99 protein-coding genes and 1 pseudogene (2 of these 100 running past the window's edge) are annotated in these 115,343 nt (G+C 56.2%); 56 read left to right on the top strand and 44 right to left on the bottom strand.

Annotated features, from left to right (window positions below):
- A protein-coding gene (locus tag H7849_RS12535) for a hypothetical protein (protein WP_186746961.1) crosses the window boundary here: on the bottom strand, window positions 1–497 show its 5' portion. 64 nt of this gene lie to the left of the window's left edge; the window shows 497 of its 561 coding nt (coding positions 1–497); it begins with the start codon at window positions 495–497; the stop codon falls past the left edge of the window.
- Between the two features lie 528 nt (window positions 498–1,025).
- Here H7849_RS12535 and H7849_RS12530 point away from each other — a divergent pair.
- Complete coding sequence (locus H7849_RS12530) at window positions 1,026–1,853, top strand: hypothetical protein (RefSeq protein ID WP_186746959.1); 828 nt, start codon at window positions 1,026–1,028, stop codon at window positions 1,851–1,853.
- 543 nt (window positions 1,854–2,396) lie between these two features.
- Here H7849_RS12530 and smpB read toward each other — a convergent pair.
- On the bottom strand, window positions 2,397–2,939 hold the full coding sequence (gene smpB, locus H7849_RS12525) for an SsrA-binding protein SmpB (RefSeq protein ID WP_186746957.1): 543 nt from the start codon (window positions 2,937–2,939) through the stop codon (window positions 2,397–2,399).
- 182 nt (window positions 2,940–3,121) lie between these two features.
- Here smpB and H7849_RS12520 point away from each other — a divergent pair, with 182 nt between their 5' ends.
- From H7849_RS12520 to H7849_RS12505, 4 genes are all read left to right on the top strand, one after another.
- Window positions 3,122–5,431 (top strand): cohesin domain-containing protein, encoded by a 2,310-nt coding sequence (locus tag H7849_RS12520; RefSeq protein ID WP_186746955.1) that lies wholly within the window; start codon window positions 3,122–3,124, stop codon window positions 5,429–5,431.
- Window positions 5,432–5,479: 48 nt separating this feature from the next.
- Complete coding sequence (locus H7849_RS12515; RefSeq protein ID WP_186746953.1) at window positions 5,480–5,947, top strand: type II secretion system protein; 468 nt, start codon at window positions 5,480–5,482, stop codon at window positions 5,945–5,947.
- A gap of 2 nt (window positions 5,948–5,949) precedes the next feature.
- Window positions 5,950–6,369 carry a type II secretion system protein gene (locus H7849_RS12510; protein WP_186746952.1) on the top strand — a complete coding sequence of 140 codons (420 nt, stop codon included), beginning with the start codon at window positions 5,950–5,952 and terminating at the stop codon, window positions 6,367–6,369.
- Between the two features lie 99 nt (window positions 6,370–6,468).
- Complete coding sequence (locus H7849_RS12505; protein WP_186746951.1) at window positions 6,469–7,212, top strand: urocanate hydratase family protein; 744 nt, start codon at window positions 6,469–6,471, stop codon at window positions 7,210–7,212.
- Here H7849_RS12505 and yihA read toward each other — a convergent pair.
- The gene (gene yihA, locus H7849_RS12500) at window positions 7,191–7,787 is read right to left on the bottom strand and encodes a ribosome biogenesis GTP-binding protein YihA/YsxC (protein WP_186746950.1); all 597 of its coding nucleotides are present in this window, start codon (window positions 7,785–7,787) and stop codon (window positions 7,191–7,193) included. The genes H7849_RS12505 and yihA overlap by 22 nt on opposite strands.
- A gap of 179 nt (window positions 7,788–7,966) precedes the next feature.
- Here yihA and H7849_RS12495 point away from each other — a divergent pair, with 179 nt between their 5' ends.
- From H7849_RS12495 to accC, 3 genes are read left to right on the top strand one after another with little or no spacing between them, the layout of a single operon-like run.
- Window positions 7,967–9,058: a M24 family metallopeptidase gene (locus H7849_RS12495; RefSeq protein WP_285288949.1), complete on the top strand. Its 1,092-nt coding sequence runs from the start codon at window positions 7,967–7,969 to the stop codon at window positions 9,056–9,058.
- 27 nt (window positions 9,059–9,085) lie between these two features.
- Window positions 9,086–9,589, top strand: a complete 504-nt coding sequence (gene accB / locus H7849_RS12490; protein ID WP_186746949.1) for an acetyl-CoA carboxylase biotin carboxyl carrier protein — start codon at window positions 9,086–9,088, stop codon at window positions 9,587–9,589.
- 6 nt (window positions 9,590–9,595) lie between these two features.
- On the top strand, window positions 9,596–10,972 hold the full coding sequence (accC, locus tag H7849_RS12485) for an acetyl-CoA carboxylase biotin carboxylase subunit (RefSeq protein ID WP_186746948.1): 1,377 nt from the start codon (window positions 9,596–9,598) through the stop codon (window positions 10,970–10,972).
- A 7-nt stretch (window positions 10,973–10,979) separates the two neighbouring features.
- Here the strand turns inward: accC and vapC are convergent, their stop codons facing one another.
- Genes vapC through H7849_RS12470 form a run of 3 tightly spaced genes read right to left on the bottom strand, consistent with a single transcriptional unit; the run spans window position 10,980 to window position 12,961 of the window.
- Window positions 10,980–11,387 carry a type II toxin-antitoxin system VapC family toxin gene (gene vapC / locus H7849_RS12480; protein ID WP_222439805.1) on the bottom strand — a complete coding sequence of 136 codons (408 nt, stop codon included), beginning with the start codon at window positions 11,385–11,387 and terminating at the stop codon, window positions 10,980–10,982.
- A gap of 2 nt (window positions 11,388–11,389) precedes the next feature.
- A complete protein-coding gene (locus H7849_RS12475; RefSeq protein WP_186746946.1) occupies window positions 11,390–11,596 on the bottom strand; it encodes a type II toxin-antitoxin system VapB family antitoxin in 207 nt (68 codons plus the stop codon).
- Between the two features lie 48 nt (window positions 11,597–11,644).
- Window positions 11,645–12,961, bottom strand: a complete 1,317-nt coding sequence (locus H7849_RS12470; protein ID WP_186746944.1) for an ankyrin repeat domain-containing protein — start codon at window positions 12,959–12,961, stop codon at window positions 11,645–11,647.
- Window positions 12,962–13,161: 200 nt separating this feature from the next.
- Between H7849_RS12470 and thiE the strand changes: the two genes are divergently transcribed.
- Genes thiE through H7849_RS12455 form a run of 3 tightly spaced genes read left to right on the top strand, consistent with a single transcriptional unit; the run spans window position 13,162 to window position 16,944 of the window.
- Window positions 13,162–13,794, top strand: a complete 633-nt coding sequence (thiE, locus tag H7849_RS12465; RefSeq protein WP_186746942.1) for a thiamine phosphate synthase — start codon at window positions 13,162–13,164, stop codon at window positions 13,792–13,794.
- A gap of 12 nt (window positions 13,795–13,806) precedes the next feature.
- The gene (locus H7849_RS12460; RefSeq protein ID WP_186746940.1) at window positions 13,807–15,357 is read left to right on the top strand and encodes an APC family permease; all 1,551 of its coding nucleotides are present in this window, start codon (window positions 13,807–13,809) and stop codon (window positions 15,355–15,357) included.
- A 39-nt stretch (window positions 15,358–15,396) separates the two neighbouring features.
- Window positions 15,397–16,944 carry an amino acid permease gene (locus H7849_RS12455; protein WP_186746938.1) on the top strand — a complete coding sequence of 516 codons (1,548 nt, stop codon included), beginning with the start codon at window positions 15,397–15,399 and terminating at the stop codon, window positions 16,942–16,944.
- 57 nt (window positions 16,945–17,001) lie between these two features.
- On the opposite strand, the gene H7849_RS12450 is transcribed toward H7849_RS12455, so the two are convergent.
- On the bottom strand, window positions 17,002–17,607 hold the full coding sequence (locus H7849_RS12450) for a GNAT family N-acetyltransferase (protein ID WP_186746937.1): 606 nt from the start codon (window positions 17,605–17,607) through the stop codon (window positions 17,002–17,004).
- A gap of 204 nt (window positions 17,608–17,811) precedes the next feature.
- On the opposite strand from H7849_RS12450, the gene H7849_RS12445 reads away from it, so the two are divergent.
- The gene (locus tag H7849_RS12445; protein ID WP_222439804.1) at window positions 17,812–21,186 is read left to right on the top strand and encodes a TonB-dependent receptor; all 3,375 of its coding nucleotides are present in this window, start codon (window positions 17,812–17,814) and stop codon (window positions 21,184–21,186) included.
- Here H7849_RS12445 and H7849_RS12440 read toward each other — a convergent pair.
- Complete coding sequence (locus H7849_RS12440) at window positions 21,180–21,605, bottom strand: MarR family winged helix-turn-helix transcriptional regulator (RefSeq protein ID WP_186746935.1); 426 nt, start codon at window positions 21,603–21,605, stop codon at window positions 21,180–21,182. The two genes, H7849_RS12445 and H7849_RS12440, sit on opposite strands and share 7 nt — an antisense overlap.
- Window positions 21,606–21,735: 130 nt before the next feature.
- Between H7849_RS12440 and H7849_RS12435 the strand changes: the two genes are divergently transcribed.
- The 8 genes from H7849_RS12435 (at window position 21,736) to H7849_RS12400 (ending at window position 31,963) form a co-directional block, all read left to right on the top strand.
- A complete protein-coding gene (locus H7849_RS12435; RefSeq protein WP_186746933.1) occupies window positions 21,736–22,494 on the top strand; it encodes an SDR family NAD(P)-dependent oxidoreductase in 759 nt (252 codons plus the stop codon).
- A gap of 222 nt (window positions 22,495–22,716) precedes the next feature.
- A complete protein-coding gene (locus H7849_RS12430; protein WP_186746931.1) occupies window positions 22,717–24,015 on the top strand; it encodes an efflux RND transporter periplasmic adaptor subunit in 1,299 nt (432 codons plus the stop codon).
- Window positions 24,016–24,041: 26 nt separating this feature from the next.
- Entirely contained in the window at window positions 24,042–24,761 is a 720-nt protein-coding gene (locus H7849_RS12425; RefSeq protein WP_186746930.1) for an ABC transporter ATP-binding protein, read from the top strand.
- A gap of 184 nt (window positions 24,762–24,945) precedes the next feature.
- Window positions 24,946–25,650, top strand: a complete 705-nt coding sequence (locus H7849_RS12420) for an ABC transporter ATP-binding protein (RefSeq protein WP_186746928.1) — start codon at window positions 24,946–24,948, stop codon at window positions 25,648–25,650.
- 29 nt (window positions 25,651–25,679) lie between these two features.
- The gene (locus tag H7849_RS12415; RefSeq protein WP_251106765.1) at window positions 25,680–27,716 is read left to right on the top strand and encodes a TolC family protein; all 2,037 of its coding nucleotides are present in this window, start codon (window positions 25,680–25,682) and stop codon (window positions 27,714–27,716) included.
- A 31-nt stretch (window positions 27,717–27,747) separates the two neighbouring features.
- Entirely contained in the window at window positions 27,748–29,151 is a 1,404-nt protein-coding gene (locus H7849_RS12410; protein WP_186746926.1) for a sigma-54-dependent transcriptional regulator, read from the top strand.
- Complete coding sequence (locus tag H7849_RS12405) at window positions 29,141–30,610, top strand: sensor histidine kinase (RefSeq protein WP_186746924.1); 1,470 nt, start codon at window positions 29,141–29,143, stop codon at window positions 30,608–30,610. Before H7849_RS12410 ends, H7849_RS12405 begins: the two co-directional genes overlap by 11 nt.
- 84 nt (window positions 30,611–30,694) lie before the next feature.
- On the top strand, window positions 30,695–31,963 hold the full coding sequence (locus tag H7849_RS12400; RefSeq protein WP_186746922.1) for a homoserine dehydrogenase: 1,269 nt from the start codon (window positions 30,695–30,697) through the stop codon (window positions 31,961–31,963).
- A 19-nt stretch (window positions 31,964–31,982) separates the two neighbouring features.
- Here H7849_RS12400 and H7849_RS12395 read toward each other — a convergent pair whose 3' ends face one another.
- Complete coding sequence (locus tag H7849_RS12395) at window positions 31,983–32,966, bottom strand: aldo/keto reductase (RefSeq protein ID WP_186746921.1); 984 nt, start codon at window positions 32,964–32,966, stop codon at window positions 31,983–31,985.
- A 220-nt stretch (window positions 32,967–33,186) separates the two neighbouring features.
- On the opposite strand from H7849_RS12395, the gene fdhF reads away from it, so the two are divergent.
- Together fdhF and H7849_RS12385 are read left to right on the top strand one after the other, a co-directional pair.
- A complete protein-coding gene (gene fdhF / locus H7849_RS12390; protein ID WP_186746919.1) occupies window positions 33,187–36,204 on the top strand; it encodes a formate dehydrogenase subunit alpha in 3,018 nt (1,005 codons plus the stop codon).
- Window positions 36,205–36,212: 8 nt separating this feature from the next.
- Entirely contained in the window at window positions 36,213–36,674 is a 462-nt protein-coding gene (locus H7849_RS12385) for a DUF1641 domain-containing protein (RefSeq protein WP_186746917.1), read from the top strand.
- Between the two features lie 4 nt (window positions 36,675–36,678).
- Here the strand turns inward: H7849_RS12385 and H7849_RS12380 are convergent, their stop codons facing one another.
- The 5 genes from H7849_RS12380 to cyaY form a co-directional block, all read right to left on the bottom strand.
- Window positions 36,679–37,752 carry a LacI family DNA-binding transcriptional regulator gene (locus tag H7849_RS12380; protein ID WP_186746916.1) on the bottom strand — a complete coding sequence of 358 codons (1,074 nt, stop codon included), beginning with the start codon at window positions 37,750–37,752 and terminating at the stop codon, window positions 36,679–36,681.
- A 41-nt stretch (window positions 37,753–37,793) separates the two neighbouring features.
- Window positions 37,794–39,551, bottom strand: a complete 1,758-nt coding sequence (locus H7849_RS12375) for an acyl-CoA mutase large subunit family protein (protein ID WP_186746914.1) — start codon at window positions 39,549–39,551, stop codon at window positions 37,794–37,796.
- Between the two features lie 81 nt (window positions 39,552–39,632).
- A complete protein-coding gene (locus H7849_RS12370) occupies window positions 39,633–42,098 on the bottom strand; it encodes a zinc-dependent metalloprotease (protein ID WP_186746912.1) in 2,466 nt (821 codons plus the stop codon).
- A 61-nt stretch (window positions 42,099–42,159) separates the two neighbouring features.
- Window positions 42,160–42,924, bottom strand: a complete 765-nt coding sequence (locus H7849_RS12365; protein WP_186746910.1) for a glycosyltransferase family 2 protein — start codon at window positions 42,922–42,924, stop codon at window positions 42,160–42,162.
- Window positions 42,925–42,935: 11 nt separating this feature from the next.
- Window positions 42,936–43,271, bottom strand: a complete 336-nt coding sequence (gene cyaY, locus H7849_RS12360; RefSeq protein WP_186746909.1) for an iron donor protein CyaY — start codon at window positions 43,269–43,271, stop codon at window positions 42,936–42,938.
- A gap of 132 nt (window positions 43,272–43,403) precedes the next feature.
- Between cyaY and H7849_RS26830 the strand changes: the two genes are divergently transcribed.
- Entirely contained in the window at window positions 43,404–44,273 is an 870-nt protein-coding gene (locus H7849_RS26830) for a hypothetical protein (protein ID WP_251106841.1), read from the top strand.
- 21 nt (window positions 44,274–44,294) lie between these two features.
- Here the strand turns inward: H7849_RS26830 and H7849_RS26825 are convergent.
- From H7849_RS26825 to H7849_RS12320, 8 genes and pseudogenes are all read right to left on the bottom strand, one after another.
- A pseudogene (locus tag H7849_RS26825) lies at window positions 44,295–44,499 on the bottom strand (SDR family NAD(P)-dependent oxidoreductase); the annotation flags it as partial.
- A gap of 239 nt (window positions 44,500–44,738) precedes the next feature.
- Window positions 44,739–45,260, bottom strand: a complete 522-nt coding sequence (locus tag H7849_RS12350) for a YkgB family protein (RefSeq protein WP_186746907.1) — start codon at window positions 45,258–45,260, stop codon at window positions 44,739–44,741.
- A 57-nt stretch (window positions 45,261–45,317) separates the two neighbouring features.
- The gene (locus H7849_RS12345; RefSeq protein WP_186746905.1) at window positions 45,318–45,878 is read right to left on the bottom strand and encodes a carboxymuconolactone decarboxylase family protein; all 561 of its coding nucleotides are present in this window, start codon (window positions 45,876–45,878) and stop codon (window positions 45,318–45,320) included.
- A 156-nt stretch (window positions 45,879–46,034) separates the two neighbouring features.
- Window positions 46,035–46,745 carry an SDR family oxidoreductase gene (locus H7849_RS12340; RefSeq protein WP_186746904.1) on the bottom strand — a complete coding sequence of 237 codons (711 nt, stop codon included), beginning with the start codon at window positions 46,743–46,745 and terminating at the stop codon, window positions 46,035–46,037.
- Between the two features lie 67 nt (window positions 46,746–46,812).
- On the bottom strand, window positions 46,813–48,285 hold the full coding sequence (locus H7849_RS12335) for a dihydrolipoyl dehydrogenase family protein (protein ID WP_186746903.1): 1,473 nt from the start codon (window positions 48,283–48,285) through the stop codon (window positions 46,813–46,815).
- 165 nt (window positions 48,286–48,450) lie between these two features.
- Complete coding sequence (locus H7849_RS12330) at window positions 48,451–49,227, bottom strand: enoyl-CoA hydratase/isomerase family protein (protein WP_222439803.1); 777 nt, start codon at window positions 49,225–49,227, stop codon at window positions 48,451–48,453.
- 293 nt (window positions 49,228–49,520) lie between these two features.
- Window positions 49,521–49,847, bottom strand: coding sequence for a hypothetical protein (locus H7849_RS12325; RefSeq protein ID WP_186746902.1), 327 nt, complete (start codon window positions 49,845–49,847; stop codon window positions 49,521–49,523).
- Window positions 49,848–49,995: 148 nt separating this feature from the next.
- Complete coding sequence (locus H7849_RS12320; protein ID WP_186746901.1) at window positions 49,996–55,902, bottom strand: sigma 54-interacting transcriptional regulator; 5,907 nt, start codon at window positions 55,900–55,902, stop codon at window positions 49,996–49,998.
- 259 nt (window positions 55,903–56,161) lie between these two features.
- Between H7849_RS12320 and H7849_RS27420 the strand changes: the two genes are divergently transcribed.
- Both H7849_RS27420 and H7849_RS12310 read left to right on the top strand, forming a co-directional pair.
- Window positions 56,162–56,983, top strand: coding sequence for an RNA polymerase sigma factor (locus H7849_RS27420; protein WP_432756535.1), 822 nt, complete (start codon window positions 56,162–56,164; stop codon window positions 56,981–56,983).
- Window positions 56,984–57,189: 206 nt separating this feature from the next.
- The gene (locus H7849_RS12310) at window positions 57,190–57,495 is read left to right on the top strand and encodes a carboxymuconolactone decarboxylase family protein (RefSeq protein ID WP_186746899.1); all 306 of its coding nucleotides are present in this window, start codon (window positions 57,190–57,192) and stop codon (window positions 57,493–57,495) included.
- 149 nt (window positions 57,496–57,644) lie between these two features.
- Here the strand turns inward: H7849_RS12310 and H7849_RS12305 are convergent, their stop codons facing one another.
- The 4 genes from H7849_RS12305 to H7849_RS12290 form a co-directional block, all read right to left on the bottom strand.
- Window positions 57,645–58,109, bottom strand: a complete 465-nt coding sequence (locus H7849_RS12305) for a single-stranded DNA-binding protein (protein WP_186746898.1) — start codon at window positions 58,107–58,109, stop codon at window positions 57,645–57,647.
- A gap of 147 nt (window positions 58,110–58,256) precedes the next feature.
- On the bottom strand, window positions 58,257–58,799 hold the full coding sequence (locus H7849_RS12300; RefSeq protein WP_251106764.1) for a TadE/TadG family type IV pilus assembly protein: 543 nt from the start codon (window positions 58,797–58,799) through the stop codon (window positions 58,257–58,259).
- The gene (locus H7849_RS12295; protein ID WP_186746897.1) at window positions 58,787–59,260 is read right to left on the bottom strand and encodes a TadE/TadG family type IV pilus assembly protein; all 474 of its coding nucleotides are present in this window, start codon (window positions 59,258–59,260) and stop codon (window positions 58,787–58,789) included. Before H7849_RS12295 ends, H7849_RS12300 begins: the two co-directional genes overlap by 13 nt.
- A 23-nt stretch (window positions 59,261–59,283) precedes the next feature.
- On the bottom strand, window positions 59,284–60,531 hold the full coding sequence (locus H7849_RS12290) for a pilus assembly protein TadG-related protein (RefSeq protein ID WP_186746895.1): 1,248 nt from the start codon (window positions 60,529–60,531) through the stop codon (window positions 59,284–59,286).
- Window positions 60,532–60,665: 134 nt separating this feature from the next.
- Here H7849_RS12290 and H7849_RS12285 point away from each other — a divergent pair, with 134 nt between their 5' ends.
- From H7849_RS12285 to H7849_RS12210, 16 genes are all read left to right on the top strand, one after another.
- Window positions 60,666–61,073, top strand: a complete 408-nt coding sequence (locus H7849_RS12285; protein WP_186746893.1) for a hypothetical protein — start codon at window positions 60,666–60,668, stop codon at window positions 61,071–61,073.
- Between the two features lie 320 nt (window positions 61,074–61,393).
- Window positions 61,394–61,834 (top strand): DoxX family protein, encoded by a 441-nt coding sequence (locus H7849_RS12280; protein ID WP_186746891.1) that lies wholly within the window; start codon window positions 61,394–61,396, stop codon window positions 61,832–61,834.
- 1 nt (window position 61,835) lies between these two features.
- On the top strand, window positions 61,836–62,387 hold the full coding sequence (locus H7849_RS12275; RefSeq protein ID WP_186746889.1) for a PadR family transcriptional regulator: 552 nt from the start codon (window positions 61,836–61,838) through the stop codon (window positions 62,385–62,387).
- 20 nt (window positions 62,388–62,407) lie between these two features.
- A complete protein-coding gene (locus tag H7849_RS12270) occupies window positions 62,408–63,103 on the top strand; it encodes a DUF2306 domain-containing protein (RefSeq protein WP_186746887.1) in 696 nt (231 codons plus the stop codon).
- Between the two features lie 311 nt (window positions 63,104–63,414).
- Window positions 63,415–64,545, top strand: coding sequence for an endo-1,4-beta-xylanase (locus tag H7849_RS12265; RefSeq protein ID WP_186746885.1), 1,131 nt, complete (start codon window positions 63,415–63,417; stop codon window positions 64,543–64,545).
- 24 nt (window positions 64,546–64,569) lie between these two features.
- A complete protein-coding gene (locus H7849_RS12260; RefSeq protein WP_186746883.1) occupies window positions 64,570–65,679 on the top strand; it encodes a vWA domain-containing protein in 1,110 nt (369 codons plus the stop codon).
- A gap of 54 nt (window positions 65,680–65,733) precedes the next feature.
- Window positions 65,734–66,408 (top strand): dienelactone hydrolase family protein, encoded by a 675-nt coding sequence (locus tag H7849_RS12255; RefSeq protein ID WP_186746881.1) that lies wholly within the window; start codon window positions 65,734–65,736, stop codon window positions 66,406–66,408.
- 148 nt (window positions 66,409–66,556) lie between these two features.
- The gene (locus tag H7849_RS12250) at window positions 66,557–68,164 is read left to right on the top strand and encodes a DHA2 family efflux MFS transporter permease subunit (RefSeq protein WP_186746879.1); all 1,608 of its coding nucleotides are present in this window, start codon (window positions 66,557–66,559) and stop codon (window positions 68,162–68,164) included.
- A gap of 15 nt (window positions 68,165–68,179) precedes the next feature.
- Window positions 68,180–68,530 carry a hypothetical protein gene (locus tag H7849_RS12245; protein WP_186746878.1) on the top strand — a complete coding sequence of 117 codons (351 nt, stop codon included), beginning with the start codon at window positions 68,180–68,182 and terminating at the stop codon, window positions 68,528–68,530.
- Between the two features lie 80 nt (window positions 68,531–68,610).
- Window positions 68,611–69,906, top strand: coding sequence for a hypothetical protein (locus H7849_RS12240; RefSeq protein WP_251106763.1), 1,296 nt, complete (start codon window positions 68,611–68,613; stop codon window positions 69,904–69,906).
- A gap of 76 nt (window positions 69,907–69,982) precedes the next feature.
- Window positions 69,983–71,326: an MFS transporter gene (locus tag H7849_RS12235; protein ID WP_186746876.1), complete on the top strand. Its 1,344-nt coding sequence runs from the start codon at window positions 69,983–69,985 to the stop codon at window positions 71,324–71,326.
- Between the two features lie 110 nt (window positions 71,327–71,436).
- Window positions 71,437–74,448 (top strand): M14 family zinc carboxypeptidase, encoded by a 3,012-nt coding sequence (locus H7849_RS12230; protein WP_186746874.1) that lies wholly within the window; start codon window positions 71,437–71,439, stop codon window positions 74,446–74,448.
- 496 nt (window positions 74,449–74,944) lie between these two features.
- Complete coding sequence (locus H7849_RS12225) at window positions 74,945–76,414, top strand: alpha-L-fucosidase (protein ID WP_186746872.1); 1,470 nt, start codon at window positions 74,945–74,947, stop codon at window positions 76,412–76,414.
- A gap of 150 nt (window positions 76,415–76,564) precedes the next feature.
- Window positions 76,565–76,831 carry a 30S ribosomal protein S15 gene (rpsO, locus tag H7849_RS12220; RefSeq protein WP_186746870.1) on the top strand — a complete coding sequence of 89 codons (267 nt, stop codon included), beginning with the start codon at window positions 76,565–76,567 and terminating at the stop codon, window positions 76,829–76,831.
- Window positions 76,832–77,035: 204 nt separating this feature from the next.
- The gene (pnp, locus tag H7849_RS12215; protein WP_186746869.1) at window positions 77,036–79,501 is read left to right on the top strand and encodes a polyribonucleotide nucleotidyltransferase; all 2,466 of its coding nucleotides are present in this window, start codon (window positions 77,036–77,038) and stop codon (window positions 79,499–79,501) included.
- A gap of 290 nt (window positions 79,502–79,791) precedes the next feature.
- On the top strand, window positions 79,792–80,565 hold the full coding sequence (locus H7849_RS12210) for a hypothetical protein (protein WP_186746867.1): 774 nt from the start codon (window positions 79,792–79,794) through the stop codon (window positions 80,563–80,565).
- A gap of 205 nt (window positions 80,566–80,770) precedes the next feature.
- On the opposite strand, the gene H7849_RS12205 is transcribed toward H7849_RS12210, so the two are convergent.
- Complete coding sequence (locus tag H7849_RS12205) at window positions 80,771–81,181, bottom strand: DUF1801 domain-containing protein (protein WP_186746865.1); 411 nt, start codon at window positions 81,179–81,181, stop codon at window positions 80,771–80,773.
- An 85-nt stretch (window positions 81,182–81,266) separates the two neighbouring features.
- Here H7849_RS12205 and H7849_RS12200 point away from each other — a divergent pair, with 85 nt between their 5' ends.
- Together H7849_RS12200 and H7849_RS12195 are read left to right on the top strand one after the other, a co-directional pair.
- Window positions 81,267–82,487 carry an IS481 family transposase gene (locus H7849_RS12200; protein WP_251106371.1) on the top strand — a complete coding sequence of 407 codons (1,221 nt, stop codon included), beginning with the start codon at window positions 81,267–81,269 and terminating at the stop codon, window positions 82,485–82,487.
- Between the two features lie 231 nt (window positions 82,488–82,718).
- Entirely contained in the window at window positions 82,719–83,267 is a 549-nt protein-coding gene (locus H7849_RS12195) for a DinB family protein (RefSeq protein WP_186746863.1), read from the top strand.
- A 184-nt stretch (window positions 83,268–83,451) separates the two neighbouring features.
- Here the strand turns inward: H7849_RS12195 and H7849_RS12190 are convergent, their stop codons facing one another.
- From H7849_RS12190 to H7849_RS12170, 5 genes are all read right to left on the bottom strand, one after another.
- Window positions 83,452–84,012 (bottom strand): DUF4256 domain-containing protein, encoded by a 561-nt coding sequence (locus H7849_RS12190; RefSeq protein WP_186746861.1) that lies wholly within the window; start codon window positions 84,010–84,012, stop codon window positions 83,452–83,454.
- 98 nt (window positions 84,013–84,110) lie between these two features.
- Window positions 84,111–84,680, bottom strand: a complete 570-nt coding sequence (locus H7849_RS12185) for an SRPBCC domain-containing protein (RefSeq protein WP_186746860.1) — start codon at window positions 84,678–84,680, stop codon at window positions 84,111–84,113.
- 34 nt (window positions 84,681–84,714) lie between these two features.
- Window positions 84,715–85,110 (bottom strand): VOC family protein, encoded by a 396-nt coding sequence (locus H7849_RS12180; RefSeq protein WP_186746858.1) that lies wholly within the window; start codon window positions 85,108–85,110, stop codon window positions 84,715–84,717.
- 295 nt (window positions 85,111–85,405) lie between these two features.
- On the bottom strand, window positions 85,406–85,843 hold the full coding sequence (locus H7849_RS12175; RefSeq protein ID WP_186746856.1) for an SRPBCC family protein: 438 nt from the start codon (window positions 85,841–85,843) through the stop codon (window positions 85,406–85,408).
- Window positions 85,843–86,166 (bottom strand): ArsR/SmtB family transcription factor, encoded by a 324-nt coding sequence (locus H7849_RS12170; protein ID WP_186746854.1) that lies wholly within the window; start codon window positions 86,164–86,166, stop codon window positions 85,843–85,845. Before H7849_RS12170 ends, H7849_RS12175 begins: the two co-directional genes overlap by 1 nt.
- A gap of 813 nt (window positions 86,167–86,979) precedes the next feature.
- On the opposite strand from H7849_RS12170, the gene H7849_RS12165 reads away from it, so the two are divergent.
- A complete protein-coding gene (locus H7849_RS12165) occupies window positions 86,980–87,378 on the top strand; it encodes a hypothetical protein (protein WP_251106762.1) in 399 nt (132 codons plus the stop codon).
- A 101-nt stretch (window positions 87,379–87,479) separates the two neighbouring features.
- On the opposite strand, the gene H7849_RS12160 is transcribed toward H7849_RS12165, so the two are convergent.
- The 4 genes from H7849_RS12160 to H7849_RS12145 form a co-directional block, all read right to left on the bottom strand.
- Complete coding sequence (locus tag H7849_RS12160; RefSeq protein WP_186746850.1) at window positions 87,480–87,953, bottom strand: DinB family protein; 474 nt, start codon at window positions 87,951–87,953, stop codon at window positions 87,480–87,482.
- 50 nt (window positions 87,954–88,003) lie between these two features.
- Window positions 88,004–89,311 carry a UDP-N-acetylglucosamine 1-carboxyvinyltransferase gene (gene murA, locus H7849_RS12155; protein ID WP_186746848.1) on the bottom strand — a complete coding sequence of 436 codons (1,308 nt, stop codon included), beginning with the start codon at window positions 89,309–89,311 and terminating at the stop codon, window positions 88,004–88,006.
- 140 nt (window positions 89,312–89,451) lie between these two features.
- Window positions 89,452–90,438, bottom strand: a complete 987-nt coding sequence (gene murQ, locus H7849_RS12150; protein WP_186746846.1) for an N-acetylmuramic acid 6-phosphate etherase — start codon at window positions 90,436–90,438, stop codon at window positions 89,452–89,454.
- Between the two features lie 122 nt (window positions 90,439–90,560).
- On the bottom strand, window positions 90,561–91,667 hold the full coding sequence (locus H7849_RS12145; RefSeq protein WP_186746844.1) for a serine hydrolase domain-containing protein: 1,107 nt from the start codon (window positions 91,665–91,667) through the stop codon (window positions 90,561–90,563).
- Between the two features lie 81 nt (window positions 91,668–91,748).
- Between H7849_RS12145 and H7849_RS12140 the strand changes: the two genes are divergently transcribed.
- The 3 genes from H7849_RS12140 (at window position 91,749) to lepB (ending at window position 94,277) form a co-directional block, all read left to right on the top strand.
- Window positions 91,749–92,672, top strand: a complete 924-nt coding sequence (locus H7849_RS12140; RefSeq protein WP_251106761.1) for a serine hydrolase — start codon at window positions 91,749–91,751, stop codon at window positions 92,670–92,672.
- Window positions 92,673–92,854: 182 nt separating this feature from the next.
- Entirely contained in the window at window positions 92,855–93,697 is an 843-nt protein-coding gene (locus tag H7849_RS12135; RefSeq protein WP_186746843.1) for a hypothetical protein, read from the top strand.
- A 28-nt stretch (window positions 93,698–93,725) separates the two neighbouring features.
- Window positions 93,726–94,277 carry a signal peptidase I gene (lepB, locus tag H7849_RS12130; protein ID WP_186746841.1) on the top strand — a complete coding sequence of 184 codons (552 nt, stop codon included), beginning with the start codon at window positions 93,726–93,728 and terminating at the stop codon, window positions 94,275–94,277.
- Between the two features lie 9 nt (window positions 94,278–94,286).
- Here the strand turns inward: lepB and H7849_RS12125 are convergent, their stop codons facing one another.
- Window positions 94,287–95,168 carry a VWA domain-containing protein gene (locus H7849_RS12125; RefSeq protein ID WP_285288948.1) on the bottom strand — a complete coding sequence of 294 codons (882 nt, stop codon included), beginning with the start codon at window positions 95,166–95,168 and terminating at the stop codon, window positions 94,287–94,289.
- A 176-nt stretch (window positions 95,169–95,344) separates the two neighbouring features.
- Window positions 95,345–95,986 (bottom strand): DUF333 domain-containing protein, encoded by a 642-nt coding sequence (locus tag H7849_RS12120; protein ID WP_186746837.1) that lies wholly within the window; start codon window positions 95,984–95,986, stop codon window positions 95,345–95,347.
- Window positions 95,987–96,089: 103 nt separating this feature from the next.
- Between H7849_RS12120 and carA the strand changes: the two genes are divergently transcribed.
- The 9 genes from carA to H7849_RS12075 all read left to right on the top strand — a co-directional run bounded on the left by carA (window position 96,090) and on the right by H7849_RS12075 (window position 108,523).
- Entirely contained in the window at window positions 96,090–97,217 is a 1,128-nt protein-coding gene (gene carA, locus H7849_RS12115) for a glutamine-hydrolyzing carbamoyl-phosphate synthase small subunit (RefSeq protein WP_186746835.1), read from the top strand.
- Between the two features lie 155 nt (window positions 97,218–97,372).
- Window positions 97,373–97,957 (top strand): REP-associated tyrosine transposase, encoded by a 585-nt coding sequence (locus tag H7849_RS12110; protein ID WP_186746833.1) that lies wholly within the window; start codon window positions 97,373–97,375, stop codon window positions 97,955–97,957.
- Window positions 97,958–97,973: 16 nt separating this feature from the next.
- Window positions 97,974–101,273, top strand: coding sequence for a carbamoyl-phosphate synthase large subunit (carB, locus tag H7849_RS12105; RefSeq protein WP_186746831.1), 3,300 nt, complete (start codon window positions 97,974–97,976; stop codon window positions 101,271–101,273).
- 191 nt (window positions 101,274–101,464) lie between these two features.
- The gene (locus tag H7849_RS12100) at window positions 101,465–102,208 is read left to right on the top strand and encodes a tetratricopeptide repeat protein (protein ID WP_186746829.1); all 744 of its coding nucleotides are present in this window, start codon (window positions 101,465–101,467) and stop codon (window positions 102,206–102,208) included.
- Window positions 102,209–102,236: 28 nt separating this feature from the next.
- The gene (locus H7849_RS12095; RefSeq protein WP_186746827.1) at window positions 102,237–103,295 is read left to right on the top strand and encodes a dihydrodipicolinate synthase family protein; all 1,059 of its coding nucleotides are present in this window, start codon (window positions 102,237–102,239) and stop codon (window positions 103,293–103,295) included.
- Between the two features lie 179 nt (window positions 103,296–103,474).
- Complete coding sequence (locus H7849_RS12090; RefSeq protein ID WP_186746825.1) at window positions 103,475–105,328, top strand: 2-oxoacid:acceptor oxidoreductase subunit alpha; 1,854 nt, start codon at window positions 103,475–103,477, stop codon at window positions 105,326–105,328.
- Window positions 105,328–106,377, top strand: a complete 1,050-nt coding sequence (locus H7849_RS12085; RefSeq protein WP_186746823.1) for a 2-oxoacid:ferredoxin oxidoreductase subunit beta — start codon at window positions 105,328–105,330, stop codon at window positions 106,375–106,377. The genes H7849_RS12090 and H7849_RS12085 overlap by 1 nt, the downstream gene beginning before the upstream one ends.
- A gap of 22 nt (window positions 106,378–106,399) precedes the next feature.
- Window positions 106,400–106,996: a hypothetical protein gene (locus tag H7849_RS12080; RefSeq protein ID WP_186746821.1), complete on the top strand. Its 597-nt coding sequence runs from the start codon at window positions 106,400–106,402 to the stop codon at window positions 106,994–106,996.
- 414 nt (window positions 106,997–107,410) lie between these two features.
- Complete coding sequence (locus tag H7849_RS12075) at window positions 107,411–108,523, top strand: YeiH family protein (protein ID WP_186746819.1); 1,113 nt, start codon at window positions 107,411–107,413, stop codon at window positions 108,521–108,523.
- 2 nt (window positions 108,524–108,525) lie between these two features.
- On the opposite strand, the gene H7849_RS12070 is transcribed toward H7849_RS12075, so the two are convergent.
- The 6 genes from H7849_RS12070 to H7849_RS12045 all read right to left on the bottom strand — a co-directional run.
- Window positions 108,526–109,245 carry an SDR family NAD(P)-dependent oxidoreductase gene (locus H7849_RS12070; RefSeq protein ID WP_186746818.1) on the bottom strand — a complete coding sequence of 240 codons (720 nt, stop codon included), beginning with the start codon at window positions 109,243–109,245 and terminating at the stop codon, window positions 108,526–108,528.
- 64 nt (window positions 109,246–109,309) lie between these two features.
- Window positions 109,310–110,749: a hypothetical protein gene (locus H7849_RS12065; protein WP_186746816.1), complete on the bottom strand. Its 1,440-nt coding sequence runs from the start codon at window positions 110,747–110,749 to the stop codon at window positions 109,310–109,312.
- A gap of 390 nt (window positions 110,750–111,139) precedes the next feature.
- Window positions 111,140–112,618 carry a hypothetical protein gene (locus tag H7849_RS12060; protein WP_186746814.1) on the bottom strand — a complete coding sequence of 493 codons (1,479 nt, stop codon included), beginning with the start codon at window positions 112,616–112,618 and terminating at the stop codon, window positions 111,140–111,142.
- Between the two features lie 209 nt (window positions 112,619–112,827).
- Window positions 112,828–113,238, bottom strand: coding sequence for a hypothetical protein (locus H7849_RS12055; RefSeq protein ID WP_186746812.1), 411 nt, complete (start codon window positions 113,236–113,238; stop codon window positions 112,828–112,830).
- A 256-nt stretch (window positions 113,239–113,494) separates the two neighbouring features.
- Window positions 113,495–115,162 carry a chaperonin GroEL gene (gene groL / locus H7849_RS12050; protein ID WP_186746810.1) on the bottom strand — a complete coding sequence of 556 codons (1,668 nt, stop codon included), beginning with the start codon at window positions 115,160–115,162 and terminating at the stop codon, window positions 113,495–113,497.
- A gap of 101 nt (window positions 115,163–115,263) precedes the next feature.
- Window positions 115,264–115,343, bottom strand: partial view of a co-chaperone GroES gene (locus tag H7849_RS12045; protein ID WP_186746809.1) — the 3' portion only. Its footprint extends 232 nt past the window's final position; the window shows 80 of its 312 coding nt (coding positions 233–312); its start codon lies beyond the right edge, outside the window; it ends in the stop codon at window positions 115,264–115,266.

Below are 115,343 nucleotides of genomic sequence, written 5' to 3'. Positions count from 1 at the left end.
CTGGCATCACCCGCCTCACAAGCTAACGCGTTGCGCTGGCGTGCGGTATCGGCAATCTGCTTCGCCTCCGACGGACTCAGCTGAGAGGTATCGCAATAACCCTCACCGCTTTTGCAGGCAATAAAATTTCTTTGGTGAGCGATGACCGCTGCTTGCTTTGCTTCGGTGGGCGTCAGCAGAGATTTGTCACACTCACCTTGCCCGGTCTCGCACGCGAGAAGGTTCCTTTCGTGCTCGAGACTCTTCACTTCAGACAACTGGGCGGGCGACAGCGCCGAGTGATTGCAGATGCCTGACCCCGTCTCGCAATTAGCAAGATTTTGCAGGCTGATAATCCCGGCAACATCCTGTGTCTCAGCTGGAGTCAAGAGAGCTTTGTTGCAGAAATCTGTAGTCGTTTCACAGGACAGGAGATTCTGACGATGGGCGGAATCCTGCGCTTCCTTTAGCTCTGCCGGAGCTAATATCGAGCGATTGCAGTCGCTGTAGTCGACCATGCAGGCCCATAGAGCCTTATCGTGGTGCAGGGCTGCGATCTGCTTGGCGTGCGTGCTTGTCAACTGTGAATGATTGCAGCCTGGGAAGTTATCCAGGCAGCTCAGTAGGTTTGCCTTTCTTGCATTGAGAGCCGATTGACCGTACGCGGCACAGACGAAAGTTCCAATCAGCAGACAACATACTGCAAAGGACTTCATGTATCCTCCTCACTCCCCGAGGGTCATGAAGAGGCCGAAGCAAGCTACGGGCCAAGAAACAAGGAAAGACGTCAGGCAGAAACATTTCACAACACCGAATACCGACTCTGAGTCAGCATTTTGACCGGGTTTGGTGGCTTGCTCTAGTCCCTTCCGACCACTGATTAGACGCATTTGGTCGCAGAATGTAACTAATATTTTAGTTGTTGCCAGCCGGTTCGGGGAACTAGAGTTGACTTGCTGTATGGGCTCGAGCCATAAATCTTCTTCCACGGTCCCTGCTATGATGGCCGCAAGACTCCCCCAAAAAAGACAATTCAGGATCGAATTATGGCCACAGGAAGGCGACCCATTCGTCGCCAACAAGCCATCTTTGCGGTCTGCCTTACATTGCTGGTCATTGGTTGCCGAGAGGGCAGAGTCAGTTCCACCGCCACGAGTACGACACGTGCGAAAGCTGGGCATTTTTACAGCACCACGTTTCCACGGTCGGAGAAGCCGATCAGTGAGAGCGGAAACTGGGTGGGAGGAAGCGACGCGGGAGCGAGTTTCTGGGCGGGCGGGAGTTTTCTTGAAGGGGAGCGTCTGTGGGGCAACGTGCAAACCGTCTCCGGTTTCTCTTATGGCGTGGATGAGCCTACCAAGTACGGCGATCCGACTGCCATTCTTACCGGCACATGGAGCCCGACACAGACGGCTACGGCTACGGTCAAGCTCAACAAAATACCGACGGGCGGTTGCTGCCACGAAGTCGAATTGCGGCTCAGGACGACGATCGCTGACCACAGCATCACGGGCTATGAAGCCTATTGCAGCGTTATGCCTGACAAGCCGTATTGCCACATTGCCCGATGGAATGGTCCCAACGGCAGTTACTGGAACTTCGAGACAGGGAATAGCTCAGCATATCTGTCGGATGGTGACGTGATTCGGGCCACTGCAACCGGGGCGAATCCGACTGTGATCACCCTGTATAAGAACGGCACACAGATTCTGCAGGCTACGGATTCGGGGGCTGCGGGAGGAGGGTTTGGGGCGTTTGGACCCTGGACCTCGGGGAATCCTGGCATCGGCTTCTACGATGATCACGACAGCCATTGGAAGGATTTTGGCCTGTCGTCCTTCAGCGCCACGGATGGTACAGAGCTGGGCCGCTAAGGCGAGGTCACTCAGGGATAGGGCTCATTGGATTTCACGATCCGATGCGATGATCGGAAAATTTGTAATGGCCTCCCGGCAGTTCGATCTTGGGCATATGGCAGGTCACGCACTTGCTTTTCGAGACTGAACAGGCCTTGGCTCCCGGTTTCCCGCCGTTATGGCAGGCCTGGCACTGCATCGTAATCCTCGGGCTGAGAGATCTCTTCTTCGTGTGGGTTATGGCAAGCAACACAGCATCCGGGGCGTTGTCCGGGTCGTAACATTGGCTGCCCGTAAGGCGATAGGGCTGGAAGCGAATATTCTCAATACTAGGCTTTCCCTGCATGGCAATTTCGGCCCAGGTGCGGAATCATCTTAACCAGCGTCAGCTGGGCTCCGTGAGCTGCATTCGTGGCGTGGCACCCGAAGCAGAGCACCTTTTCATCGGGGCTGATCAGGCGTCCGGCGGCTTCATTGTTCCGAGAGGGCTAACGGCGGATCGGCGTCGTGAAGGCGTTTTTATTCAGGCGCGAATCGCGCGAGTCCTAGGCAGCGAGGTTTTCACGCACCCTTATTGCGGGCGATTGCCGCTCGGGCTTCGCGATCGGCTTCGCGGCGGCGTTCGGTTTCGCGCTTATCCCAGTCCTGCTTACCTTTGGCTACGGCTAATTCGCACTTAACGCGCCCGTTGCGGAAATAAAGGCGGGTGGGGATGAGCGTAAATCCCTTTTGCTGCGTCTTGCTCAGTAGTTTGCGGATTTCCTCGCTGTGCAGCAATAGCTTACGAGTGCGGAGCGACTCGTGATTGGTGTAGCTGCCGTGAGAGTACGGACCGATATGCGCGTTGAGCAGAAAGGCCTCGCCGTCTTTGATGATGCCGTAGGCGTCTTTGAGATTGGCTTTGCCTTCGCGGATGGACTTGACCTCTGTCCCAAGGAGGGCGACGCCCGCCTCGAATTTGTCGAGGAGGAAATAGTTGTGTCCGGCAGCGCGGTTGACAGACGCATCACGGGTGCCGGACGCGACCGGGTCTCTGGGCCGCGACTGGGGTTTGGATTTCGGAGGGGCGGCCGGAGCCACCTGATGGCTGGTTTGGCGGGCCATGGGTACAAAATCTAATGCTAGCATGCAAGGCAGATGTATCTTTTCACGGGGATTGCGATGCTATAATCGGCCAGCGTCGTGGCATGAAGAGAAGCTGGTGGTTGGCCCGAATTCCTCTGTCAGAAGATGCCTCGCAAGCCCTTCTACGAATTTCCTCCCCAGAGATGGTTGCCTGGAGTTGCATGAATTATAGAGCCGTGAAACTGTGCTTTTTTTTTCTTGGATTTGTTTTTCTTTTGGGTTCTTCCGTTACGGCCCATGCGCAGTCTGCAAAGTCGTTTTATAAGCAGGGCATAAACGCCGAAGCCAAGGACGATGTAGAGACGGCTTACGAGGACTATTACAAGGCCTTCCAGAAAGATCCTAAAGACCTGCGCTACAAGACCGCCTATGAGCGTACGCGTTTCGGCGCTGCCGCTGCACATATCCACAAAGGCCAAAAGCTGCGTGACCAGGGCGATAACACCGGCGCGCTGACCGAATTTCTGCATGCGATCGAAATCGACCCCAGCAACGAGCTGGCACAGCAGGAGATTCGGGCGACGCGGGATAAGTTGAATGCGCCTCCGAACCAGGAGACCTCGGTTTCGCCGAATGCGACCGCGGCGTTGAACGACATTGGCGGACCGCTGGAACTGAAGCCGCTGTCGAATGAACCGATCACGCTGCACATGGTGGAAGACAGCAAGATCGTCTACCAGACGGTGGGCAAGGCGGCAGGCGTCAATGTGCTGTTCGATCCGGAATACACGTCGAAGCGCGTGCAGGTGGATCTGACCAATGTGTCGTTGTACGACGCGCTGAGGATTATCGGCACGATTACAAATACGTTCTGGCGGCCGATTACCTCGAACACGATTTTCGTAGCACAGAACAATCGCGGCAAGCGCGCGGAACTGGACGAACAGGCGGTACAAACGTTTTACCTGACCAACGTTTCGCAGCAGCAGGACCTGAACGATGTGCAGACAGCGCTGCGCAACGTGTTTACGACTGCGAAGCTGTATGCGGTGCCGAGCCAGAATGCGATCATCATGCGCGGTACTCCGGATGAGCTGCTGCTGGCGCAAAAGCTGATCAACGATCTGGACAAAGCGAGGGCGGAGGTTGTGGTCGACGTTGCGGTGATGGAAGTGAACCGCGACAAGCTGCGGCAAATCGGTATTCAGTTGCCGCAGACGGCGACGATCAACTTCCAGCAGTCGAATGCAAACCAGAGTTCAACTTCTACATCGTCTTCGTCATCTTCAACCAGCACGAGTAGTACGAGTACGAGCAATGGTTTGACGCTGAACGATCTTGCGCACCTGAATGCGACGAATTTTGCCGTAACGATCGGGCAGTCAACGGTCAATCTTTTGCTCAGCGATTCCGATACGAAGCTGTTGCAGAATCCGCGCGTGCGTGCTTCAGACGGTCAACAGGCCACGCTCAAAATCGGTGAAAAGCTGCCGGTGGCTACTGGGTCGTACCAGACGGGCGCGGCGACGGCGATTGTAAGCTCGCTGGTGAATACACAGTTCCAGTATCTGGACGTGGGCGTAAATATCGACATGAAGCCGACGGTGCACTATGACCGCGACGTGACGATCAAGTTGAAGATCGAGGTCTCATCGCAGAGCGGTACTGTGAACCTGGGCGGCATCAACGAACCGATTATCAAGAATGACAGCTCAGAGCAGACGATTCGCCTGAAGGAGGGCGAGGCTAGCATTCTGGGCGGCATTCTTACGCGGCAAGACAATAAGTCATTGAGCGGCACGCCGGGATTGGCGGAGCTGCCGATTCTGCGTTACATCTTCGGGTCTGAGACGCATGAAGTCATCGACGACGAGATCGTCTTCGTTGTGATTCCGCACGTGGTGCGGGCTGCGCAGATTTCTCCGCTTAATACGCGGCAGATCGATTCGGGCACGACGAACACGATCGAATTGCGCAGAATCCAGGGGCAGGCGGCGCCTCCTCAGCCAACTCCGGCAGTTCAGCCGGTTCCGCAGGCGGGTAGTGTGCCAGGGCAGACGGCTGAAGGCGCGGCGGCGAGTGCCGTGAGCCAGATGCAGCAGCAGGCGAATGCCGGCGCTCCGGTGAGTCTGCAGTTGGCTTCGCCTCCGGCGGCACAGAAGGTGGGTGGAAGTTTCCAGGTGGCGGTGAACCTTTCGGGAGGGCAGGATATCTTCTCGGTGCCGCTGCAGATGCAGTACGACAGCTCGAAGCTGACCCTCATCAATGTGGATTTAGGGACGCTGCTGGGCAAGGATGGACAGGCAGTGGCGCTGGTGCATCGGGATGATGGCAGTGGTGGCGTGGCGATTTCAGCTTCGCGGCCGCCGGGTGCGGGCGGGATCAGCGGCTCGGGATCGGTGCTGCTGCTGACCTTCCAGGCGAAGGCGCCAGGAGATGCGTCGATTGCGATTACGCGGCCGATGGTGAGAAACAGCTCGCAGCAGGTGGTGCCGGCAGTTGGATCGCAGGCGGTGGTTCATGTGCAGTAGTGCGCGGCGGTTTCAGCTCACGCGACGATTCGTTGTGGTTGTTTGCTGATGTGTTTTCAAGCTAAATCCAGGCGCGGCGAAGCCGGTCTTACGCTGGTGGAGCTGATCGTCACTGTGGCGATTCTTGCGATTCTGGCGTCGGCGGCGATTCCGCTGACTCGGCTGGAAGCAAAGCGGATAAAGGAGCGAGAGCTTCGGTACGACCTTTGGCAGATGCGCGACGGGATCGATCATTACAAGGATGCGGCCGAGCGCAATGCCTTCATGACAAAGGTGGACAGCTATAACTATCCGCCGGATCTGCAGACGCTTGTGGATGGAGTGGATGTGCAGGGCAAGAAGGTCAGGTTTTTGCGGCGAATCCCGGTCGATCCGATGACGGGCAAGGATGACTGGGGAATGCGGTCGATGCAGGATGATCCGAACAGCGATTCCTGGGGCGGACAAAATGTGTTCGACGTGTATTCGAAGTCGGATGGAACGGCGCTGGACGGAACGAAGTACAACACGTGGTGACGATGCGGTCTGAGAGAACAACACGTAGGCCCTGGTTGCAGGCGGGCGGCTTTACGCTGGTCGAGCTGATGGTGGTGATGCTGATCATCAGCGTGCTGGCCGCGATCGCGGTTCCCGCTTTCATTGCATCCATCAAATCTGCACGCGAAGCGGTACTGAAAGAAGACCTTTTCACGATGCGACGGGCCATCGACTCCTACACGATGGATAAGGAGAAAGGGCCGCAGTCACTGGATGATCTTGTGCAGGGTGGATACCTCAAGGAAGTTCCCGTCGATCCGATGACGCATAGCCCGACAACGTGGGTGACGGCGACCAGCGACGTGCTCGAGAGCGTGGACCAGTCTGACCCTGGGATTAACGATGTACACAGCGGGTCAGAGCAGGTAGGAAGCAACGGGCAGCCTTATTCGAGCTGGTGATTCGGCCCGTAAGTCTTGCCGTTTCTTATTTTGGCATACAGAAAGCGGATTCTGCACTCTGATCGGCCCTGGATGAGAACGACTAACATCTAAAGAAGCATGTTGGTCGATCAGAATATTCCCGATACAGCGGAAGTCTTTGATCACTTTGAGGCTTTGACGTCGATTGCGCCGGAGCCCGGTGGTTTACTGGTGTTTTATGGCGAACTGGATGGCCGCGGGTTAGCGACGGCGGTTGCTGCGAATATTGCCGGTGCAGCGTCGCTGGGCGTGGATGCGGATGCGGCTCGGGTGAAACAGGCGGTGCGGCAGGGGCTTTGCGATTTCATGGTGAACAGCCTGGATGAGGCATTGCGGATTTTGAAGAACGAAATCCGCAAGAAGCAGCCCGTTGCTGTGGCCCTGGTGGGCGATCCGGAGCGCGTGGTTGCCGAGATGCTGGAGCGTGGCGTGCAGCCTGATCTTGTGGCTTGTGGCGGATTGCAATTTGCAGGCTTTATTGAGCGCGGTGCGAAGGTGCTGCCGGCGGCTGTGGCGAACACGGACTGCCTGATTGTGACGTGGAGTGTTTCGCAGGATGCAGCGCAGTGGCTGCCGCGCGTGGACGCAGTGGCCCTGGATACATTGAAAGGCGCTACGGATCAGCGGGTACAGTGGATCCGGCTGGCTCCGCGCTATCTGCAAAAAAGTTTGTCACGCGAGCGCTATGTGCGAATGCATGCCGAAGAACTTGCGCGCTTCGTTGAACTTCTGCAGGAGCGCACGCGGTCGGGAGAGATTGCCGTGCCGGTTCAGATTTCAAGTGATGGCCAAACGGTGGTTCATTCTTCGGCTGCTTTATAGATCGCTGACCACACTTCTTTCAATCCAGCGCCGGTTTTTGAGGAGCACAGGAGGAGATCTTCGACCGCGAGTCCTTTGCGGAGGTCGGCTTGTGCTTTGACGCGTGCATTGCCCGAGAGGCGGTCGGCCTTGGTCCCGACGACGAGAAAACGGCGGTTGTAGGACCTTAGAAAATGGATGAGCTGCGCGTCGCTCTTTTGCGGAGGGATATTGCTGTCAACGAGACAGAAACACAGCGCTAATGTCGGGCGGTCGGCGAGGTAGGGCTCGATAAATTTTGGCCACTCCGCGGAGATGGATTTTGAAAGCTTCGCATAGCCATAGCCGGGGAGATCGGCGAAGTACATTTGTGGCTGCTGGCGCTCGGGGGAGTCGGTGATTGAGAAGAAGTTGATGGCGCGGGTGCGTCCGGGGGTAGATGAAACGTGTGCTTGCTTCGAGCCCAGAAGCGCGTTCAACAGACTTGATTTGCCAACGTTGGAACGGCCGAGGAAGGCGATCTCGGGCATGGTTGGCAGTGGGAAGCGCTCGGGGGAAACGGCGGACAGTAGGAATTTGGAGTAAACACGCTGCATGGTGAAAGGGCAAGTATAGAGGAGATTCGTTGGCGGACTGAAAAGGTTGGTTAAGTTTGTGTCTTTCCACCCTTCGCTATGTCCGGGATGGGTCCGCCGTTATCGTGCGGTTGGTTAGGAAATGCAGATCCTTCGCGTTGCTCAGGATGACAGCCTTCACACCTGCTATAACTTTGTGAGTGAGGAATCATTTAGGGCGTATTCGGGCTCTGCGTAAGCAGATGCGGGAGCAGGGAATTGACGCGATGCTGGTGACGCATCTGCCGGATGTTCGCTATGTATGCGGTTTTACCGGATCGAATGCGGCGCTGGCTGTGACGGCGAAGCGCGCGGCGATGTTTACCGATGGGCGCTACACTTCTCAATCCAAAGAAGAGACGCTGGGCGCTCGCGTTGTGATTGCGAAGAAGTCGGCGCTGCGCGAGGCCTGCGCGTGGCTGGAAGAGCCTGGCGTTGCTGCTGCGTATTTTGATCCGGAACAGACTACGGTGGCTGCGCTGGAGATAATGCGCGATGCGCTGAGCAAAGGGAAGCGGCGTGGATTCTTTCAAGCTTTGAAAAAGCCCATTGTTTCGGAACTGCGCATGGTGAAGGATGCCGACGAGTTGCTGCTGATGGAGCGGGCTGCGCTGCTGGGGTGCAATCTGTTTACGGCGGTGCTGCCGCATATGCAGGCGGGCGTGACGGAATCGGAAATCGCGGCCGATCTTGAATTTTTTGCGCGCAGCATGGGCGCGGAGGGCATGTCGTTTGAGACGATCGTGGCTTCGGGAAAGCGGTCGGCGCTTCCGCATGGACGCGCGACAACAGCGAAGGTGCCGGGGCGCGGCTTCGTGACGCTCGACTTCGGTGTTATTCTCAATGGTTATTGTTCAGATATGACGCGCACTGTCCACATGGGCAAGCCGGGCAGGGAAGAACAGTCTGCGTACGAGGCAGTGCTGGAGGCGCAGGAGGCAGCGGTTGCTGCAGTAAAGCCAGGCGCAACTTGTGGAGAAGTAGATGAAGCCGCGCGGAGTGTGCTGCGCGGGGCAAAGCTGGACAAGTACTTTACCCATTCCACTGGGCATGGTGTCGGGATTGAGATTCACGAGTCGCCGCGGGTTGCGGCAGAGCAAAAGCAGGTGCTTGAGCCGGGCATGGTGATTACGATAGAGCCGGGCGTTTACATCGAAGGGAAATTTGGCATTCGCATTGAAGACATGGTTGCCGTGACAAAGAGCGGCGGAAAAATTCTGACGCCTGCGCCGAAGGCGATGATCCAGTTATGATGCTGTGAGCCACAGCGAGATATCGAGATGAATCCAGAAGAGATGAAAGAACTCAAAGAGTTAATTGAGTTCCTGAAAGAAAGTAAGATTGGCGAGTTTGACCTCGAGCGCGGCGACCTGAAGGTCCGCATCAAGTTTGCCCAGGAAGGCGCTTCGGCTGATCTGGCGAGTTTGAGTCGGCTGCTGGCGGCTGCACCTGCCGCGGTTCCTCCTCCGATTACGTTGCCTGCGGTGCAGGCGGCGGCTGCCGCACCAACTGCGGCTCCTGTTCCCGTGAGCGATGATGCTTCCCTGCACATTGTGAAGTCGCCGATTGTCGGGACATTTTATGAGGCGCCTGGTCCGGGAACGCCAGCGTTCGTGAAAGTTGGCGATCAGGTGGAGCAGGGGCAGGTGCTCTGCATCATCGAGGCGATGAAGTTGATGAATGAGATCGAGTCCGATGCGACGGGCGAGATCGTGAAGCGTTTTGTCCAGAATGGCCAGCCGGTGGAGTATGGCCAGCAGCTCTTTGCGGTGCGTCCGCACTAGGTTTCTATGTTTCGTAAGGTTTTGATCGCCAATCGTGGCGAAATTGCGCTGCGTGTGATTTGTGCCTGCAAGGAACTGGGCATTCGCACGGTGGCTGTATATTCCGAAGCTGACCGCAACTCGCTGCATGTGCGCTTTGCCGATGAGGCCATTTGCATCGGGCCGCCGCGCTCAGCGGAGAGTTATCTCAATGTTCCGGCCGTCATCAGCGCGGCCGAAATTGCCGATGTGGACGCGATTCATCCCGGCTATGGACTGCTGAGCGAGAACGCGAATTTCGCGGAAGTGTGCCGCGCTTCGAATATCAAGTTCATTGGGCCGCCACCGGAAGTGACGCGGTTGATGGGCGAGAAGGAGAAGGCGCGTCAGGCAATGAAGAAGGCCAAGGTGCCAATTCTTCCCGGTTCAGACGGCGTGATTCAGAACGAAGACGAAGCAATCGAATGGGCAAAGTCGGTTGGCTTTCCGGTGATTCTGAAAGCGACGGCTGGCGGCGGTGGACGCGGCATGCGCGTCGTACGTTCTGCTGATGAGCTGCCGGGGCTTTTCCAGGCGGCGAGCAGCGAGGCGGCGAATGCCTTCGGCAACGGCTCTCTCTATATGGAGAAGTTCATCGAGAGGCCACGGCACATCGAATTTCAGATTCTGGCCGATGAGCATGGCAATGTGATTTCGCTGGGCGAGCGCGAGTGTTCGATTCAGCGGCGGCATCAGAAGCTGATTGAAGAGGCTCCGTCGCTGCAGGTGACGCAAAAGATGCGCGACGACATTGGCAAGACGCTGAAGCGGTCGCTGGAAGGTGTCGGCTACCAGAACGCGGGCACGATTGAGTTTCTGATGGATGAGGATGGCAAGCTGTACTTCATCGAAATGAACACGCGCATTCAGGTTGAGCATCCGGTGACGGAGATGGTGACGGGGATCGATCTGGTCAAAGCGCAGCTGCGCATTGCTTCGGGCGAGAAGCTTTCGAGCATTCTGCCGGAGCCGACGACGATTCGCGGGCATGCGATTGAATGCCGCATCAACGCGGAGCATCCGGAGAAGTTCACGCCGTCAGCCGGAAAGATTACGGTTTTTAATATTCCGGGTGGCAATGGCATCCGTGTGGATACTGCGCAGTACGCGGAAGGTGTTGTGCCTCCGTATTATGATTCGCTGATTGCCAAGCTGATTGCGCATGGCAAGGATCGCAATGAGGCGATGGCGCGCATGCGGCGAGCGCTCGATATGTTCGTGGTCGAAGGGATTCACACGACGATTCCGCTGCATCGCGGAATTTTTCTCGACGATGAGTTCCGTGAGGGGCAGTTCGATACGAAGTTCATGGAACGGTACTTCGAGCGCGAGAAAGAGCGCAAGGAAGCTGAGCTTGGGGTTTAGTCATTCATTAAGGCTTGAAGATTCCAAGTGAAATGCATTTCCTGTATCGCTGAAAATCTTCATCGAGCGTGAAGACCTCCCATTTACGTCGTACGGCTACAGCGGAGATAAAGAAATCAATGGGATTTCCTGCCACTCCTTCCGCCCGGCAACGATTTGCGATCCTCGCTGCTTCTTCGTGATCTTCTGTCGTGATGACGACGTCGTGAAAGGCACGCAACGTTCGACGCAATTTTTCAAATTGTTGCTGGTGACGGATTCCGCTAAGCAATTCCTGCCGTATAACTCCCAGTAACTGCGCGCGCCCTTCCATTATCAACTCCTCAAGCGCACGACGGAGCCGCAGTTGCTGGTTATTCAAATTTTCCTGTTGACGTCGTAAGGCTAAAGACCAGACAGAGGTATCGACGAGCACGATCACTGTTTGCGCAAAGACCTTTCTGCTTTGTAGTTGTATGCGGGAGCGAAGTCTATTTTGCCAAAAAGCCGGATGACTTCAAGCTGCTTATGTCGCTGAATGTATTCCTCAAGCGCAGCTGTAACTGCAGCCTTCTTGGATTTGTGTCCTCCGATCAAGCGGGCTTCGTTGATCAATTCGTCGTCGAGAGCGAGATTAGTGGCCATGTGTATATTGTTACACATTACATTGTGTGATTACGGGAAAACGGAAAGCTAAAATCGCGGCTTTTCATCTTCTGACCAATACCAAGTCGGCTCAGTGTGGCTGCCGTGTTTTTTCAGCAGATCGTCGACTTGTTTGTTAATCGCAGCGTGGCGAGGCGGGACTCTGGCGCCGGCTGCTATCAGTGTTCTAATGATTGCGGTGTAGCGCTCGGGATCGCCCCCGTGTGCTGCCGACCATAGGGTCTGGCCGAGCACCGTTCCTCCGTAGATATTTTCGAAATCAAGCGGCGGATTGTGTTGCAGCAGGAGCTTGATCGTATCCAAGTGGCCTCCGATGACCGCACAATGCAGGCCGGTTTGGCCGTCACCTCCGTGTGTTGCGAGATCGATACATTTCGTTAGCAGAAATTGGACGACTTCTGTATGACCGTAGCCGCAGGCGTATAAGAATCCTGATTCCAGTTGCTTTTGAGTAGCGCTCGGTTTGAGCACGCCGCCATCTTCGAAGTAATTCCTGACAAGATCGAGACGGCCGATACCTGCGGCGGATTCGAGCGTCAGTACCGCACCACGCTCGGCGAGAAACGCTGCGGCTCTAAGACGGCCGTTTGCAAGGCAGCTCAAAACTGCCTGTGGGCGGTTCCTTGGGCTATCTAGCTGCTCAATACTTGCACCATGGTCGAGCAGGGTTTGAAGAAGCCCTACCTGCACGCCGGCGAGTTCGGGGTGAATGCTTGTCGCTGCGAGGCCGAGTGTCGTTGCTCCGCCGCCATAGACATTTGCCGTTGCATCGATCTCGGCGCCAGCTTCGAGCAGAAGATTTGTGATCTGCACAATGTTCTTTGGAGTTTTCTGGCGGTAGTTTTCGACTCCGTTCGCCGCGACGTAATGCAGCAGTGTGGCTTGGTGTTCGCGGGTCGAGCGCATGTGGATGAGTTGGGGGTCTTCGCGCAGCAAGCGCCTTAACGCTGCAAATTTACCTGTGATAATAGCGTCGGCTGCAGCTTCGAATCTGGAAAGGGATGAGCTCTGTTTCGCTAACGCATTAAGATGCTTTACGAACTTCGGCCAGTTCTCGAAGCCGTGCGAGCGTGCGATAACAAATTGTGCACTCGATAGCGTGCAACTTTCAGAAAGCTGTTCTCGCGCGAAGCGTTCAGTTCGATTGGCATCGCGCGTCTTCTCGATGGCCGGTCGCTTACCATGTGTGTGCTTGGCGATTGCTTCGATCCATCGGTTGGTCCACTCGCTGATCGCGGTTTCGTCGCTTGATTTAGAGGCCTTGAGGAGTTCTTTGGCTAGTTTCCTGTAGCGTTCGAGGCTCGGACGTGGAGGGAGGGGCAGCACATCCTGCGGATTGGGCATACGAATCTCCTTTCAATGCATGCCTGGAGTCCGCACGAGTCAGGCTGAAAGAAGGTTCGTGACCTTCGGTTGTGAATTCTTTGGGTGGGCAAAGCCCTTTCCGCGGACTGGGTGCGCCCCTAACGCTGCTCTTCTCTTATCACAGTGAGGAAAGGGCCGGCAACCTGAAGTCTTGTCTGGTTTTCATTTACGCTGAGGGCATGGCTCTTTCGTTGCCGCCGCTTTACCCAATTCTTGATGCGTCGTTTCTGCCTGACTTCGAACGAGGCGCTTACCTGATGCGCGTCGTTTGCGAACTGGAGGAGGCCGGTGTCACGCTGCTGCAGTACCGGAATAAGCACAGCGTTGAAGAGATTCCGCATGATGCACTGATCATGCGCGGGGGTGCTACAAGCGCGGTTAGGCTCATCATGAACGATCATCCAGAGCTTGCGGTCGATGCTGGCTTTAATGGCGTGCATGTGGGGCAGACGGATGTCGCTCCGCTTGAAGCGCGCAAGGTTGTAGGGCCGGAACGGATTGTCGGCGTTTCGACTCACAATCGTGCACAGCTTGAGGCTGCAGATAAAATGCCGGTGGATTACATCGCGTTCGGGCCGGTGTTCACGACGGCGTCGAAGGCTAATCCTGACCCGGTGGTGGGGTTGGATGGCGTGAGCGAGGTGCGCAGTCTCACTAAAAAGCCTCTGGTGGCAATTGGCGGGATTACGCTTGAGAATGCGCGCTCAGTGCTTGATGCTGGCGCGAACTCCGTCGCCGTGATTTCAGCGATATTTGGGCCGGGCAAAGATTCTGCGAAAATAGCAAAAGACTTTCTCCGCATTTTCCGGTAGAACAAACAACAAGTGACCACGAGTACCCGACCCTCTCCAACACAGGCAGAAACTGCCAGCCCGCATCTGGTGCAGCGGCTTGGTCTGTTTAGCTCGACGGCGATTGTCGTCGGGTCGATGATTGGCTCCGGCATCTTTATTGTTCCTGCGGAGATTGGCCGGGGCGTGGGATCGCCGTCGCTGATGATTGGGGCGTGGCTGGTGACGGCGGTGATGACGATCATCGGCGCACTCAGCTACGGCGAACTGGCTGCGATGATGCCGTCGGCAGGCGGACAATACGTCTATTTGAGAGAAGCACTTGGCCCCATGTGGGGCTTTCTTTTTGGGTGGACACTTTTCCTCGTGATCCAGACGGGCACGATTGCCGCAGTGGCTGTCGCTTTCGGGAAGTTTCTGGGTGTTTTCTTTCCGGCGATTTCGTCATCGCACTGGGTGCTTCATCTGGGGCACGTGCCTGCCGTCAAGCTTGGACCGATGGTGCTGGGAAATATGGACATTGGCCTGAACACGGCTAATCTGACGGGCATCATTATCATGCTGGTGCTGACCGGGATCAATATCCTCGGCGTGCGGCTGGGGGCGCTGGTGCAGAATGTTTTCACAACAGCAAAGACGGCAGCGCTACTGGGGCTGGTGGTGATTGGGTTCCTGTTTGGACGGAATCCGGCGGCGATTGCAGCGAATTTTGGTCACAACTTCTGGCATGGCGCGTCGTGGAGCACGCTGCATCCGGTGCAGGTGGGCGTGGGTGGCCCGATTGCGATGGTTGGGTTGCTTGCGATCCTTGCCGTGGTGCAAACGGGGTCGCTGTTCTCTGCCGATGCGTGGAACAACGTGACGTACACGGCGGGCGAGATTCGTAACCCGAAGCGGAACCTGCCGCTATCACTCGTGTTGGGCACGGTGATTGTGATTTCGCTGTATGTTGCAGCGAATTTTGTTTACCTCTTTGCGTTGCCGCTACATGGCGATCCGCATGGCGCTACTGCGATCGCGCGCGGAATTCAATATGCCGCGGAAGATCGCGTGGCCACCGTGGTGCTGCAGCAGATTTTCCAGAATGGCGGCGCCTTCCTCATGGCGGGCGCGATTCTGATCTCGACATTTGGCTGTGCCAATGGGCTGATCCTTGCAGGGGCGCGTGTCTACTATGCGATGAGCCGCGACGGGCTGTTTTTCAAGTCCACGAGCAAGCTGCATCCACGCTATAAGACCCCAGCTGCGGCGCTTGTGATTCAGGCGGTGTGGACTTGTTTTCTGTGCCTGACGGGGTCGTATAGTCAACTGCTGGAATACATTATCTGCACCGAGCTGATCTTTTACATGTTGACGATCGCCTGCTTGTTTGTACTGCGCAGGCGGCGACCAGATGCCGAACGTCCTTATCGTGCGATAGGATATCCGGTTCTGCCTGCGATTTATATCGGTATGGCGGCGTGGATATGTGTCGTATTATTGCGCTACAAGCCGCAATTCACATGGCCGGGAATAATGATTGTTCTGCTCGGGATTCCCGTATTCGCCGTGTGGTCGCGCCGCGGGCAGGCCGTGGCGGACTGATTTCTGATTCGATTTCCCCTGGAAGGAAAAAGCTCGTAGATGGCTAATCTGTTTGCAGTTAAACATATCTCCACGCTGAAGAGCGAAGCCGGCGAAGAAGGAGAGCACACACTCAGGCGGTCGCTGGGGCCGGTGAATCTGATTACGCTGGGCGTGGGTGCGGTGATCGGCGCAGGCATTTTTGTGCTCACCGGGCAGGCTGCGGCGCTGCATGCGGGGCCTGCGATTGCGCTGAGCTTCATTCTTGCGGGGATTACGTGCGCCTTTGCCGGACTCTGTTATGCCGAGTTCGCCTCGCTGATTCCGATTGCCGGGTCGGCTTACACCTATGGATATGCGACGCTGGGCGAACTGGTGGCGTGGATCATCGGCTGGTGCCTGTGCCTGGAATACGCCTTTGGAGCAGCGACCGTGGCTTCGGGGTGGTCCGGATATTTTCTGAGTCTGCTGGAGCAGCTCGGGCTGACGCCATCGGCATCGCTGGCTCCGTTTACGACGACGTATGGCAATGTGCTGTATCTCTATCACGGTCGCTGGCTGCCGTTTATGTCGCTGCCGATGGGTGTGACGGACGTCTCAGGTCTGCCGCATGTGACGGGCGTCTTCAACCTGATTGCTTTTGTCGTGATTGGGGTGGTGACAGTGGTGCTAGTGCGCGGCATCAAGGAGTCGGCCAATCTCAATTCTGCGATCGTGTTCGTGAAGGTCGGTGTTGTCTTTATCTTCCTTTTTCTGGGCATCGGATTTCTATTGCAGCATCCTGATCTGGCGCGGATGAACTGGCATCCTTTCATTCCACCGAAGATCGGGCCGGGGCAGTTTGGCATCAGCGGTATTGCAGCGGGCGCGGCGTCGGTCTTTTTTGCGTATATCGGGTTCGATGCGGTATCGACAGCGGCGCAGGAGGCGAAGAATCCGCAACGCGATATGCCGATTGGCATTCTTGGATCGCTGGTGATCTGCACGATTCTTTATATTGCTGTTTCGCTTACGCTGACGGGATTGGTGAGTTATAAGGCGCTGAATGTGGCCGAGCCGGTGGCTATCGGCATTGACGCGACGGGCGTGAAGTGGGGCGGCCTGCTGGTGAAGATCGGCGCGGTGTTTGGACTGGGCACCGTCATGCTGGTGATGTTACTGGGGCAATCACGTGTGTTCTATTCTATGTCGCGTGATGGGCTGCTACCGAAGTGGGCGGGGGCAATTCATCCGAAGTTCCGCACGCCGTGGATCTCGAACATTATTGTCGGCACGATCGTTGCCTTTCTTCCGGCGCTGTTGCCGATCGACAAGCTGAGCGCCATGGTGAATATGGGAACGCTGCTGGCGTTCGCGATTGTCTCGGCGGGTGTGTGGATTCTGCGCGTGCGGCATCCAGAGATGGAGCGTCCGTTCAAGACGCCGCTGGTTCCGCTGGTCCCGATCTGCGGGATTGTCAGCGCGCTTTATCTGATTGCGAACCTGCCGACGCTCACATGGATTGTGGTGGGCATCTGGCTAGTCGTCGGGCTTGTGATTTACTTCAGCTATTCGACGAAGCACAGCAAGGTGCAGAAGCTGGAAGCTCGTGCTACTGCGAAGCAGTAAACATTACGGCTAACTCGAAGTGCCCATCTTCGGCTCGCGAAAGATGGGCATTTGTTTTTAGCCTGAAGCGCGTTGCAAATGCTTTTGCATGCGGGTTTCCAGCCGTGCCTTCACCTCTGGCCATTCTTCATCGATGATGCTGTACCAGTGACTGTGCCGCGCGCTGCCATCGGGCATGATGACGTGATTGCGGAAAACTCCTTCGGGCTTGGCGCCGAGAGCCTGGATGGCAGTCTGTGATTTCACGTTCTGCTGATGGGTCTTAAAAGCGACGCGACGCGCGCCCATCACTTCAAAAGCATGGCGAAGCTGAAGGTATTTCGCTTCGACGTTGATCCCGCTCCGCTGGTAGTCAGGGTACACCCAGGTCCAGCCGATTTCTAACGTTTTATGGAAGGGCTGGATGTCGGCGAATCGGGTTGAGCCGATGATGCGATTGTCTCTTTTCGAGCGAGTGGCCCAGGGCATGGCTGTGCCTGCAGCGGCAGCATCGAGCCCGGTCTGGATATAGCGGCGCAGGTCGTCCTCACCTTTCATCGGATCGGTCATCCAGCGCCAGATGTCAGTGTTGAATGCAATCTCGGCGAGTTCAGCAAAGTGACTCATGCTAAGTGGTTCAAGACGAACGACGGTGCCTTCGAGCGTAACGGGAGCAACTTGCATGAAAGTAGTGTAACCACTCGCGTCCTGTTTCTGGCGCCTTAGCCTCTTGGGGCGGGTGGTTCGCCCTGCAGTTGTGCGATTCGGCCTTCGTCTCCATATAATGAATGTTTGTGCGGGTGTAAGCATTTTCACTGGAAAGCGTCCTGCATTGATCCTCCGAGGAACAGGTATCACTCTTTGATTGCAGGCTGCTCGAAAGCCGAAGTGAGAAGACTATTTCCTGCGCTGCTGGCGCTTCTATGCCTTGCACTGAGCACAGTTGCGTGGTCGCAGCATGATGAGATTCCAACGTGGGGCGGCGAACTGCGTGATTCCAGCGGCGTTCCGATAGCAGACGCGACCGTATGGCTTACCGAACAAGGGCATAAGCACGCCGCTGTTACTGCCGCGAATGGGAGCTTTGCTTTCAAAAACCTGCCGGCCGGGAGTTACACGCTGTCGGTTGAGACTGCGGGAAAACTGAGCAACGCGAGCCAGCCAGTCTTGCTGGCTATGGATCATGTAACCGTATTGGTTACGATATCAGACCGGGGCGGGCTGGCAATTGCTGAACAAAAGGAGCAGAACGAGGCCACCGGTGGGGAGCAGCTTTCCAGCCGTGCCGTGAGTGAGTTGCCACTGAACAAGCGCGACTTCAGCACTCTGCTGTTGCTTGCCGCTGGAACCATGACGGACACGAACGGCGCAACCAACTTCACGCAACAGTTTGCGATTAACGGGCAGCGCGGCGTCGAGGCAACGTTTGCGATGGACGGATCCGATACGAGCGATCCGGAAATGGGTGGCGGCACTTTTACCAATTTCAACGTCGATGCGGTGGAGGGGATTCAGTCGAGTTCCGGATGGATGCCTGCCGAGATCGGGCGCGGTGCTGCCGGCTTCACAAACATCATCACGCGCTCCGGCAAGAGCGGCTTTCACGGTTCGTTCTTCGAGTTCTTGCGCAACTCGGCCCTGGATGCGCGGAATTATTTCGATCATCCGACAGAGGGTAGAATTCCGCCATTCCGCCGCAATGAGTTTGGATTCACGAACGGCGGACCGGTTGTGATCCCGCACCTTTTCGATGGAAGCGGGAAAACGTTCTACTTCGGTCAATATCAGGGCTTTCGCCAGGTACTGGGCACGACGCAGGTGTTAGCGGTGCCTACAGCCGACGAGCGTTCTGGCTCGGACACGAGCGCGTTTCCGGGTGACACGCTGTATGTTCCGGTGGATTCGCAGATGGCGCGCATACTGGCGCGGTATCCGCTGCCCAATTTTCCCCAAGGACCGTACGGAGCGCACACCTATGCGACTTCCTCGAAGGTCATTACGAATGCCAACCAGTTTTCAATTCGCATCGATCAGACGCTGGATGAGAAGTCGCAGATATTCGCGCGATTTACCTGGGACAATCTGACAGGACCGACGACCAATCCCGATCAGACGGCGATCGATCCGAGCTTTGCCGTCGAATACAAAGATCATCAGCGCAACGGAGTGCTGACGTATTCGCGTGTGATTTCGCCGCAGTATTCCTTTGACTCGTCGATTGACTTTACGCGCTCCACGCCCGGGTTTCCGACGCCGAACCACACGGATGCCGCAGTGAAGTTCAATGACGGACTCTTTGAGGCCTTCAATTCTGCCGGCGGTTCGGTGATGCAGGCCTATGGCAATCTCATTCAAGCACGGCAGAATTTTTCCTACATCAGAAGCGGCCACGCGTGGAAGTTTGGCGGCGAAGTGCGGCTGAACCGCGACACGACCTATTTCGGCATCAGCCCCAACAATGAATATGATTTTGGCGGCGGTACGGCGTATTCGCCGGTCGAAATTCTGTCTCAAAGCGGTACGCACAATGTGAATGTCGGAGATCCGCTGCCTGATACGCTCTCCGGACTGTTGACTGGCACTCCGTTTTCCTACAACGTTGCGGTCGCTCCGCCATACTTTTCGGGTGGCAATCACATCGGGCCTGCGGCGATCAATCGAAACAATTTTGCCTTTTACATTCAGGACACCTGGAAGATTTCTGATCGCTTTGTGCTGGACTACGGCATTCGCTATGACGTGTATTCGCCCATCACGGAGCGGGCGAAGCGAACATCGAGTATCGTGACGACGAAGACGGCGACCGGGTATCAACAGGAATTTCTTGTGAATCCGCAGCCGGGATACCAGACAAACTACAACGGCTTTGAGCCGCGCGTGCAACTGGACTGGCGCGCTACCCAGAAGCTGCACGTGCGCGCTGGCGGAGCGATGATGGTGATTCCGCCGAATATCTGGCAGGACAATTCGCTGACCGGCTCGACGCCGTTTGTGATTTATCCACATCTGAGTGCTGCACCGGGCGCGCAATTTCATTATGGCTTTCAGATCACACCGGATGAATTACCGCGTGCCTATTCGACATCAGGAGTGGACATCTTCGCCAGCGGCAATACGAAAGATGTGCCTGCGAATACCGTTCTCGACGTGGACCGCTACGAGCATGACATGGCGGCGCTGACGCCAAGCCACCAGATCACGCCGCTGAATCTTGCCGGGATTGACAGGAATTTCGGCAACGGATGGCTGGAAACCTGGACGCTTGGACTGGAGCGGCAATTTGGAAACGTCACCGCCGATGTCGCATATGTAGGTACTGCGGGCGTCAAGCTGCCACGCATGACGTATCCAAACGGATTTGCCGGGGCGAGTCCGGAGTACGCTCCTTATACGCAGTTCGACAGCTCGGGCAACGTGATTGGCGGTTTCGGCGTGGAGAATGTCGTCGATGACACGTCGCATTCGAGCTACAACGCTTTGCAAAGCTCGCTCTCCGGAACATTTCCGCATGGCGGTCCGGGCGTGCAGGCGAGCTATACGTGGTCGAAATCGCTGGATGACGTGAGCGGAGTGATTGGCGGCGGAACGGGTTCCACGGGCGCGCAGGTAGCGTTCGCTCCGCAGGATCCATTCAATACGCATCCTGAAAAAGGGCCGTCGACGTTTGATGTGGCGAACTCTTTCAGCCTGAGCGTGGCGCAGGACCTGCATTTGGACAGTGTCAATTTTCTGGAAGCAGTGACAAAGAAAATTACGCGCGGATGGGAGTTGCTGAGCATTTCGACGATTTCCAGCGGTTCGCCATTCACCATCTATTCGGGGATTCAACAGACAGGCGCGGGTTCGAACGGAACGGATCGGCCCGACCAGATTGGCAAGCCTGATTTATCGACGGCACGCAAAGTGCGCGAAGACTACTTCGGGCTGGGCCCCGCAAATGCCTCGTATTTCTCGATTCCCATCAACCTGTCGGGCGGGACAGGGCCAAACAGTGGACGCTTCGGCCTGCTTGGACGCAACACATTTCGCGGCCCCGCATATTACAACTACGACTTTGCCATGATCAAGGACACGCCTTTCGGCACTCGCACGAGCGGGAGCGAACTGGTAGACCTGCAATTCCGGGCGGAGTTCTTCAATCTCTTCAACATTGTGAATATGGGGCTGCCCGCGAACACGATCAAGGGATCTGGTTTCGGCGAGATCAGCAAAACAGCCGGGACTTCGCGGCAGATTCAGTTCTCGTTGAAGCTGATTTACTGATGAGCGCCTGCCTTCGTCGCAACCAGTTGCAGGATAGAACGAAGCTTCGCCGCGGGTTGCTCCCCAATTAACTTCTCGACTTGCTTTTGGGCCTGCCTCCAAAGCGATGCTGCTTTCTTGTACTTGACCCGTCCGGTCGTGGTGAGCGTGACTTCGCGGCTGCGACGGTCTTTTCCAGGCTGGATCGAGATGAAGCCATCGCGCTCCATTGGGGCCAGGTTGCGCCCCATCGCGGTTTTGTCGGTGTCCATCCATGCGGCAAGATCGGTGATGGTAGCGGAACCGTGGCGCGCAAGCAGGTAAGCGATGGAAAATTGCGTCAGGTTGAGGCCGCTGGGCGCAAGTGTCTCGTCGTAGATGCGGGTGAGTATGCGGCTGGCTTTCCTGACGGATGCGCCATAGCATGGGATTGCGTCCACGGCTTCAGGCCTTTCTGATACATGCATATGCACCTATCTTAACTCCAAAAATTCCTGAATCATAAGATATATGCATATGCATCTATTCTGATGTAAGCCCGGAGATGCAGATTCCGGGAGAGGAGAAAGGATGAACAGGTTAGAAGGAAAAGTGGCCATCGTGACGGGAGCGTCAAAGGGATTGGGCGCGGCGATCGCGAAAAAGCTGGCGGCAGAGGGTGCGTCGGTGGTCGTGAACTACGCCTCGAGTAAGACCGATGCGGATCGCGTCGTCTCGGAGATTGCCGCAAAGGGTGGCAATGCGATTGCCGTCCAGGCGAATGTGGGAGATCGGGCAGAGATAGCAAAGCTCTTCGCGGAAAGCAAGAAAGCTTTTGGCAAGCTCGATGTCCTGGTGAACAACGCGGGTGTGTATGAGTTTCTGCCGTTGGAGGCGATTACGGATGCGCACTATCGCAGGCTGTTCGACGTGAACGTTTTAGGCCTGATTGCGACGACGCAAGAGGCAGTCAAACAGTTCGGTGAAAATGGCGGAAGCATCATCAACGTCAGCTCGATTGTGAGCCTCACTCCGCCGGTCAGCGCGTCTGTTTATTCGGCGACGAAGGGCGCAGTCGATGCGCTGACAGTTTCGTGGGCGAGAGAACTGGCTGTCCGCAAAATCCGCGTGAATACAATTCATCCGGGTCTGATTCCCACCGAAGGCGTACAGGCGAATATGCAAAACGGCAATTATGCCGAGGAACGGATGAAGAAACTGATTTCTGTCACTCCGCTCGGAAGGTTAGGGACGCCGGAGGATGTTGCCCATGCGGCGGTTTACCTTGCTTCGGATGAGTCGGCCTTTATGACAGGGGAGGGGATCGTGCTCTCGGGCGGCTATCGCTGATTCGCTCCAAATTAGAGGTATTGAAGGGGATTTCCAGACGGAAATTCCTTTTTTTTCGTCTTAAGAGCAAGGTCGGCTCGGGTTGTCCGGAAACGGACACATGGTTCCGGAAATGGCCAGTAGCGAGTTCAGATGGTCTGGGCCAGTCATTCACAGCCATATGAATCTAAATGAGTTATCCGGATTTTCAGAATGGTGCGGCAGTTGCAACATTCCTGATCAATGGATATCGCTCGCCCAGATATTAGGAAGAAGAAGTTACGCCGGCAGATCGTTATCGGCGCGATCGGCCTGGTTGTTGTCGCGGCAGCAGCAGCGGCTGTTTACCGGCTGAAGCCGGCGGCTCCGACGGTCGATGCCAGCACAGTGTGGCCGGACACGGTCAAGCGTGGCCCAATGATCGTGCAGGTGCGCGGGCTAGGAACGCTGGTTCCCAGTGAGGAAAGCATCCGGTCGATTCCGTCACAGACGGAAGCGACGGTGACGCGCATTCGCGTTCTGCCGGGCACAAAGGTGACGCCGGACACCGTCATTATGGATCTTACCGACCCGCAACTGGACCAGGAACTGCTCAATGCGCAACTGCAGCTGAAGTCCGATGAAGTGGCGTACCACAATCTGCAGGTTACCCTGCAGAGCGCCCTGATGGACAAGAAGGCATCGGCCGCGACAGTGAATTCCGATTACAGCCAGGCGCAGCTGCAGGCACAGACGGACAAGCAGCTCTATAACCTGGGCGTGATCAGCGGTCTGGCCTACAACAAATCGAAGTCTTCGGCAGATGAATTGACGACACGGAACAAGATATCCGTCGATCAGGTCGACATGAATGATAAATCCATCAAAACGCAGCTGGACGTGCAGCAGGCGAAGATCGATCAGGATAAGGCTCTGCTTCAACTGAAGCAAGACCAGAAGGCTGCGCTTCAAGTGCGCGCCGGAATCGACGGCGTGCTGACTTCTCTTGGCCAGCAGACTTCGACGACCGGGGCTGGCGACCAGGCCACCTTGGGTGTCGGCACGCACGTTGCGCCGGGCACCACGCTGGCAACGGTTGTCGTACCGAACCAGCTCAAGGCCCAATTAAAGATCGCTGAGACCCAGGCACATGACATTCTGCTGGACCAGCCGGCAGAAGTTGATACGCATAACGGCATTGTTCCAGGCCATGTAACAAGAATTGATCCGGCAGTAGTGAACGGAACGCGAACAGTTGACGTAAAGCTAGATGGGCCACTTCCTGCGGGAGCGGTTCCACAACTGAGCGTGGACGGAACGATTGATCTGGAACGTTTGAAAGACGTGCTGTATGTGGGTCGTCCGGCCTTCGGGAATCCGGACAGCACAATCAGCCTGTTCAGGTACGATCCGGACGGCAAGACGGCAACGCGCACGCAGGTGAAGGTTGGCAAGGCATCGGTCACGCAGATTCAGATTCTGGGTGGTCTGCAAGAAGGCGACAAGGTCATTCTGTCGGATATGTCGCGGAACGACAACGTCGATAAAGTTCGTTTGGAATAGTGGGAAAAGCGAGGAGCGAGGTAGACATGGAGAATCCACAATCGTTGATCAATATTGAGGGTCTGACGAAGGTCTTCTACACGGATGAGATTGAGACGCACGCGCTCTCGGGCATTCATCTCACCGTCAACAAGGGCGAATATGTTGCGATGCAGGGCCCGTCGGGCTGCGGCAAATCGACGCTGCTTTCGATTATCGGTCTGCTCGATACGCCTACCGCTGGCAAGTACCTGCTGAACGGGCATGCGGTCGAGAACTTGAATTTTGCGCAGCGCTCGCGCATTCGCAACCAGGAGATCGGCTTCATCTTTCAGAGTTTCAACCTGATCGGCGACCTTACGGTTTACGAGAACGTCGAGCTTCCGCTCACCTACCGCACCGGCATGTCGGCGGCAGAACGCAAGCGCCGCGTCCAGGAATCACTGGAGCGCGTGAGCATGGCGCACCGCATGAAGCACTATCCTTCCCAACTCTCCGGCGGTCAGCAACAGCGTGTTGCGGTGGCGCGCGCCCTGGCCGGTTCGCCGTCAATCCTACTGGCTGACGAGCCTACCGGAAACCTGGATTCGCGCAACGGCGAAGCCGTGATGGAGCTGCTGCAGAACCTGCACAAGGACGGCGCCACGATTGTGATGGTTACACACGATCCTCGGTTTGCGCGCCACGCCGAGCGAAACATTCATCTCTTCGACGGCAAGGTGGTAGCCGAGGGAGATGCGCTCGAACAGGTACTGGAAGCGCGGTAATTTTCACGTTTATGGGGATGGTTCGCGTCGCACACGGTCAAGGTGTGCTCAGGCGAGCCATTGCCCTAAATGAAGTATTGCGGGACGACGGCAGCGCCCTCGACTTCGACTGATAAGGATGCTCTGCTTAGGATGACACTCGCTGGGACGACGCATAATCCCAACGAGGAGGAAAGCGATCTCCATGATTGAACTGAAAAATATTGAACGCAGCTACAAGACGGGCGCAGGGCAAACGTGGGTGCTGCGCCGCATTGGTCTAACGATTCAGGAAGGTGAGTTTGTCACCATCATGGGGCCTTCGGGTGCGGGCAAATCATCGCTGTTGAACGTGCTGGCGCTGCTCGATGATCAGTGGCTGGGCGAGTACTGGTTCAAGGACCAGCCGGTGCACAAGATGAACCGCAAGCAGCGTGCGGAACTGGCGAAGAAAAACGTCGGCATGGTTTTTCAGAGCTATCACCTGCTGGATGACCTGACGGTGCAGGAGAACATTGATCTGCCTCTGTCCTACAAAGACATTCCACGCGCAGAGCGGCAGGGGCTGGTTGCTGACACGCTGGATCATTTTCAGATCGTCGGCAAGAAGGATTTGTATCCATCGCAGCTTTCCGGCGGGCAGCAGCAGCTTGTGGGCATTGCGCGCGCCGTGATTCATAAACCCGCGCTGTTACTTGCCGACGAGCCGACAGGCAATCTGCATTCAACCCAGGCAAAGGAAATCATGGAGCTTTTCCGCGAACTGAATCAGCAGGGAACGACGATCATTCAGGTGACGCACTCTGAATTGAATGCTTCGTATGGCAACCGCATTATCGAAGTCCGCGATGGCTGGATGGTAAAGGATACGGCGCATCCGGAACTGGGCGCGGAGGTGAGCGCATCGTGAGGAGCGGGTCCGGGATTCAGCAGCAGTTGATGGCAGTCGCTCTTTGCTGCCTTGTTTCTTCGAGCACGCTGGCACAGACGGCTCCGTCGTCTTCCCAGGAACAACAACCATCTCAGCAGCAACAGACGACAGCGCCTGGCGCGACCACTCCTGCTCAACAGCAAGCGACGCCTACCCCGGATGCGCCTACAGTCACTCCAACACCAATGCAGCAGACCATCGCTCAGCAGGCCCAGCAAGCGCAGCAAGTTGGTCCCGTGACATCCCAAGCTCCGTTTCACATTGAGCTGCCACACTCGCGCAATCCGTTTGCGCCATATATGCCGAGCACCGTGCCGCCCACCAATCTCACGAACTCGCCTCGCCTCCAAAGCCTGGAACGCGATGGCAAACTGTACGTTTCGCTCCGCGACGCCATCGCTCTCGCGATTGAGAACAATCTCGACATCGCCTATTTCCGCTACAACCTGCCGATTGCGCAGGCCGACCTGCTGCGCACCAAGGCTGGAGGCTTCGCGAACGGTGTGAATACCAGCATCGCGCAAGGTACGCAGGGGGGCTTCAGCTCTTCCGGTGTAGGCAGCGGCGGCGGCGGTGGAAGCACCGGAGCCACGGCGGCCGGCGCCCAAGGCCTTGTCACCTCAACTCTCGGCAACGGCGCCCCCATCAGCTCTTTCGATCCGCAGCTTGCCGTGCAGGCTCTTGTCGACCACACTACGCTCGTACAGGTCAACAAATCTCAGACCGGAGTGCCCATCTTAAAACAAAACACGATTGAGGTAGCGTCCAGCTACTCGCAGGCCTTTTCGCTCGGCACAAATTTTACGATCACTGACTTCGGCGAACGCCAGACCACGAACAGTATCTTCAATATTCTCAGCCCTCAGCTCACCACGAACTTCAACCTTACGATCAACCAGCCCCTGCTCCAAGGCTTTGGACTCGCCACGAACCAGCGCTTCATGCACATCGCCAAACAGAATCTCCAGCTCACGGACCTCGGCTTCAGGGCACAGGTGATCGCCACCATTACCCAGGTTGAAAATATCTACTGGGATCTTGTCAGCGCCTATCAGGATGCTCAAATCAAGGAGCGTTCGCTGGCCTACGCCAACGAGACTCTTTCCGACGACCAGAAACAACTTCAGCTTCAGAACGTTCCTGCTATGCAGGTCATGAAGGACGAGGCCGCTGTGGCCACTGCCGAAGGCGATCTCACTGTTGCCAAAGCGACGCTCAGACTGAACGAACTTCTTATCAAGAACGCGCTCACCAAGACCATTGAAGATCCTGCATTGGCAGACATGCCGGTCATTCCGCTCGATCTCATAGGCTCACCCGACCCTAAGGCTGGAGAGCCGATCGATCAGCTCATTATTGAAGCCGAAAAGAACCGCCCCGACGTGGCTGAAGACCAGATCGCCATGCAGATCGCGCAGAACAACCTCAAGACCATTAAAAACGAGCTACTGCCCAGACTTTCGCTCTACGGACAGTACATCGGCGTAGGCATCGGCGGTCTGATGAACCCTGCTTGCGCCTCGCAGATTATCGATTGCAGCACCACCCTGCCTTCCGATTTTGCCGGAGCCTTCCAGGACACCTTCAATTATTCCTCACCGGAATATCAGGTCGGCTTCTCACTCGTCGTCACCCTCCGCAACCGCGTCGCTAAGGCCGACCAGTTCCGCGCTGTGCTCGACTATCGCCAGAAGGAGTTGAGTTACGAGCAGCAGAAGAAGCAAATTCTGCTCGATGTCCGCAACGCGCAATATTCTCTGCAGCAGGCCCAGGCCCGCGTCAACGCAGCGCAGAAGGCGCGCGATCTGGCACAAAAGACCTTTGATATCTCCAAGCAGGAGCAAAATCTCGGTGCTATGTCCGCATACGACACGCTCACCAGCGAGCAGGCTCTCGCGGTGGCCCAATCCGCGCTTGTCGTGGCCCAGACCGCATTCGAAAAAGCCAAGGCATATATCGACCAAGCTACCGGATTCACGCTTGACCGTACGGATGTTTCCATTGATGACGCGAAGAGCGGTGTAGTAACCCACATGCAACCATAATCGCTGAAGGCGGCTATACTCAGGTCTTTAGATGGCCACGACCTCACAACTCGGCGGAGTACAAAACGACGTTCTGAACAAGCAGGTTCCGCGCGTTCTGATTGCTGACGATCAGCCCCATATTCTGGATGCGCTGGAACTGCTGCTCGAACCTGAGGGATATCAGGTAGAGAAAGCGCGCTCGCCGATGATGGTGCTGGAGGCGTTGCAGGTGGGTTCGTTCGATGCGCTCCTGGTTGACCTGAACTACACGCGGGACACGACCTCGGGCAAAGAAGGCCTTGACCTGCTGACGCAGATTAAGGCGCTCGACAGCCATGTTCCAGTGATCGTGATGACGGCCTGGGCGAATGTTGAAGTCGCGGTGGAGGCGATGCGACGGGGCGCTCGCGACTTCATTCCCAAGCCCTGGGACAATGCTCGCCTGCTGACAATTCTCCGGACCCAAATCGATCTTCATAACGCCGTGAAGCGCGCGTATCGGCTGGAAGCCGAGAACCGCATGCTGCGCGGGCAAAATCTTCCCGACCTGATTGCTACCGCGTCGTCCATGCAGCCGGTGTTGAGCACGATTACACGCATCGGACCTTCGGATGCCAATGTTCTCATCACGGGCGAGCATGGGACCGGCAAGGAAATCGTGGCGCAGATGCTGCATGGCTTGTCGCAACGCGCAACGCGGTCGCTGGTCGCGGTCAATACCGGCGCGCTGCCTGAGGGCACTTTCGAAAGCGAGCTTTTTGGACACGTGAAAGGCGCGTTTACCGACGCCCGCACCGAACGTATCGGGCGCTTTGAACTGGCAGACGGTGGAACACTGTTTCTCGACGAGATTGCCAATGTGCCTATGCGCCAGCAGGCAAAGCTGCTGCGTGTGCTCGAAACCGGCGAGATGGAGCGGGTCGGTTCGTCCAAAACGCGGCGCATAAGTGTGCGCCTGTTGTCGGCAACCAACGCCGATCTGCATGTCGAAGTCGAGCAGGGACGCTTCCGCGGTGACCTTTTGTTTCGTCTCAATACCGTCGAGATTCATCTGCCGCCACTGCGCGACCGCCGCGAAGATATTCCCCTGCTTGCAGCGCATTTTCTGAACCGGTATGCGTCGCGCTATCGCAAGCAGATGGAGGGTATCGATCCTGCCGCCCTGCAGGTGATGTTGCAGCATCCGTGGCCGGGCAATGTGCGAGAACTTGACCACACGATTGAGCGCGCCGTGCTGATGGCGCGTGGGACTAGAATTGAAGCGTCCGACCTGGGATTGAACCAGGCACGGGCATCCAGCCAGGCACTTGAAGATATGAGCCTGGAGTCTGTAGAGAGTATTCTCATCCGCAAGGCACTGACTCGCGCCAATGGAAACGTGAGCCAGGCTGCTGAGGCGCTCGGGTTAAGCCGAGGCGCTTTGTACCGGCGGATGGAGAAATATGGGATCTAGAAACAGACGCGACCACAACCACAGGAGAACGGCGGCCACGAGCAAAATTCCCCGAGAGGGATTCAGCTTCGAGACCAAGATCAAAATCCTGATTACGTCGCTGTGTGTTCCTATTTTCTTACTTTGTGCCGTTCTGCTCTGGATCGAGCATGTTTCCCTGTCTCTCATTATTGGTTCGCTGACGACGCTGGGCCTCGTGGTTCTGCTGGTGGCGTCGATCTTTCTTGAACAGGTGGTGCGACCGCTGCAAACGCTTGCCAATGTTGTGGCGGCTTTGCGGGAAGAAGATTTTTCTTTTCGCGCTCGCGGGGCTGCGCCTCAGGATTCGCTGGGGGAACTGGCGATCGAGATCAATCAGCTGGCCGACGCGATGCAATCGCAGCGGTTGAGCGCACTTGAGGCGGTCGCGCTGCTGCGACGGGTGATTCTTGAGATGGATGCGCCAGTGCTCGCTTTTGATGAGCTGAGCGCGTTGCGTGTCGTGAATCCTGCGGCTGAGCGCGTACTGCATCTGATCGCAGCGCGTGATTTGGGGCGCACTGCCGACGAGCTGGGCCTCCGCAAAATTCTGGATGAACCCGATGAAGGCATTACCTCGATTGAAGACCAGGGACAGCAGGCGCGGTGGATGGTGCGGCGGAGCAGCTTCCGCCAGCGCGGGGTTCCGCATACGCTGCTGGTGCTGTCCGATGTGAGCTCTGCGCTGCGCGAAGAGGAGCGGCTGGCATGGCGCCGGCTGATTCGCGTGCTTGGGCATGAGCTGAGTAATTCACTGGCGCCGATTAAGTCGATCGCCGGGAGCCTGCGTTCACGCATTGCGCAGATGCCTCCTGAAAATGCAGCGAGCTTTGAACGAGGATTGAACGTTATCGAGAGCCGGGCGGAGTCGTTGAATCGGTTCGTGCAGGCTTATCGGCAGCTGGCGACATTACCGTCTCCGATGTTGAAGCGAGTGCCGCTTCCTGAGTTGCTGGATCGCGTTGCGGTGCTGGAGACGCGACTGGTCGTGGAAGTCGAAGATGCGCAGTCCGTGAGTCTCAAGGCTGATCCTGACCAGATGGAGCAGTTGCTGATCAACCTGGTGAAGAACGCAGTGGATGCTGCGGTGAACGAGCGCGAAGAAGCTGGACTGGTGAGCAAGCCTGCAGTGAGGATTCGCAGCCGGTTTGCAGGAGACATGGTGTCCATTCTGATTGAAGACAACGGGCCTGGACTCACGAATCCCGGCAACCTTTTCGTTCCGTTCTACACAACAAAGAAGAGCGGCACTGGCGTTGGCCTAGTGCTGGCGCGGCAAATTGCCGAAGCGCATGGCGGTTCGCTTGAACTACGAAACCGGATGGATGTCATCGGGTGCCAGGCTGAGGTACGGATTCCGATAGTTTCGCCAGAGCGAGAGGCGTTGCATCGTCCCGAGATTCCGGAAAATGAGCCGGGAACTGTTCGACGCGGCGCGTAGGTCTTTGAAAGATAGGTCAGACACTTCCGATAAGATGGTTGTCAGTTACCCATTCAACTCAACAAGTCGGGAGAGACAGGAATAGTGTCCGACGCGCAGGCGGCAAAAGTGAGAGCGGCAATTCTTGGATTCGGAACGGTTGGCAGTTCAGTGGCGCGCATTCTTTGCGACTCGAAGCCTGCGGGTGTGGAACTGACGCACATCTTCAATCGCAACGTAGCGCGGAAGCGAGTCGATTGGGTTTCGCAAAGTGTGATCTGGACTGAAGCGATCGAAGATGTTTTGTCGGCGCCCGTAGACGTGGTGCTGGAACTGGCGGGCGGTCTTGATCCCGCGGGCGACTGGGTGCGGCGGGCGCTGGAAGCCGGTAAATCCGTTGTGACGGCTAACAAAAAGCTGATTGCAGAGCATGGGATTGCACTCGACAAGCTGGCGCGGAGTAAGGGCTGCCATTTGTTTTACGGAGCGGCTGTAGCCGGTGGTGTGCCGGTTATTCCCGGTCTGCAGCAGGGACTCGCAGGTGACCGCATCACCCGAATCGAAGGCATTCTGAACGGCACCTGTAATTTCATCCTGAGCAAGATGGAAGATGGTGCTGACTTCGCACAGATTCTTAAAGAAACGCAGGCACTGGGATATGCCGAAGCTGACCCGACCGAAGATGTGGCGGGATTCGACGCGCGGGCGAAGCTGGTGATTCTCTTGCGGATCGCGCTGCGTGCCGATGTTGCGGTGAGCGATGTTGCGGCGAAGTCTATTACGGAAATTGCGGCCATTGATTTCGCGTATGCGCGCGAGATGGGATGCACGATCCGGCAGATTTCACGTGCAGAGCTGCGGGGCGACGAAGTTCTGGCCACCGTCGGGCCAATGCTGGTGCCGCAGGATTCGCCGCTGGCGTGGTCACGCGGCACGGAGAATATGCTGCTGGTGGGCGGCGCCTATGGCGGCGACGTTGTTTTCTCCGGACACGGCGCGGGCGGCCATCCGACAGCTGTTGCGGTCATCTCTGATCTGCTGGCGATCGCGCATGGCTCATGTGCGATTGGTTTGCCAAGCAAGAAGGTTGGAGTCAGCGGAGATTTTTTGCTGCGCCACTATATTCGGTTGGTTGTAAAAGATCGCCCAGGCATCATTGCACAGATTGCTGGCGCCCTGGCGGAGCAGGAGATCAACATCCACGCGATCCTGCAAAAGCCCGGGCATACGAAAGAAAGCCTGCCCTTCGTCGTCATCGTGGAGCCGTGCCCGTCTTCCGCGCTAAGACGGGCTTTGGCAAGAATTGCAACCTTCGACTATCTGTTGGAGCCGACTCTCGATCTGCAAATCCTGGAACCAGAAGCGGGTCTGTGAATCCACGGCAGGTCGTGAACTACTTGTGACCAAGAATCGGATGCGGCTCGTATGGTTCTTCGAGCGCTCTGAGCTCTTCTTCGCTGAGATGAACATCGAGCGCTGCAAGAGCATCGTCCAGATGATGTGGCTTGCTGGCTCCAATGATTGGTGCGGCAACTGCCGGCTTCGACAGCATCCAGGCGAGCGCAATCTGCGCATTGCTGACGCCGCGTTTCTTGGCAATCTCTGTCACGCGGTCCACGATGGTAAAGTCTGAGTCGCGGTAATAGAGTTCGTGGGCGAAGGCATCGGTTTTGGCGCGAAGGGTTTCGCCACGGTCCTGGCGGCTGCGGTTTCCGGCAAGAAAGCCGCGCGCGAGCGGGCTCCAGGGAATAAGGCCGATGCCCTGGTCTTCGCAGAGAGGAATCATCTCGCGCTCTTCCTCGCGGTAGACGAGGTTGTAGTGGTTCTGCATGGTGACGAAGCGGTTGAGTCCCAGAGTGTCTGACGTGTGCAGCATCTGCTGGAACTGCCAGGCGAACATCGACGACGCGCCGAGATAGAGAACCTTTCCGGAGCGCACCAGGTCGTCCAGCGCTTCGAGTGTTTCTTCGATCGGCGTTTCATAGTCGAAGCGGTGAATCTGGTACAAGTCGATATAGTCGGTGCCGAGGCGGCGCAGACTGTCGTCAATCGAATGGAAGATGTGCTTGCGCGAGAGACCGCGTTGGTTTGGGTCATCACCCATCGGATTGAAAAGCTTGGTGGCGATGACAACCTTATCGCGTGAGGAGCCGAACTCTTTCAGCGCGCGGCCGGTAATCTCTTCGCTTACGCCGAGAGAATACATATCGGCGGTGTCGAAGAAATTGATGCCTGCTTCCAGCGCGCGGCGGAAAAAAGTTTTGCTCTCGTCTTCTTCTAACACCCATTCACGCCACTTTTTCGAACCGTAGGTCATGGTTCCAAGGCAAATACGAGAAACTTTGAGTCCAGTAGACCCCAGATTCACAAACTGCATGCCGCCTCCTGCGACGAATAGGAAATTGGATTCGTTTAATTGGATGAATGGAGAAAGATAAAAGGCTCAGATGGGTTGAAGAAGTCGTGACGAGCAAATATGATGAAAAGTTTCATGTTAGAAGAGGCGCGCATTGCTGAGAGTTCAAGCATAGCGCAGGGATTTCACTCGGCAGCGACATATGCGTAGGAGCGCATCCAAGCTAAAAGGACATCTCCCAATGAGCACAGTAGAAACTTCCTCCGGACACTTGATCTCCAGTTTGCCTGATTCGCCCATACATGCTCCTTCCTGTGAAATTACTCTCGATGGGGTTTCGGCCTCCGGCTATGTCGGCGAGCATCTGATTGATGCGATCAATCGCACAGGCAAGGAAGTGCCACAGGTCTGCTATCACCATCATCTCGGACCGATCCAGACGTGCGATACCTGCATGGTAGAGGTGGACGGCAAGCTGGTTCGCGCCTGCGGAACGAAGGTAGCTGCCGGAATGCATGTGGTGACGGAATCGCAAAGAGCGCATGATGCGCAGCATGAGGCCTTCGACCGCATTCTTGGCAATCACCTGCTTTACTGCACGGTCTGCGACAACAATAACGGCAACTGTACGCTGCACAACACCACGGCGATGCTGAATGTCGAGCATCAGCAGCGCCCCTATAAGCCGAAGCCGTATGAGAAGGACATGTCGAACCCTTTCTATCGCTACGACCCAGATCAGTGCATCTTATGCGGGCGTTGTGTCGAAGCGTGCCAGAACGTGCAGGTGAATGAGACGCTTTCGATTCGATGGGAAGACGACCATCCGCGCGTGTTGTGGGACGGTGGTGAGAAGATCGGCGGATCGAGTTGTGTGAGTTGCGGGCATTGCGTCACAGTGTGTCCGTGTAATGCATTAATGGAGAAGTCAATGCTGGGCGAGGCTGGGTATTTTACGCATTGGCCGGCCAAGGCCCTGGAGGGAATGATCGATCTGGTGAAAGAGATCGAGCCGGAGGTTGGATACGGACCGATTCTTCAGCTCTCTGAAACCGAATCGGCAATGCGCAAGGTGCGAACCAAAATAACGAAGACCGTCTGCACCTACTGTGGCGTCGGATGCTCGTATGACATCTGGACCAGAGACCGGCACATTCTGAAAATTGAGCCGAGTGAGGGTGCGGCGAACAACATCTCAACCTGCGTGAAGGGCAAATTCGGATGGGATTTTGTGAATCATCCGGACCGCCTGCAGAAGCCGCTGATCCGCGAAGGCGATGGCTTTCGCGAAGCGAGTTGGGAAGAAGCACTCGACATGGTTGCGCGCCGACTGGGCGAGATCAGGGCAGCTCATGGACCAGATGCGCTCGGATTCATCTCATCTTCTAAGTGCACGAACGAAGAAAACTATCTGATGCAGAAGCTGGCGCGTGCTGTAGTCGGTACAAATAACGTGGACAACTGCTCGCGTTACTGCCAGTCTCCAGCTACGCAGGGACTCTTTCGCACCGTAGGGTACGGCGGAGATTCGGGATCGATCAGCGACATTGCGCAGTCATCGTTGGTGTTGATTATCGGAAGCAATACAGCGGAGAGCCATCCGGTGCTTGCGACGCGCGTGAAGCGGGCGCACAAACTGCATGGCCAAACGTTGATTGTGGCTGATATTCGCGAGCACGAGATGGCACGGCGCTCAGATATTCACCTTCGGCCACTGCCTGGCACGGACCTCGTGTGGCTCTCGGCGATTGCAAAATACATTATCGACAACGGCAAGGCGAAGACGGACTTCATCCATCAATGGGTGAATAAGTTCGACGAGTACAGGAAGAGCCTTGAGCCCTTCACGATGGACCATGCAGCACAGGTCACGGGCATTCCGAAAGAGACGCTGATAAAGGTTGCTGAAGAGATCATTGCGGCTCCTTCCATGTGTGTGCTGTGGGCGATGGGCGTGACGCAGCATTGCGGAGGCTCAGACACTTCCACCGCGATATCAAATCTTCTGCTTACGACCGGAAATTACATGCGTCCGGGGACAGGAGCCTATCCGCTGCGTGGACACAACAATGTGCAGGGCGCAAGCGATTTTGGCTGTATGCCAGCGTATTTCGCCGGCTACGAAAAGGTGGTCGACGAAGAGGTGCGGAAGCGTTACGAGCAGGGATGGGGAGTAGATCTCCCGACCAGCAAGGGGCTCGACAATCACGAAATGGTCGACGCTGTGCACGAAGGCAAGGTGAAAGGGATTTACCTCTTCGGCGAAGACATGTACAGCGCCGATTCGAATGCCAACTACGTGGGCGCGGCCTTTTCTATGCTCGACTTCTTTGTGGTGCAGGATATCTTCTTCAGCGAAACGTGCCGTTATGCCGACGTGGTGCTGCCCGCAAGCCCGAGCCTCGAAAAAGAGGGGACGTTTACGAGTACAGAGCGTCGTATCCAGCGGCTCTATCAGGTGTTTGAACCTCTGGGCGAAAGTAAACCGGACTGGAAAATTGTGCAGGAAATTGCCAGGCGCCTCGGCGCGAAGTGGAACTATACGCATCCCGCAGATGTGATGCATGAGGCCGCATCTCTTTCTCCGATGTTCGCAGGCGTTACATATGACCGGCTCGCCGGATACAAAACACTGCAGTGGCCGGTAGCGCTGGATGGTACGGATCAGCCGCTGCTCTACACCGAGAGATTTAACTTCCATGATGGCAAGGCAAATTTTTATCCGCTGGAATGGATTCCTCCGTGCGATGTGATGGATGCCGAGTTTGACCTTCATCTGAATAACGGCCGCATGCTCGAACATTTCCATGAAGGAAACATGACCTATCGGGTTGCCGGAGTGCACGAAGAGACTCCGAATCGATTCGTGGAGGTATCACCGGAATTGGCCGAGAATCGCGGCATTTCAACGGGTCAATGGGTGGACATCACGTCGCGACACGGCGAGATTCGCACGCAGGTGCTGGTGACGGATCGGGTGAGCGGAAATCAGCTGTATATGCCGCTAAATTCGCCGGAGAAGCCCGCAAATCTGCTGACCGGAAGTTTTACCGACAGGACTACGCATACGCCTGCTTATAAAGAAACTCCGGTGAAGATGAAGGTGTTGCCATGGCGCGGTGAAAATCCACTACCGCGCATCAACTTCCGCTATGGCACGCCCACGCCGCAAAAAGGTGTCGAGGTAGAACGCAAGTGGAAACGTGTCGACTACAAAATGCCCGGCAATGGATTGGTGCAGATTCAGACGGATAAATAGGAGCGACCATGGCCAAGCCGATTGAAATCAAGCCGCAGCCCCGCAATGCGCGCGAAGAGTTGCAGCGCCGTCTGGACAACGCGCCTGTAGAACACGCGGACGCGATGCTTTCGCTGTACGAATTACTCCAGCAACTGTATGACTCCAGAACACTCGATCTTTTGCGCGGAGCACTGGGCGCGGGTGATGAAGTGCTGAATCACGTCGTCCGCCTCACGACGCAGCCTGAGTCTGTGCGCAGCATTCGCAACCTGCTGATCATGGCCAAACTGCTGAGCAGCATCGATCCCGAAACCCTGCACCGCATTTCGGCAATGCTGCCGCAAGCGGTAGAGCAGTCTGAGAATGGAGATCCGCCATCCCTGTGGGCGCTCTTGGGACGTTTCCGTTCGAAGGACAGTAGGCGCGCACTTGCAGCCGGCGCAACTTTGCTTGAAAGCGTTGGGCGCGAACTCAATTGGAAGAAGTGATCGCTCAGGCGCGGCGCTTGCCGCGTTGCACAGCGGCAAGCCCGGTCGACTCTCGAATGATGAGCTCCGGCTGCATGACGATCTCTTCCGGGAACTGCTTTTCGGGATTCGAAATCATATCGAGCAATATCTGAGCACCTTCGCGGCCCATTTCGCGCAGCGGCTGCCTCACTGTTGTGAGACTCGGTTTGTGGTAGGCGGCGCTCATGATGTCGTCGAATCCGATCACGGAAATGTCTTCAGGCACGCTCAGTCCGGCATCGTAGATGGCACGTATGACTCCAATTGCAGAGATATCGTTAAAGCAGAAGATTGCTGTGAAGTCGCGTGTGCGCGCGAGTAGATCGCGCATTGGCTCGAAGCCAACTTCTGGCGACCAGCTGTCAGCATCGAGTTGAATGCAGTGCTCAGCCTGTACCTTGAGATTGAGCTGTCGCGCCACTTCAAGTATGGAGCGCCAGCGATACTCGGTGTCAGGAATGATATTGGGTCCTTTGATGAAAGCGATTTTCCGGTGTCCAAGATCGTAGAGGTGCCGAAGAGCAAGCTCTGCAGCCTTTGAGTGGTCAAGGATGATGTTGGTTACGCCCGGCGAGTTGTTATGAGCAGAGATGGCGACGGTAGGCAGCGGGCTACGGATTTCAGATGGAGTATTCAGGAATAGAAATCCATCGACGGCGCGCTCGGCGAGCATGCGCGGATACTCGATCATCAGGTCCTGATCCCAATAGTGGCTGGCAGTAAAGTAAAAATATTGCGCGCGCATCAGATACTCTTCGACGCCGTTCATGACCATGGTGAAATAGCCTTCGCTGAGATCGGGAGTCATGACGCCGATCGACATGCTGCGATTCTTGCGCAGTGAGCGGGCGAAATAATTTGGACGATAGTGAAATTTTCTGGCAGCCTGAAGCACGCGCTCACGAGTGCGAGTCGGTATAGATTTGGCCGACGGCGAATTGTTCAGCACCAGCGAAACTGTCGTCTGCGAAAGCTGGAGAATCGCGGCAAGCTGCTTTAGATTGATTGGCTCACCGTTGTTTGGCTGCTCTTGCTTCTCTTGGCGGTCATCACCCATAGGCGATTTGTAGCACGTTTAAGAAAAGAGCACTACCAGGCTTAGGCGATGCTGGTTTCTTCGTAGGTTCCCATCACCTTCTTCAGCGCATTGCAGATTTCGCCAACCGTCGCGTGAGCCTTTACGCAATCGAGGAGATACGGCAGCGTGTTCGTGGAGGAAACTCCATCTGTAACCGCCGATGGTTCTTTTTCGGCGGCCTGGCAAAGAGCGAGCAATGACCGGGCTACTGCTTCATTGGAGCGGTTACGACGCAGCTTCTTCAATTTTGCCGTTTGCGCATCGCGCACCGACTCATCGATGTAGAGAATCTCCGGCGATGGCTCCTCGACCACGTATTCGTTGACGCCGACAATAATCTTTTCGCCCGCTTCCACTGCTCGCTGATAGTCGTAGCTTGCTTGTGCAATTTCTTTCTGCGGAAAGCCGTGCTCGATAGCGCGCACCATGCCACCCATAGCATCCAGCTTTTCGAAATATTCAAAGGCGGCCTTCTCCATCTCGAACGTCAGCCGCTCTACGAAGTACGAGCCTCCAAGCGGATCGGCCACATCTGCGACTCCTGATTCGTAGGCGAGAATCTGTTGTGTTCGCAGAGCGATGCGGACGGCGTCTTCCGTTGGCAGCGCCAGAGCTTCGTCATAGGCATCGGTGTGCAGGGATTGCGTTCCCCCGAGCACCGCCGCCAGCGCTTGGATCGCAACACGCGCAATGTTGTTTTTCGGCTGCTGGGCTGTGAGCGAGACTCCAGCAGTCTGCGTATGGAAGCGCATCCACGTCGATCGGGGATTTCTTGCGCCGTAGCGCTCTGTCATGACGCGATACCAGATTTTGCGCGCGGCACGGAATTTCGCGATCTCCTCAAAGAAGTCATTGTGCGAATTGAAGAAGAAGCTGAGTCGCGGCGCAAAGTCGTCGATGGCGAGGCCGCGGCGAAGCGCCCACTCCACATACTCGATACCGTCGTAGAGCGTGAAGGCTAGCTCCTGCTGTGCGGTCGAGCCTGCTTCCCGGATGTGGTACCCGGAAATTGAGATCGGGTTGAAGCGCGGCGTAAAGCGCGATCCGAATTCAAAGGTGTCGACCACGAGGCGCATCGACGGAGCGGGCGGATAGATGTACTCCTTCTGCGCGATGTACTCCTTAAGGATGTCGTTCTGCAGCGTGCCCGAGATTTTTGCAAGGTCCGCGCCCTGCCGCTCAGCGACCTCAAGATACATGGCCCAGATGACGCTTGCGGGCGAGTTGATCGTCATCGAAACGGTGGTCCGCTCAAGATTGATGCCGGAGAATAGCGTCTCCATATCTTCAAGCGAATCGATGGCAACCCCACATTTGCCGACTTCGCCTTCACTCTGCGGATCGTCTGAGTCGCAGCCCATCAGGGTGGGAAGATCGAAGGCGACAGAAAGACCGCTGCCACCGTTTGCCAACAGATATTTGTAGCGTTGGTTGGTTTCTTCCGGCGAGGCAAAGCCCGAGAACTGACGCATCGTCCAGAGCTTGCCACTATATCCGTTGGGATGAATGCCACGCGTGTAGGGCGGTTGGCCGGGTGCGCCGAGATTGGATTCCCAGTCGTCGGGAAGATCTGCTTCTGTGTACAAGCGGTCGACCGGCACACCCGAGATCGTCGAGAATCTGGCCCGGCCTTTGTCGTCAAGATTGCTGCCCGTTGCCGCGCCTATGGGGCGCTCAGGAGTCTTGCTCAGGGCTGGGTCAAGAGTGTGCTTGTCCCATCGGGCCCGTTCCACGGATGCATTGGACGTGAGCGAGTTTGTTGGCGGCGCATCCGGCATTCATTCACCTCTGGCAGGAAAACTTCTCAGCATAGGGGAAGAGGACCAGCATCGGCAAGCCAAGACTCCGCGCTTAATTCGTTAGAAGTCGTCGTCGTCGCCAATCGGTTGCCCTGGCGGCGTCTCAAGTTCTGCAGGGGTTGCGAATTTTAATGGGTCCTTGCTGAAAGTAGCGATCTCGTTTTGCGCTGCTACCCAGTGTGCATGCAGCAACGCCGGAGCGTTTGCGTCGCCTGCTTTGCCTTTAAGCCAGGTGTTGAGTTGATCGGTTTCCGACAGGGCGATCGCTTTGGCCTCCGGTGAGGCGGTTGGGGACGCCGCCAAGGAAAGCAGGTGGCGGAGGACAACATCCTCTACTGTGAGCTGCGTAGCTAAAGTGATCGTTGCCTGGCGTGGCGCATACCAGGTGGCCTTCAGGGTCTGGTTGATGACGTCATCGAGTCCGGGCAGCGAACTGTTTCGCAGCTTGTATTCGACAAGACGGCTCGCACGTGCCGGTTCAAAGAGAAGGCTTGCCGTCAGGTTTGCTGCGGACTCCACCGCGCCCTGCGGGTCGAAGGTGAGACCGGTGCGTCCTGGAAAAGACTCGCGAGTGGTTGGATAGGCCGGGGGGCGCGGCGACAAAATTTCAAGCAGTGACTGCGGGAGTGTAAGAGCAAACGGATCGAGCGTGCGTAGCACTGCATCCAGAGCTCTTTGCTGATCGGCGGGAGAGACGATGCTTGTGATCAACTGACCGTCGCCTCGAATCGCATAGCGATAATCGAGACCACCAATCTCTTTACTGGCGGCCTCTGTTTGATAGCGGTGCAAAAGATACAGCGGCACGAGCGTATCTTCCAGTTGCGCCATTGGCTGACCCGGCTGAATCGCGTTCTCGCCGAACCGCTTCAAAGCGGCAGCGCGGACTGTGAGAATGCGCTCCAGTTCCGCCGCTGGGTCAGCGCCGTTGTCCCACAAGTGCGAGCGCGGATTAGCGCTTCCGAGTGGACGCGAATCCTCATCGGTAATGAAGATGAGTCCACTGTCGGTGGTCTTGCGCAAGATCGTGTCGAGGGCTTTGTGTTCGTCAGTACCCTGTGGGAAATCGGAGTATCCGTAGGTGATCGCGACCTTATCCCAGCTTCCGATACCGGTGGTGTAGGCGTGCGAGAGATCTGGCGTGCCATCTGGCTTGAGCGTGATCCATGGATGCGGATAGTCCATCACCGACGTTCCGGGCGCGATGGAACTGGCGGCAAAATTGTGCGCAAGGCCGAGCGTGTGTCCTACTTCGTGGGCGGCGAGCTGGCGGATGCGCGCGAGCACCATCTCTCTCATCGCGTCTGGAACAGGCTTGCCTTGTTCGTAAGGAGCGAGCACAGCTTCCGCAATCAGGTAATCCTGACGCGCGCGCAGCGAGCCAACCGTTACCTGTCCTTTGATGATCTCGCCGGTGCGTGGATCGATCACACCCGCGCCATAGGACCAGCCACGCGTAGAGCGGTGCACCCATTGGATGACGTTGTAGCGCACATCCATGGGATCCGCTCCTTCAGGTAGCACTTTCACCTGGAAGGCGTTCCTGAAGCCGGCCGCCTCAAATGCCTGATTCCACCAACTCGCTCCTTCCACAAGAGCAGTGCGGATCGGCTCCGGTGCGCCGCGATCCACATAATAGACGATCGGCTTGACGGGCTCGCTGGTTGCCGCAGTCGGGTCTTTTTTCTGCAAGCGATGGCGCGAGATGAGGTGGATGTCCACCGATTGACCCAGCGGAGCCGAATAATCGCGATAGCTGACGTCGAAATATCCAGAGCGAGGATCGAAGGCGCGCGGTTTGTATCCGTCGTCGGGCAGCTGGATGAATGAATAGTGCTCATGCACCGTGACTGCATGTGCGTCGGGAGTCACAGAGGCCACCAGCGGCGCGTGCACCGGGCCTTCGGTCGTGAAAGTGAGCACAGATTCAACTTCAGTGTTGAGGGGAAAGTTTTTTGTGCCTTCCATCAGGATGGCGCTTCGTGTTGTTTCGAGATGGTAAGTGCCCTGTTTGTTTTCCTCCAGCCGCTCGGCCACTCCGTGTGCGTCATGCAAGAAAAAGTCGGTCGCATCGACGAGAACTTTGTCGCCATCCTCGGCTTCAACTTTGAAGCCCCAAAGAACGGATTCAGCGAACGATTGCGTGACATCAAGCTGCTCGTCGGCGCTCGGTGAGCTCGAGCGGTACTCGAGATTGCGCTCGATCAGCAGCACCTTAGGGCCGCTGCGATAGAAGCGTACCACGCGTCCCCGGCCTAACTGCCCCCGGTCTAGTCCAAGATCGTTTGAGCCGACACCATAAGGAAGGGAATCGAGAAAGAGAAAGTCCTTGCCGAAGGTGTCGATCTCAAGATAGAGCTTGCCTTCCTTCGCATCCCACGCGATGGGAAAGTATCCGTCAAGTTTCTGCATCGCTGCGGTCTTTTGTGCGATAGAGACAGGCTGCACGGGCGGTGTTTGCGACATACACGGCAGGGACAGGGCGAGGAACAGCGGAAGGGCAAAGAAACGGCGCGGCAGCTTCATCGGTCAACCTTAAGAAATGAACCGGGGATAGACGGAGCCTATCGTTTTTGGCGGAAAGAATCTAGCCTTTTGCCGCGTACCATGCCTTGGCATATTTCCAGCTCACATAGGCGGAGTGATAAAGGTGCAGGAGAAGTCCCTCGCGTCCGTCGAGAAACCCAAGACGGAGGACATAATTGTAGAAAAACGTTGCAGCAGGGTTGAGAAGCACATTCCACAAGAATGCAGGCCAGCTCCGGCTGGTTTTGTTCTTCGAACTCGCCTGCTCTGCGCCCAGTGTACTGTAGCGGTTCATGTGCTCGATGTAGTTCTCAATCGTGGGGTAGGCGTGGTGGATCAGGTCGCCGCGCAGCGTGCGGGTCGGTCCGGTGTGTCGCAGCGTCTCATGCACCGCTCGCTCTTCGAACCAAGCAGCGCCTTTGCGAAAGAGCCTCAACTTGGGATCAGGGTAATAGCCGCCGTGTCTGATCCAGCGGTCAAGAAAGAGATTCCGCCGCAGCACAAAATATGCGTGTATGTCAGGAGTCATTTCCATTAACTGTGTAATTTCCTGCGCGAGCGCTTCGCTGACCTCTTCGTCGGCGTCGAGTGACAACACCCATTCACTGGTGCAATGCTCTATCGCTAGATTCTTCTGCTTCCCAAACCCACGCCACCCTTCGCGGATCACCTTCGCTCCGAACAGGGAAGCAATCTCGATGGTCCTGTCCGTAGAACCGGAGTCGACGACGACGACTTCATCTGCCCAGCGAACGCTTTCCAATGTTCGCGGCAGATTTGCTTCTTCGTTTTTGGTGATGATGGCTACAGAAAGAGGCTTTCCCATCCCGCGGCCTGTCACTGCAGGGTGACGGAATCCGTGCCGAGGTGCTCGTTGATAAGGCGCGCGACCAAGGGCTTGAGTTGAGTGCCGTCCTTTGGCAGGATAAACGTGCTCTCCTCATCAGACCAGTCCAGCTTGAAGCTGGTTGAAAGCGCAGAAATCCATATCTGGCGCACAGGAGTATTGGGGGTAATGACGAATTTCGCAGGCGGCTCGTCAAAGACAATATTTAGCACACCGTTCTGTTCCTCGGCCTCGAAGTCGCTATCTTCTTCAGCAGCGATTAAGCTTTTCTTGAGAGACTCAATCGCAGCATCCGCATTTTTGCGGAAAGTAAGCTCATCTAACATGGAATCAGTGTAGCAAGCAAGGTTACCGATTTGGGACAAACTCCGGTGGGCATGCAAAACTCGCCTGATTTTTACATGACACAGAAAAAATCTATCGCAAAATCGCAGCATCTAAGACTGAGACTGGAGGAAATGATGATGCGGTTTTCCCGGGCCGTTGTGTTTCTTGCAGCCTGCAGCCTGTTGCTTGCTTGCATATGTCGCGCGCAGGCCACCGCACCCTCTCCACAGCAGCAACTCATCAAAGACGTTGCCTATAACGAACTGCAGGACCGCGAGCGGGATAGCTTCTGGGCATACGATATTGACCAGAAGGTTGGCCAGAATAGCTACGCGAAGCGCCAGGTGGAAACCCAACAGGGCCCCATCTTCCGAATCCTTGAGCAAAACGGAAAACCTTTGACGGATGCAGAGGCGAGAAGAGAGCAGGCCAGGCTGGAGCATCTCATCAACAGCCCAAGCGCTCTTGCGAGAAATCGGGAAGACCACAAACAGGACGAAGAACGTCTGCAGCGCTTAACCAAATTGATGCCGAATGCCTTTCTGTTTGAGCAGGACGGTCCAGCTTCAGGGGATCTCGTGACATTCCGCTTCAAACCGAATCCAGACTTTGATCCTCCTACATATGAAGCCCGCATCTTTCACGGGATGGCCGGAGTCATCGTAATCAATCAACGATTGAAGCGGTTCGTCTCCATGCGGGGAACAGTGATCAATCGCATTGACTTTGGCTATGGTCTGCTTGGCTATGTCGATAAAGGCGGACGATTTGAGGTTCATCGCCAGCAGGTTAGCACTACATGCTGGAAAACGGACCTCGTCGATGTGCACGTTTCGGGACGTGTCATTCTCTTCAAGAGCGTAAGTAAGGATCATCGCGAAGCGCGGTCGGATTTTCAGCCCGTCCCAACAGACATCAGCCTTACGGATGCAAAGCATCTCCTTGATCAGGCTGCCTCGGAGAATGAGGCCGAACTGAAAGGCGATCCAAAGTCGAAGTAGAAATCGTAACCGCCTTTTTCTGATGGTGTCGACTTTACCGTTCCGTTTTTGGACTGCCTCGTATAGGCGGTCAAGATCGCCTAGGCTGGCAACATCGCCCCTGCACTGCCGTGACATTCTTTCCTATCTCAGCAACGGCGGCATCCAGTGCCTCCTTGCGGCGACCCGTCATAAAGACACGATCCATGCCTTCCTGAACGAATCGCTTCGCGGTGGCAAGGCCCATGCCAGTGGACGCACCCGTAATGACAGCGGTTTTTCCTGCAAACTTGTTAGACACACCCAGCTCCTTGTTTTAGGGAAACTCTGATTTTGATCGCCTGTCAAGACGAGTGGTGCCTGTCTCGATGGCGGGACATCACATCAATACCCGCCATGCCAAGCTCTACTGGGCCGTTATCGTTTATCCAAGGTGAAGAGAGCCAGGGGGTATGCAAGTGTACGCCCCCTCTGAAGTTCTGCCTCTTATCGCGCAGGTTCAGCGATAAGTGAGGCTCTAGCTGTATCGTGTTCGAGGACTCTGACAAGGTCCTGTTTCAGAAGGTAGATCGATACTGCCAACAGAACCACGTCTTTCATCAGAAATGCAACGTTGCCCACCATTGCAGGGAATCCGCCTGCGGACGGCGCCCAACCATCTGGCATAAAGGGAATGATCGTGACTGTCGTAATGAAGGTAAACACCGAGCCGAGAGCTCCCAACACCCCGAGTTTCTTGTTCCAGAAACCGGCGAGCAACAACGCTCCAAACAGCCATTCGGAAACACCCAGGAAGTAAGAGGAGCCTTTGATGCCGAAGACCGGGTACATCCAGAAGATCAGCGGCCCATGGGTGAAGAATGGAATGAGTCCCTGTGCTTCATAATCAAACCACTTCTGATACCCAAAGAAGAAGTAGATGATGACCATCGATGCGCGGACGAGATGGTAGTCCAGGTCTCCCTTGAGAAGGCGTGTTTTTGCTAGAAGGTTGATAAGCCAGTTCATGACGTGCTGTCCTTTCTCCAGAATGCGGCATCAGCCGCATTCCGGAACAAAAAGCGATTATTTACTTTCTGCCGCGAATGCCTGATCGATAGGCGCGGGTGAGATGTGGTCTAGATAATTGCTGATGGTCTTGAGAGCAATGCCAAGCAGCAGCTCCATCACCTGCTCCCTCTTATAGCCAGCAGCGATGAAGTTCTGAATGGTTTCTTCCTTGGCATAGCCGCGCTCACGAACAAGTTCTTTCACCAGACTCACGAGAGCATTGAGTCTTTTATCCGGCACCGGCGTGTTGTTACGAATCGCGGTTACGACCTCAGCTGGCGTGTGGAGGGCACCTTTCGCGACCGTGGAATGCGCGGCTGCGCAGTAGTTGCATTGATTCTCTACGCTTGCTGTCAGCAGAATTAGTTGTCGTTCCCTGGGAGTGAAGGAGCCCTTCTCATAAACGGCATCCAGCGACAAATAGCCTTGCAGGACGGTCGGGTTATTGGCAAAAGTGGCCATCAGATTCGGGATAAAGCCGAAAGACTTCTGAATGTTCTCAAGCACAGGCTTGGAAGCCTCAGGGGCGTTCGCAATAGTTAATGGTGTGTAGAGTGCGTCGGTTGTGGTGCTCATGTCTTTTTCCTCCTGGTTCGGCGATTTCAACGCCGTACAGATCAGTAGATCCTTCAAGCGGTGAGATGATCCGTCGTATGTTTCAATCAGACTGATAGCAAAAGGCGATCATGTTTAAGAATGCGAAAATCGCCTCATTTTTCTCGGCGATTGGCACTAGAGAGTCCCGAGGCTTGCGCCCCCATCTACAAATAACGTTTGGCCTGTGATGAACGCCGCTTTCTTCCCTGCAAGAAATGCAATCGCCGCCGCAATCTCCACGGGTTGTCCGAACCGTTTCATCGGCACTTTGCTCAAATAGCGGGCCTCTCCTTCACTACCTTGCGGATTGTTGGCACGGAATAGCTCGGTTTCCGTCGGGCCTGGCGCAACGGCGTTTGCAGTAATGCCGTCGGCTGCAAGCTCAATCGCCATAGTGCGCGTCAGGCTTTCTAGCGCTGCCTTTGCTGCTGCGTAACTTGAACGAAATGCGAACCCGCGAGTAACCAGGCTGGTTACGTTAATAATGCGGCCGAACCGCGCGGCTCGCATGCAGGGCAAAAGAGCTTGAGTGAGCTGCAGCGCTGGGCGAACATTCAAATCCATGACCGCAGCGAACGCTTCTGGATCCACTGTGTCAATCGCTTCATGCCTGGCAATGCCGACATTGTTGACAATCCCAAGGACATTCCCGCGAGCGGCCAAATCGTTGGCGAGAGCTTGGGTCTGATTCTGGTCTGCGAGATCTGTCTCGATAAAGGTGCCCGGGAACGATTGCGGGGAACTGCGAGCGACGCCTATCACTGACCAACCCTCTTCTACTAAAACATTCGCGGCCGCGCGGCCGATCCCCTTTGATGCTCCGGTAATGATGATGCACTTGGTCATGGCAAGCTCTTTAATAGCTTCTTGGAGGATCTATTCCGCGATGAAAACTTCCTCAGTCCAGCCTTACTTAAGCAGAAGCTCTTGTTAGTGCCGCCTCGGCAGCGTTCCGCACCGACGGCGTAGATGTAAACAGCGGTATCAGCCCCTCAACCAATGTTGGGTGAGTCAGAATGGTGTCGCGTAGCACGGTATAGGCCAGCCCAGCGCCCATCGCAATTTGTACCGAAGTCATGATCTCGGCCGCGCCAACACCGAGAGCCGTGAAGCCTAGAATGCGGTCTTCGTCAACAGCGACCAAGGCTTTCAAAAATCCTCGCGTTTCTGACATCGTGCTCGCACGCATTACCGCTTCCATCGGAACCTTGAACAATCGGTAGCTGATCTCTTGTGCTTTCGCTTCCTTTTCACTCAGGCCGATATGGGCCAATTCTGGATCGGTGAAAAGACAAAATGGTACCTGTCTTCCTGTGGTCACACGTTTGCCGCCAGTGAGGCTGGCATGAACTACACGAAAATCGTCGACGCTTACGTGGGTGAACTGCGGGCTGCCCGCTACCTCGCCGATCGCCCAAACTCCCGGCGCCGTGGTCTCCAGGCGCTCATTCACCTTGATGTAGCCGCGTTCGGTGAGTTCGACGCCGGCAAGCTCCAGTCCGATTTCCCGGGTATTCGGAGCGCGGCCCGCTGCGACCAGCAGATGACTGCCCTCCAGCGTCTTTTCGGTCCCATTTTTTTCGACAAGGATTCTGACCGACTGTCCAGACTTCCCGGATATCTGTTTGAGCCGTGCGTTCAGCGCGACCTCAATTCCTTCGTCGTCAAACAGGTTTTGAAGCGCTTCCGTTACGTCGTCGTCTTCTCGATGCAAGAGGCGGTCATTGCGATCGATCAGAGTCACTTTGCTGCCGAAGCGGCGCATTGTCTGGGATATCTCCAAACCAATGTAGCCGCCGCCGATGACGAGAAGATGCTCGGGTACTTCATCCAGTTCCAGTGCTTCGATGTGTGTCAGGGGATGCGCGTCAACAAGGCCGGGAATTGGCTCAAAGGCAGCGTGCGTGCCAGTATTCACGATCACATTGGCTCCCCGGAGTTGACGCGTTGTTTCGTCAGGAAGTGTAACCTCCAGCGTTCTGGGGCCGACGAAGCGTCCGGATCCGAGGATGAACTCCGCTCCACTCTTCTCGTAGTTGCCTAGGTAAGCTTCATTCCAACCCGAAACCATCCTGCGCTTACGTTCACGAACTGTGCGCATATCGACTGCGAAGTCTCTTGTGGCAATGCCGAACTCTTCACTTCTGCGCAGGTATGAGGCAACCTTCGCACTGTGAATGATGTTCTTGCTCGGCAAACAGGCGATGTTCGGACAGGATCCGCCGATGTATTTGCGTTCGATCACTGCGACACGCTGTCCCTGGCCGGCGAAGGTCCAGGCGGCGATTGTGCCTCCCGTGCCGCCGCCAAGAATGACCAGATCGTATTCTTCGGGGCCGCCTTTTCGAGGTGGCTGAGGTGAAGAAGTATTTTGCCTAGTGGTCATGTCCTCTCCTTTTTCAAATCGCGCCTATTTTGAAACATCTGTTCTCCAGGGCATGCGCTAGTGGCTCGATCGGATCATCTGCAGATCCAGCCCGGCTTGAGCATGTCTTGAGGAACTCGAAGAATGAAGTCTCTTCATGCAGATTTTCTTCACTGAGCCACTAATTCAGCCTTGGCTTCCTTTGATTTTCACGAGATCGGCTGCCGAAGCTCCTTCAAGCGACAGTCCATATCCAACTTCTCGCACAATGCGCTCTTTCAGTGGTTGAATGAAATGCACACGCGTGTTGCGGCGCGTCACCTCGGGAGCCTTCAAATACAGGCCGGCCAATTCCTGCGCCCGATTGAGCGCTTTGCCGTTCGGCACAACCTCCGCAACCACTCCCCATTCATAGGCCGTGCGCGCGGGCAACGGCTGTGGGTTAAGCAAGAACGCCTCCGCCCGCCCCGCTCCGGCGCGATAACTCCAGGTGGTAAAGATCCCATCGCCCGGCACTACGCCGGCGGCAAAGTGCGCCCCATCCAGGAACGTCGCACCCTCCGCCGCCACAATCACATTTGCTAGTAGGGCGTACTCGGAGTGCACATGGGCGCGTCCCTCGATCGCCGCGATGACCGGCACACGGATGTTGGCTATGTTTTCCAGAACCTGAACGCCTTCGTCGTGAATTTGGCTCCAAACTCCCGGATCCGATACGTTACCGAACGATGGCCATTCGACACCAGTAATGAAGCCTCCACCTGCGCCCGTTAGGATCACGATTTTGTTGGCCCGATCCTGCGAGATCCGGTAAAAGGCATCCACAATCTCCGTGTGATCCTGCGCGGCAAAAGTGAACGGGCCGCCGTTACTGTGAAATTCGGCAATAAGAACACCGTTGGCGTCTCGTGTCAGCTTCAGGCTGCGATAGGCATCGAAGTATTCCGTTTGTAGTGCGTGCACAGCTTTCTCCTTTCTGGTTTACTTGCTCGGGTTGAATCGCTCCTGGCCGAAGGCTTGCGGATTTTTTCTTCCGAAACGCCTGATAGAGTCATGGGCATCGTTCAACTGTTTATACGAATCGCTCTTTCATCGTGGACAGAAACCTATATTGCAATGCTCGTGCCAACTCCGAGCTTGTGGTAAACGATTGATATCGAGTGAATCGGTCAAACGCGGCCGCCGGCTACCATCTCGGTGTCAAAACTGTTGAGTTGACGTTGACAGCTGTCGTAACGGTTTCGTTGCCATCACGTTCAGCCATTTGAGTCCTCATCGGATGCTTTCTTGACCACACCCTGTGGGCTCCTCTGGCTCTTGCGGGCGAGTTGTCGTAAGACCTCCTTCATAAACACGCCGCACTGGAATTTGACCTTTTCGTTTATCAATTGCAGTAGCACGCGTTCTCCTTCCGGACTGATCGCCGTTACACCCCTCAGATCGACGATAAGTTCCCCTTCATGAAGGCCCGCTTTGGCGGCCTCGCACACGGTCGTCAACTCAACGGTCCAAGGTGCGACGAGCTTACCCTCTACAATCAGCCTGCGACGGCGCGTGTCTTCGACAACCGAGATCTTCAACATACGCATCTGTCCTTGACCGTCCCATGGGCAAGTTATATGCCAAACGCTGAGAGCATAACTGATTGTGTTTTCAGGCAAGATTGAATTTAGCTGTGGAGAGGGTTGAGACTGTCAACGCGATCCTGACAAGTCATGGCTGAATGGGACATCAGGCGTACTGCTTGGGATCGATGCCGAACTTTTTCATCCGGGCTAGGAGCGTTGTGCGATTGATGCCCATCCGCGCCGCAGCTCCGTCGGAACCGCCAACGCGTCCCTTAGTTTCAGCGAGTGCGCGCACAATTGCGTCGCGCTGCTTATTGGTACGTTCATCAGCAACACCGTACTTTCCTTGCAGAGCGTTGATTGTTTCTCTGACTATGCGAACCACATCGTCGTGATTTGAAGCAGCCTGCATAGGTTCTTCGGTTCTCACCTTGCGTAACTCTGCAAGGGGCGCCTCCAGGGAGCTGTTGCGCGTCAGGATCACTGCGCGCTCAATAAAATTCTCCAATTCGCGAACATTTCCGAGCCATTCCCATGCCGCCAGCGCTTTCATCACGGCTGCCGGAATGGTGTCGATCTTCTTCTGCATCTGTTTCGCGAACTTTTGAACAAAGTAACTCACCAGCAGAGGAATATCTCCCTTGCGCTCCCGCAGCGGCGGAATCCGGATCGGAAATACGTTCAGCCGATAGTACAGATCGCTGCGAAATTCACGTGCTGCGATCATCTTCTCAAGATCGCGATTGGTGGCGGCTATGAGGCGAACGTTCACTTTACGGGTATGCGTGCTTCCGAGGCGTTCAAACTCCCGTTCCTGCAACGCCCGCAAAAGTTTCGGTTGGATTTCAATCGGGATGTCGCCCACCTCATCCAGAAACAGCGTTCCTTGATCGGCCAGCTCCAGTCGGCCAATCCGTTGCGCGATGGCGCCTGTGAAGGCGCCCTTTTCGTGGCCGAACAATTCGCTCTCCAGAAGACCGGTTGGAATCGCGGCACAGTTCAGCTTTACAAACGTTCTATCCTTTCGACCGCTGCGGTCGTGAATTGCACGGGCGATCAACTCCTTGCCCGTTCCTGTTTCACCGAGCAGCAAAACCGTTGAATCGCTGGGGCCGACGGTTTCGACCAGTTGCAGGATGCGCTTGAGCGCTTGACTGTTTCCCACGATCTGCTCGAAATCCATGTCGCTGCGAATTTCCTGTTCCAGATAGAGCTTCTCTTGTACCAATTTCTCTTTGAGCTCGGAAATCTCGCGGTATGCGTCGTGAAGCGCGAGGTTTTCTCGATAGAGTTGGTCTTTTAGCGCTCTGATCTCCCCTTCGGCGCGCTTCTGCTCGCTCAAATCGAGCACGAATGCCACACCTTCGCTCCTACTTCCCTCGAACATAGCTGAGCCGACGAGTACAGGAACACGGGTGCCATTTTTTCGGAAAAACTCCTTCTCGAAAGGCTGAACGCTCCCGGTCCTTATCACGTCTGCTATGGCCTGTTCATCGCGCTTGCGCCATTCTTCCGGTGTCAGGTCCGTCCAGCGTACGCGACCCGAGGCCAAATCTTCGCGATCGTAATCCACCATGCGCAGAAATTCCTCGTTTGCCCCGACGATGCCGCCTTCCAAATTCCAGAAGAAAATCCCCAGAACATTGGCGTCGACCAGGCGTCGAATCTTTGCTTCGCGGTCTTCGAGATCGCGATAAAGCCACGTATTCTCGAGCGAGATTGCTGCTTGCGAGGCAAGCACCTTCAGCACGGTGGTCCGCTCAGGAGTAAAAACGTGGGAGGCTAGATTATTTTCTAGATACAGAACACCCGTGAGTTCTGCCTGGTGAGTCAGCGGCAAACAGAGGACAGAACGGGTTTGATGCTGAAGGAAATAGGGATCGGTAGAAAACCAGTTCTGTGATGAAGCATCATCAAGAATCACTCTCTCATGAGTCCGCATTACATAGCGGACGAGCGATTCCGGCAGCCCCACTCCTCTAGCAGAAGCGTCTCGCATGTGCACGGTAACATCGTCTCCCGAAGTGGTGGCTTCCGCCTCTATCTGCAGTTCATGACCTCGTGAAAAGATCAGAATCCCGCGCGTGGCCCCCGCGTGCTCGATGGCCGCTCGCATGATCCTGTCGATCAGTTTCTCCAGAACCATCTCGCCCGAGACGGCTTGCGAGACTTTGATTATAGTGCTCAAATCGAGAACTTCGACCGGCGCCACGATTGTTCTCGCGCGGCCGGGAGCGGGTTCTTCTTTCTTGAGGTGTGGATACAACTGATCGAGCTGCTTCACCTTGCCGCCGGCTCCCCAGCGGAGATAGCCGTAGCGGGCATCACGCAAGTAGACGTCCGCGATCTTGTCGAAACCACGCGCCGCGTAAAATCGTGCCGTGAGTTCGTTGGCAAGCGCCTCATTATGGATAAAGCCATTCTCGTGCGCCGAGCGAATTGCCTTCTCATAAAGTTGCTCGGCATCGATCACACGGCCCTCTATGCGTGCGATCTCTGCACTTACCAGCGCCGCACGATTCTCGAAATTCTCCGGACAATTTTCTGTCCAGACTTCAAGCTGCCGTTGATGTGCCGCCAGAGCGCCGATGGTCTGTTGTTTCTCGATAGAAGACGCAGAGTCCCAGGATGCAGCGAGGGAGAGCGCGCCATAGTAGTGATAATCGACTGCTTCAAAGTTTGATGGAGCTGACCAAAGCAATCTTTGTGCATGCAATGAAGCATCCACGGCGGAAACGTAATCCCCGGCGAAGAAGCGAGCTTGCAGTTTTCGGATCCAGTAAAAGCACTCGGGTTGTGCCAGTGCCGAGTCGCTGCCCAAATGGCGTTCGAACCGTTGTTCCTCAAACTGTTCATCGTCTAAACGCCCAAATTCCGGCGTCAAACCACGAAAGGTCCGGATTAGGGCAAGCTGCACGCTGATGACGTTAATGGCGAAACCAAAGCGAGTCCGTCGCGCGAATTCGAAGCCATTTTCGGCCTCCCGCTGGACCTGCGACAGCGGGTCTCCCGCAGCCAACAGGTGTGTGTTGAGGTTGATGCCGCTGAACGCTGCAAAGCAGAGATCGCCAATCCTGTTCGCGACCTCGAACGTCTGATATATCAGATCGCGACCAGCTCGGACATGTTTTGCCCACGGCAGCACGTGACATGCGAAGACCATAGAGGTCCTGGCCTGAAAGCGCGTCAAGCCTCGTTTTTCGACCAGCTCATAGCCGAGAAGTCCGAATCGATATCCGGCCTTATAGTCGCCGAAGTGCGGTCCGGCTATCTGACCAAGCCATACATAGGCAACACACGAGCCGTCGCTGTTTCCTCCCTCAAGGCTGAGGTTGACCGCCCTGCAGATGGCCAGGGAGAGCAGGTTCGCATCCGAAAACAATGCTGGTGGTAATACCTTGGTCAGAACATCCAGTGTTGCGAGGGACACCGGGTTGTTCATCAACGGCAGCTCGACAAGTTCCTCGATGTCGCGGTCTCCGAGCCTTGACCAGATCTCCGCGTATTCCCGCTTCACTTCTTCTTTTGTCGGATGCGCCGACCATTCCATGCCTAGATGCCGGAGGTAGTCGAGGCAGACGGCAATGGCGCGGTCATTCTGGTCGAGGCTGGTGTACAGATCGACCTGCAAGCATGTGACGGTTGCTAGTTCGATCGTGGTCAAAGCGCGGGATGAAAGCACGGTCAAGCGCTCTTCTGCAGCCGCCGACTGGCCGGTTACGAACTCACACTCAGCCCGGTTCAATTCCAGCGAGAACCTGAGCTCATGCAGACGCTTCCATGAGTCATCGCCTAAGAATGATGTGCCGGCAGTGAAATACGTGAGCGCTGAGGTGTAAGCAGCAGAGGCCTTAGCGCGTTTGCCCGCGATCAGGTTAAGTTCGGCCAGTTGTTCACGTTCGTCTCGCGCGGTGATCAAGGCCGCACCGCGGTTGAGCTGGTTGACGACCTCGAAGATACGCTCTTCCCGACTCTCTGGTGGGGTGTGCGCGGCTAGCAACCTTCCTATTCGGAGATGGGCTTCCGCGCGTAATTCTTCCGAGATCAAAGAATAAGCTGCTTCCTGGACGCGATCGTGCAGGAATCTATAGGAATCTTCCATGCGGAAGATGAGGCCCGTTCGAACCGCCTCCCAAAGCCAGCCATGTACTTCCTCGTTCGAGTGTTGGGAAGCCATCTCCAGCAGGACAAACGCCGCGCTGTTGCCCATGCACGCAAGTAGCTGCAGTGCATTCCGAGTTTCGACGGACAGGCGATTCAGCTTGCCGATCAAGAGGTCGACCACATTGTCGGTGTAACCCTTGGCGCGAATGCGATTCAGGTCCCAGAACCATCGCCCATTGCCGTGGTCGAAGATGAGTAAACCCTCTTCGGCAAGTGCAGAGATAAACTGAATAGCGAAAAACGGATTGCCAGCGGTTTTTTCGTGGATTAGCTGAGCCAGCGGGGTGGCACGCTCCGGTTCACAATAAACAGAATCTGCAAGTAACAGATCCAAATCTTCAACGGCCAAGGGCGCAAGGACAATCTCCTGGACGCTTGCCCGAACCTGGCGGATCGCTTCCAGTTTTCGCATGAGCGGATGGGAAGAATCGACTTCGTTATCCCGGTATGCGCCGATTACCATTAAATGCCGCACATCCGGTTGAGTCAGAAGATCCTCGATCAAGTCGAGCGTTGCAGTATCGAGCCATTGCAAATCATCAAGGAACAGAACTAGCGGGTGCTCAGGCCGCGTGAATACGCTGATAAATCGACGAAACACCAATTGAAAGCGGCCTTGCGCGTCTTGTGGAGGAAGTTCAGGAACGGGTAATTGTTCCCCGATGATCAACTTGAATTCGGGAACCAGATCCACAATGAGCTGACCATTCGGAGCCAGCGCTTCATGAAGAGCGTCGCGCCATTTGCTCAGCTCTACCTCGCTCTTGCTCAGGAGCGGAAGTAGAAGGTTCTGAAGAGCCTGCGCCAAAGTGGCATATGGGATGTCGCGCTTGTACTGATCGAACTTGCCCGATGCGAAAAGGCCACGCGAAGGAACAAGGGATTTATGAAGCTCATTGACGACGGAGGACTTGCCGATACCGGAGTAGCCGGAGACAAGAACAAACTCCGGGCTGCCGTCAGCCACAACCCGGTCGAAGGCGGCGAGCAAGGCGGCGATTTCGGATTCTCGCCCGTACAATTTCTCCGCAACGAGCAGTCGGTCTGACGTGTCTTGTTTGCCAAGCGGGAATTCGTCAATGCGATGTTGCGTTTCCAATTCTGCAAGGCAGTGCTGAAGATCACGCTCCACGCCGTAAGCTGCCTGGTATCTGTCTTCGGCAGTTTTGGCCAGCAACTTGATAATGATTGCCGACACCGGACCAGGTATGCCATTTATCCGTTCACCTGGTGGCATCGGCTGTCGCGCAATATGGCAGTGCACCCATTCCATCGGATCGGACGCCGCGAATGGAAGATCGCCGGTAAGCATCTCGTAAAGCGTTACCCCTAGAGAGTAGAGGTCGCTCCGCGAATCAATCGAGCGATTCATTCGCCCGGTTTGTTCTGGTGACATATAGGGGAGCGTTCCAGCTATGAACTCAGGAGGCTTGGGCGCCTGACGCTCTCGCGGAAGGCGCGATGCGATCCCGAAGCCCATCAGCCGGACGTGCCCCGCGGGGTCAACCAGAACATTTGAAGGCTTTACGTCTTTGTGAATCAGCTCCTTTTTGTGCAAACCGCTGAGTGCCGTTGCGAGACCGACAGCCAAGCGCAAGAACCGCGTTATTTGCATCGGTTCTGAAAGGAATTGATCGAGAGTTTCGCCGCCAGGATCTTCGAGCAAGAGCGCCGTCTGCCCGCGGTGATCGGAAAGTGCTAAGGGCCGAACCGCCCAGGCGGGATCCAGTTCATCCCTTAAGGAGTATTCGTGCTCTATCTTCTTCAGGGTCTCGAGCGCCGGATGGAGGGAAGCAGGAACCAGCCGGAGAACGGATCGTGAGCCGGGCTGGTTTGTATGCTCGTCCCGATACAGGATGAACTCCTCATCCTTGCGGACAGCTTCGACATATTGCTCTACGCTCATTGTTCTCCAACTTCAGGGGTGTCTTATCGGTCGATAACCATGATTCGAAGCCGGCGAGTGTTTTCGAAGGGGGCACTCGCGGATTGTTTGGTGTGTCGACCCAGCTCCCATGGCTGAAGTGTCAACGAGTAATTGACACCTTCAACAGTCAATTATGTCTGCGCCTTTTGAATCAGATCAAATTCATTATATTTCTGGGGCTTAATCGCGCGACAGATGGCCAATTTCGACTACCCGCAACATGGGATGCCAATGAAACATGGTTCATGGCGGGGCACAACGCAACCTCTGCAGATCACTCTCCCTTCGTGTTTCTGCGCGGTGTCTTCGTGGTTTGTTTGGCATAGCTCTGTTTAGACGATCTACACTGGCAAGCGGCGCACATTGGAATCTGACTTGCACTGCGTTAGGCATTCAAATCACTCGAATGACAATCGCAAGAGTAGATATCAATCATCGGTCCAAAGCGTCCAGCCCTGATCGAGATCACATCGAAGAATTCACTCGCGTTATCTCGCGCCTCCTTCCGGCCTTCCATCGCATAGCACTTCGCCGTCTCGGAAACATCGCTGACGCCGAAGACGCTGTTCAGGACGCCCTATTGTCCGCTTATAGGCATTTAGACCAATTCAAGGGAGAAGCAAAGTTCTCAACGTGGCTAACCTCAATCGTCATTAATTCCGCCGGTTCTAAACTGCGTCGGCACCTTCGGCATGTGCACATTCCGCTGGACGGAGAAGATCAAACGTCGAACTATCACTCTTCATCACAGTCGTTATCGGATCACCGGCCAAATCCGGAAGAGGTCTGCCGAAGGTTGGAAATTGTGGACCGTGTGCTGCGACTTTCAAAGAGTCTTTCACCGAAGTTGCGAAGGGCCTTTGAACTGCATTATGTACATGGATTAAGTACTGAGGAGACAGCAGAGGCTTTGGGAGTGTCGAACAGCGCTGCAAAAACTCAGCTATCAAGGGCTCGCGGAAGGCTCAAGCGTCTGGTGTTGGAACATACAAACGGAAAATCTGTGCAGATGCGCGAGAGCACTGGCGAACGATGTCATACAAGACGATGTCTTAGATGATGGAGTGCTGGTAACCCGCTCTTCAATGATCAAGGGGCAGGCCATTGGAATTAACTCTGCTATGCTACGTGACTTCGGGGGATCTAATTTTCGCCTCCCGTGCGTTTGGAGAGTCACTCTTAAGGCCTCCGAACATGTAACGAAACGTGCTTCCCGTACCTCTTATCTTTGGAAGCGTCCTAAAAACTCGAAATGGAGTTACGTACATGTTTGATATGAAGGATCTGACTCGGCTGAAGAAGCTGGATGAGAATGCACCTGAAACGATGAAGGCCTTTTGGGCTTTTGATAAAGAGGCGTTCAAAGAGGGTGCCATCGATGTCCTACACAAGCAGTTGATGGCGGTGGCCGTTGCGCTGACTACGCAATGTCCATACTGTATTGAGTTGCATGTAAGAGCAGCCCGTCAAGCCGGTGCAAGTGATGCGATGCTGACGGAATCTGCGATAGTCGCGGCGGCGATGCGCGCAGGTGCGTCAATCACTCACGCGACGCACTTGTTTAAGGACTAGTTGGGGCCCGATGTCTAGGCGGCTGTTTCGAACGTTGATGCTTGCCGCCTTGCTGGGAAAACGCTGTGCGTTCCCACTCTTCCACAGAGCCGACGACTGCTGAATTACAGATTTGAAGAGTAAATGGACACGAAAGCCAAGGTGCGTGTCTAGAAAGGAATATCGTCGTCCGTGATCTCAGCCGATTGCCCGTAGTCCTCCGTGGGAGCCGACGACCGCTGATCAAAGGACGAAGTGCTGGCTGCGCGTGTATAGCCGCCACCGCCGCCTTCTTCGCCACGTCCGCTTAACAGTGAAAGATCATTGATGATGATCTCGGTGCGGTATTTCTTCTCGCCCGTTTGCTTGTCGTCCCACGACCGCGTCTGGATCTTGCCCTCAACATAGAGCTTCGAGCCTTTCTTCACGTAGTCGCGGATGATCTCTGCCGTGCGCTGAAAGGCAACGAGGTTATGCCACTCGGTGCGGTCGCTCCAGTTCCCGCCCTGATCCTTAACACGATCGGTGGTTGCCAGCGAAAAGTTTGCGACCATGGTGCCGCCCGCCGTGGCGCGAATCTCGGGGTCTTTACCCACATTGCCGAGAAGAATGACTTTATTGACGCTCTTTCCCATAAATCCTGAATTCTCCCAATCCCTGCCGCGTGTGCTCGCGGCTAATTCTGAAGCATACCAGAATCGACTGATTATGCAGCTATTTGCGCCTCTGAACTGTAGATTAGGGTGGTTTCCATTAGATTCCCGCTAGCGCTACCGCTCTGTCTACTGGGCAATGATCATTTGAGAGTTACTGCTGATATTGACTGTCTGTCTTTTCCAGAAGGGAATCCAGAGGGGCATGGCATAGGTAACTGCCACTTGCACCGCATTTCCTGGTGCATTGCATGTGCCGCTGGAGCAGATTGACCAACTGGTTGGCTCTGCGCTAGCGGTGTACCACGTGGTGGTTACAGTAAGGTTGCTGGAGTTGATACCGGGATAGCCAAGGCCCTTAACATAGTTCTGAATCTGCGCGGCAGTCGCGTTGCAGTTTGTTAGATTGGGCGTGTTCGTGCAGGAGCTTGAACCACGAACGATGGCATAGCGGGTACCTTCCCGCGCTCCTTCGGAAGCGAAGTCGTAAGTGTAAAGCGCGAAGGCGATCTGGATGATGCCGAACAACAGAGCCAAGAGGACCGCGGATGCAATGGCCATCTCGACCAACGCCGCGCCTTCCTGGATGCAGATCCTGTGAACGAATTCTCCTCCGACGAGCCGTTTGGCAGTTCTTTCGATTGAGGCAACCAGCCCTTTTACTGTAGGCACTTTTGTATCGCCTGTCCTTTTAACGTGAATGTTGTTGGAAATCCGGGAAGATGAATCAGCGGATCGAACGACACCTGCGTGTTAACGGTGACGTTTTCCTCAATATTAGAAGTTGAGCAGGCGGAATTATCCGTACATGAGGCGGCTGTGCCATCGGAGCAGATGCAGGAGATGGAGGAGGTGGTGCTGAGGCCGGTGAGATTGCCTGCGTCGTTTGCGGCTGCATTCGAGATTCCGGTTGTGTCGGAAGCCGTGCTGCCGTTCTGTGCGCCATATCTGGCCCCAGCGCTGGCTGCGTTCGCGACTTCAACGGCGGCAAAGGCGAGTCGGCCGAACTCAGCAGCACCCACGAGAATAACGATCAGAAGAGGCGCAACCAGTGCCAATTCAAGGATCGATTGGCCGCAATCGCAACCCATCCTCCGAATCCATCTGCGGTGATCGAGCTTTGCGTTGATCATCGTGCCGTATCTCCTTCCTCGTCTTACTCCACCAGGGTGACCACCCTGAAAGGCGATGTGTCGGGATGGACGACGCTGTAATTGGGAATGGTGATGAGCGAGGCGTTATCGTACATCGAGTCTGCGACGATACCTATGGCTGTTATGTTCCCGCCGTTGTCCTGCAAAAATACCTGCGCGCACGGAGCATAGATAATGCCGTCGAGCGAAGAACTGCTGCCGAAGACCAGCTGCAACTGCGTAGGATTACTTGAATTGCAGGGATAGGAGCTGTTGGTCGAGGGCACCATGAGAGAGATGCCGTTGTACGGGTTGCTTACTGTCGTGGATGCAGTGTAGTTGATCGTGGTGTTGCTGGGCTGGTTGTAGGTGCCGTCAGCAATATCGATTGTCGCGCCGTTGGCGGTTACTGTCCCGTTGATGGTGACGCCATTGCCGAAAGCGTAGGTTCCCGGACCCAAGGTCGCCCCATTCAGCGTAATCGCCTTGGTGTAACAAATCGCGCTACCAAGACCAGGACCAGCTATGCTGCCGGTAAGGGTCGTGGAGCTGCTATCGACGGAGGCGCAGCCGGAGCCCGTCAACGGGTTTGGGTCGGGAGGATGCAATGGCTCGCTTCTAGGTGCGGCATTCAGGGTGGGGGCTGTGGGCGCTGTGGTGTGATTTCCAGTGGCATTCCCTACCACATCCACAAATTCTGAATTCATGATGCCGCCGTTGCCAGTAACACTAATAGCGCCGGAGGAAGTCGAATTCACGTAGATGCCGCAGTCGGTAGCCTCGATGTCATAGGCGCCCTTGAGCTTGAGCCCGGTGCCGGTTTTTGACATGAGCCAGATGCAAGGTCCTCCTGCAGTAGGTGCGCCAGCTACAGCCCGGGCCGACACGGTGACAGAGCCCTGATTGAACAGCTTCATGAAGAATGTTGGGTTTGGTGTACTGACGATCGCCTCCACAAAGCCTGCCGAGCCAGAGTTAGGGCCACTGGACGCGGGAACATTCAGGGTGACGATTGCTCCACCGCTGCCGTCCGTTACACCGTTGAGGCTGGCGGCGGCCTTGCCTGCAGTTTGTGCCGACGTTGTCGATCCGTTGTACAGATAATCGACCGCACCGGCACTGGCAGCCGCATCTGCGGCGATCTGCAAGTTGCGTTTGGCATGGAAGAGCATACCCACATCGGCTGCCAGGCCAGTAAAGCCCAAAAGGACAGTCATGCTCAAAGATGCGAGTACTAGTACGTGTCCGCTTTCATCGTGTTGAATTCTCATCAAGGCCTGACCTCCATGCTCTTGCATTCGTTCCGCCTGAAAACACGGTCGATGGTCAGAAACAGCGCGGAATTCCCAAAGGTCAGCCGTTCTGGAGCTAAAGCCGTGGGGCGCTGTTGCAAACCTGCAAGTCATTGCCGAAGCCAGATGAGCAAACGAGTAAGCTGGCCGGGGCCGTTAAACTGCTGTGGGGGAAGAATGTGTTCAAAGTACGGTTACAAATGCAAGGCGTCAACCGTTGGGATGAGTACGGGAGTAACAGGGATGAATACGGTCGTAACCGATCTGCTTCAGGCTGTCTTAATGTTGATGTGCCTTGGGCAAAACCTTCTTACCATTCATCGCAGGGCAGCGAACATCTAAATATCGTGGGTGGCTGTTCGTTCTGCAACTCAGTGCAACTCGGTGTCACTCAATATGTCTTCCGGCACATGCTGGAGCATTGCTTTGAAGGTTCCCATCACGACCACGCCAAGAAAAAGGTTCAAGAGTTACAGGGTGGTTCCCATCAGGATTCCCACGATGGCTCACGCGCCTGCTGAGTCGATAGAGGATACCGTGACAAATCCTTCGCCCGGCTATCGCCTTCATTTCACAGCGGCTTAGCTGTAAATAATCTGAGATGCTTTGCTTTCTGTTGAGTAGCGACTCGCAGAATCAAGCGCTTAGCTATTGGTTTGAAATTCTGAAGCATAGCAGAAGTAGGCAGGCTCGCCATATCTGCCTGAAAAGATTCATCCATCTGCCCGTGACCCTCGTAAGTGCGTTCTGAAAAGTTCAGTTCCAGAAATTTGAGGGTCGAATTTAACTTGACATGTATCAAAAAGATATATATCTAATGGTTGTACTGAAGAGCCAGGATATGATCCCATTCTTCGTACTCGCCGGAACCCTCATCATCTGCCGCCTCATCGGATGGGCAGGCGCTGAGTTCTTTGCGACATGGCAGCATTGCCTACGTGTAGCCGTGGCCGCGATGTTTCTGCTGACGGCATCCGCGCACTGGGGCAAGCGCCGCGCCGATCTCGTTCGCATGGTGCCTCCGGCATTCCCGCGTCCAGAAATGCTGGTCACGCTCACCGGCTTTGCCGAAATCGCCGGAGCCGTCGGAATGCTATGGACGCCGGTGACGAAAGCCGCCTCGCTGGGGCTGGCTGTTCTTCTGATCGCGATGTTTCCAGCGAATGTCTATGCCGCCCGGCACGAGCTGACGATCGCAGGCCGCGGAGTGCCGGGGCTCTTTATGCGGACCGTGCTTCAGATAGCCTTTCTCGCAGGGGTTATTCCGGCGGGGTGGTGCTGAGATGCCGCGTGTAAACCAGAGCCAGTTCGCCTTGCTCGGACTACTCAGCCTCGGGCCCAAGTCCGGCTACGATCTCAAGCAACTGATTTCGTGGTCGGTGAACCATTTCTGGCGCGAAGGCTATGGGCAGATCTATCCTACGCTGCAGCAGTTGGCAAAGCAGCGCCTCGTCACCAAAAAGACGCAGCGGCAAAAGGGTAAACCAGACCGTAACGTCTACTCGCTCACGCCCGCCGGACGCGAACGCCTGAAACAATGGCTTGCCGAGCCTGCCAGCCCAGAGGTTCCGCGCAACGAGCTTTTGCTCAAGCTGTTTTTCGGCCAATGGGCTCCGGGCGCGACGAGCCGCAAACAGATCGAAGACCATCGCCAGCTATGGAAGCAGGAGATCGCCGACTACGCAGGCATTCGCAAGCGCCTCTTTGCCGAGAGCGACGAAAGAAATCCAGGGCTGCCGTTCTGGGAGATGACGTTGAGCTACGGCGAGCACATCGCCAAAGCTCAACTTGCGTGGAGCGAAGAAGCCTTGAAAAGGCTAAAAGACACGGACTAGACCGCAGAGGAGGTCACGCCATGCATGATCCACTTTGGATGAAAGCATTTCTTGCCGTTCATATCGCGGCGGGGAGTTCGGCCTTTGTGCTCGCTCCTCTCGCGCTGATTACGGCAAAAGGCGGCAACGCGCATCGCCGCTGGGGAAAGATCTACTTCTGGGCAATGGCCGTAGTCGCTGTCACGGCGATCGTCATGTCGATTTACCGTCCCATCCTGTTTCTGGCGCTGGTGGCCATCTTCAGCTTCTATTCGGCGTTTGTCGGCTATCGCGTGTTGGGGCAGAAGGCCGCATACAAGGGGGAAAAGACAGCCAAAGCACTCGACTGGTTCGCCGCAGGATTTACCTTCATGGCCAGCGCAATGCTCGCGTCTCTCGGAGCATTCAAGCCGGGGCTCGTCCAGAACCTCGGCATTCCCGCGATGGTCTTCGGCGGCATTGGTATGTGGATCGCGGGCACAACCGCCTGGGCATTCACCCATCGTCCAAAGGAAAAGATGTTCTGGTGGTACGCGCACCTTTCAGGCATGCTCGGCAGCTACATCGCTGCATGGACGGCCTTCAGCGTTGTCACCATCGGCCCTTTGCTGCACCACGCCTGGTGGATATGGGTAGTGCCGACGGGAATCGGCGTTCCGGCAATCGTGATGACGCGCGCTTACTATCACAGAAAATTCGCTCCCAGACCAAAAAACAACCTGCAGGCCACAGCGTAAGCGTGCAGTATCATTTCGCTAGATGCTCGCTTCTCTTCGATTCATCTGGAACGCAACTCGTGGTCACCGCCTGCGGCCCTGGCGCAGCGAGTATCTGAAGTGGCGCATCGAAACCTATTCCGGCAAAAAGGCTGAAAGCCTCCAGCCCAAGGAAGTCATCCATTTTCTATGGACTGAAAAACGAAATCTCGTGCGCTTTCTCCATTGGACTAATGAAATGGATGACTTCAAGAGGCTGTCATCCCGCAGCCAGCACTCTTAACCTGTAATTCGTCGTTAGGCGCTGCATCGATATAATCGCTTCCAAAAACATGCATCTCAGATCGACACGCCGCCAATTTCTGCGACAAAGTGCAAATGTAGCCGCAGCCAGTCTCCTGCCGTGGGATCAAATCCTGGCCGAAGATGTCGCCGGGCCGCAGTCGCTGCGCGCGCATGCGCAAGCGCGAGGACTGCTCGCCGGTTGCGCCGTGGTCCCGGAAAAGCTCGCCGGCGAGCCGGCCTATGCAAACACCGTCGCCGAGCAGGCGAATCTGCTCGTTGCCGAAAACGCGATGAAGTGGAAAGCGCTGCGTCCCGCTCCGGACAAATATAATTTTGCTCCGGCAGATGCGATCCTCGCCTTTGCCAATGAGCACAACCAGCGTGTTCGCGGACACAATCTTTGCTGGCATGAAGCGTTGCCGGACTGGTTTCAAGCAACGGCCACGCACGAAAACGCACGCGAGCTGCTGATCGACCACATTGAGCATGTAGCCGGACACTTCGCCGGAAAACTGCACTCGTGGGATGTGGTCAACGAAGCGATTGACGTTAAGGACGGCAGGCCAGACGGACTGCGCAAATCTCCGTGGCTTGATCTGATCGGTCCCGACTACATTGAAATCGCATTTCGCACGGCCCGCAGAGCAGATTCCACCGCTCTGCTGACCTACAACGATTACGGCATCGAACTCGATACGCCAGAGCAGGAACAAAAGCGCAGCCAAGTGCTGGCGCTGGTCAAACAACTTCGGCTCAGAGGCGTACCGATCCATGCAGTCGGTGTGCAGAGCCATCTAACAGCAGGAGAGGGCACACCCGGCGCTGGGCTGCGTGAGTTTGTCCGCGCTGTTGGCGAACTGGGTATGCAGGTTTTCATCACAGAACTAGACGTCTCAGACCATAAGCTTACAGGCTCGGTAAAAGAGCGCGACACTGCTGTAGCCAAACTCTACGGCGACTATCTCAACCTGGTGCTTGCCGAGCCAAATGTAACGGCGGTTCTCACCTGGGGCATTACTGACACGTACTCCTGGCTCAATCATCATCACGCGCGCAGCGATGGTCAGCCGCAGCGCTGTCTGCCTTTTGACGCCGACTACCAGCCGACTCCCGTCTTTTTTGCCATGCGCAAGGCCTTCGATGCACGGCGCCAGGCAAGCCCCGGACTTGGCAGTTGAGCCGCGCTTTGTTGTCATAGAGAAGTGACCTCTCATTCCCTTATCCGCGCAGCGCTGTTCGCCGGGTTTTTATGCGGTGGTGCGCAGATTTCCGTAGCCCAGGAACCGTTTCCGGGAGAACCCGTGACCGCTCCGAAGCCACAACAAGCCGCGCCAAACTCAACGCAGGGGCCAACGGCGAAGCCCCTGCCGGAGCAACAGTTGCCGCCCACAATCCGTGTCAATACCAGCGTGGTATTGGTGCCGACACTGGTCGAAAAGCCGACCGGCGAGGTGTTGTACGGTTTAGCAGCGAAGGATTTCACCCTCGAAGACAACGGCGTGAAGCAGGACATCCACGTAGACGACGATCTAGACGCGCAACCTGTGTCCCTGGTCGTTTGCATCCAGCGCGGGCGCTCCAGCGGTCTTGAGTTCGGCAAGCTCGCCAAGCTTGGCCCATTGCTCGATCTCTTCACCGCTGGCGGACGCGGAGAGGCCGCACTCGTCGTTTTCGATTCCAAGCCCGTTTACCTCGATGCCTTTTCGCGCGACACCAACAACATCACAGAAGACCTGCAACAACTGCGGCCCGGCGATGGCGGCGCAGCAATTTTCGATGCTGTCGGATACTCCGTCGACTTGCTTGAGCATCGTCAACCCGACCATCGCCGCGTGCTGTTGCTCATCAGCGAGTCGCGTGACCATGGCAGCAAGAGATTCAACGCACAGGATCTGGTCGAACGCATTGGCACCAGCAATACTCTTGTGCTGAGCCTGACGTTCTCGCCCACTAAGGCAGGACTCATGGATTGGGGAAGCGGAAATGCAGCAGGAGGATCATCGATCAATGTCCTCGCACCCCTCATGATGGCCATTGCCGCCGTGCACAAGAACGCAGCGCGTGAAATCGCCACCATGAGCGGTGGCGAGTACGCCTCCTTCACTAAGGAAAAGGGTTTTCAGGATCGCGTCGATGAACTGGCGAGCCACTCCAGAAACCGCTACATTCTCAGCTTTCATCCATCCGATCTGACGCCGGGCCTGCACACCATCCAGGTGAAACTCAACAACGACTACAACGCACGCGTGGTGGCACGGGCCAGTTACTGGGCTGTGAGCGATGCGACGAAGACCACAGGTTCAGCGCAATAGCCCTGCAAACCTCAACACAAAACAAAATTCCTGAAGGGAGTGAGGAGAGATTCCATGAGTGAGTGGTTGCAATTGACAGCAAGCGACGGACATTTCCTGGATGCATACATCGCGAAACCGGAAAAGGAACCTATCGCTGGTCTGGTTGTCGTGCAGGAGATTTTCGGAGTGAACGCCCATATTCGTTCCGTCGCGGACAGCTATGCTCGCGACGGATTCCTGGCGATAGCCCCCGCCATTTTTGATCGCATCGAGAAGCATGTTGAATTGGGCTACGAAGGCGCCGACATGCAGAAGGCAATGTCCTTCATTCCGAAGCTGAACATCGAGAGTGCGCTCCTCGACGTTGCAGCAGCGCTCGACTACGCGCACAAGGAGACAGGTAAGAAAGCGGGCGTAATCGGCTATTGTTTTGGTGGAACCGTAGCATGGCTCAGCGCCACGCGACTAAAGACGGATGCGACAGTGGGATATTATGGTGGCGGCATTGGAAGCTTTGCAGAAGAAGCGCCGAAGGTTCCGGTGATGCTTCATTTCGGGAAGCTCGACACCCACATTCCCAAAGAAGAAGTGGATCGCGTCCACACCTCTAATCCTGAGGTGCAGATCTTCTGGTATGACGCAGGCCACGGCTTCAATTGCAATCCGCGGTCAAGCTATGAGCCGAATTCAGCCCGGATTGCGCGCGAACGGTCATTCGCCTTCCTGACGGAAAACTTGAGAGGCTGATTCGAGTAAAACGAAAACCGCTTGAATTTTCTTAAAATGATGCATTCTAAGCGTCGTTGAGCTGCGGAGATGCATCTACGACAAGACATACTTTTTCAGTCGTACTGCAAGTCCTGTTTTCCTGTAGGGAAAGGTGGCCTCCGCAACAATGGCGGCAAGCGAAACCATTGCTGAACCAAAGCTCATAGCACAGGAACGATGGCGGCCTCGGGTCAATCCCTGGGTCATCGCGGCGACTGTGGCTCTCGCCGCATTCATGGAGGTACTAGATACCTCCATCGCCAACGTTGCGCTGCCACACATCGCCGGCAGTCTCGGCGCCAGTCAGGATGAGAGCACCTGGGTTCTGACCGCCTACCTTGTTTCAAACGCGGTCGTCCTGCCCATGGGTGGATGGGCGACGAGCATCATGGGCCGCAAGAACTTCTTCATGTTCTGCATTGTCATCTTCACCATCAGCTCGTTCCTCTGCGGCATTGCTCCCTCGCTCGGGTTCCTGCTGCTGTTTCGCGTGATTCAGGGCGCCGGCGGCGGCGGGTTGCAGCCAATGGCACAGTCCATCATGGCCGATTCATTCGAGCCTGCGAAACGTGGCCTTGCCTTTGCGCTCTACGGGCTCGTTGCGATTCTCGCTCCCTCCATCGGCCCCACTCTCGGCGGCTGGATCACAGACAATTACAGCTGGAATTGGATTTTCTACATCAACATTCCCGTCGGAATACTTACACTGATTCTTACCAACCGCCTGGTGGAAGATCCGCCCTGGATCAAGGCCGACCGCAAGAATCTGCTGAATGTGGACCGAATGGGCATAGCGCTGCTCGTGATTTCCATGTCCGCACTACAGATCATGCTCGACAAAGGAGAAGAAAAGGACTGGTTCCAGTCGGATTTCATCCGCTTCTTTGGGATCACTTTCGCGATTTCGTTCGTCGTTCTTCTCGCGTGGGAGTGGTTCACGAAAAATCCCATCATGGAATTGCGCCTGCTCAAGAACCGCAATTTCGCCACCTGTTGTTTCCTCATGCTCTTTACCGGTGGCCTGCTGAATGCGACAACCGTGTTGCAGCCGCAATTCCTGCAGGCGCAGCTTGGCTACACGGCAACCATCGCGGGCCTGTCGCTTTCAGCAGGCGGAGTTGTCCTCCTATTCATGGTGCCGATCGCGGGGCAGTTAGTAAGCCGAATTCCGGCGCGCAACATCATCGCGGGTGGCTTCTGTGCCGCCGTTGTTGGCTACTATTTCAGCGCGCTTCACATCAATCTCGGCTTGAGCTTCGGAATGGCGTCTATCATCAGAATCCTTCAGGTTCTCTTCATTCCATTTGTCTTTATCGCGGTCACTACTGCGGCCTATTTCGGCATGCCGGTGGAGAAGAACAATCAGATTTCCGGTCTCATCAATTTTGTCCGCAACATTGGCGGCAGCATTCTCATTTCGCTCACCAATGCGGGCGTGATCGAACTCGGTCAGTTTCACCAGAACCAGTTGCTCAAGCACATAACTCCAGATAGCGCGAATCTGCAGAACCAGGTCAATGCACTCAGCAACGTCTTTACCCGAAGCGCAGGCTCGGCAAACGCGAACTACCTGGCACAGGGGCAAATCTATAACCAGATCCAGCAGCAGTCGCACACGCTTGCCTATCAAGATATGTACTTTATCCTATGTGTCACGTCGTTCATCATGATTCCGCTGACTTTTCTGCTGCGCAAAAACAAACCCGGAGCAGGCGGGGAAATCGCTGTCCATTAAAGGTAGAATTACCGCATGCGCGCCGTCGGTGTCACAATCATGGTCCTGCTTCTCTTTGCCGGGATTGTGTCTTCGACCGCATGCGAGATGATCTGTACTCCGGGGAACCAGTCAGCGGTCTGCTGCACGCATACGATGCAATCCTGCACGAGCGCTGCGTCTGTAACAAGTGAGCGTCAATGCGGCCATCCGCAGGAAGAATCTGCTCTCTTGACCGGAACCGCGCAGTCGTTACAATCTCACGTTCCCGGCAACCTCGTTTCAGATCTCGTCGCCCCGACAATTCTCGCCTTTGTCGCAACCAGCAACGCCTCGCCTCGCAACAGTCTTAGTCGATCGTCGTTTACCCCGCCTCTACGCATCTGACATCGCCGCTCCTCTGATCGAAAGGCAATGGCAACACGATGCCCATTGCATGTTTTCGCCCGTTACCTTGAGGAGTTTCCGTGAAGCGCCTGTTCCTTTTGCCGCTGCTGTTATGCAGCGTTGCGGCCATTGCCCAGATGTCGATGCCGATGAGTGATATGCCCGGCATGGGCGAGATAATGAATCGCGATAACAAAACATTCGCACAACAGATCTTGCACCACGCCAGCTCCGGCACCAGCGCCGAGCCAAACTCCACGCCAACGCCGATGTGGATGAAAATGCATGGTGACTGGATGCTGATGTTCCATGCCAACGCATTCATAACGGATGAGCAGCAGACCAGCCCCCGTGGTGGCGACAAGTTTTTCTCCACCAACTGGTTCATGCCGATGGCGCAGCACCAACTCGGCCCCGGCTATTTAACCCTGCGCACGATGTTGAGCCTCGAGCCAGCGACCATCACAGACCGCAGATATCCGCTGCTCTTCCAGCAGGGCGAGACCGCATACGGCAATCCCATCGTCGATGGCCAGCACCCCCACAATTTCGTGATGGAACTAGCCGCGCTCTACGACTGGAAGTTGGGCGAAAAAACGCTGTTCTCGTTTTACGCAGCCCCAGTCGGCGATCCGGCAATCGGCCCAACAGCATATCCCCATCGCGCCTCGGCGTTTGAAAATCCAGTAGGCACGCTCGGCCATCATCAGGAAGACTCAACCCACATCGCCTACGACGTGCTCACGATGGGCTTCACCCACAACATCGTCCGCATCGAGGCGAGCGGTTTTCACGGACGCGAGCCAAACGAGCACCGCTGGCAAGTCCAGCAGGGCGCCATCGATTCGTGGTCCACGCGCCTCACTCTGCAACCGGGTAGGGATTGGAGCGGCCAATATTCCTACGCTCGTATCCACAGCCCCGAAGCCCTCTTCCCGGATGAAAACCAGGAACGTATGACAGCATCCGCGATGTACAACCAGCCGATGGAACATGGCAACTGGGCCAATACCATCGCGTGGGGAAGAACACGCTCGCTCACCGACAACGTCATCCAGAACAGCTATCTGCTCGAATCCACGCTGCGCTTCGCCGACAAGAACTACGCGTGGACGCGTATCGAAAATGTGGATCGCACCACAGAACTCTTGCTGGGCGAAAATCCCGCCCCGCAAGGTTTTCAGGAAGAACCGGCCGGCCGCGTGCAGGCATACACTTTCGGCTATGACCGCGACTTCAACCTGTTGCCTCATTGGGAAACCGCGATAGGAGCGCAAACGACTGTCTACACACCGGGGTCGCGTCTGCAACCTATATATGGAAGCGACCCGATGGGCGTTGCCATTTTTGTACGCCTGCGCCCAATTGGGAAATAGCACGCGAGCATTTGCGGACCGTTTACAGATTCCATCGCATCGAAACAGATAGGATCAAATAAACGACTCTTTGCGAATGGCGCTCAATACAGAAGAAAAAATAGAACCGGAAAAACCGGCATCCTCGCTTAGCTACTCGTATGCGTGGCGCGCGCTGCGCCACCGCAACTTCCGCCTGTTTTTCGGCGGGCAGAGCATTTCGCTCATCGGCACCTGGATGACGCGCATCGCCACCTCGTGGCTCGTCTACCGTCTTACGAAGTCTTCGCTGCTTCTGGGCACCGTCAGCTTCGCCGGGCAGATTCCCACCTTTCTGCTCGCTCCGTTCGCGGGTGTCCTCGTCGATCGGATGGACCGCCGGAAAGTCCTTGTCTGGACACAGGTGCTCGCCATGGTGCAATCCCTGGTACTGGCCGCACTCACGCTGACGCATCGCATCAATATTCATGAAGTATTAGCGCTGAGCGTCTTTCAGGGCATGATCAACGCATTCGATATGCCCGGCCGCCAGTCCTTCCTGGTGCAGATGGTTGAAGATCGCGGCGACCTCTCGAACGCCATCGCCATCAATTCGTCGATGGTGAACCTTGCCCGGCTCGTCGGTCCCTCGCTCGCCGGCCTTGTCATTGCCGCCACAAACGAAGGCTGGTGTTTCCTGATCGACGGCGTCAGCTACATCGCCGTCATCGCGTCGCTCCTGCTGATGCAAGTTAAGGTGAGCGCTGTAAAACGTGCAACCGCCTCCATGGTCGATCAGCTCAAAGAAGGCTGGGAGTATGTTTCGAACTTCGTCCCCATCCGTACTATTCTTTTGCTCTTTGCCCTTATCAGTCTCATGGGCATGCCTTTTGTCGTGCTCATGCCCGTTTTCGCAGCCCAGGTGCTGCATGGCGGCGCGCACACATTAGGCTTTCTGATGGGTGCGCTCGGCGTTGGCGCGCTCATCTCGGCGCTTTCGCTCGTGGTGCGAAAGTCCGTCCGCGGCCTGACCAAGATGATTCCCATCGCAGCCGCGATTTTTGGAATTGGCCTTGTCAGTTTTGGCCTGTCGCACAGCCAGTGGCTTTCGCTGCTGCTCATGTTGGTCACCGGCTTCGGTATGATGCAGGGCATGACCGCGAGCAACACCATCATTCAGACGCTCGTTCCCGAGGATAAGCGCGGACGCGTGATGAGCTACTACACAGTCGCATTCGTGGGCATGGCGCCATTCGGAAGCCTGCTCGCCGGAGCCCTGGGGCACGCCATCGGTTCGCAAAGAACCGTGATGTTAAGCGGCGTTGCCTGCATCCTCGGGGCAATATGGTTCTGGTCGCGGCTCAAAGTCATTCGCAAAGAGATGCGCCCGATTTACGAGCAGCTCGGCATCGTGCAACCCAAAATACCTGTCGTCGTGGAAGAAGAGGCCAGCACGAGCTAGATGCAATTTCAGCCGCGCTTGCTCATCTGCGTGCGTCTCTTTTAGCCTCCGTTTCGTCTGCTATCCTTTGTATCCATAATTGAATTGCAATCGACTCAGGGGAGCCAGCGATGTCATTCTCTGCTTTTTCCCGCGGAGCCATTACGCTCTGCGCGGTCATTTTCTGCCTGCAGGCCACAGCGCAAATGGATCAGACTTATGCGCGTGACGCAAAACAGGCCATCGATCAGGACTACACGCAGCGCATCGCCAAATACACCACGCTGCCCGAATTGAATTCGCCTCTCACCGACTATCTGCCCGCATCCCCGACAGTGCCCACGCCAGAAAAGGTGCTAGGCGACGTTTCCGGCGCGCCTGACATCCTGCCCTACGCCGAAGATGTCTATCGCTACTTCCGCATGCTTGAGTCAGCCAGCCCACGCGTGAAGGTCTTAACCATCGGCCATAGCGAAGAAGGCCGCGAGATGATCGCTGTAGGCGTCGCCGACGAGTCGTTACTCAAAAACTACAAGGAAAACGATGCGCGCCTCGCAAAGCTCGCCGACCCGAGAATAATCAACATGAACGACGCAACGGCAGCGGACCTCGTCAGGCAGTCCGTACCCGTCTACTACATCACTGGAACCATCCATTCCCCCGAGACAGGCGCACCAACCGCGCTCATGGAACTCGCTTATCGTCTCGCCGTGGATGACGCGCCCTACATCCAGTACATCCGCTCGCACATGATCACGCTCATCACGCCCGTGGTCGAAGTCGACGGTCGCGATCGCATGGTCGACATCTACAAATGGCACAAGGCGCATCCGAATGAGAACTATCCGCGCCTTGTTTACTGGGGGCACTACGTCGCGCATGACAATAACCGCGATGCGATGACACTGACCCTCAACCTCTCGCGCAATGTCCTCGATACTTACATTGGATGGCACGCCCAGGTACTCCACGACCTCCACGAATCGGTGCCGTTCCTCTACGACAACACCGTTGGCGACGAGCCCTACAACGCGTGGCTCGACCCGATCCTCACTAACGAATGGCAGATGATCGGCTGGAACAACGTCCAGGAGATGACGAAGTTCGGCATGCCCGGCGTCTTCACCCACGGCAATTTCGATACGTGGAGCCCCGGCTACCTCATGTTCCTCGCCGCCATGCACAACGGCATCAGCCGTCTCTATGAAACCTTCGGCAACGGCGGAGCAGACACCGTCGAGCGCATCCTCACACCCGACGAATACTCGCGCACCTGGTACCGCCAGAACCCACCCTATCCCAAAGTGAAGTGGTCGCAGCGCGACAACAATAACTACGAGCAGACTGCGATCCTGGTTTCGCTCAGCTACTTCGCGCAGAACGCGCAGACTTTTCTCAACAACTTCTATCTCAAGAGCAAGCGATCGATTCTGAAGCCAAGCGACTCCGGCCCAGCCGCTTACGTGCTTCCTGCAAACGAAGAATCGAAGGACCGCCGGCGAATGCTCCTCGACATCCTGCGCGCGCAACATGTCGAGATCAGCGAAACAACCGAGGCCGTCACCGTATCGATACCAGTTAAGCCAAAACGCGAGAGCAGGGAAGAGGACTCCACAACTAAGCCGCAGCAGCCGAAGACAGAACAGCGAACCTTCCCCGCAGACAGCTACGTTATCCGCATGGACCAGCCGTACTCGCGCATTGCCGACGCGTTACTAGACCGCCAGTACTGGGCCCCCAACGATCCGCAGAAGACTCCCTATGACGACACAGGATGGTCGCTGCCATCTCTTTTCAACGTAGAAGCCGTGCGCGTAACCGAGTCCGCAATCCTCAAATCTCGAATGCAGCCGGTGAAGGATCAAGCCTCAGGCGACAGCCCGTCCGGATCAGGTTCTGTCTACCTGATTGCGAATCACGCCGATCCAGGGATCATCACACTCCGATACTTACTGAAGAATGCCACCGTATCGGTCACAGATGCTGCAACAACAGTCGATGGCCAGCAATTTCCAACCGGATCGCTCATCATTCAAAATGCGAACGCAGACGACGTGAAGTCCGCGCTGGAAAAGACCAAATTAGCCGCAACCGCAGTGAACGCGGCGCCATCTGTCGCCAAGCACAACGTGGGTGCCCCACGCATTGCCATGATGCACACGTGGCTCAGTACGCAGACCGAAGGGTGGTGGCGGCAGGCGTTCGATAAGCTAGGCGTACCCTTCGACTACATCAGCACCCAGAGTGTCAGCAATGACGACAATCTCGGCTCGAAATACGACGTGATCATCTTCGCCTCCGTTGGCGGGGCGCGCACAGCACAGATCATTCAGGGCTTGCCGATGTGGGGCAACGCGCTTCCATGGAAAAAGACTGAACTGACGCCAAACCTGGGCCGCATCGACTCAACCGACGACATGCGCCCGGGACTCGGCTATAGCGGTGTCGAGCATTTGCAGCATTTCGTCGCGCAAGGCGGTCTGCTCATCACATCCGGAGACACAGCGCAGTTCGCCATCGAAATCGGCCTCGCGCCCGGCGTCTCCGTGGTCACGCATGGCGATCTGAAAGTTGTTGGCACGCTGCTGGCAACAGTCACCGTCGATCCGAAATCGCCCGTGCTCTACGGATACACCAAGCCACTCACTGTCTATAGCGAAGACGGCCTTTCGATGAACGTGAGCAACACTGTTGGCGGCACGCGCGCCCCGCGTCTCGCAGGCAGCGAAGAGCGCACCACGGGTCGCGGCGGCCCGGATGACCCCGACATCCCTCAAGGCCGTCCTTATATGGCTGCCGATGATCGTCCACGGCCAAAGCCATGGGAGCCGATGCCGCTGAATGAGGAGCAGACCCGCAACAACCCCAACGTCATCCCAGCGGAGCTTCGACCGCAGGTCCTCCTCCGCTATGCCGATAAGGAGTCATTACTGGTTGCAGGCCTGCTCGATCACGGCGATCTAATGGCGCAGCATGCTGCCATCGTCGCCGCCCACCTGGGCAAAGGAACGGTGCTGCTCTTCGCGAACAACCCTGTCTATCGCGGCGAGACGATCGGTAGCTATCCGCTGGTTTTCAACGCAATTCTGAATTTCAACCAGCTAGGACAACGCAGCGCATCTGGTAATCAAGCAGCAAAATAGGAAATTGTGAAGCATCGATTAGAAAGTGTTGAGGGTGATTATCCGGAAGCATGGGGGCGCCGTAGATATCGCAGGTGGATGTCTACGCGTTTGCTCGTGGCTGCTGGTACATGCCTGATAGTTGGTCTGATCGGTATCGCAGAAGACTTGTCCTGGTTGGCTACGCTGCTCGCCTTAGTTCTGCCGCTTATTGTCGTTCCGTATTTCTCTTGGCTCTCCAGTCTGAACTTTCGCTGTCCAAGATGTGGAAACCTGTTTGGAGTTCGCTCAACGCGAGGAATCGGTTGGATCACGCTGCATTGGCGGAACTCCTTTACCCGACAATGCATGACCTGCGGTCTTCAACTTCATACCGTCGAAAGAGATAGCCATGCTTAGGCAGGGCTAATTCCGCTTCCAGTCACAAATCTGTAACTATGGGCGAATAAATTTCGCCCATAAGAATATCTTTTCACATACAATTCCCCAGTCCGATAATTCACCTTGAGGGATTGCATTGAAATTTGTCCATCGCACCTTCGCCTTAGTCGGCGCCAGCGTCGTCCTCATCGCCGCGGGCTTAGTGGGTTGCACGCAGCAGCCAAAACAAACAACGGAGAGCACGCCCGCTCCAAAGTCTCCCGACCATCCAGTCGCGGCGATTCAGGACACCGAGACGCCCGAGCAACGCGATGCCCGCATGGCATGGTGGCGTGAAGCCCGCTTCGGCATGTTCATCCACTGGGGACTCTACTCCATTCCAGCTGGCACATGGAACGGCAAACAAATTCCCGGCATCGGCGAGTGGATCATGAATACCGCCTCCATCCCTGTCGCCGACTACAAAGCACTCGCGCCCAAGTTCAATCCCACCGGCTTCAACGCGCATGACATCGTCGCCCTCGCCAAGGCTGCCGGCATGAAGTACATCGTCATCACCTCGAAGCATCACGACGGCTTCGCCATGTATGACTCGAAGGCGAACGACTTCAACATCGCCGCCGGCACGCCCTTCAAGCGCGACCCAATCAAAGAACTCGCCGAGGAGTGCAAGAAGCAGGGAATCAAGCTAGGCTTCTACTACTCGCAAGACCAGGACTGGACCGCTCCCGGCGGCGCTGCTCTCAAGACCGGCGACCACCAACCGCCCACCTATCACTGGGACAAAGCGCAGGACGGCAATTTCCAGCAATATCTCGAAACCAAAGCCATTCCTCAGCTCAAGGAGTTGCTGGCCAACTACGGCGATTATCCCGCAGTCATCTGGTTTGACACGCCCACGCCGGACATGACCCCGCAGCTGGCAGCCGAAATCGTCACCGTCCTCAACCAGTATCCAAAGCTCATCTGGAACAACCGTCTCGGCGGCGGATATAAGGGTGACACCGAAACCCCCGAGCAGTTCATTCCCGCGCAGGGTTATCCCGGCCGCGACTGGGAATCCTGCATGACCATGAACGACACCTGGGGTTACAAGTCCTACGACAAAAACTTCAAGTCAACCGAGACGCTGTTGCGCAACCTCATCGACATCGCCAGCAAAGGCGGCAACTACCTGCTGAACATCGGTCCCGATTCGCACGGCGTCGTTCCGCCTGAGGAAGTCGTGCGTCTCCATCAAGTGGGCAAGTGGCTCGACGTAAATGGCGAGGCGATCTACGGCACCCAGCCCACTCTCTTCGGAGCCGAAGCTGGCAGCTTCAGCGATACCGAAAAAGACAAGGACGGCAAGCCGAAGTTCATTCCCGCGTGGGATTGGCGCTCCACCACCAAGGCCGACAAGGTCTACGTCGAAATCTTCAAGTGGCCCCACGGCACCTTCCATCTGGACAAGATGCCGCGTAAAGTCACCGGCGCATATCTGCTGGCCGATTCCGCCCACAAGCCACTCAAATTCAACCAATCGGGTGACAGAGTTGACGTCCAGCTCCCGGCAAACGGGCTTGATCCCATCGCCACTGTTCTGGTCCTTGAAGCAGCGAAGTAGGTACAGGAATATCCACAATAAAAGGGTGCGGCATTTCCGCACCCTTTTCTATGTCTCTGACTGGCTCGAAAAAGCAATCCATGTTACTCTTATTGCAGACACTTAGGAAGTGTAACGAATAGAAATTAGCAATAGGAGTAACGCACTCTCGTGCTGGCACCTGCAAAAAAAACCGACATTATCTCTCGCTTTCGCACTCACGACTCCGACACCGGCAGTCCTGAAGTGCAGATCGCGATCCTGAGCGAGCGCATCGGCGAGTTGACCGAGCATTTCAAGACCCACGCCAAGGACCATGCGTCCCGCCGCGGCCTTCTCATGCTTGTCAGCAAGCGCCGCCGCCTGCTCGATTACCTCAAGACGAACGATTCTGACCGCTACCGGGACGTCATCGGAAAACTGGGCATCCGCAAGTAGCCGCAAGCTCAAACCTTTGTCTCCTACGCGCACGCGACGAGAACTTCGTAAAGGATTGGAAAACGTCAGCCGGGTCAACGGCTGGCGTGTATCCACGTCAACGGCTATTTCCGCCTCTAGCGAAGCCCACATACCTGTCGTGTATCTTCCCGCCCGCGCGCACTCCCTGCGTAGCTCCTTTGCACATCAAGAAACGAGGAAAATATGAAACACGAAGTGACAGTTGAGCTTGCCGGTGGCAAGCGGCTGACCTTTGAAACTGGCCGTATGGCCAAGCAGGCCTCTGGCGCAGCCCTGGTCACCCAAGGTGACAGCGTGGTGCTCGCAACCGCCGTGGCCGCCCCCGATCCAAAAGAGGGAATCGATTTCTTTCCCCTCACCGTCGATTATCGCGAGTACGCCTACGCAGGCGGCCGCATTCCTGGCGGATTCATCAAGCGCGAAGGCCGTCCCAGCGAGCGTGAAATTCTCACCAGCCGCCAGATCGACCGCCCCATTCGCCCGCTCTTTCCTGAAGGCTTCCGCAACGAGACCCAGGTCATCGCCCTCGTCTTCTCCGCTGACAAGGAAAACGATCCCGACGTCATCGGCATCAACGCCGCCAGCGCCGCCCTCGCCCTCTCCGATATTCCCTTCGGCGCAACTGTGGGCGCAGTTCGCGTAGGTCAGGTCAATGGCGAGTTCGTCATCAATCCGTCCTACACCGATCGCCGCGACAGCAAGATCAACATCACCGTCGTCGGCACCAAAGACGGCATCGTGATGATCGAAAGCGGCTCCGAAGGCGTGACAGAAGACGTCGTCGTTGACGCCATCGAGTTTGGCCACGCCGAGATCAAGAAGATCGTCGCCGTGATCGACGAGCTGGCAGCCAAGGCCGGCAAGCCAAAGCGCCCCGTCACCGCTTCTGAGTTCGATCAGGCCTACTACGACGCGCTGTTCGCCAAGGTCGGTGATCGTCTCAAGGACGCGCTCGACACCAAGACCCACGCCAAGACCGAGAGCTATGCTCTCGTGAAGCAGATCAAGGACGAGCTGGCAGCCGAACTCAAAGAGCTGCCCGAAGCAGAGCAGGGTGCAGCCAAGAAGAAGCTGGCCACCTACTACGAAACTTTGCGCGAGCGCATCTTCCGCGAGCAGGTCACCAAGGACCGCATCCGCCCCGACCGTCGCGCCTTCGACGAGATTCGCCCCATCACCATTGAAACCGGTGTGTTGCCCCGCACCCACGGCTCCGCGCTCTTCACCCGTGGTGAAACCCAGGCGCTCGTTACCGCGACTCTCGGCACCAATGACGATTCGCAGCGCCTAGAAACCTTCGAAGGCGAGCAGAAGAAGCGCTTCATGCTGCACTACAACTTCCCGCCCTTCTCGGTTGGCGAAGTGGGCCGTATGACCGGTGTTGGCCGCCGCGAAGTGGGCCACGGCGCACTGGCGGAACGCGCCATCAGCGCCGTGCTGCCCAGCGAAGCCGATTCACCCTACGCCATCCGCATCGTCTCCGACATTCTTGAGTCGAACGGCTCGTCGTCCATGGCTTCGGTCTGCGGCGCCAGCCTCGCTCTTATGGATGCGGGTATTCCGCTCAAGGCAGCGGTGGCCGGTGTGGCTATGGGTCTGGTGAAGGAAGGCGACGACTACGCCATCCTCACCGACATCGCTGGAGCCGAAGACCACTACGGCGATATGGACTTCAAGGTTGCCGGAACGCGCGAAGGCATCACCGCCCTGCAGATGGACATCAAGATCAGCGGCATCACCGGGCAGATCATGCGCGAGGCCATGGAACAGGCTCGCCGTGGACGACTCTTCCTGCTGGACACGATGGACGCTGCGCTCAACGGGCCACGTACGGAGAAGTCGAAGTACGCGCCGCAGATTCGTACCCTGCAGATCCCAACCGACAAGATCCGCGACCTCATCGGGCCGGGTGGCAAAACCATCCGTGGCATTATCGAGGCCACGCAGGTCAAGATCGACGTCGACGACACCGGCCGCGTCAACGTGGCTTCATCGGACGAAGAGGGCTTGAAGAAGGCACTGGCGATGATCAACGACCTCACCGCCGTCCCCGAAGTCGGCAAAACGTATCTTGGCAAGGTAGTCCGTCTCGCCGAGTTCGGCGCCTTCGTCGAAATCTTCCCCGGCACTGACGGTCTCCTGCACATCAGCGAGATCTCTGAGCACCGCGTGAAGGACGTGAAGGACGAGCTGCGCGAAGGCGATCAGGTGCTGGTCAAGGTTCTCGGCATCGAAGGCAACCGCATCAAGCTCTCGCGCAAGGCCCTCTTGAAGGAGCAGCGCGCGAAGCTCGGCATCACCGAGCCCCAATCCGGCCAGATCGACGACGTAGCCGCATCGGGCGAGCCGCAGGAAAACCACGACCATCGCGAACGGCCAGCGCGCACCGAAGAGCGCCAGCCATCCTCGAACGCCAGCACCATCACCATCGAAGGTGGCGACGATTTCGACGATGAGGAAGGCAGCGGCGAAGAGGGCGAAGAAGTGAACTTCAACCGCGCTGATGGCGCACCAGCCCACGCAGGCAGCGGCGATCGCCGCCCCGGTGGCGGAGGTGGTGCCAACAACAACCGCCGTCGTCGCGGCCGTGGCCGTCGCGGCCCAGGACGCGGACCCGGCGGTGGGGGCGGCAACCGCGGTCCACAGTAAACCGTAGGAAGCTAAGAAAGGGCTGTGCGAAAGCGCAGCCCTTTTGCTTTTTCTCCTATACCTGCAAGTCGATTGGTGTCCGCTTGCAGAACGGCAGCGTCCGCATGCGAACATCCTTTAATACCTCCGCCGCCGATTCCTCTTCAATCCAGACACCGCAAACCTAGCCGTAACCTCCGCTAAAGCAATGGAACAGGCACGTCTACTCCACACAGTTCCGAAACCGTCTCGAAATTGGTCGCCAGCGTGCTCCCTCCGATCCTGAATGCATGCAAACTTCGGAGGATTTCATGTCGAAACGTACTTTCGAGTTACTGTTGACCGTCTTTCTCCTCACAAGCACGTTATGGGCAGCCGACGACCCCTTCACTGGAAAATGGAAACTGAACCCGTCCAGAAGCAAGCTCACCGATCAGATGAAAGTTGAAGCACTTGGCGCAAACAGGTACGCCCTCAACTTTTCCGGTGACAACGTCGAGACCGTCGTAGCCGATGGAACCGATCAGCCCGGCCTCTTTGGCACCACACTGTCCGTCACCATCGACAGCCCTAACTCCTGGAAGGTCGTCCGCAAGACCGATGGCCGCATCATCATCATCGGAATCTGGAAGCTTTCCGAAGACGGCAACACCCTTACCGATAACTTCACTGGTTATCGCGCCAACGGCTCTACCGTCAATCTGCATTACATCTACAAGCGAACAGCAGGAACGCCAGGTTTCCCGGGCACATGGGAAAGCACAACCGAGCAGGTGGACTCAACTTACGAGATTCAGATCCAGCCCTATCAGCAGGATGGTCTTTCTTTCATCAATCCGGGAGACATCAAGAGCATAAAGTTCGACGGAAAAGAGTACCCCAGCTCAGGTTCCTCAGCAGTCCCCGGCTCCACCACATCGGGGCAACGGATCAATGATCAGACTCTAAAGGTGACTGAAAAGATCAAAGACAAGCTCATGGACACCCAGCAAATTGAGCTCTCTCCCGATCACAACACCCTGACGATGACCATATACGACCCAGGACGAAGCAAACCCAACATCCTCGTCTTTGAGCGAGAATAAGAGAGAGTGTTGTGCCGAGCACTCAAGTCGCGAGGTTTCGTGGCTGAGTAGAATCTGCTTGATCGCCGCCGGAGCAGCCGACTGTCAGGGCCTGCACGAGTCCACGGCGCAGATTGGACGACAACCTGTTTCGAGTGTTTACGCCTTCGCAACTCCGGCGCTTATCAATCCCTGACTTGCGATAAGGCCGGAATCTTCGATAAAGCTAGTCGACCCGCTTGTTGCTCGCTCGCCGGGGCTTCGCTCTGCTCTTGCCTTCAAGATTGAGCGCCACTGCAGCGCGGATGAGATCCTTCAAGGCAGCCTCATTCACCTTGTCGCCTTCGTGGATGTCGATGGCTCGCCTGACATTTCCGTCCAGGCTGGAGTTGAACAGACCTGAAGGATCCTGCAACGCAGCCCCCTTGGCGAATGTCATCTTGACGACGTCCTTGTACGCCTCTCCCGTGCAGACAATGCCGCCATGCGAGAAGACAGGCGTCCCCATCCACTTCCACTCTTCCACGATCTCAGGGTCGGCCGCATGTATGATGCCGCGCACTTTCGCGAGCATCTTCCCGCGCCAGTCCCCAAGTTCCTTGATCTTTTGGTCGATGAATACCGAGGCAGATTCCACTGGGATGGTCCTTCCACGCTCGCATCTAATTTAGCTGCGGTGGGGGGACCCATTCAAGCCTGGTTTTGGTGTTCAGTTTCATGACATGCTTTACAAAATGTCTCCGGACATCCTTTACACTCCGCGGCGAGCGCAGCGAGCGGCGGAGTGTAAAGGCGAGATGGGCTGGAAGACGATGGATGTACGGCAGCAGCGGGTGGAGTTTGTAGTCGCGGCGACACGCGGGGAGAAGCCTTTCAGCCGGCTCTGTGAAGAGTTCGGGGTATCCCGTCCGACCGGGTATTTGTGGTGGAAACGGTATCGTAGCGGAGGTCTTGAAGGCATCGCAGAACAGAGCCGGAAGCCGCATGCGAGTCCGACCCGGATCAGGGAGTCGCTGGAAGAGCAGGTGATGGCGTTGCGGCGGCGGTATCCGGATTGGGGAGCGCGTAAGTTGAGCGTGCTGCTCGAGCGATCGGGCCAGCAACTTCCGCCCAGTACGATCCACCGCATCTTGCGCCGCCACGATCTGGTGCGCGATCGGTTGCAGAGCAGCCGATGCTGTCAGCGGTTTGAGCGCAGCCATCCCAATGAGCTGTGGCAGATGGACTTCAAGGGACCGAGCGGATGGAATCAGGAAGTGGGTCCGTTATCGATTCTCGATGATCATAGCCGCTACCTGATCGGGTTACGGGCGCTGGGCAGCACGCAGGCAGAGCCGGTGCGCGAGCAGTTGGAAGAGGCATTTCTGCGCTGCGGGGTGCCGGAGGCGATGCTGATGGATCATGGCATTCCATGGTGGGGGCCGCGATCCCCGCTGGGGCTGACGAAGATCTCCGTCTGGCTGATGCAGCAAGGGATCCGGCTGTACTGGAGCGGGGTGCGGCACCCGCAGACACAAGGCAAAGTGGAGCGTTTCCACGGCACGCTGCTGCGTTCCATCCAGAGGAGGCGCCTGTGGGAGCAGCGCACGCAGCAGTGGCTGGATGACTATCGCTGGGAATATAACCATCTTCGGCCGCATGAAGCCCTGGGGATGAAAACCCCGGCGAAGGTATGGCAGCCGAGTCGGCGGAAATATCAGCCCCACCCGGCCGGCTGGGAGTATCCGGAGGGAGCGGTCTTGCGCAAGGTAGACGCCGACGGCAAACTCCAGGTAGGCGGGCAACAGTGGCATCTCAGTCGCGCTCTGAACCGGCAATGGGTGCAGATCGTGGCTGTGGAGCAGCGTGTGCTGGTCTACTACTGCACCACGCTGATCCGGGAACTGGACTTCTCTATCCAGCGATCGACGATCGTCGATCGCTGGATAGAAGACCCCTTCTGAAATCCAAAACTGTAAACAATCTCTGGAGACAAACTGTAAAGTATCTCGTGGAACTTTACACCTGGTTTTGGCTTGAATGGGTCCCGTGCCAGTACATCATATAGTCGGGCAATCTCCGAAGTCGCGGTTCCGGCGTATTATCGGCAACACGCCACTTACCAGACACGATTCAACTCATTTTGTAAATCTCATCCATTCGGGATGTGGGATGATTTCACCGGAGGGATCTTTGTGAAAAGAGGACTTTGTTTTTTATTTGCCCTAGTGATGGCTGTTCCCGTTGCTCTACTCGGACAGGAGAAATCGCCAGCGAATCCGATTACTGCCAGCGAGAAAGGCTTCTATTCATTTGTAAGCAACGCGGTCATCGGTGCGGCGCAGAAAATGCCCGATGAAAACTACTCCTTCAAACCAACACCGGAGGTTCGCAGTTTTGGCCAACTGGTGGGTCATGTGGCCGACGCAAATTACATGTTCTGCTCGCTAGCCTCGGGTGAAGCGAATCCCATGAAGGACATCGAGAAAACGAAGACCTCAAAGGCTGATCTGGTGGCTGCATTAAAGGACGCGGTTGCGTACTGCAACAAGGCGTTTGACGGCATGACCGATGCCAAGGGCAGCCAGATGGTGAAATTTATGAACTACGATATGGCGAGGCTCACTTTGTTTTCGCTGAATACGGCGCACACGGATGAGCACTATGGAAACATGGTGACCTATTTGCGAATCAAGGGAATTGTGCCGCCGACTAGCGAAAATCCACCACAATCGCCGAAGTAAAATTCGTGATCGGGGTGGGTGGCCCACCCGCCCCGATCACGACGACGGGTCAGTCCTTCCGCCACCCAATCACGCTCTCCGGGGATAGTAGCAGTGGAGGTCAGCAGGAACATGGCTTACCACGCAGTAATAGCGCCACAGTCGCGCCAGAAATAAAAGAAAAATTATATTTAACGCCCCAGATTTACACCCTTACCAGGCCGCGGAACCCCCTGGCAGCGTAGTAAGATTCCGCGCCGTTGTGATACAGGAAAACAGTGTCATAGCGGCGATCGCAAAAGACCGCGCCGCCGAGTTTTCTGATATTAGAAGGTGTTTTCACCCAGCTCGACGTTTTCTTATCGAAATCTCCGAGCTTCTGCAACTCTCGATATTGTTCTTCCGTTAAAAGCTCAACGCCCATGGCAGCTGCCATATCTATGGCATTATCTTCTGGCTTAAATTCCTTTCTCGACTCCAGCGCTTCACGATCATAGCAAAGGCTACGGCGCCCTTTAGGGCTCTCCGCAGAGCAGTCGTAAAAAATGAACTCGCCAGTTTTTTTGTCATGACCAACAACGTCCGGTTCACCGCCAGTTTTTTCCATCTCATTCAGTGACCGCAGTTTTTCAGCATTCGCCTCCAGTTTTGCCTGCGCGTTGGCCCATGCGAGACCTTGATGGCGATTCATGTTTTTCTCAAAACGAGCCTTCAATGCTCTGAGCAGTTCTTCGCGTTGTTCTTTTGTGATATTTTTCGTCTTCATCTCAGTCAGCTTGCCAGTCGTATAACGGCCACCGTAAAGGCCACGGACAGTCACCGGTGAGTTGCCGAATCCATTTCTTCCAGTTCAATGAGACCTTCTCAGAACTTTTGGGCCGTCTTAGGCCAGCTAGGCGTTTTAATACCGAACAGCTCGGCGTACTCCGCGTTCAGCCGCTGCCAGCCGACGAACTTCGCCACGTCTGGACCGACCATGCGCCCGATGGGAGTTCCGTTAAGGAGGTGATCCAGAACGTCGATACAAATGTGCCACCCGGCAGCACCCATTGCGATGAAGCGGCGATCGATGTTGTGCCACAGCGTCAGGCGCGTCCCGCCATCAAGGGGTTTGAGCTCCCACCGGACATTGAATTTGCCCCAGTTGTACTCCAGCGCCTCGGGTGCGTCGGCTCGCATCACGGTTGTCTCGGTAACGTGCAGCGTGGGAACTCCCACGGTGGTGAGGTTCACCGTAGCTCCAGCCTTACCGAGGCTGCCATCCGCGTCAAAGGGAGCCCACTCGCGCAAACGCGCAGGATCAGTCAGCGCCCTCCAGATTGTTTCCGGCGAGTGGTGCAGTTCTCTGATCAGAACAAGCGTCCATTTCTCGCCGTCCTTTTGTACCTGCGCTCCATGGGCCGGACCTGGTGCATACTGTTCAAGATCGCCCATCTTCTTCTCCTGGTCATTCCATCGTGCCTAGCCGTTAGCCCTGCCACATCAGCTGCGTCACCTGAATCAGATTGCCACAGGTGTCCTTCAGCATGGCGATCTTGGATGCGGTCACGTCCGTGGGTGGCATGGTGAACTCGGCGCCGTGCTCTTTCATTCGCTCGTAGTCGGCCTGCAAGTTGTCGGTGAAGAACATGGCCGCAGGCTGATTTTGCTGGAACAGGGCCTGCTGGTAGGTTTTGGCAGCCGGATTATTGTTGAGCGCCAGTTGCAGCTCCGTGCCGTTCGGGTCTTCTGCTGAGGCTACCGTGAGCCAGCGATACGGCCCCTGGCTGAAGTCGTTTTTCTTCACAAAGCCCAGTATGTCGGTATAGAAGCGCAGGGCCTTCTCCTGGTCGTCCACATATACGCTGGTCACTTTGATTTTCATTTCACTTCTCCTTGTCAAATTCGCGGCTTGTGCCGCATAGACTTTCACTGGTTTTCTTTCACTACCATTGTTTGATTCGTTGCCTATCAGGCCAATTTCCTCGAAAAAAATCGCCGAACGAGATGGCCTTTCCACATCCAAAGCCCCGTAAGGAGAATTACAGGGAGGAAGAAAAACCGGGTAGCAGGGGCGTACTGGGGAATTTTGTCGAACGGACTATAGATATAGCCGATAATCGGAATGCCAAAGACGATGTGGATCCAGCGAAAAATCGTACGTTGAGTCGCATTACCGATCATTGAAGCCCTCCGAGCACACGCTCTAGACCATCGAAGAATTTCTGCCATCCGTACTTTGCACCCTGATAAGCTGTCTTCTGATCGGGACCGAAGCCGGACTGCTCCATGCGAACGTGCGTGCCGCCCTCCGCAGGAGTCAGCGTCCAGAGCACCACCCATTGAAGCCCGGCTTCGCTTTCCCCAACACCCCATGTATAGGACAGGCGTTGGTGTGGATCGACGATCAGCACCTCGCAGTCGACAACACCATTCCAGTTCGGCTTGGGCTCCGTCCGGAATTGAAACCTCCGCCCGACCACTGGCTCAAAGTCATTGCTCAGCATCCATTGCGCGAGGAGGGGGCTCTCCGTGAGCGCCCGCCACAGCTTCTCGGGTGGATGCGGGAATACCCTCTCGACCACAAGGGTGGTGGGACTCTCGACAGGGCTGCTCATTACTCCATCCTTTCCAAAAGGGCTTCAAGCCGGTCAAACCGGTCGCGCCAGAAGGCGCCATAGAGATTCAGCCAGTCCACCATCGGCGCCAGCGCGTCAGGCTGCGCGCGATAGTGCGTTTCGCGTCCCTCGCGGCGATGCCGTACCAGCCTCGCTCCCTTCAGCACGGTCAGGTGTTTCGAGACAGCGGGCTGGGACACGCCCGCGTAGCGAGTCAATGCGTGGACGGTCTGTTCGCCCTGCCGCGTCAGTTCCTCGAAGATAGCCCTGCGCGTCGGATCGGCGAGAGCACGGAACACGTAATTGGCATTGGCCGGCTTCACACGCAAAAACCATAACCAAACGGTTATGGTTTGTCAAGAGGAACATAACAGAGTTGTGCCGATTGCAACACGACTGTCTCCACCAACAATCGTCCAGAATCACTTCATCAGGGTAGTTTCAGATTTTTTCCTCTGAGCTGCCGTCTTTTCCCTGCATTTTGCGATTTCTCAGTTGGAAGGTTACAGGTCTTCCCCTTACCAAACCGGTAACGCGCAGTTCTCGTCAGCCACGGTACTCAAATTTCACCCGACTTAGAACTCCAACTGAAACGCAGCGCGAGAGTCGGCATGTTCACCGCACAGGTATTGGAGATGTTGAATGATCTACGTAGACGATTTCTTCAATTTGCACCCTTTTACGTTCGTTTCTGAGCTTGTCCGTCGCCAACAACATCGTTACGAGATTCCCTTCACCGCTACGAATCGAAAAGCCCACTCTCGAGATGAACACGTCACCAAATGCGAGCCGCATCTGCATTTTCGATGGATCGACGCTTTCGATGAAAGAGGCGCGCACTATCTGCGCCGGCATGCCTTAAAGGTTAGGCACCCCAGGTCTCGATTCTGAGACCTGGAATGCATGCTCCGGAACTCATGGATGACAGTATCCGTACCTAGAAATGCGCCTAATGAAAGTAATGCAAATCGGAAAAATTCATGCAGGACATTCCGAAATTCCAAAGGAGGAGATTCCGCGAAGCATGCTCGCTCCAAAAAATGTGACGAACATAGTAACCCTTGGGATAACCGGGCTTACCGAGTGATGAGTCTCCCGTCTAAACTGGGATAAACTGGCTTACGATGAGCGCTTCAATGTACATTGTCGTTGAAGGAGAAGACCCCGGATTTGACATCTTCGTGAACGGCCACGCCCTCGCGCGTAATGAAGACTCCTTGGAAAAACTGGCCCTGCGCCTCGGGGTCAAGCCGCTGCTCGAATTCTTCTCCGCCGACGAAAACTCCATGGCGCTGCTACTCGAAGAGGGAGCCGGCGACCCGGAATGGGCCAAAACCCTCCCGCCGCCGCAGTGGTTCTCACCCGATGACGGACTGGAAACGATCAGCACACTCCTCGAATTCCTGAGGGAAAGCCCTTCGGCCCTCGGCTCCGAGACCATCCCGATCGTCAGCGAGCTCGAGGAATACGAGCGCGTCCTGCAAAAGACCTCCATGCGCAACCTCCGCTGGCAGCTCGCTGTCAGCTGGAAATAGCCCTCAAGTTCTCAATCGCAACGTATTCATTCCAAAGAGAAACTGTCAGTCCTGGTTGGTTTCCATTGAAGTGAGCAAGCTCCGTGCAATGGGGGGTGCCCTCAAGCCTCCAGCTGCTTCTTAAGCATTACCAACTGCCCGAGGTGATAGCTGTTGTGATCGGCAGCCAGCAGAATCTCGCGCAGCAAAGTCTGCCCATCGCCCCAGGGAATCTTTGCGTAAAGGTTCGAGTGGGGATCGCCGGTGAGCCGTTCAAACTCGGCAATATCCGCTTCGATCGCCCGCACCGAAGATCTCCATGCCTCGTTTGAAGGTGGCGCCGCATCCTTGGGCCAGAAATCTTCCGGCCATTCCATCGCGGTGTATTTGGGGTTAACGCAGAAGTCCAGAATGTCGTGCAGTGCAATACGCAAGTGCTCGAGCAACTGCCACGCACTATACGGGGTGCCTTCCGGCTTCTTGCCGTATAGCTCAGGCGGGAAATCTTTCATTGCGGATTTGAAATCGATGTGTGCGCTGCCGCCGCGCAGAAGTTCGAGAAGATGATCACGAAGGATACGGTCGTCGCCGGGCATCAGGCCCTCCTGCTACTTGGGATGCGCAGAAGGGCCTGTCGTTTCAGAGATTATGCTTCGACCGCAACCGTTTCGCGCCGGTCAGCAAAGACATTACCCATGCGTCGGATCTGGGCGCCTACGCCCCGCAGCTTTTCCTCGATGTGCTCGTAACCGCGATCCATGTGATACACCCGATCCAGGATCGATTCCCCGTCGGCGACGAGAGCAGCGAGCACCAGCGAAGCGGAGGCGCGCAGATCCGAACACATGACCGCCGCCGATGAGAGCGGCGATTTGCCGCGCACGGTAGCCGAGCGCCCATCCACTTTGATGTTCGCTCCCATGCGGACAAGTTCCTGTACATGCATAAAACGATTTTCGAAGATATTTTCCGTCACGACCGACGTACCTTCTGCTTGCGTGGCCAGCGCCATATACTGCGCCTGCATGTCGGTGGGGAAGCCTGGATACTCTTCGGTCGAGATATCGGCAGCCTTCAAATTGCCTTCGCTGCGCACGCGAATCTGGTCCTTGCCCAGGATTTCGACGCGGACACCCGCTTCCTCAAGTTTGGCGATGAGCGCACCGAGATGCGCCGGGTTGCAATTTGCCACGCACAGGTCGCCACCCGTAATCGCGCCCGCAACGAGGAAAGTCCCAGCCTCAATGCGATCCGGATTGATGCGGTGCCGAGCACCGTGCAGCTTCTCAACTCCCTGCACACGAATCTTCGAGGTGCCTGCGCCTTCAATCTTGGCCCCCATTGCGGTTAGGAGCGCAGCAAGATCAGTCACCTCCGGCTCGCGAGCACAGTTCTCCATGACCGTCTCACCCTCTGCCAGCACCGCGGCCATCAGCAAATCTTCGGTCCCGGTAACCGTGATCTTGTCGAAGACAATGTGCGCGCCTTTGAGCCGCTCAGCGCGGGCTTCGATGTAGCCATGCTCATAGCCGATCTGCGCTCCCATCGTCTCCAGCCCTTTGATATGCAGATCGATCGGACGTCCGCCAATCGCGCAACCGCCAGGCATAGCAACGCGTGCAAGCCCGGTGCGTGCAACCAACGGTCCAAGCACCAGCGACGAAGCGCGCATGGTTTTAACAATTTCGTACTTCGCCACAGGATCGGAGAGCACGCGGCAACTAATCGAAGTGCGATGTTGGGCGCGCCCGTAGCCAAGCTCCACCTCGGCGCCCATCGAGACGAGAAGTTTACGCTCGGTTTCGATATCGCGCACCTGCGGAATGTTTTCGAGGATCACTTCGTCCTCGGTAAGAATGGCCGCGGCCATACAGGGAAGCGCAGAGTTCTTCGCGCCGCTGACGCGAACTGTGCCGATGAGGGGGTTGCCCCCGCGAATCACATATTTGTCCATTGAATATCTACCCAGTCTGATCTGCCGTACTGGATAGTGTAAACGTGCAGCTTGTGACTTGCTTTGAAAACACGTATCACCCTAGATACTTCCAGCCCACTGTAGGGCGGTACGCTGCGCGGCATACGCGAAAGAGGAATCTACAGATCCATTACCGAATCTTCAATTGCCCGGCGGACGTTTCCATCGGACTGAGCCAACCGGCGCACTGCCTCGGGCTTGTCGACATTGGCCTTCAGCATCACCAGCGCCACGGGAACACTTCGTCCGGCGGACTTGATGGTACGCACGGCCGTATCGCGATCGATCTTGCAGGCGCGCATCAGAATACTGATGCCACGCTCAACCAGCTTCGAATTCTGCATGTGTACGTTGACCATCAGGTTCTCATACACATATCCGAGTCGAGTCATGGCGCCGGTTGTGATCATGTTGGTGATCATCTTCTGCGCCGTTGCGGCCTTCATGCGTGTGGAACCGGAAATCACTTCCGGTCCAACGTCGGCGATGATCGCGATGTCGGCTGCACCTTCCAACGGAGTGTTGTGATTGCAGGTAATGCAGGCAGTCTTCGCTCCCCGCGCGCGAGCATAAGCGACGGCAGAGACGACGTAAGGGGTGCGTCCGCTCGCAGAAAGTCCGAGCACCACGTCTTTCCTGGTGGGACGACGGCGCGCGATGTCCCGCTGTCCGAGTTCTTCCGAATCCTCGTTGACTTCGACCGGCGATGCAAGAGCCTTAGGGCCACCCGCCATGATGTATTGAATCTGTTGTGGCGAATTCGAGAAGTAAGGAGGACATTCGCACGAGTCGAGTGCTGCAATACGTCCGCTTGATCCTGCTCCAACATAGATGAGGCGTCCCCCGTCGCGCAGGCTTCGCGCCACCGCATCGATCACCAGCGCAATCTCCGGCAGCGCCTTCTTGACGGCGGCTGCGACCTTGGCATCCTCATGATTGATGATGCGGGCAATCTCCACAGCCGACTTCGTATCAAAGCCCTGCGATGCATCGTTAGGGCTTTCCGTGATCAGATCCTGAAGGTTGGTTACGGGTGAGATATGTGAAGAGTGTCCGTTACTTGTGCGGTGTGACTCGGCCGGTGGAGCAGGTGTTATGGTTGCCATTGGTTGGATTATCTCGACAATACGCCATCTCCAATTGTAGCGCTAACGACTGGAAATGGGTCGCAATTTTTATTTTGTGGAATCTTATTTGATGATGGCGTTCCGATAATGGAATCGCGTTTTCACAGGCCAATGTAAATTGCATCGTGAAAGGCCGGACGTATTTGCTGAATCGCTTTATTAGAACGATCCGGCCATGTGCGATTCGTCAACAGCGTGACGGCAAGCCTTCTCTCTCGATCGATCCAGAGCGATGTCCCCGTGTATCCAAGGTGGCCAATCGAGGATGGGCTGAAATGTTTTCCCGACGATGAGGGCGCAGTCGGCGTGTCCCATCCGAGTGCACGCGATGTTCCAATCGGTTCGCTTTCCCGTGTCACAAAGAGATGCACTGTGTCAGGCCGAAACAGTTGCTCTCCGGTTGCCGTGCGGCCATCTGACAAAATGCACGAGGCAAAGTGCAAAACATCGAGTGCATTTGCAAAGAGTCCAGCGTGACCGCCGTAGCCGCCCAGCACAAATGCGTGTTCGTCGTGCACGTCACCTTGAATCTTGCGCCTACGAAACGTTGTATCGATTTCGGTTGATGGAATCTGCGTGCGCATCGAAGCCGGCGGGCAGAAGTAGCTGCTGGTTAATCCGAGCGGAGTGAAAATCTCCCGCTGACAATATCTTGCCAGGTGGTCACCGGCCAACACCTCGAGCGCCTTGCCCAGCAGAATAAACCCAATGTCCGAATAATCAGCCCTTGTTCCCGGCGCAACTTCGAGTGGCAATTGTAAGCATGCACGCAACAGCGCGTTTGCAGAAGTGTGCTGCTCGAACAGGCGAGCATACGCAGGCAATCCAGACGAATGCGCCAACAGCATGCGGATGGTCACGCGCTCTTTACCGCTTCCTGGCGCGCGTCCTATTACGAACGCCGGAAGTATCTCGCCGAGCGGCATATCAAGATCAAGGATGCCGCGATCAAACAGCAGCATAGCCATCGAAGTCGTTGCCATAACTTTGGTGACGCTGGCGAGATCGAAGACTGTATCTGGTGTCACTGTCGGCGCATCGGCATCGTAGGTGAAGCGTCCGACCGCGCTCAAAACCACAACCTGCCCATCGAGCAAAACTCCATATGCCGCTCCGGGAAAGGCGCGGTCGATCACCGCTTGTCCTAAAACTGCATGCGCAGCCGCAAAGCGAGTTCGCTGGTCTAGGTTGGCAAGTGGCAAAGTCATGGGATGGCGAGTGGCAAAGTCATGGCAATCGAAAGCGAGTGCAGTTATAGTAAGCGAACTTGAATGAAACAAAGGATGAGAATGCGATTTCTGTTTGTAATATTTCTTCTGATGTCTGCTTCTGCGACACTGCATGCGCAGGAAGACACGGCGCTCAAAGCAAATTTGCAGGCTCTAATCCAGACTCACCAGGGCCATGTGACCCTCTACGCGTGCGACTTGAAGAGCGGAAAGACCGTAGCCATCAATGAAGACACCCCGGTGCCGACGGCCTCAGTCATCAAGCTGGCAGTCCTGTTTGAAGCCCTCAAGCAGGTTCAGAAAGGCAAAGCCCATTTCGAGGACAAGCTTACGCTGACGAAAGCCAACCAGGTGGAGGGCTCCGGCGTGCTGATGTTCTTCGACGCGCCGCAAACCCTGACGTTAAAAGATGTTCTGACGATGATGATTATTGTCAGCGACAACACTGCGACCAACGTCGCCATCGACTACCTGGGCCTCAAAAACATCGATGACCGAATTCAGTGGCTCGGCCTGAAAGACACGTGGCTCTATAAGAAAGTCTCCTTGCCGGCGGCAGGTCCCGTTCCTGCCGATCAGAAGCAATTCGGCCTGGGCAAAACTACAGCGCGTGAAATGGCCGGGATCATGGAGCACTTCGCTACCTGCAATCTGAATGCGCCGGGCAGCTCGGCCAAGCCGACCGAACAGGACGAGAAGCTTTGCGCCGCAGCCATGCATATGTTGAAGAACCAGTTCTATCGCAACAGCATTCCCCGATACCTCGAAACCATTGATACGACAGAGGGTGAGTCCAAAATTGCCAACAAAACGGGAGCTTTAGATGAGGTCCGCAACGATGTAGGAGTGGTCTTCGCCAGGAATGGCCCGATCGTCATTTCTGAATTCACCTATGGCAACCAGGACAAGAGCTGGACGCCGGACAACGAAGCCGAAGTCCTCTTGGCCAAGCTTGCAAAGACCATCGTAGATGGCTGGCAATAGCTAACTTCCTGAGTCAGAAAAGCGTCTACAATAATGTCTGGAAGGGTTCCATAAGACCAGAAGAGTCGGATCCCGGTTTGTTGGCAGCATGACAAACTCCCCGCTTTTGAAGAAACCGTGAAATCTGACTCGATGCATTGCAAATGGAACGAAAGCCTTGACTTTCGACAGGGGGAGCAGCCATGCGCGGATTGAAATATTGGCCCATAGCCGCAGTCGCAATGGGATTGCTCGCAGCAAGCGGGGCAATCGCGCAGCAGCCCGCAACGCAGCAAGCGGTTCCGACGCCAACCGGCAGCGCTCAGCCAGTCAATGCAACGGCTTCGGTTCAGGCAAAGTCGACGGAGATCCCATCGGGAACGAAGGTCCTGCTCGAACTCAGATCGGCAGTGAATACCAAGACCGCGAAACCCGGCGATAGCGTGTATCTCTCATCAAGCTTTCCCGTCGTAGTCGACAGCCATGTTGCGATTCCAGCTGGTGTCTACGTTCAGGGCATCATCGACGAGGTGGTTCGTCCCGGCCGCGTCAAAGGACGCGCTGCCGTGCGCATGCACTTTACCTCGATGATTTTCCCTAACGGATCAGTCGTGACCATTCCGGGAGTCGTGAACAGCATCCCTGGTTCCGACGGAGCCAAAGTACAAAACGAAGGCGAGATCCAGCAGGCTTCCAATAAAGGCAAAGACGCCGCAACCATCGCGCAAAGCACGATTGAAGGAGCGAGCCTCGGCACCATTGGCGGTGCGGTAACAGGTCATCCGGGTGCCGGAGCCGGATACGGTGCTTTGGCCGGCGGAGCAGCTGGGTTGATCTACACCCTCTTCACCCGCGGCGATGAAGTGGTTCTTAATACAGGCCAAGGTCTGGAGATGGTTCTGCAGCGTCCGATGACAATTACGCAGGCTAACCTCTCCGGTCCCGACGTCGCCGGGCAGGCTGCAATCGTTCCATCCGCACAACAGCCGATGCCCAAGCCGAAATCGAACATTTTGTGTCCGGTAGGAGGACTGGGTTGCTCGTAAAGAGCAATACCATTTGACTTAAAGGTCGATGAACGAAGAAAGCGTGCAACAAGAAACAAAAACAAATCCGCGCCACCACCTTCAGCTGTGGTTGCGTGACTTCATCATTTCGGTGATGGCCTCATTTTTCATCATCACCTTCCTCTACCAACCGGTGAAGGTCGAAGGCACCAGCATGCAGCCAGAGCTGCGTGATCAGGACCGTCTCTTCGTCAATAAGTTTGCCTACGATTTCGAGAAGATTTCCCGCGGCGACGTGGTCGTCTTCTACTATCCGCGCGACACGCAGAAGAGCTATATCAAGCGCGTCATCGCGCTTCCCGGCGATAACATCCGCATCGACGATGGCCGGGTCTACGTCAACGGTCAGCGGATCGACGAGTCCTACGTCCCCAAGCGCTTCCGCGATGCACGCTCAATGGCTGACATGGTCGTTCCGCCTGAGGAATACTTTGTGATGGGTGACCATCGCTCCATCTCCAGCGACAGCCGCGACTTCGGCCCCGTCACCCGCAAGCTCATCTACGGCAAAGCAGCCTTCATCTACTGGCCGGCCGATAATATGGGCGTCATAAAATAGGGTTGAAGATTATCGGGCGTAGTATCCGGCCTTAGCACGAACCGTCAAATTGCTTTGTTTCGGTTGAATCACCACTTTCCGAAACGTTCCATCCTGGGCCTTGTTCGTGGACTGGTAGGCGATGGAATAAAGAGAGCGCAACTCGTCGCTGATCTGCTGAAAGGCTTCCGGCAGATCGGTGTGCAGTCCATCGAAATCTGAACCGCCGGTCTGCGCTGCAAGATGCCCCAGCACGCGCATACCGTACTTATTCCGTGCATTCATCGCGCCATGCTTTGTCTGCGTGTAGCGAACCGCAAAGATCAGAACATCGGAATCTTGTGCCACGGAGATGGCATCGATCAGGTCGTGCTCGCTGGAGTTTTCCTCTCCATCCGTGAATAGAATCAGAGCCCGGCGGCGATTGTTGTCACTCTGAAGCTTCTCTTCAACGCTGAAATAGATAGCGTCATAGAGCGCCGTGCCAAGTTCTCGCTCCTCTTTAGGCCCAATCTCCGGAAAATCCATGTCGCCTTTGTCGAAACTCTTCAGACCGTCCATGATCTGCGAGACGGAAGAAGTGGTGTCGCTGACCAGGCGGAGATGATTCCCGAAGCAGACTGCGAACGCCTGATCGCTTGGGCGCAAAATTCCTTTCAAAAAGATTTCGATATCGTGTTGATGGCGTTTTAGAAACTTATCCTGACTATCGCTGACATCCACGATGAGTCCCAGAGAAAGCGGCAGCTGATCTTCACGCGCGAAAAACCGGATCTTCTGCGGCGCGCCATCTTCAAAAACTTCGAAATCATCGACTGCCAGACCAGCTGCGGTTTTTCCGTCAGGACCACGAACGCTGAAGGTCATGTTGACCAGATGCACTTCTGAATGGAAAACAGTTTCCTGCGCCATCGCAGAAGACATTGAAAGGGACAGGGCGAACGAAGTAGCCCATAAGCAGATCCGCAAGTCTCGAAATGAGCGGCGCATGCGTTTTGAAGTACGCTTCCGGTTCGAGGGAAGTTCCCCCGAGAAGCGTGCTTCGATGTATCGCGCTGCAGAGGTAAAACTAAAGAGCTGTCTGAGAACTATTTCTCATTCGGGTTGCACTCACTCCGCATCAACGCCCACTCTTCGCACTGCTTCCCGTTCGGAAAGGTGCAAATGCCAATCTGGCCGCCATCTTTTCCCGTCTCGATCTTCAGAGTGCCGCCTTGTTTGGTGCAGTTAACCGAAGCGGGATTCGGCATGCCGATGTTTTTACTTTGCGACCCGCCGATGCGCTTGAGTGTGAAGTTGAGCTTTGAGTCGATCGGCTTCATGTCGCCGTCGAGTTGCTGCAGGGTTTTATCGCCCACGCGCAGATAGTACTGCTTGCCCGGTCCATCCGGATCGAGCTGGTAAACCGTTGCGTTGTCGTCGCCGGGCCGGCCGCGAAGGATGGTCCACTCGCCGTATTTCGTGAAGCTGCCGCGGTCGATGTATTTCAACTGCAGCCGGTAGACAGCGTCGATGTAATTGTTCGGGTCTTTCTGGTAGAGCGTGAGGGTAGTGATAATGCCGCTACAATCCGCGCACGGAGTTGTGCCCCGAAACGTTCCCATCACATGCATTGTCTTCGTCATGGCTGCAAATTTTTCTTGCTGCTCGTTATTCTGGGTCTGGCTGACGGCGATCATCGAAGAAGCTAGAACGGCGAAAGCGAGGAGGCTTCGAGGACGAAGAATCATGCAATCCCCCGGTTGAAAAATTCATCCAAGAATATCGCAGATGCAGCGCGGCTGAGGCGTTGAAACCTGATAAAATCTATTGAATCCACTCCATGGAGAAGCGATGCAGGCTATACTTGCGCTCGAAGACGGGCGCATCTTCCGCGGCGAAGGCTACGGGGCCAAAGGCGAGTGCTACGGCGAAGTCGTTTTCAATACATCGTTAACCGGCTATCAGGAAATTTTCACCGATCCTTCCTACGCCGGACAGATTGTCGTTCTTACCAATCCGCAGATCGGCAACTACGGAACCAATTCTGCTGACAACGAAGCCAACAAGCCTTATATCGAAGGCCTTGTCACGCGCGAATTCTCGCCGATCAGTTCGAACTGGCGCTCGCAGCAGGTGGCAGATGAATACCTTGAGCGCTTCAACGTTCCCGTTATTTCCGAGATTGATACGCGCGCTCTTGTGCGCCACCTGCGCAACAACGGCGTGATGCGCGGCGTCATTTCGTCGATCGAAACCGATCCCGAAGTGCTCGTGCAGAAGGCTCGTTCGATCCGCAAGATGGATGGGACCGATCTTGCGAGTGTCGTCACCACCAAGACGCGCTACGAATGGGAGCCGGAAGTCGATCCGCTCGAGTCGGAAGAAAACGCTGTGGGACTGCCGAGGCCCGATCTCCACGTCGTGGCCTACGACTACGGCATCAAACGAAACATTCTTCGCATGTTGTCGAAGGAAGGCTGTCGCGTAACCGTGGTTCCCGCGCAGACTTCAGCAGAAGATGTTCTGGCCATGAATCCCGACGGTGTCTTCCTGTCGAACGGTCCGGGCGATCCGGAGCCGCTTGCCTACGCGCAGGAGACAATCCGGCAGCTGGCAGGAAAGAAGCCGATCTTCGGAATTTGCCTCGGGCACCAGCTCATCGGGCTGGCGCTGGGTGGCAAGACCTTCAAGCTGAAGTTTGGGCACCACGGCGGCAATCATCCGGTGCAGCAGACAGAGACGGGCAAGGTCGAGATCACCAGCCAGAACCACAACTATGCAGTGGATGCAGCTTCGATCAATCAGGAAGAGCTCGAATTGACACACGTCAACCTGAATGACAATACCGTCGAAGGGCTGCGCCACAAATCGCTCCCGCTCTTCAGCGTGCAGTACCATCCTGAAGCCAGTCCCGGGCCGCACGATTCGCACTATCTCTTCCGCGATTTCCGGAAGATGATGGAAGATTTTAAGAGGTAAGCGGCGGGCTTCAAGTCCCGCCATTTTTTTGAAAGCCAGGATTTGTAGAGGCACGGTGCCTGATACGCGGTGAATCAAAATCTTTGAAGGGGCACGGCTTCAGCCGTGCCGTGACGGTGAGATAAAAAGGGGGCTTTAGCCCCTGAGGGAACCACGTGAGGCTCAAGCGAGAACCAGCGACGAGAAACCGCCAAACCTATTTCGTCACTTCCGAGACGAGTGAACGGCGGCCATTCTTCCGTTACGAACGTTGGTCGAAATTGTTTCTTGAGACCCTCTACAGCTATCGAGCGGCAGGCAATTTTCAACTGCACGAATTTGTCCTGCCCGACCATTTCCATCTCATCATTACGCCAGAAGGGAGTCTCGAAAAAGCAGTGCAACTCATCAAAGGTGGATTTTCAAGACACGCCTCATTGCAGTTTGAAACGAAACATAACATCTGGCAGCGAGGATTCGCCGATCACAGGATTCGAGATATTGAAGACTTCCAGAAGCACAAGCATTACATCTGGTTGAATCCGGTAAAGGCAAAATTGTGCACGATTGGCCAGGAATATGCATACAGCTCGGCATTTCCGGGGTATCAACTGGATGCAATCCCTCAGGGGCTAAAGCCCCGTGCTATAGACGAGGCGCATGGCACGGCTGAAGCCGTGCCCCTTCAAAGATTGAGACCTGTTTCAGATCAGAATTCAGAGACTTTTGGAGCAGGGACTACTCCCGACCAGAATTATTAAGGAAGAGCAGAACAAGATGCCACGCAGGAATGACATCACCAAGATTCTCGTGATCGGCTCCGGCCCGATCGTCATCGGGCAGTCCGCCGAGTTCGACTACTCGGGCACGCAGGCGTGCAAGGCGCTCAAGCAGGAAGGCTATGAAGTGGTGCTGGTGAATTCGAACCCGGCCACCATCATGACTGACCCCGAGCTTGCCGACCGCACCTACATCGAGCCGCTCACGCCCGCCTATGTCGAAGAAATCATCCGCATCGAATCGCAGATGCTCCGTGACGAAGGCCGCACCGGCAAGTTCGCCTTGCTGCCGACCGTCGGCGGACAGACGGCGCTCAACCTTGCTGTCGATCTCGCCGATTCAGGAATTCTCGACAAGTACGATGTCGAATTGATCGGCGCGAAGCTTGAAGCGATCAAGAAGGCCGAAGACCGTCTCCTTTTCAAAGACGCGATGACGCGCATTGGCCTTGACCTGCCAAAGTCTGCGCTGGTCAACAACATTCGCGACGGCCTTGAGTTCGCCATCAAGATCGGCTTCCCGGTCATCATCCGTCCGTCTTTCACGCTCGGCGGATCGGGCGGCGGCATTGCCTACAACCGCGAAGAGCTGATGGAGATCCTCGCCCGCGGTCTCGATCTCTCGCCGGTGCATGAGTGCCTCATCGAGGAATCCGTTCTCGGCTGGAAAGAATACGAACTTGAGGTGATGCGCGATCTCGCCGACAACGTCATCATCATCTGCTCTATCGAAAACATGGACCCGATGGGCGTCCACACTGGCGATTCGATCACCGTCGCGCCCGCGCAGACGCTGACCGATCGCGAATACCAGAGGATGCGCAGCGCCGCTATCGCCGTGATGCGCGAGATCGGCGTCGAGACTGGCGGCTCGAATGTGCAGTTCGCCGTGCATCCCACGACCGGCCGCATGACGGTGATCGAAATGAACCCGCGCGTCTCGCGATCTTCCGCGCTGGCATCGAAAGCGACCGGCTTCCCGATTGCGAAGATTGCAGCGAAGCTCGCCGTCGGCTACACGCTCGATGAGATTCCGAACGACATCACCAAGATGACTCCGGCCTGCTTCGAGCCGACCATCGACTACGTCGTCACCAAAATCCCCAAGTGGCAGTTCGAAAAATTCCCCGGAGCCGACGAAAACCTCGGCCCGCAGATGAAATCCGTTGGCGAAGTGATGGCGATTGGCCGCACCTTCAAGGAATCGTTGATGAAGGCGCTGCGTTCTCTCGAAACCGGCAAGAAGACCGGCACCGAAGTCCTCGACCCACGCCGTCTCACCCAGATGCTGGTCACACCGAAACCGGGTCGTCTCGAATACATCCGCTTTGCCTTCCGTCGGGGCTTAAGCGTGCGCGAAGTGGCGCGCATGACCTCAATGGACCCCTGGTTCCTTTACCACATCAAGGAAGTGACCGACATCATCGCGAAGGTGGCTGAGTTCAACCCAACGAATGTGTCACCGGAACTGTTACGAAAAGCGAAGCGCATGGGTGTCTCCGACGAGCGCATTGCCGCTGTGTGGGGTATGCAGGACCACGAAGGAATCGCGCAGGTCCGCCAACTGCGGTATCGCCACGGAATACGTCCCGTCTTCAAGCTCGTCGATACCTGCGCTGCCGAATTCGAGAGCATGACACCGTACCTTTACTCGACCTACGACGAAGAAGATGAAGCCGCCCCAACCGCGAAGCGCAAAGTCATTATCCTCGGCAGCGGCCCCAACCGTATCGGGCAGGGAATTGAGTTCGACTACTGCTGCTGCCACGCCGCCTTCGCGCTCAAGGAAGACGACTACGAGACGATCATGGTCAACTGCAACCCTGAGACCGTCTCAACCGACTACGACACCAGTGATCGCCTCTACTTCGAACCATTAACTCTCGAAGACGTGCTCGCCATCTACGAGCACGAGTCATCCGGCGGCGCCGAAGTCGGCATGATCGTGCAGTTCGGCGGGCAGACTCCGCTCAACCTCGCGCTGCGTCTGAAAGCCGCAGGCGTGCCAATTCTCGGAACGTCGCCCGAGTCCATCGACCTCGCAGAAGATCGCAAGAGCTTCGGCAAGCTGCTCGAAGACCTCGATATTCCGCAACCCCCGGGCGCAATGGCCACCAGCGTGGGAGAAGCGCTCGAAGGCGCGGAGCGCATCGGCTATCCGGTGCTCGTGCGTCCTTCATACGTGCTTGGCGGACGCGCCATGGTCATCGCCTATGACAGCGATGCCGTATCTCACTATATGAGAGAGGCAGTCGAGTACTCGCAGGAGCGACCCGTCCTCATCGACCACTTCCTCGAAGACGCGGTCGAAGTCGATGTCGACGCGCTCTGCGATCGCGAAGACGTTGTCATCGCCGGCATCATGCAGCATATCGAAGAGGCTGGCATCCATTCCGGCGACTCCTCCTGCGTGCTGCCCGCCGTCGATCTCGCTCCCGCCGTACTCGACACGATCCGCGCCTACACTCGCAAGCTAGCGCTGGCGCTCAACGTCATCGGCCTCGTCAATCTGCAATTTGCGATTCAGCGCAAAGCCGGCGAACCCGATAAGGTCTACGTCATCGAAGTCAATCCGCGCGCCTCGCGTACCGTGCCCTATGTCTCCAAAGCAACTGGCATACCGCTGGCGAAGATCGCTTCGCGCCTGATGACGGGCCGCAGGTTGCGCGAACTTCTGCCTGAACAGGTCAAGAGCGGCAAGGACCTCGAAACCGGCACGCACTACTTCGTGAAATCGCCAGTCTTCCCATGGAACAAGTTCCAGGGCGTCGACACCGTCCTCAGCCCCGAGATGAAATCAACCGGCGAAGTCATGGGAGTAGCCGACAACTTCGGCGAAGCCTTCGCCAAAGCGCAGCTGTCAGCAGGCCTCCATCTGCCGCTCAAGGGAACAGTCTTCCTCAGCGTGAATGACCGCGACAAGCAGGCTGTGGTAGAACTGGCGCGTCAATACGTCGAGTTAGGCTTCCATCTCGTCGCAACCGAAGGCACCGCCAATGTTCTCGAAAAGGCCGGCATGGTGGTCGAGCGCGTCTTCAAGGTGAAGGAAGGGCGCCCGAATGTCGTCGACCTCATCAAGGGTGAGCGCATCCAGCTCATCCTCAACACGCCGCACGGCCAGGATCCCTTCTTCGACGAAAAAGCAATCCGCCGCGCAGCCGTTCTTCAGCGCATTCCAACAATTACAACCATCGCCGCCGCGCGTGCAGCAGCGGAAGGCATCCAGGCGCTGCAGAAGCACACCACTAAAGTCAACGCTCTGCAACACCTGCACGCGGAGCAGGAAGCCGTGAAGTAGCAACTAGAAATATTGCAATTGGTTGGTCGCCAGACCAGCTTTGAAGGGGCACGGCTTCAGCCGTGCCGAACAACGATGTTCGAATGCAGCTTCAGTCGCCGAGGAGACGCATTCCTCCCTTCGGCATATATCTATGCAAAGTTTTCCCATTGGCGTGTGCTAAGGTTGGCTTCGGGAGTCGTCACATTCGCATGAAGTGGTACGGTATCGCACTGGCAGCCATCAGTCTTTACACCGTCGCAGCCCGAGCGCAAGTCACAGATCAGCAGGGCATCGATCAACTGAAGAACCATCAGCCGCAGCAGGCGCTGGCAACATTCCAGCAGCTGCTTCAAGCAAATCCGAACGACGTTGCCATCAATCTCTATGCGGCTGACGCTGCGCTGCAGCTCTATCAGGGGCAGGCCGCCGTGCAATACGCAGAGAAGGCACGCCAACTCGATCCCAACAACTGGAAGGTTCACACCACGCTGGTCGTCGCCTACGCCATAGCAGGCCGTACAGCAGATCGCGATGCCGAGCGTGAAGTCCTACACAAGCTGCACGCCGACCCGAAGGCCCCCGATGCGATGCAGTCCAACGGCTTTCTAGTCGATATGTTTCCGGTAAAACAATACCGCATTGAAGCCATCGAGTTTTTCCAACCACTCGGCAAGTTCCACATCTACTATCGCTTTATCATTCGCAACCAGCAGGGCAAGCGAGTGTGGACTATTAGCGTTGAGAGTAATGACTTCGACGAGAAATCGTGGGAGCAAGCGCACGCGCAACAGGCTGCCGACGGTGAGAGGCAATTCCAGATGGTGGGTGAGAGTGGGAACAAGCACGTTGACCATCGCATGTATTCGGGGAAGCCAAGCTACGACAGCGCGAAGGCGCAGTTGCTGCAAATCATCAATGCGCAGACCGCGCCCTTCCCCGGCGAAACGCCGTAGCTCTGCGGTCTCGGTCTAGAATAGAACCATGCTGCTAGAAGGCATTTTCACCGCTGCCACCACGCCGTTCTATCCCGACGGACGCCTCTACCTTCGCAAGCTCGAACACAACATCGACCGCTATTCGCGCACGCCGATCGCGGGTATTGTGATCCTCGGATCAACCGGCGAAGGTGTCATGCTCGGTGACGAGGAGACACGCGAGGTCCTGCGCACAGCGCGTGAATCCGCGGCGCCGGAAAGAGTCCTGCTTGCCGGAGTAGGCCGCGAAAGCGCTCTCGAAACCATCAAGCTCGCCGAATTTGCCGCCGCCCAGAATTACGACGCAGTACTGGTGCGCACTCCGAATTATTACGGCCCGCAGATGCGACCGCTGGAAATGCTCACTTACTTCCGCACGGTGGCCGATCGCTCGCCGCTGCCGGTGGTGCTCTACACCATTCCCAAGTTCACTCACTACGATCTGGCAACGGAACTCGTCGCTGAACTTGCGCAGCACCCCAACATCATCGGTCTCAAGGACTCAAGCGGCAACCTCGATCGCCTTGCAAAAATCATCGAAGCTACGGGCTCCGCGCCGAAGCGAGAAACCGCAGTCACCAACATCTTCACGGCCTTCACCAATCGCATGCTGCTGGCGCAGCCGCTCGAAGCCTCGACCTTCGTCCCGGCGGATATCCTGGGAGCGAAAACCACGGCCGTCGCCGTCCCGCCGCCGAAGCCGAAAGTTGTTACGCGCATCAAGGAAGTCGGCTTCCAGGTGTTGACCGGCTCCGCCGACACGCTTACGCAAGCACTCGATTTCGGAGTAAGCGGCGCAGTCCTGGGATTCGCCGCCTGCGCCCCGCAGGCCTGCCAGGAAATCTATACCGCATGGAAAGACAACGACCCCAAGCTCGGCGCAGAGAAGCAGAAGCGTATCGTAGAAGCCTCACGCGTTGTAGGCGGACAGTTCGGCATCCCAGGCATCAAGTTCGCCTGCGAACTCAACGGCTACTACGGCGGACGCCCGCGCATCCCGCTGCTCCCTTTGAATGCGGAAGAACAGGCGTATGTCACGCAATTGATGACCGATGTGCGGCACTAAACTGGTGTCTCATGGCTTGTTTTTGATGGCGTACACACCATTTAGATCGCCATACTTACCACTTGGTGACGGATTCCCCCATTGAGTCCCGCAAACGCCCGATTCAACCCCTAAGCCATCTATAATGAAGAGTGAAAGATCGCATCTTTCCCACCTCCACTTGAAGGGAACTTCGCCCAATGGCGACAGGAGATGTTGCGCTAGGCCAGCAAGCCTCCAGCGCATCTGCAAACGGCGCCTCCAAGCGCGTCATCAATGACTTCAGCATCCAGGTAGCCACAGTCAACGGATCAGGATCGCAATCCGCCAACAGCGTTCTGCTCAAGAGCATCTTTGGCATGGGAATCCCGGTCAGCGGCAAAAACCTCTTTCCATCGAACATCGCCGGACTGCCCACCTGGTACACCATTCGCGCCAGCAAATACGGCTACGTCGCCCGCAAAAAGGAAATCGACATTCTCGTTGCGATGAATGCGGAGACCGCGAAGGAAGATATCCTTTCGCTGCCAGCCGGTGCGGTAGCCATCTACGAAGACGCGCAGAATCTCAAGCAGTATCGCGACGACGTTGCCTGTTATCCCGTTCCGTTTGATAAGCTGACCGCCGCCGTCTGCCCCGAAGCGCGTCTGCGCAAGCTGGTCAAGAACATGATTTACGTCGGCATCGTCGCCCAGCTTCTGTCATTCGACATGACCGCCGTCGAAGCCGCGCTACGCCGCCAGTTCGCCAAGAAGCAGAAAGCTGCTGACCTGAACTGGGCCGCCGTGCAGGCCGGATACACCTACGCAGCCGAGTCGCTGACCAAGCATGATCCCTATGTCCTCGAACGCATGCATGCGACCGATGGCAAGATCATCATCGACGGCAACGCCGCCGCAGCGCTGGGCGCGATGTTCGCTGGCGTCACCGTCGTCACCTGGTATCCCATCACACCCTCATCGTCAGTCGTCGAACAGCTCATCGACTACTTGAAGAAATACCGCATCGAGCCCGATGGCAAAGCAACTTTCGCCGTGGTGCAGGCTGAAGACGAACTCGCTGCCGTCGGCATGGTGCTTGGTGCTGGCTGGTCGGGCGCGCGTTCGATGACCGCAACGTCAGGACCCGGTATCTCGCTGATGTCTGAGTTCGCCGGCCTCGGCTACTTTGCCGAACTGCCCGGCGTCATCTTCGACATTCAGCGCGTCGGCCCGTCTACAGGTCTGCCTACGCGCACTGCGCAAGCCGACCTGCTGTCCATCGCCTACCTTTCGCACGGCGATACGAAGCACGTCATCCTTATTCCCGGCAGCGTCAAGGAATGCTTCGAATTTGGCATCGCCGCCTTCGATCTTGCGGAGCGGTTGCAGACGCCGGTCTTCGTGCTCAGCGACCTCGATCTCGGCATGAACAACTGGATGTCCGAGCCATTCGACTATCCGGAAAAGCCGCTTGACCGCGGCAAGGTTCTCACCGCCGAAGACCTGAAGCGCCTCGGCGAATTCGCCCGCTACAAGGACGTAGACGGCGACGCCATCCCATATCGCACACTCCCTGGCACCGACCACCCCAAGGCAGCCTATTTCACCCGAGGTAGCGGACACAACGAGAAGGCTCTCTACACCGAGCGTCCCGACGACTATCAGAACCTGATGGAGCGCCTGAACCGCAAGTTCGAGACGGCGCGCACGCTCGTTCCGCTTCCCATCGTCGTGCAGACAGGGAAATCGAAGATCGGCATCATCGCCTTCGGCACATCCGACTTTGCCGTCCTCGAAAGCCGCGACCAGGTCAAGAAGGAATACGGTGTCGAAGCCGACTACCTTCGCATCCGTGCCTTTCCCTTCACCAGCGAAGTCCACGAGTTCGTCGCCTCGCACGACCGCGTCTACATCGTCGAGCAGAACCGCGACGCGCAGATGCTGAGCCTGCTCAAGCTCGACCTCCCGGCTGAAGACGCCGTGAAGCTGCGCTCCATCCGCCACTTCAACGGGCATCCGATCGACGCCCGCTCCGTCACCGATGAGTTTGTGCTGCAGGAGGGAATTATCTAATGGCTGCAACGACAGCAACACCCACTCCCGCGCCGAAGGTCAATCGCCTCGGGCTTCCCATCCTCGACTATCGTGGCGGCAAGACCACGCTCTGCGCCGGCTGCGGGCACAACGCCATCTCCGAGCGCATCATCGACGCGCTCTACGAAATGGGCGTGCAGCCCGAGCGCGTCATGAAACTCTCCGGCATTGGCTGCTCCTCCAAGAGCCCAGCCTACTTCCTGTCCCGCGCGCATAGCTTCAACAGCGTCCACGGACGCATGCCTTCAGTCGCTACAGGCGCGCTCCTAGGCAACAAGACGATGACCGCGCTCGGCGTCTCCGGCGACGGCGACACCGCCTCCATCGGCATGGGGCAGTTCGTCCACCTGTTGCGCCGCAATCTGCCGCTCATCTATATCATTGAGGACAATGGCGTTTACGGCCTTACCAAGGGCCAGTTCTCGGCCACCGCTGACCTCGGGTCAAAGTTGAAGACCGGCGTCATCAACGATCTTCCGGCCATTGATACCTGCGCACTCGCGGTCCAGCTGGGCGCAACGTTCGTTGGCCGCTCGTTCTCCGGCGACAAGAAACAACTGCTCGCTATGCTCAAGGCGGCGATCGCGCACAAGGGCACGGTGATGCTCGACGTCATCTCGCCTTGCGTGACCTTCAATGATCACGAAGGATCGACCAAGAGCTACAAGTACATGCAGGAGCACGAAGAAGCCATCACCGAAGTCGGCTTTGTGCCGCACTTTGAAGACATCGCCATCGATTACGACGCAGGTTCGACCTACGATGTGACCTTGCACGACGGTTCGCACCTGCGCCTGCGCAAGCTGCACGAAGACTACAACCCAACCAGCCGCGTTTCTGCTGTTAAAGCGTTGATGGAAGCCCACGAAAAGGGCGAAGTGCTCACCGGCATCTTCTACGTCGACACCCAGAAACCCAGCTTCACCGACCTGCTCAACCTTGTCGACGAGCCTCTGGCTACACTGCCGCAGGAGCGCACGCGCCCCTCAAAGCAGGTGCTCGGTGAGATCATGGCAAAGCTAAAATAGGCTGCAACTCGAGATCGATAAAATGGCCCTGCTTGCTGAAACGTTGATAGATGAGTGGCTCAATAGGCAGGGCTTTTTTACTGTCAGAGGTATTAAGCATGACACCAGCGGTAAGAATGCGGGCGTAGGTGAAATCGATCTCTTAGGGGTACGACCGTCTCGACATTCAGATCGGCTTGATGCATGGCACCTTGAAGCTCAGGTCAGCTTTAGACCCGTAGGCTACATCACTCCTTGGACTGCACATTTGATGGAAGATTTGAAGGTCAAGAGAAATAGTGCAAAGCAGAGAACTGATCAACAACGACAAGAGTGCGTTCAGGAATGGGTTGAGAAGAAGTTTCTAACTAAAGCCAAGAACAACGCCCGAGAAAGGGCTTGGGAAGGGCAGAGCTGGAAATTCGTGTTTGTACATGGGGTAGCTAAAGATCAGCGTGAGATCCATGAGATAGGGAAACGCGGAATAGAAGTTATTCCTTTTGCCAAAGTGCTGAAAGAGCTTTGCGATCTAGAAAAACCAGGTCTAACAGGAGCAGCAGGAACTGATATAGCTGAATTGATCCGATTTTTCCATGAGGAAGCAGAACCTATGGCAGTCGATCAAACATACTTGTTTTGAAAGGGTATGGCTTTAGCCGTGCTGTAGGAGCCTCAAACAAGCGTGGCTTCAGCCTTGACCCTCACAACCAAAATCCCTTTCTGCGGCATGAAACAAGCTTCGCAAAACTCACTTGAATTATCGGTATTGTGATACAACAATCACAAGCATGAAGCTCCCGCTTCCATCTGCGACCCGCCAACTCCTCGGCTGTTGTTGTCGCTGATCTCTTCTCGCCTTTTCCCTGAAATCTGAATATGCAATTGCGGTTCCATCCGTATTTCATCTTGTTTTGGAGCAAGCCTCTATGTCCACACCCGCAAAACGCCGTCTTTCATTCGATAGCTGGGCTGTCCTGCTCTCGCTCGTTCTCGCCCTGCTCGTCCGCGCCGGAATCCTCAAGTCGGTGCCCTGGTAAGCCAAAGGAGAACGAACATGGCAGACGCGGTAGTCATCCCTAGTCCCCAGACGCGAACCCAGGCAGAGGCAAAGCCAGCCAGTTTCCTCAGCAATTTCCTCCGCCTGATTCCCGGAATTCTGCTGCTCGCAGCTGTAGGCTACGCCGGAAAATTCATCGAGCAGTTCATCGCGCGTTACGGCAAGGCGCATCATCTCGTCCTGCCGAATATCGAATATGTCCTCTGGGCCATTGTGATCGGCCTCGTCATCGCAAACACGATTGGCGTGCCCGAAGTCTTTCGCGCAGGCGTGGCAACATACGAATTCTGGCTCAAGGCGGGAATCGTTTTGCTCGGGGCGCGCTTCATTCTCGGCGACATCCTGCGACTGGGCGGCCTCAGCCTCATTCTCGTCTTCATTGAGCTGGCTCTGGCGCTGACGTTTATGACCTACCTCGGGCGCGGGTTCAAGCTGTCTCCCAAGCTCATCACGCTGCTTGCCGTTGGCTCCTCCGTTTGCGGAGTGTCAGCCATCATCGCGACCCAGGGCGCCATCGATGCCGACGAGGAAGACTCCTCCTACGCCATCGCCGCCATCCTCGCCCTCGGCGCGATTTCACTCTTCGCCTTCCCTCTGATCGGCCACGCTCTGCATCTTGGCGATCACGCCTATGGATTGTGGGCAGGACTCGCCGTCGACAATACGGCGGAAGCGACCGCCGCAGGCGCTATTTACTCGGATGCGGCAGGGAAGTTTGCCGTACTGGCGAAGACCTGCCGGAATGCGCTTATCGGTTTCGTAGTGTTGGGGTATGCAATCTACTGGGCATCGAAAGGGCAAGCCGAAGAAGTCAAAAACAAGGGCGCGTTTCTCTGGAAGAAGTTTCCGAAGTTCGTCCTTGGCTTCCTGCTTATCTCGGTGCTTGCAACCATCGGCTTCTTCACCAAGCCTCAGCTGACCACGCTTGGCAATCTCTCCCGCTGGGCCTTTTTGCTCACATTTGCTGGAGTCGGCCTGCGCACCAGCTTCCGCGAACTTGGCAAGCAGGGCGTGCGACCCTTCATCGTGGGTGCGGTCGGCGAAATCGCTATCGCCCTCATTACGTTGGGACTTGTCGTTGGAGCAGACCGGTTATTCCATCTCGGTTGATTTCAGCTGTTGCCATAAACAGGCACGGCGGCGCCGTGAATCACTGCGGCGTCCTCGCTGCACAGGAACAGAATCACGCGGGCGATCTCTTCCGGCTTCGGCCACTTACTGAAGTCCGCATCCGGCATCGCGGCGCGGTTTGCTTTCGTATCGATGATGCTCGGCAGAATTGAATTCACGCGCACGCCTGTGCCTTTGAGATCGGCGGCAAGCGAATCCATCAAAGCTACAGCTGCTGCTTTTGAAGAGGCATACGCCGAGGCGCCCGCAGCATGATCGACGGCTGCCTTCGCCGCGACGTTGACGATGGCTCCTTGCCCCTGTTTCAGCATCGCCGGAACCACTGCGCGCGACAGCGCAAAGCCCGAGCGCAGGTTCAATTTGAGCATCCGGTCGAAGACGGCCGCATCCATGTCCCACAGCTTCAGGCCACCGGCATAGCCGCCCACCGTGTTGACCATGGCATCGAGTCTGCCGCGCTTCGCAATTACGTCATCGACAAATCTGCGAATGGCAGCCTCATCGGTCACATCGACGCTCTGTCCTTCAAGCCACGCTACATTGTCCCGCGCCGCATTCTGTAGGTCCGCAAATTCTTCTGCGTCAAAGTAGGGAACGGCGACGTATGCGCCCTCGGCCAGGAAGGCCAGAGTCACGGCGCGTCCCAGACCGCCTGTGCCTCCGCTGACCAACACTGATCTTCCGGAAAATCTCTGCTCCATCACTGCCTCCGCTCATTACCGTTATTCCTTCAATGTACCTTGCGCGGCAGAATGGAGAAGCGAACTATAGGTTTTGGCGGATGAAGAATTCGCCAAAAATATTCAGAACGGCATCGGCGCCAAGATTGAAGCCGATGGTCTTACCGAGTACGCGATTGCTTTCAAGCTCCGGCACGCCCAGTTTCGGATAGTAGATACCCTGCGCGATCAGTGCCGCGCCAACCGTGCCTCCAAGCACAGGCAGATTCAGCATCCTGTGCCCTGAGTTCAGGCGTCCAACTACGATGCCGGCCAGCGCGTTGGCAAAGCGAGCGCCCGCTGAGTGGCCCGGGCCAAGTGGGATATAGCGCGGATCCATGACAAGCGGGGTGGGCAGGACAAACTTGCTGAGAAGCTGTTGCGTCTCGGATTCGCTGATTCCTCCGATAAGCCGCCGCTCGTGGTAGCGGACATTTTCTTCCATGGTATCGCGCCACGTCTGAAGGTCGTTACCGTATTGAACGAAACTGGTGTAGAAGGCCTGAGCCTGCTCTTCTGAAGTGATGTTGGGCTCAGATGGCTCTGCCGGCTCCGGCGGAATGTCGGGAAGACCTGCCAGAAGCGCTCCCTGAACGAAATTGCGAATGTAATATGTGCTTCGCGCCCAGCAAACAAACTTTCCGCCCACGGAGAGGGGATAGTAGGAATCTTGCGTGGCCGGGCCATGCGCGTCAGCCATTTCGACATCCGGTTTCATCACCGTGCGGATCAACTCACGGCTGGCGTTCGTTGCCAGATCGCCGCCGAGACTGTACGCAATGTATTTTTCGGCGAAGTGGCCGCTATGAAGCTCGGCAACATCAAATTGCCGCGCGTACACGGCTTGCCCCATGTAGGCCGCGGCGATCGTTCCTCCCAGTTTTGAGTAGTTGGGAACAGAGCTACCGCTGTTGCTGTGCGTGACGACAATCGAGCGAACCGCCTGCCACATGCGCTGTCCGAAGCTGCCTTCAATATTGGCCGGCACGTAGCGCGGATCCTGATGCAACAAAGTGGGAAGCACAAGATTGCTGAGATATTGGCGCGTTTCTGCAGTTGCCAGGCCGACAGCGAAGCGCCGGCTCCGGTAGCGCAACTCCTCTTCGCTGGAACGCCGCCACGTGTCCATTGCCGTGCCGTAGGCATCCATGGTGTTCGTGTAGCTGTTCATGCTGTCGTCAGAGATAATGGCCGGTGCCTGCGGCTGCGGTGGCGCAGAGGCTAGATCCGGAATTCCAGAAATAAGTCCAGCCTCGAGGAAGTTACGAAAAGAATAAGTACTATGCAGATAATAGCTGACCTTCTGTCCAAAGGTCAGAGGAGTAACTCCGTCTGTATCAAGGTAAGACGCGGGGTAAGTCGTCGGACGGCTCGCAACCGTAGTTGAGGGTGCGGCGGGCAAGCCTCCGTCCTCGGCATTTATCAGGCGGTTGACCGCGCCAAAGCACGAGCACACCAGCAGAGTCAGCAGAAATCGGCGCTTCATGCCATTTCCTCGAATCCATATTGTGGGGATCTGCGTAAACCTAGCCCTGATCCAATCCGTCGGCAAGATGCAAGAAGTCACTGAGGGCGATTACTTTTGCCTTGATTCGATACAACAGAGGCTCTAACTCGACAACTCCAGTTTGCTATCTGGGGAGCGAAGCTCGTCAGCAGGCTGATGAGTCGAAAGCACTAAGAGGAGAGAGTAAATTCCCGTTTACATTGGTCGATAGGGGCGAAAGTAACCATGTCAGCTTGGTTGGCGCTGTGAGTTCTTTTTCGGGAAAAGTAATGAAAGTTGCGTGAACACGCTTCGCTGCTTGCGGCGAGGCCATGTTAACGGCCTTCGTGGCGCATACATACATACCCATTTTGCGAATGAATGGTGCGATCAGAATCCCCGGTGCACAAAGAACTCGCCAAAGATATTCAGCAGTCCATCCGCTGCAAAGTTGAAACCGATGGTTTTTGCCAGGACGCGATTGCTCTCAAGTTCCGGCACGCCAAGCGCGGGGTAGTAAAGCTCCTTGGCGGCAAAGGCCGCGCCCACGGTTCCCGCAAGCAGCGGAAGATTCGCCATCTTACGGCCGGAATCCATGTGCCCGATTACGACACTCGTAAAGGCATTTCCCAGGCGTGCTCCGGCCGAATGCCCGGGGCCGAGGGGAATGTATCGCGGATCCATGCCGAGCGTCGTCGAGAGCGCGAAGTTAGCCAGAAACTGTTGCGTCTCCGACTCGCTGAATCCGCCAATCAGTCGGCGTTCATGGTAGCGCACATCGTCTTCCATATTGTCGCGCCACGCCTGAATATCCTCGCCATACTGCACGAAGATCGCGTCGAATTCGAGTGCCTGCTGTTCGGTGGTGATGTTGGGCACAGCCGGCTGCCCGGGCTGGTCGGTTATGTCCGGGATCCCCGCGATCAGTGCGCCCTGAATGAAATTGCGCATGCCGTATGTGCTGCGCGCCCAGTAGACGAACTTGCCGCCAATCGAGAGCGGATAGTACGAGTCCTGCGTGGCCGGGCCGTCTGACGAGTACATCTCGATGTCCGGCTTGATCGCCGTGCGAACCAGTTCGCGCCCGACATTCGTGGCCAGATCACCCGCCAGGCTGTAGCCGATATAGCGCTTCACAAACTGATTCGTTTCGAGTTGCGGAACATCGAACTTCTTGGCATACACCTCTTTGCCGATGAACGCCGCCGCCACCGTCCCGCCGAGTTTCGAATAATTCGGTTCCAGACGCCCGCTATCGCCGCGCGTCACTGCAATCGAGCTGACCGAATGCCACATCCGCTGACTGAAGCTTCCGTCTATGTAAGCAGGAACATAACGCGGATCCTGATGCAGTGCCACTGGAAGAGCAAAATTGCTGAGCATCTGCCGCGTCTCAGCCGTTGCCAGTCCGACTCCGAAACGCCTGCCACGATAGCGCAGTTCGTCCTCACTTGACCGCCGCCAGTCGTCCATCGCATCGCCGTATGCATCCATGGCGTTGGCGTAATTCTGGACGCCGTCGATGGTGATAGTTGCCGGCGGCTGCGGCTGAGACGGTGCCGCAGGAAGATTCGGAATCCCGGCAAGAAATCCCGCCTCAAGAAAATTGCGGAAGGACACCGTGCTCCGCAGGTAGTAATCGAGCTTTATACCCCAGGTCAGGCTGGTAACAGGCATTGATGGCCGGTATGAGGTCGGAACATTGGGGTTGGCCGGCGTGGAAGGAGTGGGCACAATCGCCGCCAGCGATGGCCCGGCAAAATGGGCACTGGGCGCTGAAGGCAAATTATCATCTGCTATCTGTACCGACTGGCCGTAGCCTCCGGCGCACACGCATAGCAGGACGACGAGCAGAAATATCTGTTTCATCCTGGTAGTCCCTTAAATTTTGTTCTTACGGGGGATATCGGCGAGCTGTTGAGGTAAGAGTAGCCAGAACGAATTCAGATCACAAGGAACTAAGGTTACTTGGCGGTTACGTTAGTTTGGGACTAGGGGGCGAGGAAAAGGATTTATTCGCCGTTGCTTTAGCAACCGGTTAACACGCTCGTCTGCATGTTCAGCGTGAGGTCAGGAAACTACGATCCAAGAAGATGCACTACCGCCCGTGTGATGTCGAATGCAAACCACAGCTGCGCGGATAAGAAAAACAGCAGTCCGACGGCGATGGAGGCCACAATCAAATTGATGTTGGCATTCGGAAACAAAGCCCATCCAATGATGATCAGTAGCACGCCGAGGACGCTCAGCGCGAAGTGCCAGTGAGCCATAGTCTGGTTAAAAGAAAGGTATCCAATCGAATAGAAGAAGGCGAAGAGCCCGAACAGGGTGCCAATCAGGTAGAGCGGTGTCTGCGAAGCAATGCCGTAGCCACGGTGCCCACTGATCGCCAGTGTAATTCCGGCTGCCCCCGGAACCTTCGAGAGAACGAACCCAAAGGCCAAAAACGCGACACTGCTCAAGGCAAAGAGGTTTTGTACTCTGAACATGTTTGCACTCCAGACAGAGAAGCGATCCGGCAATTCCAGATTGCTCCTTAACTGTACGCCGAAATCAGTTACAGTTGCCGCCACTCCATCGGAACGGGTGCGTTTATGAAGAAGAGCAGGCTCTCATCATGAAGTTGGCCGACATCGCAAGAGCGGGACTTTAGAGAGAGATGATCTGGACCGGTGAAAAACAAAAAGCCCCGCTTTTCGCGGGGCTTTTTGCTGCGCCGAAGGCGCGGTTCGCTGAGCGCAGAGCTCAGTACATGCCTTCCATGCCGCCGCCGTGGCCGCCTGCAGGTGCAGCAGACTTGGGCTCCGGAATCTCGGAGACCATGGCTTCGGTGGTCAGCATCAGGCCGGCGATGGAGGCCGCATTCTGCAAAGCAGTGCGGGTCACCTTCGTCGGGTCGATGACGCCAGCCTTTACCAGGTCCTCGTAGACACCGGTGGAGGCGTTGTAACCGTAGTTCTGGTCCTTGGACTCGTGGATCTTGCCCACAACCACAGCACCTTCTTCACCGGCATTGCCAACGATCTGGCGCAGCGGCTCTTCGAGGGCGCGGCGAACGATCTGTGCTCCGATCTTCTCATCGCCTTGCAGCGTCTTGATCAGCTCGTCCACTTCCTTTGCGGAGCGGACAAGTGCCACACCGCCGCCGGGGACGATGCCTTCCTCGACTGCCGCGCGGGTCGCGTGCATTGCGTCTTCGACGCGAGCCTTCTTCTCCTTCATCTCGGTTTCGGTAGCTGCACCAACCTTGATGACGGCGACGCCGCCTACCAGCTTCGCAAGACGCTCCTGGAGCTTCTCGCGATCGTAGTCGGAGGTGGTCTTCTCAACCTGGCTGCGAATTTCCTTCACGCGGCCTTCGATCGCCTTGGACGCGCCACGGCCTTCAACGATCGTGGTGTTGTCCTTGTCAATCGTGATGCGCTTCGCCTTGCCCAGATCTTCGAGCTTGAGGTTCTCGAGCTTCAGGCCGAGGTCTTCCGTGATGGCGTTGCCGCCGGTGAGGATCGCGATGTCGCCCAGCATGGCCTTGCGGCGGTCGCCAAAGCCAGGAGCCTTGACAGCAGCCACATTCAGCGTGCCGCGCAGCTTGTTGACCACGAGGGTCGCCAGCGCTTCACCGTCCACGTCTTCCGCGATGATGAGGAGCGGCTTGCCACCACGGGCAACCTGCTCAAGCAAGGGCAGCAGATCCTTCATCGAGCTGATCTTCTTCTCGTAGATCAGGATGTAGGGCTCTTCGAGCACTGATTCCATGCGATCCGGATCGGTGACGAAGTACGGGCTCAGGTAGCCGCGGTCAAATTGCATGCCTTCAACAACCTCGAGCTGCGTCTCCAGAGTCTTCGACTCCTCAACCGTGATCACGCCGTCCTTGCCGACCTTCTTCATCGCCTCGGCAATGATGTTGCCGATGGTCGAGTCAGAGTTGGCCGAAATGGTGCCGACCTGGGCAATCATGTCGCCCGAAACCGGCTTCGACAGCTTCGAGAGAGCGCCGCCAGTAACAACGCCGTTCTCATCGCGCTTGCCGTTGATGACTTCGACAGCCTTGTCGATACCACGCTTCAGCGCCATCGGGTTCGCGCCTGCGGCAACCGTCTTCACGCCCTCGCGATAAATCGCCTGGGCAAGCACGGTCGCGGTGGTGGTGCCGTCGCCGGCAACATCAGAGGTCTTCGAAGCAACCTCGCGCACCATCTGTGCGCCCATGTTTTCGAGCGCGTCCTTCAGCTCGATTTCCTTGGCTACAGTTACGCCGTCCTTGGTGATCGTCGGCGAACCAAACTTCTTCTCAATGACGACATTGCGGCCCTTGGGGCCGAGCGTCACCTTTACTGCCTCAGCCAGAGTGTTCACGCCGCGCAGAATCGCCTGACGGGAATCCTCTCCATGCAGAATTTGCTTTGCCATTTCCAATTCTCCTTACATCGCGGAGCCGATGCTCCGTATGAAATCTCACTACAGCCTTCTAGGCTTTTGCGGCGAAGCCGCGTCCGCCCGAACGGCTAGTTCTACTTCTTCAGAATGCCGAGGACTTCTTCCTCACGCATGATGAGGAACTCTTCGCCATCGATCTTGATCTCAGTGCCGG

It is taken from the genome of Alloacidobacterium dinghuense, assembly GCF_014274465.1.
Taxonomy (GTDB): Bacteria; Acidobacteriota; Terriglobia; order Terriglobales; family Acidobacteriaceae; genus Alloacidobacterium; species Alloacidobacterium dinghuense.
Note: the sequence above shows the minus strand (reverse complement) of the source record. Positions and strands in the feature narration are given on the sequence as shown.

Coding starts and splice junctions, on each gene's coding strand:
- H7849_RS12530 (WP_186746959.1), top strand. CDS start 1,026: ATGGCCACAGGAAGGCGACCCATTCGTCGCCAACAAGCCATCTTTGCG.
- smpB (WP_186746957.1), bottom strand. CDS start 2,939: ATGGCCCGCCAAACCAGCCATCAGGTGGCTCCGGCCGCCCCTCCGAAA.
- H7849_RS12520 (WP_186746955.1), top strand. CDS start 3,122: ATGAATTATAGAGCCGTGAAACTGTGCTTTTTTTTTCTTGGATTTGTT.
- H7849_RS12515 (WP_186746953.1), top strand. CDS start 5,480: ATGTGTTTTCAAGCTAAATCCAGGCGCGGCGAAGCCGGTCTTACGCTG.
- H7849_RS12510 (WP_186746952.1), top strand. CDS start 5,950: ATGCGGTCTGAGAGAACAACACGTAGGCCCTGGTTGCAGGCGGGCGGC.
- H7849_RS12505 (WP_186746951.1), top strand. CDS start 6,469: ATGTTGGTCGATCAGAATATTCCCGATACAGCGGAAGTCTTTGATCAC.
- yihA (WP_186746950.1), bottom strand. CDS start 7,787: ATGCAGCGTGTTTACTCCAAATTCCTACTGTCCGCCGTTTCCCCCGAG.
- accB (WP_186746949.1), top strand. CDS start 9,086: ATGAATCCAGAAGAGATGAAAGAACTCAAAGAGTTAATTGAGTTCCTG.
- accC (WP_186746948.1), top strand. CDS start 9,596: ATGTTTCGTAAGGTTTTGATCGCCAATCGTGGCGAAATTGCGCTGCGT.
- H7849_RS12475 (WP_186746946.1), bottom strand. CDS start 11,596: ATGGCCACTAATCTCGCTCTCGACGACGAATTGATCAACGAAGCCCGC.
- H7849_RS12470 (WP_186746944.1), bottom strand. CDS start 12,961: ATGCCCAATCCGCAGGATGTGCTGCCCCTCCCTCCACGTCCGAGCCTC.
- thiE (WP_186746942.1), top strand. CDS start 13,162: ATGGCTCTTTCGTTGCCGCCGCTTTACCCAATTCTTGATGCGTCGTTT.
- H7849_RS12455 (WP_186746938.1), top strand. CDS start 15,397: ATGGCTAATCTGTTTGCAGTTAAACATATCTCCACGCTGAAGAGCGAA.
- H7849_RS12450 (WP_186746937.1), bottom strand. CDS start 17,607: ATGCAAGTTGCTCCCGTTACGCTCGAAGGCACCGTCGTTCGTCTTGAA.
- H7849_RS12435 (WP_186746933.1), top strand. CDS start 21,736: ATGAACAGGTTAGAAGGAAAAGTGGCCATCGTGACGGGAGCGTCAAAG.
- H7849_RS12430 (WP_186746931.1), top strand. CDS start 22,717: ATGGATATCGCTCGCCCAGATATTAGGAAGAAGAAGTTACGCCGGCAG.
- H7849_RS12425 (WP_186746930.1), top strand. CDS start 24,042: ATGGAGAATCCACAATCGTTGATCAATATTGAGGGTCTGACGAAGGTC.
- H7849_RS12420 (WP_186746928.1), top strand. CDS start 24,946: ATGATTGAACTGAAAAATATTGAACGCAGCTACAAGACGGGCGCAGGG.
- H7849_RS12415 (WP_251106765.1), top strand. CDS start 25,680: ATGGCAGTCGCTCTTTGCTGCCTTGTTTCTTCGAGCACGCTGGCACAG.
- H7849_RS12410 (WP_186746926.1), top strand. CDS start 27,748: ATGGCCACGACCTCACAACTCGGCGGAGTACAAAACGACGTTCTGAAC.
- H7849_RS12405 (WP_186746924.1), top strand. CDS start 29,141: ATGGGATCTAGAAACAGACGCGACCACAACCACAGGAGAACGGCGGCC.
- H7849_RS12395 (WP_186746921.1), bottom strand. CDS start 32,966: ATGCAGTTTGTGAATCTGGGGTCTACTGGACTCAAAGTTTCTCGTATT.
- fdhF (WP_186746919.1), top strand. CDS start 33,187: ATGAGCACAGTAGAAACTTCCTCCGGACACTTGATCTCCAGTTTGCCT.
- H7849_RS12385 (WP_186746917.1), top strand. CDS start 36,213: ATGGCCAAGCCGATTGAAATCAAGCCGCAGCCCCGCAATGCGCGCGAA.
- H7849_RS12380 (WP_186746916.1), bottom strand. CDS start 37,752: ATGGGTGATGACCGCCAAGAGAAGCAAGAGCAGCCAAACAACGGTGAG.
- H7849_RS12375 (WP_186746914.1), bottom strand. CDS start 39,551: ATGCCGGATGCGCCGCCAACAAACTCGCTCACGTCCAATGCATCCGTG.
- H7849_RS12370 (WP_186746912.1), bottom strand. CDS start 42,098: ATGAAGCTGCCGCGCCGTTTCTTTGCCCTTCCGCTGTTCCTCGCCCTG.
- H7849_RS12365 (WP_186746910.1), bottom strand. CDS start 42,924: ATGGGAAAGCCTCTTTCTGTAGCCATCATCACCAAAAACGAAGAAGCA.
- cyaY (WP_186746909.1), bottom strand. CDS start 43,271: ATGTTAGATGAGCTTACTTTCCGCAAAAATGCGGATGCTGCGATTGAG.
- H7849_RS26830 (WP_251106841.1), top strand. CDS start 43,404: ATGATGATGCGGTTTTCCCGGGCCGTTGTGTTTCTTGCAGCCTGCAGC.
- H7849_RS12350 (WP_186746907.1), bottom strand. CDS start 45,260: ATGAACTGGCTTATCAACCTTCTAGCAAAAACACGCCTTCTCAAGGGA.
- H7849_RS12345 (WP_186746905.1), bottom strand. CDS start 45,878: ATGAGCACCACAACCGACGCACTCTACACACCATTAACTATTGCGAAC.
- H7849_RS12340 (WP_186746904.1), bottom strand. CDS start 46,745: ATGACCAAGTGCATCATCATTACCGGAGCATCAAAGGGGATCGGCCGC.
- H7849_RS12335 (WP_186746903.1), bottom strand. CDS start 48,285: ATGACCACTAGGCAAAATACTTCTTCACCTCAGCCACCTCGAAAAGGC.
- H7849_RS12325 (WP_186746902.1), bottom strand. CDS start 49,847: ATGTTGAAGATCTCGGTTGTCGAAGACACGCGCCGTCGCAGGCTGATT.
- H7849_RS12320 (WP_186746901.1), bottom strand. CDS start 55,902: ATGAGCGTAGAGCAATATGTCGAAGCTGTCCGCAAGGATGAGGAGTTC.
- H7849_RS27420 (WP_432756535.1), top strand. CDS start 56,162: ATGGTTCATGGCGGGGCACAACGCAACCTCTGCAGATCACTCTCCCTT.
- H7849_RS12310 (WP_186746899.1), top strand. CDS start 57,190: ATGTTTGATATGAAGGATCTGACTCGGCTGAAGAAGCTGGATGAGAAT.
- H7849_RS12305 (WP_186746898.1), bottom strand. CDS start 58,109: ATGGGAAAGAGCGTCAATAAAGTCATTCTTCTCGGCAATGTGGGTAAA.
- H7849_RS12295 (WP_186746897.1), bottom strand. CDS start 59,260: ATGATCAACGCAAAGCTCGATCACCGCAGATGGATTCGGAGGATGGGT.
- H7849_RS12290 (WP_186746895.1), bottom strand. CDS start 60,531: ATGAGAATTCAACACGATGAAAGCGGACACGTACTAGTACTCGCATCT.
- H7849_RS12280 (WP_186746891.1), top strand. CDS start 61,394: ATGATCCCATTCTTCGTACTCGCCGGAACCCTCATCATCTGCCGCCTC.
- H7849_RS12275 (WP_186746889.1), top strand. CDS start 61,836: ATGCCGCGTGTAAACCAGAGCCAGTTCGCCTTGCTCGGACTACTCAGC.
- H7849_RS12270 (WP_186746887.1), top strand. CDS start 62,408: ATGCATGATCCACTTTGGATGAAAGCATTTCTTGCCGTTCATATCGCG.
- H7849_RS12265 (WP_186746885.1), top strand. CDS start 63,415: ATGCATCTCAGATCGACACGCCGCCAATTTCTGCGACAAAGTGCAAAT.
- H7849_RS12255 (WP_186746881.1), top strand. CDS start 65,734: ATGAGTGAGTGGTTGCAATTGACAGCAAGCGACGGACATTTCCTGGAT.
- H7849_RS12250 (WP_186746879.1), top strand. CDS start 66,557: ATGGCGGCAAGCGAAACCATTGCTGAACCAAAGCTCATAGCACAGGAA.
- H7849_RS12245 (WP_186746878.1), top strand. CDS start 68,180: ATGCGCGCCGTCGGTGTCACAATCATGGTCCTGCTTCTCTTTGCCGGG.
- H7849_RS12235 (WP_186746876.1), top strand. CDS start 69,983: ATGGCGCTCAATACAGAAGAAAAAATAGAACCGGAAAAACCGGCATCC.
- H7849_RS12230 (WP_186746874.1), top strand. CDS start 71,437: ATGTCATTCTCTGCTTTTTCCCGCGGAGCCATTACGCTCTGCGCGGTC.
- pnp (WP_186746869.1), top strand. CDS start 77,036: ATGAAACACGAAGTGACAGTTGAGCTTGCCGGTGGCAAGCGGCTGACC.
- H7849_RS12210 (WP_186746867.1), top strand. CDS start 79,792: ATGTCGAAACGTACTTTCGAGTTACTGTTGACCGTCTTTCTCCTCACA.
- H7849_RS12200 (WP_251106371.1), top strand. CDS start 81,267: ATGCTTTACAAAATGTCTCCGGACATCCTTTACACTCCGCGGCGAGCG.
- H7849_RS12190 (WP_186746861.1), bottom strand. CDS start 84,012: ATGAAGACGAAAAATATCACAAAAGAACAACGCGAAGAACTGCTCAGA.
- H7849_RS12185 (WP_186746860.1), bottom strand. CDS start 84,680: ATGGGCGATCTTGAACAGTATGCACCAGGTCCGGCCCATGGAGCGCAG.
- H7849_RS12180 (WP_186746858.1), bottom strand. CDS start 85,110: ATGAAAATCAAAGTGACCAGCGTATATGTGGACGACCAGGAGAAGGCC.
- H7849_RS12175 (WP_186746856.1), bottom strand. CDS start 85,843: ATGAGCAGCCCTGTCGAGAGTCCCACCACCCTTGTGGTCGAGAGGGTA.
- H7849_RS12165 (WP_251106762.1), top strand. CDS start 86,980: ATGTACATTGTCGTTGAAGGAGAAGACCCCGGATTTGACATCTTCGTG.
- H7849_RS12160 (WP_186746850.1), bottom strand. CDS start 87,953: ATGCCCGGCGACGACCGTATCCTTCGTGATCATCTTCTCGAACTTCTG.
- murA (WP_186746848.1), bottom strand. CDS start 89,311: ATGGACAAATATGTGATTCGCGGGGGCAACCCCCTCATCGGCACAGTT.
- murQ (WP_186746846.1), bottom strand. CDS start 90,438: ATGGCAACCATAACACCTGCTCCACCGGCCGAGTCACACCGCACAAGT.
- H7849_RS12145 (WP_186746844.1), bottom strand. CDS start 91,667: ATGACTTTGCCACTTGCCAACCTAGACCAGCGAACTCGCTTTGCGGCT.
- H7849_RS12140 (WP_251106761.1), top strand. CDS start 91,749: ATGCGATTTCTGTTTGTAATATTTCTTCTGATGTCTGCTTCTGCGACA.
- H7849_RS12135 (WP_186746843.1), top strand. CDS start 92,855: ATGCGCGGATTGAAATATTGGCCCATAGCCGCAGTCGCAATGGGATTG.
- lepB (WP_186746841.1), top strand. CDS start 93,726: ATGAACGAAGAAAGCGTGCAACAAGAAACAAAAACAAATCCGCGCCAC.
- H7849_RS12125 (WP_285288948.1), bottom strand. CDS start 95,168: ATGGCGCAGGAAACTGTTTTCCATTCAGAAGTGCATCTGGTCAACATG.
- H7849_RS12120 (WP_186746837.1), bottom strand. CDS start 95,986: ATGATTCTTCGTCCTCGAAGCCTCCTCGCTTTCGCCGTTCTAGCTTCT.
- carA (WP_186746835.1), top strand. CDS start 96,090: ATGCAGGCTATACTTGCGCTCGAAGACGGGCGCATCTTCCGCGGCGAA.
- carB (WP_186746831.1), top strand. CDS start 97,974: ATGCCACGCAGGAATGACATCACCAAGATTCTCGTGATCGGCTCCGGC.
- H7849_RS12100 (WP_186746829.1), top strand. CDS start 101,465: ATGAAGTGGTACGGTATCGCACTGGCAGCCATCAGTCTTTACACCGTC.
- H7849_RS12095 (WP_186746827.1), top strand. CDS start 102,237: ATGCTGCTAGAAGGCATTTTCACCGCTGCCACCACGCCGTTCTATCCC.
- H7849_RS12090 (WP_186746825.1), top strand. CDS start 103,475: ATGGCGACAGGAGATGTTGCGCTAGGCCAGCAAGCCTCCAGCGCATCT.
- H7849_RS12085 (WP_186746823.1), top strand. CDS start 105,328: ATGGCTGCAACGACAGCAACACCCACTCCCGCGCCGAAGGTCAATCGC.
- H7849_RS12080 (WP_186746821.1), top strand. CDS start 106,400: ATGGCCCTGCTTGCTGAAACGTTGATAGATGAGTGGCTCAATAGGCAG.
- H7849_RS12075 (WP_186746819.1), top strand. CDS start 107,411: ATGGCAGACGCGGTAGTCATCCCTAGTCCCCAGACGCGAACCCAGGCA.
- H7849_RS12070 (WP_186746818.1), bottom strand. CDS start 109,245: ATGGAGCAGAGATTTTCCGGAAGATCAGTGTTGGTCAGCGGAGGCACA.
- H7849_RS12065 (WP_186746816.1), bottom strand. CDS start 110,749: ATGAAGCGCCGATTTCTGCTGACTCTGCTGGTGTGCTCGTGCTTTGGC.
- H7849_RS12060 (WP_186746814.1), bottom strand. CDS start 112,618: ATGAAACAGATATTTCTGCTCGTCGTCCTGCTATGCGTGTGCGCCGGA.
- H7849_RS12055 (WP_186746812.1), bottom strand. CDS start 113,238: ATGTTCAGAGTACAAAACCTCTTTGCCTTGAGCAGTGTCGCGTTTTTG.
- groL (WP_186746810.1), bottom strand. CDS start 115,162: ATGGCAAAGCAAATTCTGCATGGAGAGGATTCCCGTCAGGCGATTCTG.